Source organism: Pseudomonas sp. SLBN-26 (assembly GCF_006715895.1).
GTDB classification, from domain to species: domain Bacteria; phylum Pseudomonadota; class Gammaproteobacteria; order Pseudomonadales; family Pseudomonadaceae; genus Metapseudomonas; species Metapseudomonas otitidis.
Window position 1 is genome coordinate 5734334 of the sequence record NZ_VFOB01000001.1, and the last position, 111499, is coordinate 5845832.

107 protein-coding genes and 1 tRNA gene (2 of these 108 cut by a window edge) are annotated in these 111499 nt (G+C 66.6%); 65 read left to right on the forward strand and 43 right to left on the reverse strand.

Features of this window, described 5'->3' with window-relative positions:
* The 4 genes from FBY21_RS26600 to FBY21_RS26615 all read right to left on the reverse strand — a co-directional run.
* A protein-coding gene (locus tag FBY21_RS26600; protein WP_142015215.1) for a putative RNA methyltransferase crosses the window boundary here: on the reverse strand, nt 1-403 show its 5' portion. 401 nt of this gene lie to the left of the window's left edge; 403 of the gene's 804 nt are visible here — the first part of the coding sequence; the start codon lies at nt 401-403; its stop codon lies beyond the left edge, outside the window.
* Between the two features lie 2 nt (nt 404-405).
* A complete protein-coding gene (gene dapE / locus FBY21_RS26605; protein ID WP_142015219.1) occupies nt 406-1545 on the reverse strand; it encodes a succinyl-diaminopimelate desuccinylase in 1140 nt (379 codons plus the stop codon).
* 90 nt (nt 1546-1635) lie between these two features.
* Nucleotides 1636-4230 (reverse strand): glycosyltransferase, encoded by a 2595-nt coding sequence (locus tag FBY21_RS26610; RefSeq protein ID WP_044414409.1) that lies wholly within the window; start codon nt 4228-4230, stop codon nt 1636-1638.
* A gap of 201 nt (nt 4231-4431) precedes the next feature.
* Nucleotides 4432-5580 carry an iron-containing alcohol dehydrogenase gene (locus FBY21_RS26615; protein WP_107328223.1) on the reverse strand — a complete coding sequence of 383 codons (1149 nt, stop codon included), beginning with the start codon at nt 5578-5580 and terminating at the stop codon, nt 4432-4434.
* 148 nt (nt 5581-5728) lie between these two features.
* Here FBY21_RS26615 and tcdA point away from each other — a divergent pair, with 148 nt between their 5' ends.
* A complete protein-coding gene (tcdA, locus tag FBY21_RS26620; RefSeq protein WP_142015225.1) occupies nt 5729-6529 on the forward strand; it encodes a tRNA cyclic N6-threonylcarbamoyladenosine(37) synthase TcdA in 801 nt (266 codons plus the stop codon).
* Nucleotides 6530-6807: 278 nt separating this feature from the next.
* Here the strand turns inward: tcdA and FBY21_RS26625 are convergent, their stop codons facing one another.
* The 9 genes from FBY21_RS26625 to map all read right to left on the reverse strand — a co-directional run bounded on the left by FBY21_RS26625 (nt 6808) and on the right by map (nt 15584).
* On the reverse strand, nt 6808-7212 hold the full coding sequence (locus FBY21_RS26625; RefSeq protein WP_142015234.1) for a SufE family protein: 405 nt from the start codon (nt 7210-7212) through the stop codon (nt 6808-6810).
* Entirely contained in the window at nt 7209-8411 is a 1203-nt protein-coding gene (locus FBY21_RS26630; RefSeq protein ID WP_142015239.1) for an aminotransferase class V-fold PLP-dependent enzyme, read from the reverse strand. Before FBY21_RS26630 ends, FBY21_RS26625 begins: the two co-directional genes overlap by 4 nt.
* Nucleotides 8412-8497: 86 nt before the next feature.
* A complete protein-coding gene (dapD, locus tag FBY21_RS26635; RefSeq protein ID WP_107328227.1) occupies nt 8498-9532 on the reverse strand; it encodes a 2,3,4,5-tetrahydropyridine-2,6-dicarboxylate N-succinyltransferase in 1035 nt (344 codons plus the stop codon).
* A gap of 85 nt (nt 9533-9617) precedes the next feature.
* On the reverse strand, nt 9618-9965 hold the full coding sequence (locus tag FBY21_RS26640; RefSeq protein ID WP_069562134.1) for an ArsC family reductase: 348 nt from the start codon (nt 9963-9965) through the stop codon (nt 9618-9620).
* Between the two features lie 98 nt (nt 9966-10063).
* A complete protein-coding gene (locus FBY21_RS26645; protein WP_142015243.1) occupies nt 10064-10285 on the reverse strand; it encodes a hypothetical protein in 222 nt (73 codons plus the stop codon).
* 10 nt (nt 10286-10295) lie between these two features.
* Complete coding sequence (locus FBY21_RS26650) at nt 10296-10682, reverse strand: hypothetical protein (protein WP_044414394.1); 387 nt, start codon at nt 10680-10682, stop codon at nt 10296-10298.
* Nucleotides 10683-10842: 160 nt separating this feature from the next.
* Nucleotides 10843-12039, reverse strand: coding sequence for a succinyldiaminopimelate transaminase (gene dapC, locus FBY21_RS26655; protein WP_142015247.1), 1197 nt, complete (start codon nt 12037-12039; stop codon nt 10843-10845).
* 30 nt (nt 12040-12069) lie between these two features.
* Complete coding sequence (locus tag FBY21_RS26660; protein WP_142015251.1) at nt 12070-14772, reverse strand: [protein-PII] uridylyltransferase; 2703 nt, start codon at nt 14770-14772, stop codon at nt 12070-12072.
* 29 nt (nt 14773-14801) lie between these two features.
* On the reverse strand, nt 14802-15584 hold the full coding sequence (gene map / locus FBY21_RS26665; RefSeq protein WP_142015255.1) for a type I methionyl aminopeptidase: 783 nt from the start codon (nt 15582-15584) through the stop codon (nt 14802-14804).
* Nucleotides 15585-15853: 269 nt separating this feature from the next.
* Between map and rpsB the strand changes: the two genes are divergently transcribed.
* The 25 genes from rpsB to FBY21_RS26790 all read left to right on the forward strand — a co-directional run bounded on the left by rpsB (nt 15854) and on the right by FBY21_RS26790 (nt 43600).
* Nucleotides 15854-16594 (forward strand): 30S ribosomal protein S2, encoded by a 741-nt coding sequence (rpsB, locus tag FBY21_RS26670; protein ID WP_044414387.1) that lies wholly within the window; start codon nt 15854-15856, stop codon nt 16592-16594.
* Between the two features lie 127 nt (nt 16595-16721).
* Nucleotides 16722-17591: a translation elongation factor Ts gene (tsf, locus tag FBY21_RS26675; protein ID WP_044414384.1), complete on the forward strand. Its 870-nt coding sequence runs from the start codon at nt 16722-16724 to the stop codon at nt 17589-17591.
* 191 nt (nt 17592-17782) lie between these two features.
* Nucleotides 17783-18526 (forward strand): UMP kinase, encoded by a 744-nt coding sequence (pyrH, locus tag FBY21_RS26680; protein WP_044414381.1) that lies wholly within the window; start codon nt 17783-17785, stop codon nt 18524-18526.
* A complete protein-coding gene (gene frr / locus FBY21_RS26685) occupies nt 18523-19080 on the forward strand; it encodes a ribosome recycling factor (protein WP_044414379.1) in 558 nt (185 codons plus the stop codon). Before pyrH ends, frr begins: the two co-directional genes overlap by 4 nt.
* Before the next feature lie 12 nt (nt 19081-19092).
* Nucleotides 19093-19842: a polyprenyl diphosphate synthase gene (gene uppS, locus FBY21_RS26690; protein WP_142015260.1), complete on the forward strand. Its 750-nt coding sequence runs from the start codon at nt 19093-19095 to the stop codon at nt 19840-19842.
* A complete protein-coding gene (locus tag FBY21_RS26695) occupies nt 19842-20657 on the forward strand; it encodes a phosphatidate cytidylyltransferase (RefSeq protein WP_074971947.1) in 816 nt (271 codons plus the stop codon). The genes uppS and FBY21_RS26695 overlap by 1 nt, the downstream gene beginning before the upstream one ends.
* Nucleotides 20654-21844: a 1-deoxy-D-xylulose-5-phosphate reductoisomerase gene (gene ispC, locus FBY21_RS26700; RefSeq protein ID WP_142015263.1), complete on the forward strand. Its 1191-nt coding sequence runs from the start codon at nt 20654-20656 to the stop codon at nt 21842-21844. Before FBY21_RS26695 ends, ispC begins: the two co-directional genes overlap by 4 nt.
* 16 nt (nt 21845-21860) lie before the next feature.
* Nucleotides 21861-23216 carry an RIP metalloprotease RseP gene (gene rseP / locus FBY21_RS26705; protein ID WP_142015266.1) on the forward strand — a complete coding sequence of 452 codons (1356 nt, stop codon included), beginning with the start codon at nt 21861-21863 and terminating at the stop codon, nt 23214-23216.
* 72 nt (nt 23217-23288) lie between these two features.
* Nucleotides 23289-25640: an outer membrane protein assembly factor BamA gene (bamA, locus tag FBY21_RS26710; RefSeq protein WP_074971944.1), complete on the forward strand. Its 2352-nt coding sequence runs from the start codon at nt 23289-23291 to the stop codon at nt 25638-25640.
* A gap of 45 nt (nt 25641-25685) precedes the next feature.
* On the forward strand, nt 25686-26189 hold the full coding sequence (locus FBY21_RS26715) for an OmpH family outer membrane protein (RefSeq protein WP_044414364.1): 504 nt from the start codon (nt 25686-25688) through the stop codon (nt 26187-26189).
* 2 nt (nt 26190-26191) lie between these two features.
* Nucleotides 26192-27250, forward strand: a complete 1059-nt coding sequence (gene lpxD, locus FBY21_RS26720; protein WP_142015271.1) for a UDP-3-O-(3-hydroxymyristoyl)glucosamine N-acyltransferase — start codon at nt 26192-26194, stop codon at nt 27248-27250.
* A 48-nt stretch (nt 27251-27298) separates the two neighbouring features.
* Nucleotides 27299-27739: a 3-hydroxyacyl-ACP dehydratase FabZ gene (gene fabZ, locus FBY21_RS26725; protein WP_044414358.1), complete on the forward strand. Its 441-nt coding sequence runs from the start codon at nt 27299-27301 to the stop codon at nt 27737-27739.
* A complete protein-coding gene (gene lpxA, locus FBY21_RS26730) occupies nt 27736-28512 on the forward strand; it encodes an acyl-ACP--UDP-N-acetylglucosamine O-acyltransferase (protein WP_044414356.1) in 777 nt (258 codons plus the stop codon). Before fabZ ends, lpxA begins: the two co-directional genes overlap by 4 nt.
* A 3-nt stretch (nt 28513-28515) precedes the next feature.
* A complete protein-coding gene (gene lpxB, locus FBY21_RS26735; RefSeq protein ID WP_142015276.1) occupies nt 28516-29649 on the forward strand; it encodes a lipid-A-disaccharide synthase in 1134 nt (377 codons plus the stop codon).
* Nucleotides 29649-30251 carry a ribonuclease HII gene (gene rnhB / locus FBY21_RS26740; RefSeq protein ID WP_107328236.1) on the forward strand — a complete coding sequence of 201 codons (603 nt, stop codon included), beginning with the start codon at nt 29649-29651 and terminating at the stop codon, nt 30249-30251. The genes lpxB and rnhB overlap by 1 nt, the downstream gene beginning before the upstream one ends.
* 177 nt (nt 30252-30428) lie before the next feature.
* Complete coding sequence (locus FBY21_RS26745; RefSeq protein WP_044414349.1) at nt 30429-31841, forward strand: alanine/glycine:cation symporter family protein; 1413 nt, start codon at nt 30429-30431, stop codon at nt 31839-31841.
* A gap of 93 nt (nt 31842-31934) precedes the next feature.
* Nucleotides 31935-35459 (forward strand): DNA polymerase III subunit alpha, encoded by a 3525-nt coding sequence (dnaE, locus tag FBY21_RS26750; protein WP_142015279.1) that lies wholly within the window; start codon nt 31935-31937, stop codon nt 35457-35459.
* A gap of 105 nt (nt 35460-35564) precedes the next feature.
* Nucleotides 35565-36515, forward strand: a complete 951-nt coding sequence (gene accA / locus FBY21_RS26755; protein WP_142015284.1) for an acetyl-CoA carboxylase carboxyl transferase subunit alpha — start codon at nt 35565-35567, stop codon at nt 36513-36515.
* Nucleotides 36502-37872 (forward strand): tRNA lysidine(34) synthetase TilS, encoded by a 1371-nt coding sequence (gene tilS, locus FBY21_RS26760; protein ID WP_142015288.1) that lies wholly within the window; start codon nt 36502-36504, stop codon nt 37870-37872. The genes accA and tilS overlap by 14 nt, the downstream gene beginning before the upstream one ends.
* A gap of 164 nt (nt 37873-38036) precedes the next feature.
* Entirely contained in the window at nt 38037-39668 is a 1632-nt protein-coding gene (locus FBY21_RS26765) for a CTP synthase (protein WP_142015291.1), read from the forward strand.
* Between the two features lie 2 nt (nt 39669-39670).
* Nucleotides 39671-40516: a 3-deoxy-8-phosphooctulonate synthase gene (gene kdsA / locus FBY21_RS26770; protein WP_142015295.1), complete on the forward strand. Its 846-nt coding sequence runs from the start codon at nt 39671-39673 to the stop codon at nt 40514-40516.
* Between the two features lie 145 nt (nt 40517-40661).
* The gene (eno, locus tag FBY21_RS26775; RefSeq protein WP_107328240.1) at nt 40662-41951 is read left to right on the forward strand and encodes a phosphopyruvate hydratase; all 1290 of its coding nucleotides are present in this window, start codon (nt 40662-40664) and stop codon (nt 41949-41951) included.
* 60 nt (nt 41952-42011) lie between these two features.
* Complete coding sequence (gene ftsB, locus FBY21_RS26780; protein WP_107328241.1) at nt 42012-42293, forward strand: cell division protein FtsB; 282 nt, start codon at nt 42012-42014, stop codon at nt 42291-42293.
* A complete protein-coding gene (ispD, locus tag FBY21_RS26785) occupies nt 42290-42997 on the forward strand; it encodes a 2-C-methyl-D-erythritol 4-phosphate cytidylyltransferase (protein ID WP_074971933.1) in 708 nt (235 codons plus the stop codon). Before ftsB ends, ispD begins: the two co-directional genes overlap by 4 nt.
* A gap of 9 nt (nt 42998-43006) precedes the next feature.
* Complete coding sequence (locus FBY21_RS26790) at nt 43007-43600, forward strand: hypothetical protein (RefSeq protein ID WP_142015299.1); 594 nt, start codon at nt 43007-43009, stop codon at nt 43598-43600.
* Here the strand turns inward: FBY21_RS26790 and FBY21_RS26795 are convergent.
* Nucleotides 43563-44450, reverse strand: a complete 888-nt coding sequence (locus FBY21_RS26795) for a LysR substrate-binding domain-containing protein (protein ID WP_142015303.1) — start codon at nt 44448-44450, stop codon at nt 43563-43565. The two genes, FBY21_RS26790 and FBY21_RS26795, sit on opposite strands and share 38 nt — an antisense overlap.
* A gap of 104 nt (nt 44451-44554) precedes the next feature.
* On the opposite strand from FBY21_RS26795, the gene FBY21_RS26800 reads away from it, so the two are divergent.
* The 8 genes from FBY21_RS26800 to rpoS all read left to right on the forward strand — a co-directional run bounded on the left by FBY21_RS26800 (nt 44555) and on the right by rpoS (nt 51729).
* Entirely contained in the window at nt 44555-45667 is a 1113-nt protein-coding gene (locus FBY21_RS26800; protein WP_044414315.1) for an S-(hydroxymethyl)glutathione dehydrogenase/class III alcohol dehydrogenase, read from the forward strand.
* 78 nt (nt 45668-45745) lie between these two features.
* On the forward strand, nt 45746-46591 hold the full coding sequence (gene fghA, locus FBY21_RS26805) for an S-formylglutathione hydrolase (protein ID WP_142015307.1): 846 nt from the start codon (nt 45746-45748) through the stop codon (nt 46589-46591).
* 81 nt (nt 46592-46672) lie between these two features.
* On the forward strand, nt 46673-47146 hold the full coding sequence (ispF, locus tag FBY21_RS26810) for a 2-C-methyl-D-erythritol 2,4-cyclodiphosphate synthase (protein WP_074971929.1): 474 nt from the start codon (nt 46673-46675) through the stop codon (nt 47144-47146).
* Nucleotides 47143-48201 (forward strand): tRNA pseudouridine(13) synthase TruD, encoded by a 1059-nt coding sequence (gene truD, locus FBY21_RS26815; protein WP_142015311.1) that lies wholly within the window; start codon nt 47143-47145, stop codon nt 48199-48201. Before ispF ends, truD begins: the two co-directional genes overlap by 4 nt.
* Nucleotides 48189-48938, forward strand: a complete 750-nt coding sequence (gene surE, locus FBY21_RS26820) for a 5'/3'-nucleotidase SurE (RefSeq protein WP_142015314.1) — start codon at nt 48189-48191, stop codon at nt 48936-48938. The genes truD and surE overlap by 13 nt, the downstream gene beginning before the upstream one ends.
* 41 nt (nt 48939-48979) lie before the next feature.
* Entirely contained in the window at nt 48980-49615 is a 636-nt protein-coding gene (locus FBY21_RS26825) for a protein-L-isoaspartate(D-aspartate) O-methyltransferase (RefSeq protein ID WP_172435135.1), read from the forward strand.
* Between the two features lie 154 nt (nt 49616-49769).
* Nucleotides 49770-50624 carry a peptidoglycan DD-metalloendopeptidase family protein gene (locus tag FBY21_RS26830; protein ID WP_044414298.1) on the forward strand — a complete coding sequence of 285 codons (855 nt, stop codon included), beginning with the start codon at nt 49770-49772 and terminating at the stop codon, nt 50622-50624.
* Between the two features lie 103 nt (nt 50625-50727).
* The gene (gene rpoS / locus FBY21_RS26835; RefSeq protein WP_044414296.1) at nt 50728-51729 is read left to right on the forward strand and encodes an RNA polymerase sigma factor RpoS; all 1002 of its coding nucleotides are present in this window, start codon (nt 50728-50730) and stop codon (nt 51727-51729) included.
* Nucleotides 51730-52192: 463 nt separating this feature from the next.
* On the opposite strand, the gene fdxA is transcribed toward rpoS, so the two are convergent.
* Together fdxA and mutS are read right to left on the reverse strand one after the other, a co-directional pair.
* On the reverse strand, nt 52193-52516 hold the full coding sequence (gene fdxA, locus FBY21_RS26840; protein WP_044414294.1) for a ferredoxin FdxA: 324 nt from the start codon (nt 52514-52516) through the stop codon (nt 52193-52195).
* A 137-nt stretch (nt 52517-52653) separates the two neighbouring features.
* Nucleotides 52654-55233: a DNA mismatch repair protein MutS gene (mutS, locus tag FBY21_RS26845; RefSeq protein ID WP_142015318.1), complete on the reverse strand. Its 2580-nt coding sequence runs from the start codon at nt 55231-55233 to the stop codon at nt 52654-52656.
* A 125-nt stretch (nt 55234-55358) separates the two neighbouring features.
* Between mutS and FBY21_RS26850 the strand changes: the two genes are divergently transcribed.
* The 3 genes from FBY21_RS26850 (at nt 55359) to recX (ending at nt 57479) form a co-directional block, all read left to right on the forward strand.
* The gene (locus FBY21_RS26850; protein WP_142015323.1) at nt 55359-55871 is read left to right on the forward strand and encodes a CinA family protein; all 513 of its coding nucleotides are present in this window, start codon (nt 55359-55361) and stop codon (nt 55869-55871) included.
* Nucleotides 55872-55957: 86 nt separating this feature from the next.
* Nucleotides 55958-57010 (forward strand): recombinase RecA, encoded by a 1053-nt coding sequence (recA, locus tag FBY21_RS26855; protein WP_044414285.1) that lies wholly within the window; start codon nt 55958-55960, stop codon nt 57008-57010.
* A 4-nt stretch (nt 57011-57014) separates the two neighbouring features.
* Nucleotides 57015-57479, forward strand: coding sequence for a recombination regulator RecX (gene recX, locus FBY21_RS26860; RefSeq protein WP_074971922.1), 465 nt, complete (start codon nt 57015-57017; stop codon nt 57477-57479).
* Nucleotides 57480-57535: 56 nt separating this feature from the next.
* Here the strand turns inward: recX and FBY21_RS26865 are convergent, their stop codons facing one another.
* Complete coding sequence (locus FBY21_RS26865; RefSeq protein WP_044414282.1) at nt 57536-58609, reverse strand: LOG family protein; 1074 nt, start codon at nt 58607-58609, stop codon at nt 57536-57538.
* Between the two features lie 204 nt (nt 58610-58813).
* On the reverse strand, nt 58814-59230 hold the full coding sequence (locus FBY21_RS26870; RefSeq protein ID WP_044414279.1) for a quorum-sensing-regulated virulence factor family protein: 417 nt from the start codon (nt 59228-59230) through the stop codon (nt 58814-58816).
* Between the two features lie 478 nt (nt 59231-59708).
* On the opposite strand from FBY21_RS26870, the gene FBY21_RS26875 reads away from it, so the two are divergent.
* Both FBY21_RS26875 and FBY21_RS26880 read left to right on the forward strand, forming a co-directional pair.
* Nucleotides 59709-61409 (forward strand): OmpP1/FadL family transporter, encoded by a 1701-nt coding sequence (locus tag FBY21_RS26875; RefSeq protein WP_142015327.1) that lies wholly within the window; start codon nt 59709-59711, stop codon nt 61407-61409.
* 108 nt (nt 61410-61517) lie between these two features.
* Nucleotides 61518-62228, forward strand: coding sequence for a tRNA-uridine aminocarboxypropyltransferase (locus tag FBY21_RS26880; RefSeq protein WP_142015331.1), 711 nt, complete (start codon nt 61518-61520; stop codon nt 62226-62228).
* Here the strand turns inward: FBY21_RS26880 and FBY21_RS26885 are convergent.
* Nucleotides 62219-63103: a DMT family transporter gene (locus tag FBY21_RS26885; protein WP_107328252.1), complete on the reverse strand. Its 885-nt coding sequence runs from the start codon at nt 63101-63103 to the stop codon at nt 62219-62221. The two genes, FBY21_RS26880 and FBY21_RS26885, sit on opposite strands and share 10 nt — an antisense overlap.
* Nucleotides 63104-63268: 165 nt before the next feature.
* Between FBY21_RS26885 and erdR the strand changes: the two genes are divergently transcribed.
* Both erdR and FBY21_RS26895 read left to right on the forward strand, forming a co-directional pair.
* Nucleotides 63269-63919: a response regulator transcription factor ErdR gene (gene erdR / locus FBY21_RS26890; RefSeq protein ID WP_044414269.1), complete on the forward strand. Its 651-nt coding sequence runs from the start codon at nt 63269-63271 to the stop codon at nt 63917-63919.
* A 73-nt stretch (nt 63920-63992) separates the two neighbouring features.
* Nucleotides 63993-64358 carry a diacylglycerol kinase gene (locus FBY21_RS26895; protein ID WP_044414266.1) on the forward strand — a complete coding sequence of 122 codons (366 nt, stop codon included), beginning with the start codon at nt 63993-63995 and terminating at the stop codon, nt 64356-64358.
* Here the strand turns inward: FBY21_RS26895 and FBY21_RS26900 are convergent, their stop codons facing one another.
* Entirely contained in the window at nt 64359-65285 is a 927-nt protein-coding gene (locus FBY21_RS26900; protein ID WP_044414263.1) for a LysR family transcriptional regulator, read from the reverse strand.
* A 125-nt stretch (nt 65286-65410) separates the two neighbouring features.
* On the opposite strand from FBY21_RS26900, the gene fpr reads away from it, so the two are divergent.
* Nucleotides 65411-66190: a ferredoxin-NADP reductase gene (gene fpr, locus FBY21_RS26905; protein WP_044414260.1), complete on the forward strand. Its 780-nt coding sequence runs from the start codon at nt 65411-65413 to the stop codon at nt 66188-66190.
* Between the two features lie 50 nt (nt 66191-66240).
* On the opposite strand, the gene FBY21_RS26910 is transcribed toward fpr, so the two are convergent.
* A complete protein-coding gene (locus FBY21_RS26910; RefSeq protein WP_044414257.1) occupies nt 66241-66654 on the reverse strand; it encodes a VOC family protein in 414 nt (137 codons plus the stop codon).
* A gap of 60 nt (nt 66655-66714) precedes the next feature.
* Here FBY21_RS26910 and FBY21_RS26915 point away from each other — a divergent pair, with 60 nt between their 5' ends.
* Entirely contained in the window at nt 66715-67017 is a 303-nt protein-coding gene (locus tag FBY21_RS26915; RefSeq protein WP_142015335.1) for a putative quinol monooxygenase, read from the forward strand.
* A 6-nt stretch (nt 67018-67023) separates the two neighbouring features.
* Here FBY21_RS26915 and tsaA read toward each other — a convergent pair whose 3' ends face one another.
* The 4 genes from tsaA to rimO all read right to left on the reverse strand — a co-directional run bounded on the left by tsaA (nt 67024) and on the right by rimO (nt 70405).
* Complete coding sequence (tsaA, locus tag FBY21_RS26920; protein WP_044414252.1) at nt 67024-67725, reverse strand: tRNA (N6-threonylcarbamoyladenosine(37)-N6)-methyltransferase TrmO; 702 nt, start codon at nt 67723-67725, stop codon at nt 67024-67026.
* 10 nt (nt 67726-67735) lie between these two features.
* Nucleotides 67736-67942 (reverse strand): hypothetical protein, encoded by a 207-nt coding sequence (locus FBY21_RS26925; RefSeq protein WP_044414250.1) that lies wholly within the window; start codon nt 67940-67942, stop codon nt 67736-67738.
* Nucleotides 67943-68149: 207 nt separating this feature from the next.
* Complete coding sequence (locus FBY21_RS26930) at nt 68150-68920, reverse strand: SDR family oxidoreductase (RefSeq protein ID WP_074971918.1); 771 nt, start codon at nt 68918-68920, stop codon at nt 68150-68152.
* 162 nt (nt 68921-69082) lie between these two features.
* Nucleotides 69083-70405, reverse strand: a complete 1323-nt coding sequence (gene rimO / locus FBY21_RS26935) for a 30S ribosomal protein S12 methylthiotransferase RimO (protein ID WP_142015337.1) — start codon at nt 70403-70405, stop codon at nt 69083-69085.
* Nucleotides 70406-70649: 244 nt separating this feature from the next.
* Here rimO and FBY21_RS26940 point away from each other — a divergent pair, with 244 nt between their 5' ends.
* Nucleotides 70650-72557 (forward strand): potassium transporter Kup, encoded by a 1908-nt coding sequence (locus FBY21_RS26940; RefSeq protein WP_142015340.1) that lies wholly within the window; start codon nt 70650-70652, stop codon nt 72555-72557.
* Between the two features lie 66 nt (nt 72558-72623).
* On the opposite strand, the gene FBY21_RS26945 is transcribed toward FBY21_RS26940, so the two are convergent.
* The 4 genes from FBY21_RS26945 to FBY21_RS26960 form a co-directional block, all read right to left on the reverse strand.
* Nucleotides 72624-73166 carry a cytochrome b gene (locus FBY21_RS26945; RefSeq protein WP_044414239.1) on the reverse strand — a complete coding sequence of 181 codons (543 nt, stop codon included), beginning with the start codon at nt 73164-73166 and terminating at the stop codon, nt 72624-72626.
* A gap of 127 nt (nt 73167-73293) precedes the next feature.
* Nucleotides 73294-74556, reverse strand: coding sequence for a virulence factor family protein (locus FBY21_RS26950; RefSeq protein WP_142015343.1), 1263 nt, complete (start codon nt 74554-74556; stop codon nt 73294-73296).
* Nucleotides 74557-74563: 7 nt separating this feature from the next.
* Nucleotides 74564-77215 (reverse strand): bifunctional lysylphosphatidylglycerol flippase/synthetase MprF, encoded by a 2652-nt coding sequence (mprF, locus tag FBY21_RS26955; protein ID WP_142015347.1) that lies wholly within the window; start codon nt 77213-77215, stop codon nt 74564-74566.
* Nucleotides 77216-77366: 151 nt separating this feature from the next.
* Nucleotides 77367-77443 (reverse strand) — tRNA-Met (locus FBY21_RS26960).
* A gap of 455 nt (nt 77444-77898) precedes the next feature.
* On the opposite strand from FBY21_RS26960, the gene FBY21_RS26965 reads away from it, so the two are divergent.
* Together FBY21_RS26965 and dinB are read left to right on the forward strand one after the other, a co-directional pair.
* Nucleotides 77899-78375 carry a hypothetical protein gene (locus FBY21_RS26965; RefSeq protein ID WP_142015351.1) on the forward strand — a complete coding sequence of 159 codons (477 nt, stop codon included), beginning with the start codon at nt 77899-77901 and terminating at the stop codon, nt 78373-78375.
* A 115-nt stretch (nt 78376-78490) separates the two neighbouring features.
* Nucleotides 78491-79546, forward strand: coding sequence for a DNA polymerase IV (gene dinB, locus FBY21_RS26970; RefSeq protein ID WP_142015354.1), 1056 nt, complete (start codon nt 78491-78493; stop codon nt 79544-79546).
* Between the two features lie 7 nt (nt 79547-79553).
* On the opposite strand, the gene FBY21_RS26975 is transcribed toward dinB, so the two are convergent.
* From FBY21_RS26975 to FBY21_RS26990, 4 genes are all read right to left on the reverse strand, one after another.
* The gene (locus FBY21_RS26975; RefSeq protein ID WP_142015358.1) at nt 79554-79958 is read right to left on the reverse strand and encodes an META domain-containing protein; all 405 of its coding nucleotides are present in this window, start codon (nt 79956-79958) and stop codon (nt 79554-79556) included.
* On the reverse strand, nt 79958-80392 hold the full coding sequence (locus FBY21_RS26980) for a hypothetical protein (protein WP_044414224.1): 435 nt from the start codon (nt 80390-80392) through the stop codon (nt 79958-79960). Before FBY21_RS26980 ends, FBY21_RS26975 begins: the two co-directional genes overlap by 1 nt.
* Nucleotides 80393-80477: 85 nt before the next feature.
* Entirely contained in the window at nt 80478-81461 is a 984-nt protein-coding gene (locus tag FBY21_RS26985) for a 2-hydroxyacid dehydrogenase (RefSeq protein ID WP_142015361.1), read from the reverse strand.
* A gap of 67 nt (nt 81462-81528) precedes the next feature.
* Nucleotides 81529-84276, reverse strand: a complete 2748-nt coding sequence (locus FBY21_RS26990) for a response regulator (RefSeq protein ID WP_142015364.1) — start codon at nt 84274-84276, stop codon at nt 81529-81531.
* Nucleotides 84277-84395: 119 nt separating this feature from the next.
* Between FBY21_RS26990 and FBY21_RS26995 the strand changes: the two genes are divergently transcribed.
* The 7 genes from FBY21_RS26995 to FBY21_RS27025 all read left to right on the forward strand — a co-directional run bounded on the left by FBY21_RS26995 (nt 84396) and on the right by FBY21_RS27025 (nt 92606).
* Entirely contained in the window at nt 84396-85112 is a 717-nt protein-coding gene (locus tag FBY21_RS26995; RefSeq protein WP_044414216.1) for a response regulator transcription factor, read from the forward strand.
* A gap of 1 nt (nt 85113) precedes the next feature.
* Complete coding sequence (locus FBY21_RS27000) at nt 85114-86454, forward strand: sensor histidine kinase (protein WP_044414213.1); 1341 nt, start codon at nt 85114-85116, stop codon at nt 86452-86454.
* 154 nt (nt 86455-86608) lie between these two features.
* Nucleotides 86609-88867 carry a TonB-dependent siderophore receptor gene (locus tag FBY21_RS27005; RefSeq protein ID WP_044414210.1) on the forward strand — a complete coding sequence of 753 codons (2259 nt, stop codon included), beginning with the start codon at nt 86609-86611 and terminating at the stop codon, nt 88865-88867.
* 83 nt (nt 88868-88950) lie between these two features.
* Complete coding sequence (locus FBY21_RS27010; RefSeq protein ID WP_044414207.1) at nt 88951-90444, forward strand: class I SAM-dependent methyltransferase; 1494 nt, start codon at nt 88951-88953, stop codon at nt 90442-90444.
* A 19-nt stretch (nt 90445-90463) separates the two neighbouring features.
* Nucleotides 90464-90754 (forward strand): hypothetical protein, encoded by a 291-nt coding sequence (locus tag FBY21_RS27015; protein WP_044414204.1) that lies wholly within the window; start codon nt 90464-90466, stop codon nt 90752-90754.
* Nucleotides 90751-92265: a PepSY-associated TM helix domain-containing protein gene (locus FBY21_RS27020; RefSeq protein WP_142015367.1), complete on the forward strand. Its 1515-nt coding sequence runs from the start codon at nt 90751-90753 to the stop codon at nt 92263-92265. The genes FBY21_RS27015 and FBY21_RS27020 overlap by 4 nt, the downstream gene beginning before the upstream one ends.
* A complete protein-coding gene (locus tag FBY21_RS27025; RefSeq protein WP_174244744.1) occupies nt 92262-92606 on the forward strand; it encodes a DUF3325 domain-containing protein in 345 nt (114 codons plus the stop codon). Before FBY21_RS27020 ends, FBY21_RS27025 begins: the two co-directional genes overlap by 4 nt.
* 3 nt (nt 92607-92609) lie before the next feature.
* On the opposite strand, the gene FBY21_RS27030 is transcribed toward FBY21_RS27025, so the two are convergent.
* Nucleotides 92610-93410 carry a tetratricopeptide repeat protein gene (locus FBY21_RS27030; RefSeq protein ID WP_142015370.1) on the reverse strand — a complete coding sequence of 267 codons (801 nt, stop codon included), beginning with the start codon at nt 93408-93410 and terminating at the stop codon, nt 92610-92612.
* A 199-nt stretch (nt 93411-93609) separates the two neighbouring features.
* Between FBY21_RS27030 and cysM the strand changes: the two genes are divergently transcribed.
* The 5 genes from cysM to FBY21_RS27055 all read left to right on the forward strand — a co-directional run bounded on the left by cysM (nt 93610) and on the right by FBY21_RS27055 (nt 99834).
* Nucleotides 93610-94512: a cysteine synthase CysM gene (gene cysM / locus FBY21_RS27035; RefSeq protein ID WP_069562225.1), complete on the forward strand. Its 903-nt coding sequence runs from the start codon at nt 93610-93612 to the stop codon at nt 94510-94512.
* A 180-nt stretch (nt 94513-94692) separates the two neighbouring features.
* Entirely contained in the window at nt 94693-96051 is a 1359-nt protein-coding gene (gene rlmD / locus FBY21_RS27040) for a 23S rRNA (uracil(1939)-C(5))-methyltransferase RlmD (protein WP_142015374.1), read from the forward strand.
* Nucleotides 96052-96133: 82 nt separating this feature from the next.
* Entirely contained in the window at nt 96134-98383 is a 2250-nt protein-coding gene (gene relA / locus FBY21_RS27045) for a GTP diphosphokinase (protein WP_142015377.1), read from the forward strand.
* A gap of 60 nt (nt 98384-98443) precedes the next feature.
* A complete protein-coding gene (mazG, locus tag FBY21_RS27050; protein WP_044414189.1) occupies nt 98444-99274 on the forward strand; it encodes a nucleoside triphosphate pyrophosphohydrolase in 831 nt (276 codons plus the stop codon).
* A 20-nt stretch (nt 99275-99294) separates the two neighbouring features.
* Nucleotides 99295-99834 carry a DUF2058 domain-containing protein gene (locus tag FBY21_RS27055; protein ID WP_044414186.1) on the forward strand — a complete coding sequence of 180 codons (540 nt, stop codon included), beginning with the start codon at nt 99295-99297 and terminating at the stop codon, nt 99832-99834.
* Between the two features lie 59 nt (nt 99835-99893).
* On the opposite strand, the gene FBY21_RS27060 is transcribed toward FBY21_RS27055, so the two are convergent.
* The 4 genes from FBY21_RS27060 to purM all read right to left on the reverse strand — a co-directional run bounded on the left by FBY21_RS27060 (nt 99894) and on the right by purM (nt 102728).
* Nucleotides 99894-100166, reverse strand: coding sequence for a Rho-binding antiterminator (locus tag FBY21_RS27060; RefSeq protein WP_044414183.1), 273 nt, complete (start codon nt 100164-100166; stop codon nt 99894-99896).
* 131 nt (nt 100167-100297) lie between these two features.
* Nucleotides 100298-101008: a DUF3108 domain-containing protein gene (locus FBY21_RS27065; RefSeq protein WP_044414180.1), complete on the reverse strand. Its 711-nt coding sequence runs from the start codon at nt 101006-101008 to the stop codon at nt 100298-100300.
* Between the two features lie 11 nt (nt 101009-101019).
* Nucleotides 101020-101670: a phosphoribosylglycinamide formyltransferase gene (purN, locus tag FBY21_RS27070; RefSeq protein WP_074971902.1), complete on the reverse strand. Its 651-nt coding sequence runs from the start codon at nt 101668-101670 to the stop codon at nt 101020-101022.
* Complete coding sequence (gene purM, locus FBY21_RS27075) at nt 101670-102728, reverse strand: phosphoribosylformylglycinamidine cyclo-ligase (RefSeq protein WP_044414175.1); 1059 nt, start codon at nt 102726-102728, stop codon at nt 101670-101672. Before purM ends, purN begins: the two co-directional genes overlap by 1 nt.
* 230 nt (nt 102729-102958) lie before the next feature.
* Here purM and FBY21_RS27080 point away from each other — a divergent pair, with 230 nt between their 5' ends.
* From FBY21_RS27080 to hda, 3 genes are read left to right on the forward strand one after another with little or no spacing between them, the layout of a single operon-like run.
* Nucleotides 102959-103993: a DUF2066 domain-containing protein gene (locus FBY21_RS27080; protein WP_142015381.1), complete on the forward strand. Its 1035-nt coding sequence runs from the start codon at nt 102959-102961 to the stop codon at nt 103991-103993.
* A 42-nt stretch (nt 103994-104035) separates the two neighbouring features.
* Entirely contained in the window at nt 104036-105130 is a 1095-nt protein-coding gene (locus tag FBY21_RS27085; protein ID WP_074971899.1) for an AI-2E family transporter, read from the forward strand.
* Nucleotides 105127-105831: a DnaA regulatory inactivator Hda gene (gene hda / locus FBY21_RS27090; RefSeq protein ID WP_044414169.1), complete on the forward strand. Its 705-nt coding sequence runs from the start codon at nt 105127-105129 to the stop codon at nt 105829-105831. Before FBY21_RS27085 ends, hda begins: the two co-directional genes overlap by 4 nt.
* Before the next feature lie 48 nt (nt 105832-105879).
* On the opposite strand, the gene FBY21_RS27095 is transcribed toward hda, so the two are convergent.
* Genes FBY21_RS27095 through arsC form a run of 3 tightly spaced genes read right to left on the reverse strand, consistent with a single transcriptional unit; the run spans nt 105880 to nt 107238 of the window.
* A complete protein-coding gene (locus FBY21_RS27095) occupies nt 105880-106290 on the reverse strand; it encodes a DUF2069 domain-containing protein (protein WP_142015386.1) in 411 nt (136 codons plus the stop codon).
* On the reverse strand, nt 106283-106888 hold the full coding sequence (wrbA, locus tag FBY21_RS27100) for an NAD(P)H:quinone oxidoreductase (protein WP_044414163.1): 606 nt from the start codon (nt 106886-106888) through the stop codon (nt 106283-106285). The genes FBY21_RS27095 and wrbA overlap by 8 nt, the downstream gene beginning before the upstream one ends.
* Nucleotides 106885-107238, reverse strand: a complete 354-nt coding sequence (gene arsC / locus FBY21_RS27105; RefSeq protein ID WP_069562213.1) for an arsenate reductase (glutaredoxin) — start codon at nt 107236-107238, stop codon at nt 106885-106887. Before arsC ends, wrbA begins: the two co-directional genes overlap by 4 nt.
* A gap of 118 nt (nt 107239-107356) precedes the next feature.
* Here arsC and FBY21_RS27110 point away from each other — a divergent pair, with 118 nt between their 5' ends.
* Entirely contained in the window at nt 107357-108577 is a 1221-nt protein-coding gene (locus FBY21_RS27110) for a YihY family inner membrane protein (RefSeq protein ID WP_074971898.1), read from the forward strand.
* Between the two features lie 166 nt (nt 108578-108743).
* Nucleotides 108744-108941: a hypothetical protein gene (locus tag FBY21_RS27115; protein ID WP_044414154.1), complete on the forward strand. Its 198-nt coding sequence runs from the start codon at nt 108744-108746 to the stop codon at nt 108939-108941.
* A 60-nt stretch (nt 108942-109001) separates the two neighbouring features.
* Here FBY21_RS27115 and FBY21_RS27120 read toward each other — a convergent pair whose 3' ends face one another.
* Together FBY21_RS27120 and FBY21_RS27125 are read right to left on the reverse strand one after the other, a co-directional pair.
* The gene (locus tag FBY21_RS27120) at nt 109002-109394 is read right to left on the reverse strand and encodes a hypothetical protein (protein ID WP_044414152.1); all 393 of its coding nucleotides are present in this window, start codon (nt 109392-109394) and stop codon (nt 109002-109004) included.
* Nucleotides 109395-109516: 122 nt separating this feature from the next.
* Nucleotides 109517-110923, reverse strand: a complete 1407-nt coding sequence (locus tag FBY21_RS27125) for a PilZ domain-containing protein (RefSeq protein ID WP_142015390.1) — start codon at nt 110921-110923, stop codon at nt 109517-109519.
* Between the two features lie 30 nt (nt 110924-110953).
* On the opposite strand from FBY21_RS27125, the gene FBY21_RS27130 reads away from it, so the two are divergent.
* Nucleotides 110954-111436 carry a TlpA disulfide reductase family protein gene (locus FBY21_RS27130; protein WP_142015394.1) on the forward strand — a complete coding sequence of 161 codons (483 nt, stop codon included), beginning with the start codon at nt 110954-110956 and terminating at the stop codon, nt 111434-111436.
* Nucleotides 111436-111499: the 5' portion of an acylphosphatase gene (locus tag FBY21_RS27135; protein WP_044414143.1), read on the forward strand. Its footprint extends 212 nt past the window's final position; the window shows 64 of its 276 coding nt (coding positions 1-64); it begins with the start codon at nt 111436-111438; its stop codon lies beyond the right edge, outside the window. The genes FBY21_RS27130 and FBY21_RS27135 overlap by 1 nt, the downstream gene beginning before the upstream one ends.

The window sequence follows — 111499 nt, forward strand, 5'->3', positions numbered from 1 at the left end:
TGCTCGCCACCAGCCAGGTGAGGTTGGGTGTGCGGCGGCAGGCACGTTTGACCGCCTCGCGGGAGATGTCCAGCGCGTAGCCGTCGGCTTCCGGCAGGGCGTCGGCGAGCTGGGCGGTGTAGTAGCCCTCGCCACAGCCGATGTCGAGCCAGCGGCCCGGCTGGCGCTCGGCTGCCAGTTCCGCCAGGCGGCGGGCCAGGGGTGCGTAGTGGCCGCCGTCGAGGAAGCGCCGGCGGGCTTCCACCATGGCGGCGTTGTCGCCCGGGTCGCGGCTCTTCTTGTGCTGCACCGGCAGCAGGTTGAGGTAGCCCTGGCGGGCGCGGTCGAAACGGTGGCCGGCGGGGCAGGCGACGCCGTTGTCGAGCGCCGTGAGGGCGCCCTGGCAGAGGGGGCAGGTGAGCATGATCAGGCCAGCAGGCGGACGAGGGTCTGTTGGTAGATGTCGGTCAGCAGGTCCAGGTCGCTGGCCAGGACGCGTTCGTTGACCTGGTGGATGGTGGCGTTGACCGGGCCGAGTTCCACCACCTGGGTGCCCATGGTGGCGATGAAGCGGCCATCGGAGGTGCCGCCACTGGTGGAGGGCGTGGTCTCGCGGCCGGTCACGGCCTTGATGCTGGCGGCCACCGCGTCCAGCAGCTCGCCGGGCTCGGTGAGGAACGGCAGGCCGGACAGGGCCCACTCCACGTGGTAGTCCAGGCCGTGCTTGTCGAGGATGGCGTTGACCCGCTGCTGCAGGCCTTCGACGGTGGATTCGGTGGAGAAGCGGAAGTTGAACACCGCCTTCAGTTCGCCGGGAATGACGTTGGTCGCGCCGGTGCCGGCATTGAGGTTGGAGACCTGGAAGCTGGTGGGCGGGAAGAAGGCGTTGCCGTCGTCCCAGTGCTCCGCCGCCAGTTCGGCCAGCGCCGGGGCGGCCAGGTGGATCGGGTTCTTCGCAAGGTGCGGGTAGGCCACGTGGCCCTGCACGCCGCGCACGGTGAGGGTGGCGCCGAGGGAGCCACGACGGCCGTTCTTCACCACGTCGCCCACCAGGGTGGTGCTGGAGGGCTCGCCGACGATGCACCAGTCCAGGCGCTCGCCACGGGCGGCCAGGCGTTCCACCACGGCCTTGGTGCCATGGTGCGCCGGGCCTTCCTCGTCACTGGTGATGAGGAAGGCGATGGCGCCCTTGTGGTCTGGGTGCTCGGCAACGAAGCGCTCCACCGCCACCACCATGGCGGCCAGGCTGCCCTTCATGTCGGCGGCGCCACGGCCGCAGAGCATGCCGTGCTCGTCCACCAAGGCCTCGAACGGCTGGTGTTGCCAGGCCTGCACCGGACCGGTGGGCACCACGTCGGTGTGGCCGGCGAAGCACAGCACCGGGCCCTCGCCGCCACGGATCGCCCAGAAGTTCTCCACCTCTTCGATGCGCATGCGTTCGATGCGGAAGCCGGCGGCTTCCAGGCGGCGCATCATCAGGTCCTGGCAGCCTTCGTCGACCGGGGTGACCGACGGGCGGCGGATCAGGTCGCAGGCGAGTTCCAGGGTGGGGGAGAGGGCGGTCATGCAGGGGCTCCGGGGCGGCAAGGCGGAAAAGGGCGACATCTTAAAACATAAACGGCGGCCATTGGCCGCCGTTTAGGACGCTCGCGGAGGTCAGGCCGCGGCGGGTTGGGGCTGCTCGGCCACCACCGGTTTCGGCGCCGAGGACAGCAGTGCCATGACCAGTGCGGCAGCGTAGGGCAGCGACTGCACCAGCAGGGTGGCGACCCAGAACTTCACGTCGGAGCTGGGCAGGCCCTGCACGATGGCGATGCCGATGGCGGCACCCCACAGCAGCAGCATGATGAACACTTCCTCGCGGGCTTCGGCCAGGGCCATCAGCAGGCCGTGGTTGGTGCGCATCTTCGGCGTACGGAAGAACGGGATGGTCTTGGTGAAGAACCCGTACAGCACCGCCTTGGCGATGGTGTGCGACAGCGCCAGGCCGGCGATGGCGGCACAGAAGGCGTCCTTCAGGTTGACCCCCACCGCACGCTGGTAGAGGAACACGATCTTGCCGAGCTTGAAGAAGAACAGCGTCAGCGGCGGGATGGCGAAGATCAGCAGCGGCGGGTCGACCCGTTGCGGCACGATGATCATCGCGGCCGACCAGAGCAGGGCTCCGACGGTGAAGAAGATGTTCAGGCCGTCGGCGATCCACGGCAGCCAGCCGGCGATGAAGTGGTAGCGCTGGCCGCGCTTGAGCTCGGAGTCCTTGCCCATGAACAGGCTGCGGGCGTGGCCCTTCATGATCTGGATGGCGCCGTAGGCCCAGCGGAAGCGCTGCTTCTTGTAGTCGATGAAGGTGTCGGGCATCAGGCCCTGGCCGAAGCTGTCGTGGGCGTAGGCGGCGGCGTAGCCCTTCTCGAACACGCGCAGGCCCAGCTCGGCGTCCTCGCAGATGGTCCAGTCGGCCCACTGCAGTTCGTCCATCACGCTGCGGCGGATCATGGTCATGGTGCCGTGCTGGATGATCGCGTTGCGGTCGTTGCGGGTCACCATGCCGATGTGGAAGAAGCCCTTGTACTCGGCGTAGCAGAGCTTCTTGAAGGTGTTCTCGTTGCCGTCGCGGTAGTCCTGCGGGGACTGGACCACGGCGATGGACGGGTCGGCGAAGTGCGGGACCATGTGCTTCAGCCAGTTGCGGTTGACGCAGTAGTCCGAGTCAATCACCGCGACCACCTCGGCGTCCGGGGCGGTGTGCGGCAGGATGTAGTTCAGCGCGCCACCCTTGAAGCCGGCGAGCGGCGCCACGTGGAAGAAGCGGAAGCGCGGGCCGAGCTGTTCGCAATAGGCCTGCACCGGCTCCCACACGGCCGGGTCCTTGGTGTTGTTGTCGATGATCAGGACTTCGAAGTCCGGATAGTCGAGGTTGGCCAGGGCGTCGAGGGTCTGCTTCACCATCTCCGGCGGCTCGTTGTAGCACGGCACGTGGATGGAGACCTTGGGACGGTAGGCGCTGTCGGCCAGCACCGGCATGAACGGCCGGCGACGGGCGCGTACCCACACGGCCTCTGCCAGCTCGTGGGCCTCGGTGAGCAACACGATGAACACGCCCAGGGCGCCGATGCCCAGCAGCACGCCGACGGTCATGCTGAACCAGGTGCTGTACTGCTGGCTGTAGTCGTAGGCGATCCACACCAGGGCGGAACCGCCGGCGAAGGCGACGAAGGTGAGGAAGGTGCGACCGCGCTGGCGCAGGGCGCTGCCGTCGATCAGGGTCAGGGCCAGGGCCAGCAGGGCCATGACCACCGAGGCGACGGCGAGCATGCGCCATTGCGGGATGGCGATCACCGGGCCTTCGAAGTTGAACTTGGGCTGGCGGTCGAGGTTGTATACGCCCCAGTAGGCGCCCACGGAGCCTTCGTCACTGGCCTTCCACGGTTGGTCGAAGGCCTCGATCACGAAGTAGTTGTAGCCCTGGGCGTTGAGAGCGTTGACCAGGGTGCGCAGGTAGATGGCCTGGTCGGCCTGGGTGGCGTCGGCGCCGCCGCGCATGCGGCCGTTGCTCGGCCAGCCCACTTCAGACAGCAGCAGCGGCTTCTTCGGGAAGGCCTTCTTCAGGTCCTTGGCGCGCTCCAGCACGAACTGGGTGGAGTCCTGCATGGGGATGAACTCCCAGTAGGGCAGGACGTGGGAGGCGATGAGGTCGACGTGGTTGGCCAGCTCCGGGTATTTCAGCCAGATGTGCCACTGCTCGGAGGTGGTCACCGGAACCTTCACGGCGGCGCGTACGCGGTCGAGGTAGGCGGAGAGGTCCTTGCGGCTGATCTCGCGGCGGAACAGGGCTTCGTTGCCCACCACCACGCGAACGACGCTGCGGGAGGTGTTGGCGATCTCGATGGCCTTGGTGATCTCGCGCTCGTTGCGTGCTTCGTCCGGGCTGATCCAGATACCGAGGGTCACGCGGAGGCCGAATTCCTCGGCGATGCGGGGGATGTCCGCCAGGGTGCCGTCCACCGAGTAGGTGCGGATGTTGTCGGTCTGCTTGCTCAGCAGCTCCAGGTCTTCACGGATCTGCTCGTCGGTGGGGTAGCGGTTCTGCTGCGGGTTCTGGTCCGCGCGGAACGGCGAGTAGGAGTAGCCGGAGATCTGTTCGGGCCAGTCGGGCGCGCTGACCGGACGGTTATAGAGCGCCCAGAGTCCGGTGAACAACGCGGCGACCGCCACGAAGACCACCAGGTTGAGACCAAATTTACGCGATGACATAGGGATTTCGGGTTCCGAAGCGTGGAACGGGGGAGATAGCGCCAGCGAGCGCTGGTCGGCGCGCATGCTACTCCGGCGTCCGGCGACTGTATAGATTGTGTACGAACGATAGACGTACCGCTCCGTCGCCGCACAACCCCTTTGTCCTTCGGCGCCTGCGGAAGTTTCGCAGCGGTGTGCGCGGCACCGCTGCGAAGGGGGTCAGAGCGCCTTCAGCAGGATGCGTTCGCTGGCCGCCAGGTCCAGGTCGCGACGCTCGCCAAGGGCGGTCATGCCGTGGCGTTCCAGCTGGGCCAGGACGCGGGGAATGGCGTCGGCGTCGAGGCCATGGTCGGCCAGGCGGGTGGGCACGCCCATGCGCTCGAAGAAGGCACGGGTGGCATGGATGGCACCGTCGATGCGCGCCGCCTCGTCACCGCTCAGCCCCCAGACCCGCTCGGCGTACTGCAGCAGCTTCTCGCGCTTGGCGTCGCGGCGTTCGTCCAGCAGCGCGGGCAGCACCACGGCCAGGGTCTGGGCGTGGTCCAGGTGATAGAGGGCGGTGAGTTCGTGGCCGATCATGTGGGTCGCCCAGTCCTGGGGGACGCCACAGCCGAGCAGGCCGTTCAGGGCCTGGGTGGCGCACCACATGAGGTTGGCCCGCACGGCGTAGTCCTCGGGGTTGGCCAGGGCCTTGGGGCCTTCCTCGATCAGGGTCAGCAGCAGGCCTTCGGCCTGGCGGTCCTGCAGGGGCGCGTCGGCGGGGTAGGTGAGGTACTGCTCCAGGGTGTGCACGAAGGCGTCCACCACGCCGTTGCCGATCTGCCGGGGCGGCAGGCTGAAGGTGGTGCGTGGGTCGAGGATGGCGAAGCGGGGGTACAGCAGCGGGCTGGAGAAGGGCAGCTTCTCCTGGCGGGCGACGTGGGTGACCACGCCGTGGGGATTGCTCTCCGAGCCGGTGGCCGCCAGCGTCAGCACGCAGCCCAGCGGCACGGCGGCCTGGGCGCGGGTGCCGGTGAGCAGGTCCAGCGGGTCGCCGTCATGGCAGAGGGCGGCGGCGATGAACTTGCTGCCGTCGATCACCGAACCGCCACCCACCGCGAGGATGAAGTCGCACTGCTCCTGGCGGGCCAGTTCGACGGCGCGCACCAGGGTGTCGAACTGCGGGTTGGGCTCGATGCCGGCGAAGCGCACCAGGCTGTAGCCGGCCAACGCCTGCTCTACCTGCTGCCACACGCCGTTCTGGAAGATGCTGCCGCCGCCGTGGGTGACCAGCACCCGGCTGCCGGCGGGAATCTCCCGGGACAGCTTGGCGATCTGGCCTTCGCCGAAGTGGATGCGGGTCGGGTTGTAGAAGGTGAAGTTGCGCATGGGGCTCCCCCTGTCGGTGTGCAGGGACTATAGCGTCGGCCGACCCAGGGCGAGTCTATGGGCTGCCATTCAGCCGGGATGGGCTTGGGGCGGAGCGGGGCCCTTCCTATAATGCGCGCCGCCCGCCGGTGGGCGACGGAGTGACGAGATGACAGACGAACGATTCGGCGGTATCGCCCGCCTCTACGGCCAGGAAGGCTTCGCGTGCCTGCAGGCCGCCCATGTGGCCGTGGTCGGCATCGGCGGCGTCGGCTCCTGGGCGGCCGAGGCGCTGGCACGCTCCGGCGTCGGGGAGATTTCCCTGTTCGACCTGGACGACGTCTGCATCACCAACACCAACCGCCAGGTGCATGCCATCGCCGGCAGTGTCGGCAAGGCCAAGGTGGAGGTGATGGCCGAGCGCATCCGCGCCATCAACCCGGCCTGTGTGGTCCACGCGGTGGCCGACTTCGTCACCCGCGAGACCATGGCCGAGTACATCACTGTGGAGCTGGACGCGGTGATCGACTGCATCGACAGCGTGGCGGCCAAGGCGGCGCTGATCGCCTGGTGCAAGCGGCGCAAGATCCAGATCGTCACCACCGGCGGCGCCGGCGGCCAGGTGGACCCGACGCAGATCCAGGTCACCGACCTGAACAAGACCTTCAATGACCCGCTGGCGGCCAAGGTGCGCTCCATGCTGCGCCGCGACTACAACTTCTCCCGCACGCCGGGGCGCACCTACAGCGTGCCCTGCGTGTTCTCCACCGAGCAGCTGCGCTACCCCAAGCCCGATGGCTCGGTGTGCCAGCAGAAGAGCTTCGTGGGGGAAGGCGTGAAGCTGGACTGCGCCGGCGGCTTTGGCGCGGTGATGATGGTCACCGCCAGCTTCGGCATGGCTGCGGCGGCGAAGACGGTGGACAAGCTGGTAGCCGGTGCGCGGCGGCCGTCGGAGCGGGCTGCGGGCTAGCGCGTTTGCACCGGGAGCTGTTTCGCGAATGAATTCGCTTCTTCTACCGGGGCGGTACCACGCGGTTCAGGGGCATTCCCCGTAGGGTGGGCCGGGCGGCGTTCCGCTTCAGCCCACCATCGGAGTCCCCCGCAGCCCCATGGGCGAGCCTGACGTAGCCCGGACTTCAGTCCGGGACGTGCCACGCCGCTCCCGGGCTGAAGCCCGGGCTACCGGGCCGGACGCTTCGCGAGCAGAGCTCGCTCCTACAGGCGCGAGCGGATTCATTAACCCGCCCTTCACGGTGCGGCCTTGCGCATCCTGTCGAGCACGGCGTTGAGGCCGTTGGTGCGAGATGGTGAGAGCTGGCGGGAGAGGCCGAGCTGGGTGAACCAGTCGCTGAGGTCCAGCGTGGCCAGCTCCTCCGGCGCCAGGCCCTGGACCCGCGCCAGCAGCACGGCCAGCAGGCCACGGATCAGCCGCGCATCGCTGGCGGCGCGGAAGTGGCGGCGCCCTTCCTTTATCTCCTCCACCAGCCAGACCTGGCTTTCGCAGCCGTGCACGCGGTTGGCTTCGCTGCACTCGGTGTGGCTCAGGGGCTCCAGGTGTTCACCCCATTGCATCAGCAGGCGCGCGCGCTGTTCCCAGCTGGCGGCGGCGCCGAAGGCTGCCAGGGCTTCGGTGGCTTGGGGGGGAAGGTTCATCGCAGCAGCTCCAGGGCCTTGTCCAGGGCCGAGAGGAAGCGCTCCACGTCAGCGCCGTCGTTGTAGAGGCCGAGGGACACTCGGATCGCGCCGCTGAGCCCGAGCCCCTGGTACAGCGGCATGGCGCAGTGGTGACCGGCGCGCACGGCGATGCCCTGTTCGGTGAGCAGGTGGGCGAGGTCGGCGTTGTGCACGCCGTCGACGCTGAAGCAGGCCAGCGCCACCTGGGGCTCGCCCACCAGGCGCACGCCGTCGCGGGCGGCGAGGCCGGCCATCAGCTTGGCGTGGAGCACCGTCTCGTGGGCGCTGACCGCTGCGGCGTCGAGGCTGTCGAGGTAGTCCAGCGCGGCGCCGAGGCCGATCACCGAGGCAATCGCCGGGGTGCCGGCCTCGAAGCCCAGCGGGGCGTCGTGGAAGTCGGCATCGTGGTAGCCCGCACGGCGCACCATCTCGCCGCCGAACTGCCAATGGGTCAGGCGGGCCAGGGCCTCGGTGCGACCGTAGAGTACGCCGACGCCTTCCGGGCCATAGAGCTTGTGCCCGGAGAACACGTAGAAGTCGCAGCCCAGGGTCTGCACGTCATGGCGGCCATGGACTATTCCCTGGGCGCCATCCACCACGGTCAGCGCGCCTTGCTGGCGGGCCATGGCCAGCAGCTCGCCGAGGGGCTGCCAGCGGCCGAGCACGTTGGACAGCTGGCTGACGGCCAGCAGGCGGGTGCGCGAGTCGATCAGCTGGCGGGCCTGGTCGAGGTCGATGTCACCCCGTGCATCCAGCGGCAGCACCACCAGTTCGAGCTGGCGTCGGCGGGCCAGTTGCTGCCAGGGCAGGAGGTTGGCGTGGTGCTCCAGGGCGCTGATGACGATGCGCTCGCCCGGCCGGAACTGCTGCTCCAGCCCGTAGGCCAGGAGGTTTAGGGCCTCGGTAGTGCCCCGGGTGAAGACGATCTGCGCCGGATGCTCGGCATTCAGCCACTGGGCAACGCGGGTGCGGCTGCCTTCGAAGGCGCGGGTGGCACGCTCACCCGGCAGGTGCTGGGCCCGGTGCACGTTGGCGGCACCGCTGGCGTAGTAGCCGAGCAGCGCATCCAGCACCGCCTGGGGCTTCTGCGAGGTGGCAGCGCTGTCCAGGTAGGTCTGGCCCTCGGCGTCGAGGGCCGAGAGGGCGGGGAAGTCGGAGCGCCAGGGAGATGGGAGCATGACGATGGGCCTGAAGCCGGACGGCGGGAAGTGAAAAGCCGGTGCCGGAGGCTGTGGAGCGTCCGACGCCGGCTTCCCTGTGCAGCTTAGTTGTGGGCGTGGAGGGCTTCGTTCAGCTCAATGGCTGTCTTGTTGGTCTTGCACTCGACGGCACCGTTCTGCGAGTTGCGACGGAACAGCAGGTCGGGCTGGCCGGCCAGGTCGCGGGCCTTGACCACTTTCACCAGGGCGTTCTGGTCGTCCAGCAGGGCGACCTTGGTGCCGGCGGTGATGTACAGGCCGGCTTCGACGATGTTGCGGTCGCCCAGCGGGATGCCGATGCCGGCGTTGGCGCCGATCAGGCAGCCTTCACCCACGGAGATGACGATGTTGCCGCCACCGGAGAGGGTGCCCATGGTGGAGCAGCCGCCGCCCAGGTCGGAGCCTTTGCCGACGAAGACGCCTGCGGAGACACGGCCTTCGATCATGCCCGGGCCTTCGGTACCGCCGTTGAAGTTGACGAAGCCTTCGTGCATCACGGTGGTGCCTTCGCCGATGTAGGCGCCCAGCCGCACGCGGGCGCTGTCGGCGATGCGCACGCCGGCGGGGACGACGTAGTCGGTCATTTTCGGGAACTTGTCCACGGAGAAGACTTCCAGCAGGTTGCCCTTCAGGCGGGCCTCCAGCTGGCGCTCGGCCAGTTCGGCCAGGTCCACGGCGCCTTCGCTGGTCCAGGCCACGTTGGGCAGCAGCGGGAAGATGCCGGTGAGGTTCAGACCGTGGGGCTTGACCAGGCGGTGGGAGAGCAGGTGCAGCTTGAGGTAGGCCTCGGGGGTGGAGGTCAGCGCGGCATCTTCGGCCAGCAGGGTGGCGACCAGCGGCTTGTGGCTCTCGGCCAGGCGGGTCAGCAGGGCGGCCTGGGCGGCGTCGATCTCTTTCAGGGCGCTGGCCAGGTCGGCGGCCTGGGTGTTGCTGAGGGTGATGGCCTGGTTGCCGCCGGTGTAGCCGAGCAGCGGGGCGACGGCGTCGACGAGTGCTTCGGTGGGCTTGAGCAGCGGCTGTGCGTAGAAGACTTCCAGCCAGTTGCCCTGGCGGTTCTGGGTGCCAACGCCGAAGGCGATGCTGAAGAGTGCGTGGGACATGGACATTCCTCGTTCTGAAAGGGTGGTTCGGACGCCCGCTGCCGGTCGCGTGCCTGGCTGTCGGACGTCCGTTCGGTGTTCGGGGTTACTTGAGCGCGGCGGCGTAGAGGTCCGGCTTGAAGCCGACCAGGGTGCGGTCACCGAGATCGAGCACCGGGCGCTTGATCATCGAGGGCTGGGCCAGCATCAGGTCGATGGCCTTGGCCTGGTCGAGGTCGGCCTTCTGCGCGTCGTCGAGCTTGCGGAAGGTGGTGCCGGCGCGGTTCAGCACGGTTTCCCAGCCGTGCTCGTCGCACCATTTCTTCAGGCTGGCGCGGTCGATGGCGGCGGTCTTGTAGTCGTGGAAGGCGTAGCTCACGCCCTGCTCGTCGAGCCAGGTGCGGGCTTTCTTCATGGTGTCGCAGGCCTTGATGCCATAGAGGGTAATGGTCATTGAGCAGCTCGGTTCGCGGTGGGCCATGGGGCGCGCGGCGAGGGGCCGCGCGGCGTCGGTCGGCGATTATGCCACGCCCGGCGCCGCGTGGGAGCGTGCTACAGGAGCAGGGCAGCGGCGCCCAGCACAGCCAGACCCAGCCCCAGCAGGCGCAGCAGGGCGGGGCGCGAGGCGAGCTGCTCGGTCGGTGCCAGGCGCACCAGCGGGTAGCGCCCGTAGAACCGTGCCAGCGCGGCGCCGGCCTGGGCCGGACGTAGCAGCAGGTAAAGCGCCAGGGCCAGGAATAGCGCGGCGATGATCAGTCTGAGTGCGAGGTCCATGCAGCCTCCTTCACAGCGCCCAGCGGGTGACGTTGTGGGACACGCTGATGTCGACGCCGCCGTAGTCGGTGGAAACGGTGGTGGGGATCAGCGGGCCGTTGGGGATCTTGATGCCGCCACCGATCTTGACGCCGGCACCGGCCTCCACGGAGACGCCGCCCATGTAGCCGTAGCCCTCGAAGCTATCGGAGGACTTGCTGTCGTCATCGGTGAAACGGAAGGTGCTGGAGGTAGCGCGGAAGGCGGGCAGGCCAACGCCGATGCCGGCCATGTAGATGGTGTAGAGCGAGGTGCGGTTGTTGCTGGTGTCGCGCACCTTGGCGTTGAAGATGCCGCCGCCGATGATGATGTGGCCGACGGCGCCGCCGACGGTGATGGTGACTTCGAAGACTTTCATGCTGACTCCCGTTCCATGGTGGCTGCACCCGGCATCTGCCGGGGCTGCTTGCCCATCCGTCCCTGGATGAACGCTCGGATAGTCGGGGGCCGGGCGCCTGGAGGCAAGCCCGGATGTCCCGCTTTGTGACATTGGCCCGGTTGATGACCGGGCGGTCGGGTCAGAGGCTGCGGACGAAGCGGCGGATGCGTTCGGCTGCTTCGACGCACTCGGCCAGCGGGGCGACCAGGGCCATGCGCACGCGGCCGGCGCCCGGGTTGACGCCATTCACTTCGCGGGAGAGGTAGGAGCCGGGCACCACGGTGACGTGCTCACGGGCGAAGAGTTCGCGGGTGAAGGTCGTGTCGTCCACCGGGGTCTTGGCCCAGAGGTAGAAGCCGCCGTCCGGGCGCTGCACATCGAGCACGCCGCCGAGGGTGTCGAGCACGGCGTCGTACTTCTCGCGGTACAGGTCGCGGTTGGCGCGCACGTGGGCCTCGTCGTTCCAGGCGGCGACGCTGGCCAGCTGGGTCTGCACGGGCATGGCGCAACCGTGGTAGGTGCGGTACAGCAGGAAGGCCTTGAGGATGGCGGCGTCACCGGCGACGAAGCCGGAGCGCAGGCCCGGCAGGTTGGAGCGCTTGGACAGGCTGTGGAACACCACGCAGCGGGCGAAGTCGCTGCGGCCCAGTTCGGCGCAGGCGGTGAGCAGGCCGGCCGGCGGGTTGGCTTCGTCGAAGTACAGCTCGCTGTAGCACTCGTCGGCGGCGATGACGAAGTCGTGTTCGTCGGCCAGGGCGATCAGCTTCTTCAGTTGTTCCACCGGTACCAGGGCACCGGTGGGGTTGCCCGGGGAGCAGAGGAAGAGGATCTGGCAGCGTTTCCACACCTCGACCGGCACGGCGTCGAAGTCGGGGTTGAAGCCGTTTTCCGCCTCGCAGGGCAGGTAGTGGGGTTCGGCTCCGGCCAGCAGGGCTGCGCCTTCGTAGATCTGATAGAAGGGGTTCGGGCTGACCACCAGGCCATTGTCGGCGCGGTTGACCACGGCCTGGGTGAAGGCGAACAGTGCTTCGCGGGTGCCGTTGACCGGCAGCACGTGGCGCGCGGCATCGAGCCAGCCGGCAGGTACCTTGAAGCGGCGTTCGCACCAGGCGGCGATGGCTTCGCGCAGGGCGGGGATGCCCAGGGTGGTGGGGTAGACGGCGAGCTGGTCGAGGTTGTCGGCCAGGGCCTTGGCAACGAAGTCCGGGGAGCGGTGCTTGGGCTCGCCGATGGAGAGGGCGATGGGCGCGCGGTCGGCCGGGGGCTGGGCGCCGGCGAGCAGAGCGCGGAGCTTTTCGAAGGGGTAGGGCTGCAGCTGGTTCAGGGCGTCGTTCATGTGCGGTTCCTGGTGGTGCGGTCGGGCGCGTCAGATGCTGATGCGGCCGAGCTGGGCGTTCTGGCCACTGGCCTCGGAGAGCTGGGAGACGATGGCCGCCTGCAGGCGCTGGCAGAGCTCGGGGTCGGACAGCGGCTGGTTGTCGGCATCGGTGATGAAGAAGACGTCCTCCACCCGTTCGCCGAGGGTGGCGATCTTGGCGTTCTGCAGCGACAGGTCGAAGTCGAGGAAGATGCGCCCGATGCGCGCCAGCAGGCCGGGGCGGTCGGGGGCGATCACTTCCAGCACGGTCACCGGACGCTGGGCATCGTTGGAGATGGTGACCTCCGGCGGGAAGGCGAAGTGCTTGAGCTGGCGCGGGACGCGGCGCTGGATGATGGCCGGGTACTCGTCGGGGTTCTTCAGCGCGTCGATCAGGCCCTCACGGATCTCCTGGATGCGCGCCGGGTCGTTGCCGATGGAGCCGCCGGCGGTGTCCAGCACGATGTAGGTGTCGAGGGTGAACTGGCTGGTGGAGGTGATGATCCGGGCGTCGTGGATGTTCAGGTTGAGCTGGCTCATCGCCGCCACGGTCACGGCGAAGAAGTCGTGCTGGTCGGGGGCGTAGATGAATATCTGGGTGGCGCCTTCGAACTCGCGCTGGGCCGTTTCCTTGATCAGCACCAGCGGGTCGTTGCCGTCCGGATGCTGGAGGATGGCTTCGGTGTGCCAGGCCACGTCGCTGGCGGTATGGCGCAGGAAGTAGTCGTCGCCGAGCTGGGCCCAGAGCTGTTCGGCGTCGTCCTGGTCGATGCCGTTGCGCACGAGGATGTCGATGGCGGCGACCTGGGTCTGGCGGATCTGCTCTTCGCGGTCCAGCGGGTTCTCCAGGCCGCGGCGCAGGGCGCGCTTGGTCTCGGTGTAGAGCTGGCGCAGCAGGCTGGCGCGCCAGGAGTTCCACAGGCTCGGGTTGGTGGCGTTGATGTCGGCCACGGTGAGCACGTAGAGGTAGTCGAGGTGCGTCTGGTCGCCCACCAGGCGGGCGAAGTCGAGGATCACCTGCGGGTCGGAGAGGTCTTTGCGCTGGGCGGTGGTGGACATCACCAGGTGGTTCTGCACCAGCCAGGCCACCAGGCGCGAGTCCCAGGCTGGCAGTTGGTGGCGGGCGCAGAAGGCCTCGGCGTCGATGGCACCCAGTTCGGAGTGGTCGCCACCGCGGCCCTTGCCGATGTCGTGGTAGAGCCCGGCGATGTAGATCAGCTCGGGCTTGGGCAGCTTGTCGATGACCTTGCTGGCGAGGGGGAACTTCTCCGCCAGCTCCGGCCACTTCAGTTTGCGCAGGTGCTTGATGAGGTTGAGGGTGTGGGCGTCGACCGTATAGATGTGGAAGAGGTCGTGCTGCATCTGCCCGATGATGTGGCCGAACTCGGGTAGGTAGCGCCCGAGGATGCCGTAGCGGTTCATGCGGCGCAGGTTGCGGTGGATGCCCTGGGGTGATTTGCACAGCTCGATGAACAGGCTGGTGTTGCGGATGTCGCTGCGGAAGTCGTCGTCGATCAGGTGGCGGCTGTCACGCAGCAGGCGGATGGTGTCGGCGCGCACGCCCTTGATCTCCGGGTGCTGGGCCATCAGCACGAAGATCTCCATGAGGGCGAAGGGGGTGCGCTTGAAGACGTTGGGGTGGGCCACCTCGATGTAGCCGTCACGCAGCTGGAAGCGGCTGTTGAGCGGCTGGGCGATGGCGTTCTCGCCGCTGCGCAGGATGACCTCTTCGAAGTGCTGGTTGATCAGGTCGCTGAGTTCGGCGACGGCCATGACCACGCGGTAGTACTTCTGCATGAAGTGTTCGATGGCCTGCTTGGCGTCGCTGCCGTGGAAGCCGAGCAGCCCGGCGAGCTTGCGCTGGTGGTCGAACAGCAGGCGGTCTTCGGCGCGGCCGGCGAGCATGTGCAGGGCGTAGCGGACCTTCCAGAGGAACTCCTGGCTGGAGGCAAGCATGCTGCATTCGCTCTCCACGAGGAACCCTTCCTTGACCAGGGCGTGCAGGTTGAGGCTGCCGAACTGGCGGCGGGCGACCCAGAGGATGGTCTGGATGTCGCGCAGGCCGCCGGGGGAGCCCTTCACGTTGGGCTCGAGGTTGTACTCGGTGTCGTTGTACTTGGCATGGCGGGCCTTCTGCTCCTGGCGCTTGGCGAGGAAGAAGTCCTTGCTGGGCCACATCCGTTCCGGGCTGGTGACCTCCTGCATGCGCCGGCGCAGGGATTCCGGCCCGGCGATGGTGCGGCTTTCCATCAGGTTGGTGACGACGGTGAGGTCGGCCCGGGCCTCTTCGGCGCATTCGTCGACGGAGCGCACGCTCTGGCCGACTTCCAGGCCGATGTCCCAGAGCAGGGTGAGGAAGCCTTCGATCGGTTCGCGGAAGGTCTCGTGGTCGGCGCTGTCCAGCAGGATCAGCAGGTCGATGTCGGAGTAGGGGTGCAGTTCGCCCCGGCCGTAGCCACCGACCGCTAGCAGGGCGATGTCGGCGTCTTCACTCCAGTCGAAGCGGGCCCAGGCCTCACGCAGGATCTGGTCGACGAACCAGGCGCGGTCCTCGACCAGGCGGCGGATGTCCCGGCCGTTGGCGAAACGGGCGTCGAGTACATCCTTGGCCTGGCGGATGGCCTTCTTGAACGCGGCGATGGGGCTGGACTTCAGCGCCAGTTCGGCCTGGAACTGGCCGCGGTCGAAAAGCTCGGGATCAACCTGCGGCATCTACGGCCTTCCTTATATAGAGGGAACGATCAGGGGGCGGTGCGCGGCAGGGTGTCGTCGCTGCGCAGGGTGAGGATCTCGTAGCCGTCGGCGGTCACCAGGATGGTGTGCTCCCACTGGGCGGAGAGCTTGCGGTCCTTGGTGATGGCGGTCCAGCCGTCGCCCAGCACCTTGGTATCGGGGCGGCCCTGGTTGATCATCGGCTCGATGGTGAAGGTCATGCCTTCCTTCAGCTCCATGCCGGTGCCGGCACGGCCGTAGTGCAGGACCTGGGGCTCTTCGTGGAACACGGCGCCGATGCCATGGCCGCAGAACTCGCGGACCACCGAGAAGCCGTTCTTCTCGGCGTGCTTCTGGATCACCTCGCCGATGTCGCCCAGGCGGCAGCCCGGCTTGACCAGCTCGATGGCCTTGTACATGCACTCCTGGGTCACCTGGGACAGGCGCTCGGCCCAGACCGGCACCTTGCCGACGTGGAACATGCGGCTGGTGTCGCCGTGATAGCCGTCCTTGATGACGGTCACGTCGATGTTCAGGGTGTCGCCATCCTTCAGCGGCTTCTCATTGGGGATGCCGTGGCAGACGACGTGGTTGATGGAGGTGCAGATGGACTTGGGGAAGCCCTTGTAGTTCAGCGGGGCGGGAATCGCCTTCTGGACGTTGACGATGTAGTCGTGGCAGATGCGGTCGAGCTCTTCGGTGGTCACCCCGGGCTTGACGTGCTCGCCGATCATCTCCAGCACTTCGGCGGCCAGGCGGCCTGCCACGCGCATTTTCTCGATTTCGTCGGCGGTCTTGATGGTGACGGTCATGGCGGTTCTCAGGCGTATCCGTATGAAGGCGGCAATCTTATCAGCTTCGAGCGGCAAGCCAGAAGCCGCGAGGGCGCGGCGTGCCCTGTCCGGCTTGCCGGATTCATGTAGCTTGCCGCCACTTTTTATGCTATAAAACGCGCCGCTTTACGGGCAGTGGTGCCCGCAAGGCTCAACCCCACACACGTATCGACACGGTCTCCTGGGTGCCCGCAAGGGTTGGATATCGGGATACGTGGAGGCCTAACCCGACTTATCGAGGAATTGAGATGTCCCAAGTCAACATGCGCGACATGCTGAAGGCCGGTGTGCACTTCGGCCACCAGACCCGTTACTGGAACCCGAAAATGGGCAAGTACATTTTCGGCGCGCGCAACAAGATCCACATCATCAACCTGGAAAAAACCCTGCCGATGTTCAACGAGGCCCTGTCCTTCGTTGAGAAGCTGGCTGCAGGCAAGAACAAGATCCTGTTCGTCGGCACCAAGCGTTCCGCTGGCAAGATCGTCCGCGAAGAAGCTGCTCGTTGCGGCTCCCCGTACGTCGATCACCGCTGGCTGGGCGGCATGCTGACCAACTACAAGACCATCCGTCAGTCCATCAAGCGCCTGCGCGACCTGGAAACCCAGGCCCAGGACGGCACCTTCGCCAAGCTGACCAAGAAAGAAGCCCTGATGCGCACCCGCGACCTCGAGAAGCTCGAGCGCAGCCTGGGTGGTATCAAGGACATGGGCGGTCTGCCGGATGCTCTGTTCGTGATCGACGTCGACCACGAGCGCATCGCTATCACCGAAGCCAACAAGCTGGGCATCCCGGTCATCGGCGTTGTCGATACCAACAGCAGCCCGGAAGGCGTTGACTACGTCATCCCCGGTAACGACGACGCCATCCGCGCCGTTCAGCTGTACCTGGCTGCCATGGCCGACGCCGTCATCCGCGGCCGTCAGAACGCCGCTGGCGGTCCGGACGAGTTCGTCGAGGAAGCCGCTTCCGAGGCAGCCGAAGGCTGATTTCGGAGCGCTCCAGCGTTACCCGGTGCGCAGGAAGGGGGCTAGGCCCCCTTTTTGCCACCTCACAGAATTGTTTGCCCGGGTTGCCGGGCTGAATGGTTGAAAACCTATTCAAGAGGATTGCGACATGGCAGAGATTACTGCAGCCCTGGTGAAAGAACTGCGTGAGCGTACCGGCCTGGGCATGATGGATTGCAAGAAGGCCCTGACCGCCGCTGACGGCGACATCGAGAAGGCCATCGACGACATGCGCGCCGCTGGCGCCATCAAGGCCGCCAAGAAGTCCGGCAACATCGCTGCCGAAGGCTCCATTGCGGTCAAGGTTGCCGACGACAACAAGGCTGCCGTCATCATCGAAGTCAACTCCCAGACCGACTTCCTGGCTCTGCAGGACGACTTCAAGGCCTTCGTTGCCGCCTCCGTCGAGCAGGCTTACAACGAGAAGCTGACCGACGCTGCTCCGCTGGTCGCCTCCCGCGAAGAAGCCCGCCTGGCCCTGGTTGCCAAGACCGGCGAGAACGTCAACATCCGTCGTCTGGCTCGTGTCGAGGGTGACGTAGTAGGTGCCTACCTGCACGGCCACCGCATCGGTGTTCTGGTGAACCTGAAGGGTGGCAACGTCGAGCTGGCTAAAGACATCGCCATGCACGTCGCTGCCAGCAACCCGCAGTTCCTGAACGCTTCCGAGGTTTCCGAAGAAGCTATCGCCAAGGAAAAGGAAATCTTCCTGGCCCTGAACGCCGACAAGATCGCCGGCAAGCCGGAGAACATCGTGGAGAACATGGTCAAAGGCCGTATCTCCAAGTTCCTGGCCGAGGCCAGCCTGGTCGAGCAGCCGTTCGTCAAGGATCCGGAAGTCAAGGTTGGTGAGCTGGCCAAGAAAGCCGGTGCCGAAATCGTTTCCTTCGTTCGCTTCGAAGTGGGCGAGGGCATCGAGAAGGTGGAAGTGGACTTCGCTGCCGAAGTAGCTGCCCAGGTCGCTGCCACCCAGCAATAAGACGGCCTCGGCTGTCGCCCCGCAAGAGGCTGCCCGCTCACGCGCGCGGCCTCTTCGTCAAACTGGGGAACCCATTTGGGGCAGGTTCCGTGGCGTGCGCCTGGCGTTCGCCATCGGCATGGCCAGCGCCATGCCCCGCGTACCGGGCCTCTGGCCCATGAATTCGAAAAACGCCGCAGGAGAGACTCGTAATGGCTCAGCAGGTGAGTGGTCGTCAACCTCGCTATAAACGCATTCTGCTCAAACTCAGCGGCGAAGCGCTGATGGGGTCCGAGGAGTTCGGCATCGATCCGAAAGTCCTGGACCGCATGGCGCTGGAGATCGGTCAACTGGTCGGCATCGGTGTCCAGGTCGGCCTGGTGATCGGTGGCGGCAACCTGTTCCGTGGTGCGGCCCTGAGTGCGGCCGGCATGGACCGGGTGACCGGCGACCACATGGGCATGCTCGCCACCGTGATGAACGGCCTGGCCATGCGCGATGCCCTGGAGCGCTCCAACATTCCCGCGCTGGTGATGTCGGCCATCTCCATGGTCGGCGTGACCGATCATTACGACCGCCGCAAGGCGATGCGCCACCTCAAGAGTGGCGAAGTGGTGATCTTCTCCGCCGGCACCGGCAACCCCTTCTTCACCACCGACTCGGCTGCCTGCCTGCGGGCCATCGAGATCGACGCCGACGTCGTGCTGAAGGCGACCAAGGTGGATGGCGTGTACACTGCCGATCCCTTCAAGGACCCCAATGCCGAGAAGTTCGAGCGCCTGACCTACGACGAGGTGCTGGATCGCAAGCTGGGGGTGATGGACCTGACCGCCATCTGCCTGTGCCGTGACCAGCAGATGCCGTTGCGGGTCTTCAACATGAACAAGCCCGGTGCCCTGCTGAACATCGTGGTGGGCGGCGCCGAAGGAACCCTGATCGAGGAGGGCGAACAATGATCAACGAGATCAAGAAGGACGCGCAGGAGCGCATGAAGAAAACCCTGGAGGCCCTGGATCACGCCTTCGCCAAGATCCGCACCGGCCGCGCTCACCCGAGCATCCTGGACAGCGTGATGGTCTCCTACTACGGCGCTGATACTCCCCTGCGCCAGGTCGCCAACGTGGTGGCCGAGGACTCCCGTACCCTGGCCCTGACCGTGTTCGACAAGAGCATGATCCAGGCGGTCGAGAAGGCCATCATGACCTCCGACCTGGGCCTGAACCCGGCCACCGCCGGTACCACCATCCGCGTTCCCATGCCGGCCCTGACCGAGGAAACCCGCAAGGGTTACACCAAGCAGGCCCGTGCCGAAGCCGAGAACTCCCGCGTGGCCGTGCGCAACATCCGTCGTGATGCGCTCGCCCAGCTGAAGGACCTGGTGAAGGAAAAGGAAATCAGCGAAGACGAAGAGCGTCGTGCTGCTGATGAGGTCCAGAAGCTCACCGACAAGTACGTTGGCGAGATCGACAAGGCCCTGGAGGCCAAAGAAGCCGACCTGATGGCGGTCTGACGGCGTTCTGAAATGGAAAAGAAAGGCGTTTCTCCAGCGGTCCCGCGGCATGTGGCGATCATCATGGATGGCAACAATCGCTGGGCCAAGAAGCGCCTGCTCCCCGGCGTCGCCGGCCACAAGGCCGGTGTCGACGCGGTTCGTGCGGTCATCGAGGTCTGCGCGGATGCAGGGGTGGATGTGCTCACCCTGTTCGCCTTCTCCAGTGAGAACTGGCAGCGCCCGGCCGACGAGGTCAGTGCGCTTATGGAGCTGTTCCTCGGTGCCTTGCGGCGCGAGGCGCGGCGACTCAACGACAACGGTATCCGCCTGCGCATCATTGGCGACCGTTCCCGCTTTCACCCCGAGCTGCAGGCCGCCATGCGCGAGGCCGAGCTGCTGACAGCGGGGCACAATCGTTTCACCCTGCAGATCGCCGCCAACTACGGTGGGCAATGGGACATCACCCAGGCTGCTCAGCGGCTGGCGCGTGAAGTCCAGGCCGGCCACCTCCAGGTGGACGAGATCACACCCGGGCTCTTGCAGAACTGCCTGGCCACGGGTGACCTGCCGCTTCCCGACCTGTGCATCCGCACCGGTGGCGAGCACCGCATCAGCAATTTCCTGCTCTGGCAGCTGGCATACGCCGAGCTTTATTTCTCCGACCTGTTCTGGCCCGACTTCAAGCACGACGCCATGCGCAAGGCCCTGGCGGACTTCGCCAAGCGCCAGCGCCGCTTCGGCAAGACCAGTGAACAAATAGAGGCCGAGGCCCGTCCCTGATGCTCAAGCAACGAATCATCACCGCTCTCGTGCTGCTGCCGATCGCCCTTGGGGGCTTCTTCCTCCTAGATGGTGCGGCTTTTGCGCTGTTCATCGGTGCCGTGGTGACGCTTGGAGCCTGGGAGTGGGCGCGCCTGGCAGGGCATGAGTCCCAGGGCGTCCGTGTCGGCTATGCCGCTGTCGTCGCCGTGGCGCTGCTGGCCCTTTATCAATTGCCGGCGTTGGCGCCGCTGGTCCTGCTGCTGGGTGTGCTCTGGTGGGGGGCGGCCACCGTCCTGGTGCTGGGCTACCCCGAGAGCAGTCGCCATTGGCGGGCCCAGGCCAGCAAATGGGTGATCGGTCTGCTGATCCTGCTGCCGGCCTGGCAAGGGCTGGTGCTGTTCAAGCAGTGGCCGCTGGCGAACCTGCTCATCCTTGCGGTGATGGTGCTGGTCTGGGCAGCGGACATCGGTGCCTACTTCTCCGGCAAGGCCTTCGGCAAGCGCAAGCTGGCCCCGGCAGTAAGCCCTGGCAAGAGCTGGGAGGGGCTGATCGGTGGGCTCTTCACCTGCCTCCTCATCACGTTGTGTGTCGGCCTCTACCGCGGCTGGTCCGGCGGTGAGCTCGTGCTGGGGCTACTGGGTGCGGCAGTGGTGGTGCTGATCTCGGTGGTGGGTGACCTGACCGAGAGCATGTTCAAGCGCCAGTCCGGCATCAAGGACAGCAGCAACCTGCTGCCTGGCCATGGTGGCGTGTTGGATCGCATCGACAGCCTCACCGCTGCCATTCCGGTGTTCGCCACCCTGTTGTGGGTCGCGGGCTGGGGCGCATTGTGAATCGTCCTCTGCGCGTTTCAGTGCTGGGGGGCACGGGCTCCATCGGGCTCAGCACCCTGGATGTGATTGCCCGCCATCCCCAGCGTTATGAAGTCTTCGCCATCAGCGGCTTTTCCCGCCTGGCGGAGCTGCAAGCCCTGTGCATCCGGCACCGACCGCGTTTCGCGGTGGTACCCGATGCATCGGCCGCGCGCGTCCTGCAGGACGCGCTGATTAGGGCTGGTCTCGACACCCGTGTGCTGTCGGGAGAAGCGGGACTGTGTGAAATCGCCGCGCATCCGGAGGTGGATGCGGTGATGGCCGCCATTGTCGGTGCGGCAGGGTTGCGTCCGACCCTGGCGGCGGTCGAGGCAGGCAAACGGGTTCTGCTGGCCAACAAGGAGGCGCTGGTGATGTCCGGCGCCCTGTTCATCCAGGCAGTGCGTCGCCATGGTGCGGTGCTGCTGCCGATCGACAGCGAGCACAATGCGATCTTCCAGTGCCTGCCCGGGGACTACGGGCGTGGCCTTGCACAGGTCGGTGTGCGGCGCATCCTGCTCACGGCCTCGGGAGGCCCTTTCCGCGAGACGCCTCTGGAGGCGCTGGCCAATGTCACGCCGGAGCAGGCGTGCGCCCATCCCAACTGGTCCATGGGGCGGAAGATCTCTGTCGATTCGGCCAGCATGATGAACAAGGGGTTGGAGTTGATCGAGGCCTGCTGGCTGTTCGATGCGGCGCCCTCCCAGGTCGAGGTGGTGATCCACCCGCAGAGCGTCATTCATTCCCTCGTCGACTACGTCGATGGTTCGGTGCTGGCGCAGCTCGGCAACCCGGACATGCGCACTCCGATCGCTCATGCGTTGGCATGGCCGGAACGGGTGGATTCCGGTGTCGCGCCGCTCGATCTTTTCCGTGTCGGTCGGCTCGACTTCCAGGAGCCCGATGAGGGGCGCTTTCCCTGCCTGCGCCTGGCTCGTCAGGCGGCCGAGGCGGGTGGCAGTGCGCCGGCCATGCTCAATGCCGCCAACGAAATCGCCGTTGCGGCCTTCCTCGGGCGGCGGATTCGCTTCACCGAGATCGCGAGTATCATCGACGAGGTGCTGAACCGAGAGGCGGCGCTGGCGGTCGAATCGCTCGACGCCGTGGTCGAGGCGGACGCCCGCGCTCGTGTAGCGGCTCAGCAATGGCTGGTACGGAACGGGCGCTGAGCCCGAAGGTGGTTCGATGAACGCGCTCTACATGTTCGTGGGCACCCTGGTGGCACTCGGGGTCCTGGTGACTTTCCACGAGTTCGGTCACTTCTGGGTGGCGCGCCGCTGTGGCGTCAAGGTGCTGCGATTCTCGGTCGGCTTCGGTACGCCGCTGGTGCGTTGGCATGATCGCCATGGCACTGAGTTCGTCATCGCGGCCATCCCCCTGGGCGGCTACGTCAAGATGCTCGACGAGCGCGAGACCGACGTCGAGATTCCGCCCGAACAGCTCCACCAGACCTTCAACCGCAAGAGCGTCGGCCAGCGCATCGCCATCGTCGCGGCGGGGCCGGTGGCCAACTTCATCTTGGCGCTGGTGTTCTTCTGGGTGCTAGCCATGCTGGGCAGCCAGCAGGTTCGCCCGGTGATCGGTGCCGTAGCGCCGGACAGCATCGCGGCGCGTGCCGGCCTGGTGCCCGGACAAGAAATCGTCTCGGTGGACGGCAAGGCAGTGACCGGCTGGGGCGGCGTCAATCTCCAGCTCGTGCGCCGTCTGGGCGAGTCCGGGACCTTGGATGTGCAGGTTCGCGAGGCCGGCTCAAGCGTTGATGCGTCCGTGCAGTTGCGGCTCGATAACTGGCTCAAAGGGGCCGAAGAGCCTGACACCATCGGCTCGCTCGGCATCACGCCGTGGCGCCCGGCCTTGCCGCCTGTGGTAGGCGAGGTTCCGGACGGCCCCGGCAAGGCCGCCGGGCTGCAGGTGGGGGATCGCATTCTCGCGCTGGACGATGTCCGTCTGGACGACTGGCAGCAACTGGTGGACTACGTCCGCCCCCGGGCCGGCCAGGCAGTCCTGGTCCGCTATGAGCGTGCCGGGCAGGTGGCCGACGTCTCCATCACCCTGGGCAGTGCCGGGGAAGGCGAGGCGCGCCGCGGCTTCATGGGCGTAGGCGTCAAACCGGTCGACTGGCCGCCGGAGATGTTGCGCGAAGTGGCTTTCGGGCCGCTGGATGCGGTCGCCGAGGCGGCGGCACGCACCTGGTCCATGAGTCTGCTAACTCTGGATTCCCTAAAGAAAATGTTGCTCGGCGAGCTCTCGGTAAAAAACTTGAGCGGGCCGATAACCATTGCTAAAGTGGCGGGCGCTTCGGCCCAGTCGGGCGTGGGGGATTTCCTGAATTTCCTGGCCTACCTGAGCATAAGCCTGGGGGTTCTCAATCTACTGCCAGTTCCCGTCCTGGACGGGGGGCACCTGCTGTTCTACCTGATCGAATGGGCGCGTGGCCGGCCATTGTCAGAACGGGTGCAAGCTTGGGGGGTACAGATCGGCATCAGTCTGGTCGTCGGGGTCATGCTACTGGCCCTGGTGAATGATCTGAGCCGGCTGTAACGCGTCACTGAATTCCGGATCTGCCGCCCTATGCGGCAGATTCCTTATTATCAGTTGGAAAAAAAGGACTTCATGAAACGCCTGCTGCTAACCGCGGTGTTTGCCGCACTCATGATCGGCAAAGTTCACGCCGAGTCCTTCACCATATCCGACATCCGCGTCAACGGCCTGCAGCGTGTATCCGCAGGCAGCGTCTTCGGCGCCCTGCCGCTGAACGTAGGCGACCAGGCTGATGATCGCCGCCTGGTCGAAGCCACCCGTGCCCTGTTCAAGACCGGGTTCTTCCAGGACATCCAGCTCGGCCGCGACGGCGGTGTGCTGGTCATCAGCGTAGTCGAACGTCCGTCCATCTCCAGCATCGAGATCGAGGGCAACAAGGCCATCAGTACCGAAGACCTGCTGAAGGGTCTCAAGCAGTCCGGCCTCTCCGAGGGTGAAATCTTCCAGCGTGCGACCCTCGAGGGCGTGCGTAACGAGCTGCAGCGCCAGTACGTGGCCCAGGGTCGTTACTCCGCGGAGATTGAGGCCGACGTGATTCCCCAGCCGCGCAACCGCGTCGCGCTGAAGATCAACATCAACGAAGGTACGGTCGCTGCGATCCAGCACATCAACGTCGTCGGCAACACCGTGTTCCCCGACGAAGACCTGATCAACCTGTTCGAGCTGAAGACCACCAACTGGCTGTCCTTCTTCAAGAACGACGACAAGTACGCCCGCGAGAAGCTCTCCGGTGACCTGGAGCGCCTTCGTTCCTACTACCTGGACCGCGGCTACATCAACATGGACATCTCCTCCACCCAGGTGTCCATCACCCCCGACAAGAAGCACGTCTACATCACCGTCAACGTAGATGAAGGTCAGAAGTACACCATTCGCGACGTGAAGCTCTCCGGCGACCTCAAGGTGCCCGAGGAAGAAGTGAAGGCGCTGCTGCTGGTCAAGGAAGGGCAGGTGTTCTCCCGCAAGGTGATGACCACCACCTCCGAGCTGATCACCCGTCGCCTGGGTAACGAGGGGTACACCTTCGCCAACGTCAACGGCATCCCCCAGACCCACGACGAAGACCACACCGTCTCCGTGACCTTCGCCGTCGACCCAGGCAAGCGTGCCTACGTCAACCGCATCAACTTCCGTGGCAACACCAAGACCGAAGACCAGGTGCTGCGCCGTGAAATGCGCCAGATGGAAGGTGGCTGGGCGTCGACCTATCTGATCGACCAATCCAAGACCCGCCTCGAGCGCCTGGGCTTCTTCAAGGAAGTGAACGTCGAGACCCCGCAGGTGCCGGGTACCGATGACCAGGTTGACGTGAACTACACCGTCGAAGAGCAGCCTTCCGGCTCCATCACCGCCAGCGTGGGCTTCGCCCAGAGCGCGGGCTTGATCCTGGGCGGCTCCATCAGCCAGAACAACTTCCTCGGTACCGGCAACAAGGTCAGCATCGGCCTGACCCGTTCTGAGTACCAGACCCGCTACAACTTCGGCTTCGTCGACCCCTACTGGACCGTCGATGGCGTCAGCCTGGGTTACAACGCCTTCTACCGCACCACTGACTACAACAAGCTGGACGTGGACGTTTCCAGCTACTCCGTGGACAGCCTGGGTGGTGGTGTGAGCGTCGGCTACCCGATCAGCGAGACGTCGCGCCTGACCTTCGGCCTGACCGTACAGCAGGACGAGATCGGCACCGGCCGCTACACCGTCGACGAGATCTTCAACTTCATCAAGAACGAAGGCGACAAGTACCTGAACTTCAAGGGATCGATCGGCTGGTCCGAGTCCACCCTGAACAAGGGCGTGATGGCAACCCGTGGCCACTCCCAGAGCCTGGTGCTGGAAACCACCATTCCCGGCAGCGACCTGTCGTTCTACAAGCTCGACTACCGTGGCCAGGTCTTCACCCCGCTGACCCAGAACACCGCGCTGCGCTGGCACACCGAGCTGGGCTACGGCGACAGCTACGGCTCCACCTCTGAACTGCCGTTCTATGAGCACTACTTCGCCGGCGGCTTCAACTCCGTACGCGGTTTCAAGGACAGCAGCCTCGGCCCGCGCAGTACGCCGAGCAAGGGCACCAACCCTGGTACTTTGGCTGACCCGGACCAGGATCCGCTGCCCTTCGGTGGCAACGTGCTGGTGCAGGGCGGCGTCGAGTACCTGTTCCCGCTGCCGTTCGTGAAGGATCAGCGCCAGCTGCGTACCGTGCTGTTCTGGGATGTGGGCAACGTGTTCGACACCAGTTGCTCGTCCACGGCGAAGAACTGCAGCAACATCAACCTGGGTGAGCTTGCCAGCTCGGTGGGTGTGGGCTTGACCTGGATCACGGCGCTGGGCCCGCTGAGCTTCAGCCTGGGCATGCCGATCAAGAAGCCCGACAATGCCGACACCCAGGTGTTCCAGTTCTCCCTGGGCCAGACCTTCTAAGTGTTTTGATCAAGACGACAACAGTATTTGTTGCAGGAGTGCATCGTGCGTAAGTTGACTCAACTCGTTCTGGTAGCCGCGGCCATGATGGCCACCCCGGCGTTCGCCGAAATGAAGATCGCGGTACTGAACTACCAAATGGCGCTCCTGGAGTCCGACGCTGCCAAGAAGTACGCCGTCGACGCCGAGAAGAAGTTCGGTCCTCAGTTGAACAAGCTCAAGACCCTGGAAAGCGACGCCAAGCGCATCCAGGACCGCCTGGTCAAGGAAGGCGAGAAGATGCAGCAGGCCGAGCGCGAGCGCCTCGAGCTCGAATTCAAGCAGAAGGCCCGTGACTTCCAGTTCCAGTCCAAGGAACTGAACGAAGCCAAGGCCGTGGCTGACCGCGACATGCTCAAGCAGCTGAAGCCGAAGCTGGACCAGGCCGTCGAGGAGGTCCTGAAGAAGGGCTCCTATGACCTGGTGCTGGAGCGTGGTGCCGTGATTGACGTGAAGCCTCAGTTCGACATCACCCGCCAGGTCATCGAGCGCATGAACCAGCTGCGCTGAACATGACAGCCGTCTCTTACACCCTCGGCCAACTGGCCGAGCGCCTCGGTGCCGCCGTGCGCGGCAACGAAGAGCGTGTGATCAGTGGGCTGGCCACCCTGCAGGATGCCAGCCCGGATCAGTTGACCTTCCTGGCCAACCCCCAGTACCGCAAGTTCCTCGCAGAAACTCATGCTGGTGCCGTCCTGCTCACTGCAGACGATGCTGAAGGCTTTGCGGGGGATGCGCTGGTGGTGCCGGACCCCTACCTGGCTTATGCGCGCCTGTCGCACCTGTTCGATCCCAAACCGGTCGCTGCTGCGGGTATCCACCCGTCTGCCGTCGTTGCAGCGGATGCGCAGGTCGACCCCAGCGCGAGCATCGGGCCGGGTGTGGTGATCGAGTCGGGAGCCCGTATCGGGGCAGGCGTGACCATCGGTGCCTACAGCGTCATCGGTGCGCGCAGCGTCATCGGAGAAGGCGGTTGGCTGGCCCCGCGTGTGACCCTCTATCACGACGTTAAGATCGGCAAGCGTGTGGTCATCCAGTCCGGTGCCGTGATCGGCGGTGAAGGCTTCGGCTTCGCCAAGGAAAAGGGTGTCTGGCAGAAGATCGCGCAGATCGGCGGCGTGACCCTGGGTGACGATGTCGAAGTTGGTGCCAACACCACCATCGACCGCGGCGCCCTGTCCGACACGCTCATCGGCAACGGCGTGAAACTGGATAACCAGATCATGATCGCCCACAACGTGCAGGTCGGTGACAATACCGCCATGGCCGGCTGCGTGGGCATCTCCGGCAGCACCAAGATCGGCCGCAACTGCATGATCGCAGGCGGCGTCGGCATGGTCGGGCACATCGAGGTGTGCGACAACGTGTTCGTCACCGGGATGACCATGGTGACCCGCAACATCACTGAACCGGGTGCCTATTCCTCCGGTACCGCCATGCAGACAGCAGCGGACTGGAAGAAGAGCGCCGCCCGGATTCGTCAACTGGACGACATGGCGCGTCGTCTGCAACAGCTGGAAAAGCGCCTGGCGGCAGTGACCCCGGGCGGGGATGCTTCATCTGATGCGTGACCCGCGCAGCGCCGCGCGTCCCAAATCCCCATTCAAGGCTCCAGGAATATGATGGACATCAACGAGATTCGCGAATATCTGCCGCACCGCTACCCTTTCCTTCTGGTGGATCGGGTCGTGGACCTGGATATCGAAGGCAAGCGCATTCGCGCCTACAAGAATGTCAGCATCAACGAGCCATTCTTCAACGGCCATTTCCCTGAGCACCCCATCATGCCGGGCGTGCTGATCATCGAGGCAATGGCCCAGGCGGCGGGGATCCTTGGTTTCAAGATGCTCGACGTCAAGCCGGCCGACGGCACCCTCTACTACTTTGTCGGTTCGGACAAGCTGCGTTTCCGTCAGCCAGTGCTGCCGGGTGACCAGTTGATCCTCGAGGCGCGATTCCTCAGCGTCAAACGCGGGATCTGGAAGTTCGAATGCAAGGCCAACGTCGATGGCAAGGAAGTCTGCTCGGCCGAGATCATCTGTGCGGAACGCAAGCTATGAGTTTGATTGACCCTCGCGCCATCATCGATCCGTCGGCGAAGCTGGCGGATGGCGTTCAGGTCGGCCCCTGGTCGATCGTTGGACCCGATGTGGAAATCGGCGAGGGCACCGTGGTCGGTCCGCACGTGGTCATCAAGGGACCGACCCGCATTGGTAGGCACAACCGCATCTACCAATTCTCCTCGGTCGGGGAGGACACCCCCGACCTGAAGTACAAGGGCGAGCCCACTCGCCTGGTGATCGGCGATCACAATGTGATCCGCGAAGGCGTCACCATCCATCGCGGCACGATCCAGGACCGCGCGGAGACCACCATCGGCGATCACAACCTGCTTATGGCCTATGTACACGTCGGGCATGACAGCGTCATCGCCAACCACTGCATCCTGGTCAACAACACCGCGCTGGCGGGGCATGTCCATGTCGACGACTGGGCCATCCTTTCCGGCTTCACCCTGGTCCACCAGTTCTGCCGCATCGGTGCCCACAGCTTTTCCGGCATGGGCACCGCCATCGGCAAGGATGTCCCGGCCTACGTCACCGTCTTCGGCAACCCTGCCGAAGCTCGCAGCATGAACTTCGAAGGCATGCGCCGTCGTGGTTTCAGTGCCGAGGCCATCCAGGCCCTGCGCAGGGCCTACAAGGTGGTCTATCGCCAGGGGCTGACGGTCGAGCAGGCCCTGGCCGAGTTGGCCGAGTCCGCCGCCCAGTTCCCCGAGGTGGCCGTGTTCCGCGACTCCATCCAGTCTTCAACCCGCGGCATCACCCGCTGAGCCATGGCCCGTCCCCTGCGCATCGCGCTGGTCGCTGGCGAGGCGTCCGGTGACATCCTCGGCTCCGGCCTGATGAAGGCCCTCAAGGCCCACCGTCCCGATATCGAGTTCATCGGCGTTGGCGGTCCCTTGATGGAGGCCGAGGGCCTGGTTTCCTACTTCCCGATGGAGCGCCTGGCGGTGATGGGGCTGGTGGAGGTGCTCGGACGCCTTCCCGAACTGCTCCGTCGACGCAAGCACCTTATCCGTACCCTGATCGAGGCCCGACCCGATGTCTTCATTGGCATCGATGCGCCTGATTTCACCTTGGGTGTCGAGCTCAAGCTCCGTCAGGCGGGTATCCGCACCGTGCATTACGTCAGCCCCTCGGTATGGGCGTGGCGGCAGAAGCGGGTGCTGAAGATCCGCGACGCCTGCGACCTCATGCTCACCCTGTTCCCCTTCGAAGCGCGCTTCTACGAAGAGCACCAGGTGCCGGTCCGCTTCGTCGGGCATCCGCTGGCGGACACCATTCCCCTTGAGGCGGACCGCGCTGCCGCCCGGCAGGCCCTTGACCTGCCTGCCGAGGGCAGTGTCGTCGCGCTCATGCCCGGTAGCCGGGGTGGCGAAGTCGGCAAGCTCGGTGCGCTGTTCCTCGATGCTGCCGAGCAGCTCCGCACAATGCGTCCCGGAATCCGGTTCGTACTGCCGTGCGCCAATGCCGCGCGCCGTGAGCAGCTGGAGCAGATGCTGGCTGGGCGCGACCTGCCGCTGACCCTGCTCGATGGGCGCTCGCACCAGGCGTTGGCCGCCTGCGATGCCGTTCTGATCGCTTCCGGCACCGCCACCCTGGAGGCGCTGCTCTACAAGCGCCCGATGGTGGTCGCCTACCGGCTGGCGCCACTCACCTACACGATCCTGCGGCGCCTGGTGAAGAGCCCTTATGTGTCGCTGCCGAACCTGCTGGCCCAGCGCCTGCTCGTGCCGGAGCTGATCCAGGACGCCGCAACCCCCGAAGCCCTGGCCCATACCCTGTCGCCGTTGCTCGACGGCGGCGAGGTGCAGACCGAGGGTTTCGACACCATTCATCGCGCCCTGCGTCGCGATGCATCCGAAGAAGCCGCCCAGGCGGTGTTGCAACTGGCGGAGGCGCGCTGATGCAGATGGGCATGGATTTCGACCTGGTCGAGGAGCTGGTGGCAGGCGTCGACGAAGTCGGTCGTGGCCCGCTGTGCGGTCCGGTGGTGACGGCTGCCGTCATCCTCGACCCGGCCCGCCCGATCCAGGGCCTGAACGACTCCAAGAAGCTCTCCGAGGCACGCCGCGAGGCGCTGTTCGACGAGATTCGCGAGAAGGCACTGGCCTGGTGCATCGCCCGGGCCGAGGTCGAGGAAATCGACCAGCTGAACATCCTGCACGCCACCATGCTGGCCATGCAGCGTGCGGTGGAGGGGCTCTCCGTGACCCCGAAGCTGGCCCTCATCGATGGCAACCGTTGCCCCAAGCTCGCCGTACCCAGCGCGCCTGTTGTCCAGGGTGATGCGAAAGTCCCCGCGATTGCGGCCGCGTCCATCCTGGCCAAGGTCTCCCGGGACCGTGAAATGGCCGAGCTGGACGCGCTCTACCCAGGCTACGGCCTGGCCGGGCACAAGGGTTACCCGACCCCGGTGCACCTCGAGGCGCTGAAACGCCTCGGTCCTACGGCGATCCACCGGCGTTCGTTCGCGCCCGTCCGGGAGCTGCTCGAAACCGGGCACTGATCCGCCACCCTGATCGTCTGATCTCGTCTCAAGGCCCGCGTGGCTTCGCGGACGCCATGCGCTGCCTCTCAGTCGGCAACCGGGCGCCCCAGCGAGATCATCTTTCCGCTGCGATACTTCACCCGGGTATTCCAGCGTTTCACTGAGTGCCGCCATAAGCGGCCCAAGGAGTTCCTCATGCAAGACATGGCCAACCTGGTGGTCAACTCGCTCAACGGCTTCATCTGGGGCAAGGTCCTGATCTGGCTGCTGGTGGGCTGCGGCCTGTACTTCACTGTCCGCCTCGGGCTGATCCAGTTCCGCCACTTCGGGCACACCTTCAGCGTGCTCAAGGGCAGTCGCCAGGCCGATGATTCCGGCATTTCCTCCTTCCAGGCCCTGTGCACCTCCCTGGCCGCACGGGTCGGTACCGGCAACGTCGCCGGTGTGGCCGTCGCCATCACCCTGGGCGGCCCTGGCGCGGTGTTCTGGATGTGGATGATCGCGATGGTCGGCATGGCCACCGGCTTCGTCGAGGCGACCCTGGCCCAGCTGTTCAAGATCCGTGACGACAAGGGGCAGTTCCGCGGTGGCCCGGCCTACTACATGGAGAAAGGCCTCGGTGCTCGCTGGATGGGCGTGCTGTTCTCGCTGTTCCTGATCCTGGCCTTCGGTTTCGTCTTCAACTCGGTCCAGGCCAACACCATCAGCGGCGCCATGCAGGGTGCGTTCGGCGTGCCGCTGTGGATCAGCGGCCTCGCCCTGGTGGCGATCACGGCGCTGATCATCTTCGGTGGCCTGCGCTCCATTGCTCGCTTTTCCGAGCTGGCGGTGCCGTTCATGGCGGTCGCCTACCTGCTGGTGGCCGTGGTGCTGATCATCACCCAGGCCAGCGAACTGCCCGGCATCCTGGTGATGATCGTCAAGAGTGCCTTCGGCTGGCATGAGGCGGCGGCCGGCGGCATCGGCGCGGCGATCATGAACGGCTTCAAGCGTGGCCTGTTCTCCAACGAGGCGGGCATGGGCTCGGCGCCCAACGCGGCCGCCTCGGCGACGCCCTATCCGCCGCACCCGGCCTCCCAGGGCTATGTGCAGATGGCCGGTGTGTTCATCGACACCCTGCTGATCTGCACCGCGTCGGCGGCCATCATCCTCCTGGCCGGCCCGCAGGAAGGCGAGGGCATCATGCTGGTGCAGAACGCGCTGACCAGCCAGGTGGGCCTGTGGGGCAAGTACTTCCTGGCGGTGATCATCCTGTTCTTCGCCTTCACCTCCATCGTCGCCAACTACTTCTACGCCGAGAACTGCCTGGTGTTCCTCGAGCACAACCACCCGGGCGGTCTGCTGGTCTTCCGCCTGGCGGTGCTGGGGATGGTGATGTTCGGCGCCCTGGCGTCGCTGCCCTTCGTCTGGAACCTGGCGGACGTGTCCATGGGGCTGATGGCGATCACCAACCTGATCGCCATCCTGTTGCTCTCCAACCTGGCCATCAAGCTGGCCCGGGACTACAACGCCCAGCGCAAGGCCGGCAAGCTGCCGACCTTCGATGCCAGCCAGTACCCGGAGATCCAGGACAAGCTGGAACCCGGCATCTGGGACGATCGCCGCTGATCCCGGTTCGACGCTGAGCGCAAACCTGTAGCTTTACCATCGGGCCCGGTACAATCCGGGCCCTGCCGTTTCTGCCTCTTCCAAAGGATCGTCATGACCGTTTCCTTCGTGCATCTCCGTCTCCATTCCGAGTACTCCCTGGTCGACGGCCTGGTGCGGGTCAAGCCCCTGATCAAGGCCGTGGCGGCTGCCGGCATGCCAGCGGTGGCGGTCACTGACCAGAGCAACATGTGCTCCCTGGTCAAGTTCTACAAGGCGGCCCAGGGTGGCGGCATCAAGCCCATCTGTGGCGCCGACATCTGGCTGGCGAGCCTGGACGAAGACGGCCCCCTCAGCCGCATGACGCTGCTGGCGATGGACGGCAAGGGCTATCGCAACCTCACCGAGTTGATCTCCCGTGGCTGGTCCGATGGCCAGAGCAACGGCCTGGTGATCATCCAGCGCGACTGGGTGAAGGAAGCCGCCGAAGGCCTGATCGCTCTGTCCGGCGCGAAGGAAGGCGAGATCGGCATGGCACTGCTCAACGGCGACACTGCTGCCGCCGAGCGCCTGCTGGCGGAGTGGCAGGCGGTGTTCCCGGATCGCTTCTACCTGGAGCTGCAACGCACCGGCCGCGTCAATGACGAGGAACATGTGCACGCGGCCGTGGCCCTGGCGGATCGCTGCGGTGCGCCGCTGGTGGCGACCAACGACGTGCGCTTCATCAAGGCCGACGACTTCGAGGCCCACGAGACCCGCGTGTGCATCGGCGAAGGCCGGACCCTCGACGACCCCCGCCGGCCGCGCAACTACTCCAACCAGCAGTACCTGAAGTCGCCGGAAGAGATGGCCGAGCTGTTCAGCGACCTCCCCGACGCCATCGAGAACACCGTCGAGATCGCCCGGCGCTGCAACATCGATGTGCGCCTGGGCAAGCACTTCCTGCCCGATTTCCCGACGCCCAATGGCATGGGCATCGACGACTACCTGCGCCACGCCTCCTACGAAGGCCTCGAAGAGCGCCTCGCGGTGCTCTGGCCGAAGGAGACGACCCCGGACTACGAAGAGAAGCGCCAGCTCTACATCGACCGCCTGGAGTTCGAACTGGGCACCATCATCCAGATGGGCTTCCCCGGCTACTTCCTGATCGTTGCCGACTTCATCCAGTGGGCGAAGAACAACGGCGTCCCGGTGGGGCCTGGCCGTGGATCGGGCGCCGGCTCGCTGGTCGCCTACGTGCTGAAGATCACCGACCTTGATCCGCTGGCCTACGACCTGCTGTTCGAGCGCTTCCTCAACCCCGAGCGGGTCTCCATGCCCGACTTCGACGTCGACTTCTGCATGGACGGCCGCGACCGCGTGATCGACTACGTGGCCGAGAAGTACGGCCGCAACGCGGTGAGCCAGATCATCACCTTCGGCTCCATGGCGGCGAAGGCGGTGGTGCGTGACGTGGCACGGGTGCAGGGCAAGTCCTACGGACTGGCCGATCGCCTGTCGAAGATGATCCCCTTCGAAGTGGGCATGACCCTGGAGGCGGCCTACAACCAGGAAGAGGTCCTGCGGGACTTCCTCAAGTCCGACGAGGAAGCCCAGGAAATCTGGGACATGGCCCTCAAGCTCGAAGGCATCACCCGGGGCACCGGCAAGCATGCCGGTGGCGTGGTGATCGCCCCCACCAAGCTGACCGACTTCGCGCCCATCGCCTGTGACGAGGAAGGCGGCGGCCTGGTGACCCAGTTCGACAAGGACGACGTGGAGGCGGCCGGCCTGGTGAAGTTCGACTTCCTCGGCCTGCGCACGCTGACGATCATCAAGTGGGCCATGGAGATGATCAACCGCGAGCAGGAGAAGAACGGCCTGCCGCTGGTGGACATCGACCGCATCCCGCTGGATGACAAGAAGACCTACGACATGCTGCAGAAGGCGGAGACCACCGCGGTCTTCCAGCTTGAATCCCGCGGCATGAAGGAGCTGATCAAGAAGCTCAAGCCCGACTGCCTGGAAGACATGATCGCCCTCGTGGCCCTGTTCCGTCCGGGGCCGCTGCAGTCCGGCATGGTGGACGACTTCATCAACCGCAAGCACGGCCGTGCCGAGCTCTCCTACCCGCACCCGGACTACCAGTACGCCGGCCTCGAACCGGTGCTCAAGCCCACCTACGGCATCATCCTCTACCAGGAACAGGTGATGCAGATCGCCCAGGTGATGGCGGGCTACACCCTCGGCGGCGCGGACATGCTGCGTCGCGCCATGGGCAAGAAGAAGCCCGAGGAAATGGCCAAGCAGCGCGGCGGCTTCATCGAAGGTTGTGCGAGCAATGGCATCGATGCCGAGCTGGCGGGCAACATCTTCGATCTGGTGGAGAAATTCGCCGGCTACGGCTTCAACAAGTCCCACTCTGCCGCCTATGGCTGGGTCTCCTACCAGACCGCCTGGCTGAAGGCCCACTACCCGTCGCCCTTCATGGCGGCGGTGCTCACGGCGGATATGCACAACACCGACAAGGTGGTGACGCTCATCGAAGAGTGCCGCAGCATGAAGCTGCGCATCGTCGCGCCGGACGTGAACAACTCCGACTACCGCTTCACCGTCGACGACGCCGGGCAGATCATCTACGGCCTCGGTGCGATCAAGGGCGTGGGCGAGGGGCCGGTGGAGGCCATCGTCGAATGCCGTGACGAGGGCGGGCCGTTCAAGGACCTGTTCGACTTCTGCAACCGTGTCGACCTCAAGCGCATCAACAAGCGCACGCTGGAAGCGCTGATCCGTGGCGGTGCGCTGGATCGCCTCGGGCCGTTCTTCAGTGACGAGCCCAAGGCCTACCAGGCTGGCATCGACCGCAACCGGGGCGTGCTGCTCGCGGCAATGGAGGAGGCCATCCAGGCCGCCGAGCAGACCGCCCGCAGCCACGACAGCGGCCACATGGACCTGTTTGGCGGGCTCTTCGCCGAGCCCGACGCCGACGTCTACGCCAACCACCGTCGGGCCAAGGAGCTGACCCTCAAGGAGCGCCTCAAGGGCGAGAAGGACACCCTGGGGCTCTACCTCACCGGCCACCCCATCGACGAATACGAGGGCGAGGTGCGCCGCTTCGCCCGTCAGCGCATCGTCGAACTCAAGCCCGCGCGGGATACCCAGACCATCGCCGGCCTGATCGTCAACCTGCGGGTGATGAAGAACAAGAAGGGCGACAAGATGGGCTTCATCACCCTCGACGACCGCTCCGGGCGCATCGAGGCCTCCCTGTTCGCTGATGCCTTCGCCTCCGCCCACACCCTGCTGCAGACCGATGCGCTGGTGGTGGTGGAAGGGGAGGTGAGCCACGACGACTTCTCCGGTGGCCTGCGCCTGCGTGCCAAGCGCGTCATGAGCCTGGAGGAGGCGCGTACCGGGCTGGCCGAGAGCCTGCGGATGAAGGTGGACCACAGCGCCCTGCAAGGCGACCGCCTGCGCTGGCTCGCCGACCTGTGCGGGCGCCACCGGGGCTCCTGCCCGATCACCATCGACTACGCAGGCCCCAGTGCCCGCGCCTTGCTGCAGTTCGGCGAGCAGTGGTGCATCGACCCGGCCGATACGCTGATTCAGGCATTGCGTGACCAGTTCGGGCGCGACAACGTCTTCCTGCACTACCGGTGAGACGCGGCTGACGCGCCGCGTTCTCTCGACCCACATGCGCCCTTCCTTTAAGGTAGGGCGCCAAATGGACCCAGCCGCCTGGCCCCACGCGCACGACGGAAGCCTATGAACCCGAACTTTCTGGATTTCGAACAGCCGATCGCTGACCTGCAAGCCAAGATCGAGGAGCTGCGCCTGGTCGGCAACGACAATGCGCTGAACATCAGCGACGAGATTGCCCGCCTTCAGGAAAAAAGCAGCGCCCTGACCGAAAGCATCTTCGGCAACCTGACCAGCTGGCAGATCGCCCAGTTGGCCCGCCATCCGCGCCGGCCCTACACCCTGGACTACATCAGCCACATCTTCACCGAGTTCGACGAGCTGCATGGCGATCGCCATTTCTCCGACGACGCGGCCATCGTCGGCGGCGTAGCCCGCCTGGACGACCAGCCGGTGATGGTGATCGGTCACCAGAAAGGCCGTGAAGTGCGTGAGAAGGTTCGTCGCAACTTTGGCATGCCCCGTCCCGAGGGCTACCGCAAGGCCTGCCGCCTGATGGAGATGGCCGAGCGCTTCAAGATGCCGATCCTGACCTTCATCGACACCCCTGGTGCCTACCCGGGCATCGATGCCGAAGAGCGCGGCCAGAGCGAAGCCATCGCCTGGAACCTGCGGGTCATGGCGCGTCTGAAGACTCCGATCATCGCCACCGTGATCGGCGAAGGTGGTTCCGGCGGTGCGCTGGCCATCGGCGTGTGCGATCGCCTGAACATGCTGCAGTACTCCACCTACTCGGTGATCTCGCCGGAAGGTTGCGCGTCCATTCTGTGGAAAACCGCCGAGAAGGCGCCCGACGCGGCCGAGGCCATGGGCATCACCGCCGAGCGCCTGAAAGGCCTGGGGATCGTCGACAAGGTCATTCCCGAGCCGCTGGGCGGCGCCCACCGCGAGCCGGCCATTGCAGCCCAGTCGATCCGTGAGGAGCTGCTCGGCCAGCTCAAGGCCCTGAAGAAGCTGTCGGTCGACGACCTGCTGGCCCGTCGCTACGAGCGTCTGATGAGTTATGGCGTGGCCTGAGGGCCACGCGCCGGGGCGGGCCGATGAAGGCTCGCCACTGGCCCGCTCGCTCCATTCCCTCCTGCTATCCCGCACCCTGCCCTGGCGTTCCGCGCCGGGGTGGACGGTCGCCTTCTCCGGTGGCCTCGACTCCACCGTCCTGCTGCATCTGCTGGTTGTGCTCTCCCGCCAGGGTGACGTGCCGCCGCTCAGCGCACTTCATGTCCATCACGGCCTGCAGGCGGCTGCCGAGGCGTGGCCGGCCCATTGCCAGGCCGTGTGTGACCGACTTGGTGTGCCCTTGATGCATGCCTCCGTTGTCGTGGAGGAGGGCGCCAGCCTGGAGAATGCCGCTCGTCGGGCGCGCTATGGCGCCTTCGAGCAGGCCGTTGAAGGGGGGCAGGTGCTGATGCTGGCCCAGCACCGTGACGACCAGGCCGAGACGCTGCTGTTCCGGTTGATGCGCGGTGCTGGCGTGCGGGGCCTGGCGGGGATGCCGGTGAGCCGCGCTCTGGGCGACGGTCATCTGTTGCGGCCGTTGCTGGACGTGGCCCGCCAGGACCTGGAGGCCTATGCGCGGGAGCAAGGGCTGGACTGGGTCGAGGATCCGTCGAACCAGGACACCCGGCTGGACCGCAACTACCTGCGACAGATCGTCCTGCCTGCCCTGGTGTCACGCTGGCCGCGCGCGCTCGGCGGCATGGCCCGCAGTGCTGCGCACCTGGCCGAGGGTGAGGCGTTGCTGGGGGAGTTGGCAGCCATCGACCTGGCTGCCGCGCGAGACTCCGAGATATTCCCCTGGCTGGGTTTGCCGACCCTCTCCCTCGATCCGCTGCTGGCGTTGTCCGAACCACGGCAGCGCAATGCCTTGCGTCACTGGCTCGCCCCCTTCACGGCCATGCCCGACAGCGATCACTGGGCGGGCTGGGTGGCCCTGCGTGATGCCGCACCGGATGCCGAACCGGTCTGGCGCCTGGCTGGTGGCGAACTGCGCCGCGCCGGTGGCCGGCTCTGGTGGCTCGGCAGCGCCTGGCTGGATACCGTGCCGACGGCTCAGCCCTGGCCAAACCCCGAGCATCCCCTGGCCCTGGACGGCAATGGTGTGGTGTGGATCGAGGGGCGGGAACCGGAAGGTCCCTTGCAGGTGCGCTATCGCCAAGGCGGGGAGGCCATGCAGCTCGACGGACGGGGGCGCCGTGACCTCAAGCGGCTGCTCAACGAACGGGGTTTCCCGGCTTTTGCCCGGGGTCGCCTGCCCTTGCTCTACCGAGGCGACGAACTGCTTGCGGTGCCCAATCTTCAAGGGCTGGAGGGGCCTCGGGAGGGGGGCTGGACCCTGTCTTGGACACCCCCGACGAATGACCAAGGTTTGAGCTGAAAGGGTCTTTCCGGTAGACTACGCTCCCGTCTTACAGAGCACCTGCCGATTCCCTCGGAACTGGCAGGTGCTTGCCGTTTCGGCACTGTTCCATATTCCGGGCCCAGGCCCGATTCGCTCTCTCCGGCGGCCTTCCGCCTAAACGCTGACTTCTAGGGTTATTCATGACGCGCTACATCTTCGTCACGGGTGGTGTTGTTTCTTCATTGGGGAAAGGCATCGCCTCGGCATCCTTGGCCGCCATTCTGGAAGCGCGGGGCCTGAAGGTCACCATGCTCAAGCTGGACCCGTACATCAACGTGGACCCGGGCACCATGAGCCCGTTCCAGCACGGCGAAGTGTTCGTCACCGAGGACGGCGCCGAGACCGACCTCGACCTGGGCCACTACGAGCGCTTCGTGCGCACCACCATGACCCAGAACAACAACTTCACCACCGGCCGCGTCTATGCCGACGTGCTGCGCAAGGAGCGCCGTGGTGACTACCTGGGCGCCACCATCCAGGTGATCCCGCACATCACCGACGAGATCAAGCGTCGCATCATCAAGGGCGCCGGCGATGCCGACGTGGCCCTGGTGGAGATCGGCGGTACCGTGGGTGACATCGAGTCCCAACCCTTCCTCGAAGCCATCCGCCAACTGCGGGTGGAGGTCGGCGCCAAGCGCGCGATGCTGATGCACCTGACCCTGGTGCCCTACATCGCCACCGCTGGCGAGACCAAGACCAAGCCGACCCAGCACTCGGTGAAGGAGCTGCGTTCCATCGGCCTGCAGCCCGACGTGCTGATCTGCCGTTCCGACCACGAGGTCGACCTGTCCTCCCGCCGCAAGATCGCGCTGTTCACCAACGTGGAAGAGCGTGCGGTCATCGCCCTGCAGGACGTCGACACCATCTACCGCATTCCTTCCGTGCTGCACGCCCAGGGCCTGGACGACTTCGTCGTCGAGCGTTTCGGCCTGCAGTGCGGCGGTGCCGACCTGTCCGAGTGGGACCGCGTGGTTGACGCCAAGCTGAACCCCGAGAAGGAAGTCACCATCGCCATGGTCGGCAAGTACATGGAGCTGCTGGATGCCTACAAGTCGCTGATCGAAGCGATGAGCCACGCCGGCATCGAGAACCGCACCAAGGTGAACCTGCGCTACATCGACTCCGAAGACATCGAGAACCAGGGCACCAGCCTGCTGGAAGGCGTCGATGCCATCCTGGTCCCCGGCGGTTTCGGCCTGCGCGGCGTGGAAGGCAAGATCACCACCGTCAAGTACGCCCGCGAGAACAAGATCCCCTACCTGGGCATCTGCCTCGGCATGCAGGTGGCCGTGATCGAGTTCGCCCGTAACGTACTGGGCTGGACCGACGCCAACTCCACCGAGTTCGACAAGGCCAGCGGCCATCCGGTGGTCGGCCTGATCACCGAGTGGCAGGACGCCACCGGCGCCACCGAGATCCGCACCGAAGCCTCGGACCTGGGCGGTACCATGCGCCTCGGCGCCCAGGCCTGCCAGCTGGAGGCCGGCTCCCAGGTTCACGCCTGCTACGGCAAGGACGAGATCGTCGAGCGCCACCGCCACCGCTACGAAGTGAACAACAACCTGCTGCCGCAACTGAAGGAAGCCGGCCTGAAGATCACCGGCCGCTCCGGCGACGGCGCCCTGGTCGAAGTGGTCGAGGCACCGGAGCATCCGTGGTTCGTCGCCTGCCAGTTCCACCCGGAGTTCACCTCCACCCCGCGTGACGGCCATCCGCTGTTCAGCGGCTTCGTCAAGGCCGCCCTGGCCCAGAAAGCGAAGAAGGCCTGAGCATGCAGCAGAAGATCGTTCGCGTCGGCGACATCGAGATCGCCAACGACAAGCCCTTCGTGCTCTTCGGTGGCATGAACGTGCTGGAGTCCCGTGACCTGGCGCTGAAGGTCTGCGAAGCGTACGTGCGGGTCACCGAGAAACTCGGCATCCCATACGTGTTCAAGGCCAGCTTCGACAAGGCCAACCGCTCCTCCATCAACTCCTTCCGTGGCCCCGGCCTGGAAGAGGGGATGAAGATCTTCGAAGAGGTGAAGAAGACCTTCGGCGTGCCTGTCATTACCGACGTGCACGAGCCTTACCAGGCCGCTCCGGTGGCCGAGGTCTGCGACATCATCCAACTGCCGGCCTTCCTCTCCCGCCAGACCGACCTGGTGGTGGCGATGGCGAAGACCCATGCAGTCATCAACATCAAGAAGGCCCAGTTCCTCGCACCCCAGGAGATGAAACACATCCTGACCAAGTGCGAAGAAGCCGGTAACGATCGCCTGATCCTCTGCGAGCGCGGTTCGTCCTTCGGCTACAACAACCTGGTGGTCGACATGCTCGGCTTCGGCATCATGAAGCAGTTCGGCTACCCGGTGTTCTTCGACGTCACCCACGCCCTGCAGATGCCGGGCGGCCGCGCGGATTCCGCGGGCGGTCGTCGTGCCCAGGTCACCGACCTGGCCAAGGCGGGCATGAGCCAGGGGCTGGCCGGCCTGTTCCTCGAGGCCCACCCGGACCCGGACAACGCCAAGTGCGATGGCCCGTGCGCCCTGCGCCTGGACAAGCTGGAGCCGTTCCTCGACCAGCTCAAGCGCCTGGATGACCTGGTCAAGGCTTTTCCGCCGATCGAGACTGCCTGAGCCGGCAGTTCTCCGGTAAAGTGCCGGGCGGGCGCAAGCTGACCAGTCGGTCATGTTTTCGCCGGAACTGCCGAATGAACATCCGGACGGCCCGCCCCTCTAATTTCGCTGCAGCGTTATCGTCAACTTTGGAGTGCTAACAACAATGGCAAAGATCGTCGACATCAAGGGCCGCGAGGTTCTGGATTCCCGTGGCAACCCCACCGTGGAAGCCGACGTGATCCTCGAGAACGGTTTCATCGGCAGCGCCTGCGCGCCGTCCGGTGCATCCACCGGTTCCCGCGAGGCGCTGGAACTGCGTGATGGCGACAAGAGCCGTTACCTGGGCAAGGGCGTGCTGAAGGCCGTGGCCAACATCAACGGCCCGATCCGTGACCTGCTGCTGGGCAAGGACGCGACCGACCAGAAGGCCCTGGACCGCGCGATGATCGAGCTCGACGGTACCGAGAACAAGGCCAAGCTGGGCGCCAACGCCATCCTCGCCGTGTCCCTGGCGGCTGCCAAGGCAGCTGCCCAGGCCAAGGGTGTCCCGCTGTACGCGCACATTGCCGACCTGAACGGCACTCCGGGCCAGTACTCCATGCCCGTCCCGATGATGAACATCATCAACGGCGGCGAGCACGCCGATAACAACGTCGACATCCAGGAGTTCATGGTCCAGCCGGTCGGCGCCAAGAACTTCGCCGACGCCCTGCGCATGGGCGCCGAGATCTTCCACCACCTGAAAGCCGTGCTGAAGGCCCGTGGCCTGAACACCGCGGTGGGTGACGAGGGCGGCTTCGCCCCGAACCTGGCCTCCAATGAAGACGCCCTGGGCGCCATCGCCGAAGCCGTTGCCAATGCCGGCTACACCCTGGGCACCGACGTGACCCTGGCCCTGGACTGCGCTTCCAGCGAGTTCTTCAAGGACGGCAAGTACGACCTGGCCGGCGAGGGCAAGGTGTTCGACGCCAACGGTTTCGCCGACTACCTGGCCGGCCTGACCCAGCGCTACCCGATCATCTCCATCGAAGACGGCATGGACGAGTCCGATTGGGCCGGCTGGAAGTCCCTGACCGAGAAGATCGGCGAGAAGGTGCAACTGGTGGGTGACGACCTGTTCGTGACCAACACCAAGATCCTCAAGGAAGGCATCGACAAGAGCATCGCCAACTCGATCCTGATCAAGTTCAACCAGATCGGTTCCCTGACCGAGACCCTGGAGGCCATCCAGATGGCCAAGGCTGCCGGCTACACCGCGGTGATCTCCCACCGTTCCGGTGAAACCGAGGACAGCACCATCGCCGACCTGGCCGTAGGCACCGCTGCCGGCCAGATCAAGACCGGCTCCCTGTGCCGTTCCGACCGCGTGTCCAAGTACAACCAGCTGCTGCGTATCGAAGAGCAACTGGGCGGAAAGGCCCCTTACCGCGGTCGTGCCGAGTTCCGCGGCTAAGCCGGGGATGATAAAAAGGGCAGCGAAAGCTGCCCTTTTCGTATGGATACTTCTCTTTCGATGGCCAAATCCCCCTACTGGTTGTTCGTCGTACTGATCCTGGTCTTGTCCGGGTTGCAGTATCGCCTCTGGGTGGGTGATGGCAGCCTCGCTCAAGTCGCCGAACTGGAAAAGCAGATCGCCGAGCAGAAGGGCGAGAACGAGCGCCTGCTCGAGCGCAATCGCATCCTCGAGGCCGAGGTGTCGGAGCTCAAGAAGGGTACGGAAACCGTCGAGGAGCGTGCCCGCCATGAGCTGGGCATGGTCAAAGAGGGCGAGACCCTCTACCAGATCACCGAATGACCCCACCCGAACTCCCCGAATTCTGGGCCGTTATCCCCGCCGCCGGCGTGGGGGCCCGCATGCGTGCCGACCGACCCAAGCAGTACCTGGAGCTGGCCGGACGCACCTTGCTCGAACATACCCTTGCAGCCTTTCTCGACCACCCGCGGCTCAAGCGCCTGGTGGTCAGCCTGAGCCCGGAGGACCCGTACTGGCCGAGCCTTGCTGCATCCCGTGACCCGCGCATCGAGCGCGCCGAGGGTGGCCGGGAGCGTGCGGACTCGGTGCTCAATGCACTCCTGCGTCTGGCCGAACTCGGCGCGCAACCGCGCGACTGGGTGTTGGTGCACGATGCGGCCCGGCCCAACCTGTCCCGTTTCGACCTGGATCGCCTGCTGGCGGAGCTGGCCGACGACCCGGTGGGCGGCCTGCTGGCGGTCCCCGCCCGGGACACCCTCAAGCGGATCGGCCCTGATGGGCGAGTCGCCGACACCATCGACCGCAGCCAGGTCTGGCAGGCCTACACCCCGCAGATGTTCCGTTTCGGTGCGCTGCACCGGGCCCTGGCCGATGCGCTGGTCGCCGGTGTGGCGATCACCGACGAGTCGTCGGCGATGGAGTGGGCCGGCGCTGCGCCCCGTCTGGTGGAAGGGCGCGCCGACAACATCAAGGTCACCACCCCCGAAGACCTGCTGCGCCTGCAGCGTGGCCTGTTCGACCGCTGAGCCCTGCCCATGAAGCGCCTGGGACGCCTGCTGCCCCGCCTGGAAGGCTACCTGCACCGGGTGCTGCGCTGGGCCGGTGACGGCTGGCGGCTGCCCTGGCTGTGCCTGGGGCTGGCTTTCGTCGGCACCCTGACGGCGGCCTATCCCATCACCTCCGTCGTGGTTCCCGCCGTGCTCATGGCGCCCCGGCGTTGGGGCGTGGTCAGCCTGTTCGCCGCCCTGGGCAGCAGCTGCGGTGCGCTGGGGATGATGCTGATCGCCCACTACCTGGGCTGGAGCCAGCTGTACGCCTGGTTCCCGGCCATGGCCACTGACCCTTCCTGGCTGCGGGTGATGGGCTGGACCCATGAGTACGGGCTGCTGGCGCTCTTCGCCGTGGCCCTGCTGCCCTTGCCGCAGACGCCGGCGCTGCTGGCGTTGTCCACCGTGCCGCTGGCCTACCCGGGAGCGTTCGCCGCCATCCTGGCAGGCAAGGTCCTCAAGTACCTGGGGTTCGCCTGGGTGGCTTCGCGCTTCCCCGGGCACGTCCACGGCTTCCTGCATCGCCATGGGCGGGCCCCCACGCCTACGTCGCCGGGTGGGTCGACGCCAGGCCGTCCCTGAGTGCATCCACCAGTTGGCGGACCTTGGGTGACAGGTGGCGCTGCTGGGGGTACAGCGCCCAGACGGCGGTATTCGGCGGGCGATGCTGCTCCAGCAGGGACACCAGCTCGCCGCTCTTCAGGTGGTCCAGCACGTAGTAGTCGGGGAGCTGGCACAGGCCGAAGCCACGTAGCGTGGCATCCAGCACGGCCTGGCCGCTGTTGCAGCGCCAGTTGCCCTGCACCCTCAGGCTCTGTTCCTTGCCGTCCTGCTGGAAGGTCCACTGGTCCGAGCTGCCCACCAGGCAATTGTGCCGGGCCAGCTCGGACAGGCTGTGGGGCCGGCCATAGCGCTCCAGGTAGCTCGGGGCGGCGCACAGGTACATGACGCGGGGCGCAAGGCGCGTTGCCACCAGCCGCGAGTCTTGCAGGCGGCCGAGGCGGATGGCCAGGTCCAGCCCTTCGTGCACCAGGTCCAACGGGCGGTTGCTCAGTTCGATGTCGACCCGCAGCTGCGGGTGGCGTGCCATGAAGGCGTTCACCAGCGGCACGATGAAGCGCTCGCCATAGGCCACCGCGCAGGTCATGCGCAGCAGGCCCTTGGGTTCGCCGGTCAGGTCGCTGATGGCGCGCATGGCCTCGTCCCGCGCATCTACCAAGCGCTGGCAGTGCTGCAGGAAGGTCTGCCCGGCCTCGGTCAGCGCCACCTTGCGGGTGCTGCGGTAGAACAGGCGGGTTTGCAGGCGTTCTTCCAGGCGGGCGATCTGGCGGCTCACCTGGGATGAAGAGAGGCCGATGCGCTGGGCCGCGGCGGTGAACTGGCCGGTTTCCGCAACGGCAATGAATTCGTCCAGGCCTTCCCAGCGGTTCATTGGATTATCCCTGTGTGGCAATAAAGTTTTGCTTTGCGGCGGATTATTTACCAAATCGAGGTCATCTACACTCCCGCCACCGTTCACATCGCTGGAGAAGCGCCATGATCAAGTCCCGCGCCGCCGTTGCCTTCGAGGCTGGCAAACCCCTGCAGATCGTCGAAGTCGATGTCGCGCCGCCCAAGGCGGGCGAGGTCCTGGTGCGCATCGTCGCCACCGGTGTCTGCCACACCGACGCCTACACCCTGTCGGGCGCGGATTCCGAGGGTGTGTTCCCGTGCATCCTCGGCCACGAAGGCGGCGGCATCGTCGAGGCGGTGGGCGAAGGCGTCACCTCCCTGGCGGTGGGCGACCACGTGATCCCGCTCTACACGGCCGAATGTCGCGAGTGCAAGTTCTGCAAGTCCGGCAAGACCAACCTGTGCCAGAAGGTCCGTGCGACCCAGGGCAAGGGCCTGATGCCCGACGGCACCAGCCGCTTCAGCTACAACGGCCAGCCGATCTACCACTACATGGGCTGCTCGACCTTCTCCGAGTACACCGTGCTGCCGGAAATCTCCCTGGCGAAGATTCCCAAGGAAGCCCCGCTGGAGAAGGTCTGCCTGCTGGGTTGTGGCGTGACCACCGGCATCGGCGCCGTGCTCAACACCGCGAAGGTGGAGGAGGGCGCTACCGTCGCCATCTTCGGCCTCGGCGGCATCGGCCTGGCCGCCATCATCGGCGCCAAGATGGCCAAGGCTTCGCGCATCATCGCCATCGATATCAACCCCTCCAAGTTCGACGTGGCCCGCGAGCTGGGTGCGACCGACTTCGTCAACCCGAAGGACCACGCCAAGCCGATCCAGGACGTGATCGTCGAGATGACCGATGGCGGCGTGGACTACAGCTTCGAGTGCGTCGGCAACGTCGACCTGATGCGTGCGGCGCTGGAGTGCTGCCACAAGGGCTGGGGAGAGTCGGTCATCATCGGCGTGGCCCCGGCCGGTGCGGAAATCAAGACCCGTCCGTTCCAGCTGGTCACCGGTCGCGTGTGGCGTGGCTCGGCCTTCGGTGGGGTGAAAGGCCGCACCGAGCTGCCGACCTATGTGGAGAAGTCCCAGTCGGGCGAGATCCCGCTGGACACCTTCATCACCCACACCATGGGGCTGGATCGCATCAACGAGGCCTTCGACCTGATGCACGAAGGCAAGAGCATCCGCACCGTCATCCACTACTGATCGCCCTTTCGGCTGGCGCAGGGCGGCAGGGATTGCCTGTCGCCTGTGCGTTGCCCTGAGGACGACCCGGAGGCCCCTATGACCCTCGAGATCGTTTCCAGCAACAAGAGCTTCGGTGGCTGGCACAAGCGCTACCGCCATCGCTCGACCTGCCTGAACTGCGACATGGTGTTCGCGGTGTACCTGCCGCCCCAGGCGGAACAGGGCGAGAAGCTACCCGTGCTCTACTGGCTGAGCGGGCTGACCTGCACCGATGAGAACTTCATGCAGAAGGCCGGCGCCCAGCGCCTGGCAGCCGAGCTTGGGCTGATCATCGTCGCGCCCGACACCAGCCCCCGGGGTGAGGGTGTGCCGGATGACCCGGACAAGGCCTGGGATTTCGGCCTGGGTGCCGGCTTCTACGTCAACGCGACCCAGGAGCCCTGGGCCCGTCACTACCGCATGTACGACTACGTGGTGCAGGAGCTGCCGGCGCTGGTGGAGGCCAACTTCCCGGTTTCGGACCGCCGTGGCATCGCAGGGCACTCCATGGGCGGGCACGGCGCGCTGGTCTGCGCGCTGAAGAACCCTGGGCGCTACCAGTCGGTTTCGGCCTTTGCACCGATCAGCAATCCAATGGCCTGCCCCTGGGGCGAGAAGGCGTTCTCCCGTTACCTGGGGGATGACCGTTCGCGCTGGCGCGAGTGGGATGCCTGTGCACTGCTGGCTGAAGCCCAGGAGCGCCTGCCGATCCTGGTTGACCAGGGCGACCGCGATGACTTCCTGGAGGGCCAGCTCAAGCCGGACGCGCTGCAGGCTGCCGCCCGCGCCAGTGGCCATCCGCTGACCCTGCGGTTGCAGCCAGGCTACGACCACAGCTACTACTTCATCGCCAGCTTCATCGACGATCACCTGCGCCATCACGCTTCAGCCCTGCAGGGCTGACGCGTTACCCAGGCGGGGCGGCCATCGGTCGCTCCGCTTTCGGGTAGAATCCCGCCCCTGTTCTTACGGGGCATTCCTCTCATGCGCATTGGACACGGTTACGACGTACACCGCTTCGGTGACGGTGATCACATCACCCTCGGCGGGGTACGCATCCCCCACAGGTTCGGCCTGGTGGCCCATTCCGACGGCGACGTGGTGCTGCACGCACTGTCCGACGCCTTGCTCGGTGCGGCGGCACTCGGTGATATCGGCAAGCACTTTCCGGACACCGACCCGCAGTTCAAGGGAGCGGACAGTCGCGTGCTGCTCCGCCATGTCCTGGCCCAGGTGAAGGGCAAGGGCTGGAAGGTGGGTAACGTCGACGCCACCATCGTGGCCCAGGCACCGAAGATGGCGCCGCACATCGAGGCGATGCGCGCTGCCATTGCGGCTGACCTCGAGGTCGGTATCGACCAGGTCAACGTCAAGGCGACCACCACCGAGAAGCTCGGTTTCACCGGGCGTGAAGAGGGCATCGCCGTCCACGCTGTTGCCCTGCTGCTGCCGCTATGACCGAACTCGAACTGCTGGGCCCCCGGGCCCATGGCGAAGCGCTCGGCCAGGCCGTCCTCAAGGCGGTGGCCGAGGACTTCCAGGTGGACGAGGTGCTGGACATTCCCCTGGCGGGTGAAGGTGAACACCTGTGGTTGTGGGTGGAAAAGCGCGGCCTCAATACCGAGGAAGCGGCCCGGCGCATTGCGCGGGCTGCGGGCGTTCCCCAGCGGGCCATCAGCTACGCCGGCCTGAAGGATCGCCAGGCGCTGACCCGCCAGTGGTTCAGCCTGCACCTGCCGGGCAAGGCCGATCCGGACCTTGCTTCGGCAGAAGGCGAGACCCTGCGCATCCTGCGCCAGGTCCGCCATAAGAGAAAGCTGCAGCGGGGTGCCCACTCGGCCAACGGCTTCACCTTGAGGCTGACGGCCTTGCAGGCTGACCCGGCAGCCCTGGAGGCTCGGCTGAAGACGCTGGCTGCCGTCGGCGTACCCAACTACTTCGGCCTGCAGCGCTTTGGCCACGAGGGCGGCAACCTGCTGCAAGCCCGGCACTTCGCCGAGCAGCAGGTATTGCCCGAGCAGCGCAACCTGCGCTCCCGTTTGCTCTCGGCAGGCCGCAGTTACCTGTTCAACCGGGTACTGGCTGCGCGTGTGGCCAATGGCAACTGGAACCAGGCGCAGGTCGGCGATCTCCTGGCCTTCACCGACAGCCGGAGTTTCTTCCCGGCAGGAGAGGCCGAGTGCGCCGACCCGAGGTTGGCGATTCTCGATCTGCATCCCACCGGTCCGCTGTGGGGCCAGGGTGACTCGCCGGCCGGCGGTTCGACGCAGGCATTGGAGCAATCCGTGGCGCTGGCCGAGCCGGCCCTGCGTGACTGGCTTGTCGAGGCGGGCATGGCGCACGAACGGCGCATCCTGCGCCTCCCCATCGGGGGACTTACGTGGCATTATCCCGGGCCTGACGTTCTGCAACTGGAATTCGTCCTGCCGGCCGGATGCTTCGCTACCGCTGTGGTGCGCGAGCTTGTCGATCTGGTGCCGGTGGGGCACACGGACAATCCATGCGTATTCTGATTTCCAACGACGACGGGGTGAACGCACCCGGTATCGCCGCCCTCCATGCTGCGCTCGAGGGTTATGCCGAGTGTGTGGTCATCGCGCCCGACCAGGACCGGAGCGGCGCCAGCAGTGCATTGACGCTGGACCGCCCCCTGCATCCGCAGGTCCTGGCCAACGGTTACATCAGCATCAACGGTACCCCGACCGACTGCGTGCACCTCGGCCTGAACGGGTTGCTGGAGGAAGCCCCTGCCATGGTGGTCTCCGGCATCAACCTGGGCGCCAACCTGGGGGATGACGTGCTTTATTCCGGGACGGTGGCTGCTGCCTTGGAGGGGCGTTTCCTCGACCGTCCGGCCTTTGCCTTCTCGTTGCTTTCGCGGCAGCCGGACAACCTGCCGACAGCGGCGCATTTCGCCCGCCTGCTGGTGGAGGCGCACGAGCAGCTCGACCTGCCGCCCCGCACCGTGCTCAACGTGAACATCCCGAACCTCCCGCTGGACCATATCCGTGGCATCCAGCTCACCCGCCTTGGCCATCGCGCTCGCGCAGCCGCACCGGTGAAGATGGTGAACCCGAGGGGGAAGGAGGGCTACTGGATCTCAGTCGCCGGGGACGCGGAGGATGGTGGGCCCGGGACTGATTTCCATGCGGTCATGCAGGGTTATGTCTCGATCACCCCGCTCCAGCTCGATCGCACCTTCACCCAGGCGTTCGACTCGTTGGATAGCTGGTTGGGAGGCCTGTCCTGATGGCTCGCGAGCAGGATGATCTGTTGCGCCGGGGCATCGGCATGACCTCGCAGCGCACCCGCGAACGCCTGATCCAGCGCCTCTATGAGGAAGGGCTGTCCAACGCCCATGTGCTGGAAAGCATCCGTCGGACCCCGCGCCACCTGTTCGTCGATGAGGCCTTGGCCCACCGGGCCTACGAAGACACAGCGCTTCCCATCGGCCACAACCAGACGATCTCGCAGCCCTACATGGTGGCGCGCATGAGCGAGCTGCTGCTGGCAGCGGGGCCCTTGGACAAGGTGCTCGAAATCGGCACCGGTTCCGGCTACCAGACCGCGATCCTGGCGCAGGTGGTGGAGCGGGTGTTCTCCGTCGAGCGGATCCAGGCACTGCAGGATCGTGCGAAGGAGCGTCTGGCCGAGCTGAACCTGCGCAACGTGGTTTTCCGCTGGGGCGATGGCTGGGAAGGCTGGCCTGCACTGGCACCCTATAACGGCATCATCGTCACGGCGGCTGCCGCCGAAGTTCCGCAAGCGCTGCTGGACCAATTGGCACCGGGTGGGCGGCTGGTGATTCCGGTTGGGGCAGGGGACGTCCAGCAATTGATGCTGATCGTCCGCGAGGAAAACGGTTTCTCCCGGCACATCCTCGATGCGGTGCGGTTCGTACCCTTGCTGAGCGGTCCGCTGGCCTGATGCGGCCAGCAGGGAACCTGCAAGGCCAGTCGGCTCTCTGATTGGCTGGTGGCCGGGCGTAGTCTTGCGCCGCGGTGCGCAGTGGATAACGTGCCCCTCAGATATAATTGGCAACAATAAGCATGACCTTGGGACGTAGGGAAAGGGGACGGGAATGAGCCTGGCCATTCGGCAGGGGATTAGCACTGGAAGCATGCGTGCACTGGCAGCGATGGTCGTCATCGCCTGGTTGGTGGCGGGGTGCGCCAGCTCGCCCAAGGGTGGTGTCCAGGTCGTGGACCGGAACAACCCGTCGGCCTCCGGCACGCAGCGACAGCCGACCACCTCCGGGCAGTACCGTGTCCAGCGGGGCGATACCCTCTATTCCATTGCGTTCCGTTTCGGCTGGGACTGGAAGGCCCTTGCGGCACGCAACAGCATTCCGGCTCCCTACGTAATCCGCCCGGGCCAGGTCATCCGTTTCGACGGCCAGACCGGCTCAACTCCCACTCGTACTGTGGCAACGGCTCCTACGACGTCGCCGTCGACCCGACCGGTTCCGCCGTCTTCGACTACCAAGACGCCGCCGGCCACTTCCAGGCCGCAGCCTGCTCCGGGTGTCTCCCAGCCCCCTCCAGCCCCGCCAGCCGGGCGCCCTGCGGGAGGTTGGGCCTGGCCGGCGGGCGGTCCGTTGATTGCCCGATTCTCCTCAAACGGAAGTTTGAATAAAGGCATTGATATAGGCGGGGAATTAGGCCAGCCTGTCTTAGCTGCGTCTGATGGTTCCGTTGTGTATGCCGGAAGTGGATTACGGGGCTACGGTGAACTGGTGATCATCAAGCACAGCGATACCTACGTGAGCGCCTATGGTCACAACCGCAGGTTGCTGGTTCGGGAGGGACAGCAGGTCAAGGTTGGCCAGACCATTGCAGAAATGGGCTCCACAGGTACCGACCGGGTGAAGCTGCACTTTGAGATTCGCCGCCAGGGCAAGCCTGTAGATCCGCTGCAATATCTGCCGCCTCGCTGATCGTTGTTCAGCCCGTCGTCCTCGTAGGTTGGACGGGCTCAGGCGTAGCCAGGGAAATGGTATCGCCAGGGCTTGTTGTCGAACTCAGCAAGGGACAACAACAATGGCACTCAACAAAGAAGCGCCGGAGTTTGATGTCGATGACGACCTGCTCATTCTTGAGCCGGGCATCGTGGATGACGTGCTGACCGAGGAGCCCGAGGCAACTTCGTCTGGTACGCGTTCGAGGCAGTCGAACTCACCCAAGCAACACAAGTACATCGACTACACCCGCGCATTGGACGCGACCCAGCTTTATCTCAACGAAATCGGCTTTTCCCCTCTCCTTACTCCAGAAGAAGAAGTCCACTTTGCGCGACTGGCCCAGCGGGGCGACCCCGCCGGACGCAAGCGCATGATCGAAAGCAACCTCCGGCTGGTGGTCAAGATCGCCCGACGCTATGTCAATCGCGGTCTCTCACTGCTGGACCTGATCGAAGAGGGCAACCTCGGTTTGATCAGGGCGGTTGAGAAGTTCGATCCCGAGCGTGGCTTCCGTTTTTCCACCTACGCCACCTGGTGGATACGTCAGACCATTGAACGCGCGATCATGAACCAGACCCGGACCATCCGGCTGCCGATCCACGTGGTCAAGGAACTGAACGTCTATTTGCGTGCGGCTCGTGAGCTGACCCAGAAACTCGACCACGAACCATCGGCCGAAGAGATCGCCAACCTGCTGGAGAAGCCTGTCGAAGAGGTCAAGCGCATGCTCGGCCTGAACGAGCGGGTGACTTCGGTTGACGTTTCCCTTGGTCCAGACTCCGATAAGACCCTCCTGGATACACTGACCGACGACCGCCCCACCGACCCCTGCGAGCTTCTGCAGGACGATGATCTGTCCCAGAGCATCGACCAGTGGCTCTCCGACCTGACGGACAAGCAGCGGGAGGTAGTGGTGCGCAGGTTCGGCCTGCGTGGTCATGAGAGTTGCACCTTGGAAGAGGTAGGCCAGGAGATTGGCCTCACCCGAGAGCGCGTGCGCCAGATTCAGGTTGAGGCCCTGAAGCGACTGCGTGAAATCCTTGAAAAGAATGGGCTTTCCAGCGACGCACTTTTCCAATAAGGCGAGCTGCCCTTGAGAACCCGGCTTCGGCCGGGTTTTTTATTGAGGGGTCTTAGCAAGTGTCCGGCCGAAGTGATAGAGATTTTGTAAGCTATCGCTTACATGTGGCGTAAGTGAAGTGTGTAAAGAGCGCGACGTGAACGGGTTTTTTAGGTTTCTATTTTTTCTATCTAATTGAAATTAAAGAATATTTTTTTGAGATAAAAAGTGAGAGCACTGTTCTCCAGCACCATGGGGTGAGCTTGTCCCGTTCAGGGAAGCCGTTAATATCACTTCCACGCGACACGGAATGGTTGCAGGCGGAGACGGATTTTTGCCAGGAACACCGCAGGATGCGGTTCATCAGGATGATGATTGGGAAACAAAGGGATAGGGACAAAAGAGTGGGCGGGCAACCGCCCCTTTTTTTGCCCGCAAGAAATGAAAAAGGCCCGCTTTGGCGGGCCTTTTCTTTTGGTGCTTTTCAGCGCTCCAGATGCTGGAGCTTGCCTTTCACACCGTCCCACTCTTCGGCATCAGAGAGGGCTTCTTTTTTCTCGGTGATGTTCGGCCAGACTTCCGCCAGGTCGCGGTTCAGTTCGATGAACTCCTGCATGTCCTCCGGTACTTCATCCTCGGAGAAGATGGCCTGTGCGGGGCACTCGGGCTCGCATAGCGCGCAGTCGATGCACTCGTCCGGGTGGATCACCAGGAAGTTCGGGCCTTCGTAGAAGCAGTCTACCGGACAGACTTCCACGCAGTCGGTGTATTTGCATTTGATGCAGTTGTCGGTGACGACGAAGGTCATTCTGATTCTCTCCTCAAGCGGCGGCATGGAAGCCCGACTTCATGGGCTTCCTGCTCTGGATCGGCTATCCCGGCTCAGGCTGGCGACCGAAGCTCGTCCAGAGCGCGCGGGATTCTAACAGCTTGTTTGCCTCGGCGTTAGATTCGTGATTTCAGGGCATAAAGCAGATCAAGTGCCTGCCGGGGCGTGAGGTTGTCCGGATCGGCCTTGGCCAAGTCCTCCAGCACAGGGTGGGGCAGGCTGGCGAACAGATCGCTCTGCATCGGCGGCGCGGGTTTCCCTGGCGCTGCCTGGGGCAATTCGTGGGGCAGGCTGGTGGTTTCCAGGCGTGCCAGGTGCTCGCGAGCGCGCTGGATCACGCCACCCGGGACGCCCGCCAGTTGCGCCACCGCCAACCCATAGCTCTGACTGGCAGGGCCTGGCAGAACATGGTGCAGGAAGACGATCCGCTCATTGTGCTCGGTAGCGTTCAGGTGCACGTTGGCCACCACCGGCTCGCTTTCCGGTAGCACCGTGAGTTCGAAATAGTGGGTGGCGAACAGGGTGTAGGCACGCAGCTTGGCCAAGTGCTCGGCAGCCGCCCAGGCCAGCGAGAGGCCGTCGAAGGTGCTGGTCCCGCGGCCTACTTCGTCCATCAGCACCAGGCTACGGTCCGTGGCGTTGTGGAGGATGTTCGCGGTTTCGCTCATTTCCACCATGAAGGTCGAGCGCCCGCCCGCCAGGTCGTCGCTGGAGCCGATGCGGGTGAAGATGCGATCCACCATGGAAAGCTCGCACCGTACTGCCGGCACGAAGCTGCCGATATGGGCCAGCAGCACGATCAGGGCCGTCTGGCGCATGTAGGTCGACTTACCACCCATGTTCGGTCCGGTGATGATCAGCATCCGCGTGCTGTCATCCAGGGTCAGGTCGTTGGCGACAAAGGGGGTTTCCAATACCTGCTCCACCACCGGGTGGCGGCCCTGGGTGATGCGCAGGCAGGGCTCGTCGACGAAGCGGGGGCGGTTCAGGTCGAGGTTGAGTGCACGCTCGGCCAGGTTGCTCAGCACGTCCAGTTCGGCCAGCGCGGCTGCGGTGTCCTGCAGAGGCGCGAGCTGCTCGATCAGCAGTTCCAGCAGGGCTTCGTAGAGCATCTTCTCGCGGGCAAGGGCGCGACTCTTGGCCGACAGTGCCTTGTCCTCGAAGGCCTTGAGTTCCGGGGTGATGAAGCGCTCGGCACCCTTCAGCGTCTGCCTCCGGATGTAGTCGGCAGGTGCCTGCTCGGCCTGCACCCTTGGCAGTTCGATGTAGTAGCCGTGGATGCGGTTGTAGCCGACCTTGAGGTTCGGCAGCCCGGTTCGGGCCTTCTCCCGGGCTTCCAGATCCATCAGGTACTGGCCGGCGTCCTCGCTGAGCGCCTGAAGCTCGTCCAGTTCCGCGTCGTATCCGGTCTTGATCACGCCGCCATCGCGGATGACCGCCGGCGGGTTGTCGATGATGGCGCGCGTGAGCAGGTCAGCCAGCTCCGGATAGGTGCGGATGCTGCCGGCCAGGGTCTGGAGGTGAGGGATATCCAGACCGCTCATGGCGTCCTGCAGGGCCGGCAGCGCGGTCAGGGCATCGCGCAGGCGAGCCAGGTCGCGGGGGCGGGCGTTACGCAGGCCGATACGGGCGAGGATCCGTTCGACGTCGCCGATCTCCTTCAGCTGCGGTTGCAGCCCTTCATAGCGGTAGCCGTCCAGCAGCGCGGTGATGGAGTCCTGGCGTGCTTCCAGCACGGCCCGGTCACGCAACGGACGGTTCAGCCAGCGCCCAAGCAGCCGGCTGCCCATGGCGGTCTGGCAGCGGTCGACGACGGATTGCAGGGTGTTGTCCCGTCCGCCCGAAAGGTTGACGTCCAGTTCCAGGTTGCGACGACTCGCGCCATCGAGGATCACCGTATCGTCGAGGCGGTCATGGCGCAGGCTGCGCAGGTGGGGCAGGGCGGTACGCTGGGTCTCCTTGGCGTACGCCAGCAGGCAGCCTGCCGCGCCGATTGCCAAGGTCAGGTTCTCGCAACCGAAGCCCTTGAGGTCCTGTACGCCGAACTGCTGGCACAGACTCTTCTTCGCCGAATCCCGGTCGAAGTCCCAGGGTGCACGGCGACGCACGCCCCGACGCTTCTCCGCCGGCAGCCCCTGCGGCCAGTCGTCGGGGATGAGCAGTTCGGCCGGGTTGAGGCGCTCGAGCTCGGCCAGGAGGTTTTCCCAGCCCTTGATTTCCTGCACGGCGAAGCGGCCACTGGTGATGTCCAGCACGGCCAGGCCGAACAGCCGCTCGTCACCCAGCACGGCGCCGAGCAGGTTGTCGCGACGCTCGTCCAGCAGGGCCTCATCGCTGACGGTACCCGGGGTGATGATCCGAACGACCTGGCGTTCGACCGGACCCTTGCTGGTGGCCGGGTCGCCGATCTGCTCGCAGATGACCACCGACTCACCGAGCTTGACCAGCTTGGCCAGGTAACCCTCCACCGAGTGAAAGGGGATGCCTGCCATGGGAATCGCCTTGCCGGCCGACTGCCCGCGCGCGGTCAGGGTGATGTCCAGCAGCTTGGCCGCCTTCTTCGCGTCTTCGTAGAAAATCTCGTAGAAGTCGCCCATGCGGTAGAACATCAGCTGGTCCGGATGCTGATTCTTCAGCTTCCAGTACTGCTGCATCATGGGCGTGTGTTCGGAAAGGTCCTGGGTATCTTTGGCCATCGGTGCTTCGCGATTCTGAAGGTGGGGCCGGGCATTCCGATTGACATGAACCGATGCCCGGTCTTGCATGGGAAGGGCGCTAGTGTACGGTATCCGGCTTGCCTGCTTTAACCCCGGAGTTGCACATGCCCGACACCGTTCTCTCCCTGACCGAACTTGCCGCCCGCCTTGGCAAGGCCCTGGCGGCCATAAAAGCGCAGGTCACCGCGGCGGAGTCCTGCACCGGAGGTGGCATCGCCGAAGCGATCACCCGTATCCCGGGCAGCTCCGCCTGGTTCGAAGCCGGCTATGTCACCTATTCCAATGCCCAGAAGACGGCGCAACTGGGTGTGCCGGAAGCCCTGTTCAGCCAGGTCGGTGCGGTCAGCCGCGAGGTGGTCCTGGCCATGGTCGAAGGCGCGCAGGCCCGCAGTGGCGCGCGATTCGCCGTCGCAGTCAGCGGCGTTGCGGGGCCTGATGGGGGCTCGCCCGAGAAGCCGGTCGGTACCGTCTGGATTGCCTGGGCCGATGGAGACGCGCGCCACAGTCGTCGCTACCAGTTCGTGGGCGACCGCCAGCAGGTACGTCGGCAAACGGTGGAAACGGCCCTCCACGGTGTCATCCGACTAGCTGCAGGAGAAAAACCGTTCGAGGGGTAGGCGAGCGAAAGTTTCCTGTGAAATAATACTGTCTACTTATACAGTTGTTGGTGGCCGTCAGGCCCTCTTGATGAGCGAGGACTTCAATGGACGAGAACAAGAAGCGTGCTTTGGCGGCTGCCCTGGGCCAGATCGAGAAGCAGTTCGGCAAAGGCGCGGTCATGCGCATGGGCGACCATGAGCGCCAGGCCATCCCGGCCATTTCCACCGGCTCCCTGGGGTTGGACATCGCCCTCGGCATCGGCGGCCTGCCCAAGGGTCGTATCGTCGAGATCTACGGCCCGGAATCCTCGGGCAAGACCACCCTGACCCTGTCCGTGATCGCCGAAGCCCAGCGCATGGGGGCCACCTGCGCCTTCGTCGACGCCGAGCACGCGCTGGACCCGGACTACGCCGGCAAACTGGGCGTCAATGTCGATGACCTGCTGGTTTCCCAGCCCGACACCGGCGAACAGGCCCTGGAAATCACCGACATGCTGGTGCGTTCCAACGCGGTCGACGTGATCATCGTCGACTCCGTTGCCGCCCTGGTGCCCAAGGCCGAGATTGAAGGCGAGATGGGCGACTCCCACGTTGGCCTGCAGGCCCGCTTGATGTCCCAGGCCCTGCGCAAGATCACCGGCAACATCAAGAACGCCAACTGCCTGGTCATCTTCATCAACCAGATCCGCATGAAGATCGGCGTCATGTTCGGCAGCCCGGAAACCACCACCGGTGGTAACGCGCTCAAGTTCTACGCCTCCGTCCGTCTGGACATCCGCCGTATCGGCGCGGTGAAGGAAGGCGAGGAAGTGGTGGGCAGCGAGACCCGCGTCAAGGTCGTCAAGAACAAGGTTTCCCCGCCGTTCCGCCAGGCCGAGTTCCAGATCCTCTACGGCAAGGGCATCTACCGCAGCGGCGAAGTCATCGACCTCGGCGTGCAGCAGGGCATCCTCGAGAAGTCCGGCGCCTGGTACAGCTACCAGGGCAACAAGATCGGCCAGGGCAAGGCCAATGCCGCCAAGTACCTTGAGGACAACCCGGAAACCGGCAAGGCCATCGAGAAGCTGATCCGCGAGCAATTGCTGAACCGCAACAACGGCAAGCAGGACTTCGTCCCCACCGCCGAAGAAGCCGCTGAAGCCGACGCTGACGCCTGATCCCGTGCCCGTCGTGCTCGACAGCCCCGCCGCCGTGCGGCGGGCCGCGATGGACCTGCTGGCGATGCGCGAGCACGGTCGCGTCGAACTGACGCGCAAGCTGCGTCAGCGCGGCGCCCCGCCTGAACTGATCGAAAGTGCCCTCGACCGGCTTGCCGACGAGGGCCTTCTCGATGAATCCCGTTACCTCGAAAGCTTCATTGCCAGCCGTGCCCGCTCCGGTCACGGGCCTGCCCGTATCCGTGAAGACCTGGCCCAGCGCGGCTTGCCCCGTCCGGCCATCGAGGCGGCTTTGCGTGAAGCCGACATCGATTGGGGCGCGCACCTGCGTGAAACCTGGACGCGCAAGTTCGCGCGATTGCCTCTCGACGCCAAGGAGCGTGCCAAGCAAGGGCGCTACCTGGCCTACCGGGGGTATTCGATGGAGATGATCAGCCGCTTGCTGAGAGGCTCGTCGCTGGACGATTGAGGTGGCGTACTGAAAAGCCCTGCCAGGCGTACCTGGCAGGGCTTTTTCATTGGGCGTCAGCGCACCCAGTGTTCCGGCAGGTTGATGAAATCCACCAGCTCCCGCAGGCGCCCGTGGTCGCGGCCGTTGAAGCGGAACGCCAGGCGGATGAGGTGGCAGAACTCCGGTTCGTCCCGTTCAGGCTCGCAGTAAGGACGCTGTTCGAAGCCGCCCTGCAGGCACAGGCCTTTGAATTCTTCGTGCAGGGTGTGAAGGGCCGACTCCGTCAGCGGGTGGTTCATGCGAATGACGAAGTCGCTCTTCAGCCAACGGCTGGAGTGGAAGTTGCCGTAGAAGCGGGCGATCTCCATGGCCGCGTCTTCCGCGCTGTGCACCAGTCGAACCAGGCGCAGATCGCTGGGCAGAATGTAGCGGTTCAGTTCCAGATGGCGGTGCAGGAAGTCCAGCGCATCCTTCCAGTAGCTGCCGCCGGGCTCGTCCAGCAGTACCACTGGCACCAGCGGGCTCTTGCCGGTCTGGATCAGGGTGAGCACTTCGAGGGCCTCGTCCAGCGTGCCGAAGCCGCCCGGGCACAGCACTAGGGCATCGGCTTCCTTGACGAAGAACAGCTTGCGGATGAAGAAGAAGTGGAACGACAGCAGGTGGTCGGTGCCCGCCACCGTGGCGTTCGCGCGTTGCTCGAAGGGCAGGGTGATGTTCAGGCCCAGGCTGTTTTCCTGCCCGGCGCCTTCGTGGGCGGCGGCCATGATGCCGCCCCCGGCACCGGTAATGACCATCATGTCGAGCCGGGAGATGGCCTCGCCCAGCTGGCGGGCCAGGTCGTACAGCGGGTGCTCCACGGGCGTGCGTGCGGAACCGAACACGGTGACCTTGCGACGGCGCTTGAACTGCTCGAGGACGCTGAAGGCGTGCTCCATCTCGCGCAGGGTCTGCAGCATGATCTTGGCGTCCCAGCGGTTGCGATCCGCCTGGGCCATGCGCACCACGGTGGTCACCATCTCGCGGTAGAGGGACAGGTTGGGGCTTTCGTGCGGAACCACCAGCCCGACCAGTTCGTCGACCTTTTGCGCCAGGTCGATCCCGCTGGTCTGGAAGTGCCGGGAGAGGTAGTCATCCGGTTCGAAAGGCATAGCGTTCTCCTTGCTCAGCAACTGCAAGGCACGCCCGGGGTGGGCGCGCCAGAGCCCTGCCAACGGGGCATTCGACCCGGATGCAGGACGCTGGGACAGCTTGCGCGAGTGCCTCGGGCTTTTCCAGCCGCAAGACGCAGCCTCGACCCCAGCCCCCTGTAGGACACGGGGGCCGGCAGCCGCAGGCAGGAGGGGAAGGCGGTGTTACTTGGCCGTGGAGGCCTTCAGGCCGCAGTCGCTGGCAATGAAGCGTTCGTTGGTGACCGGGCGATTGCTCTTGTACTCGGTGAAGGCATAGCGCAGCGCCGCGCCACGGGCCAGCAACTGGCGGTAGCCGTTGTTGCGGCACACGCTGTTGGCCAGCTGGGCGCGCACCGAGTCGGGGTTGGCACGCATCTGGGCCGCGTGGGCGGGGCGGACGCTGAGGTGGTTGATCAGCTCCGTACCTTCCACCGTGTAGCCCTGGTCGAGGATGTCCTCGTTGATGGCGCGGGGCGTGCCGACGCTGCTCTCCTCAGCCACTTTCTCCAGCATCTTGGTCAGCTCGAAATCCTTGAGCGAGGCCGCCTGCACGGCGATGGGCGCGAGAAGGACGAGGGCGGCGAGGGTTAGGCGTTGCATACGAATCTCCGAGGGTGGGGCAGCCTTTGACTCTGGCTGCGGCCGAGTGTTCATGGCCCGGGAGCCTGGTGCGCGCATCCTGAACAAGCGCCGCCCGCAGATCAAGGTCCGTCGGCGTTCCCAACGCAGGACCGTGCCGACGAGCGGTCCCCCGGTGCTGGCGGCCTGCCAGCCTGTGGTCATGCGTAACAACCCGCCCTACCTGAACGAACCCCGTCACAAGGGGCGCGGGCCCGGTTGCCGCTTCGCTTGGCCCCTGCGTCGTGGCTGCGTTCTGTTACCGGCAGATGACCACGAGGCAGGGCCCACCTCGACTTAAGGATGGGGATCGACGGCAAAACACGAACTGTCCCAAAACCCGTGACGCCTTCCGGTGTCCAGTGAGGAATGACCCGGCCACCCCAGGCCTTGCGTGCGGGTCATTGAAAACAAAGGGCGGGGCCATGTTCCCCGCCGCTACAGTTCGGAGTCGAGAACAATGACAACAACTCGTCCTGCCGGCTGGCTGACCGCATTCTGCGGCGGCAGCCTCGTGCTTGCCTTCCACGCCCCGGCATTGGCCTCGGGCTACCACTTCGGGTCCCAGTCGGTGTCCGCCCAGGGCACCGCCCACGCCAATGGTGCCGAGGCAGCCGACCCCTCGGTGATCTTCTACAACCCCGCCGGCCTGGCGCGTCTGAAGGGCACCCAGATGACCACCGGCATGAGCATCCTCATCCCCCGTGGCGAATACGAGGACAAGGGCAGCACCGACGTTTTCGGCAACCCCACCGGCAGCGGTGACGGTGATGCCGGCTCCTACCTGCCGGATACCGCTGCGGCGCCGAATTTCTACTTCTCCCGGCAGATCAACGACCAGGTCACCGTCGGCCTCGGCATCTTCGTGCCCTACGGCGCCAAGCTCGACTACGAGGAGGACTGGAGCGGCCGCTACGGCATCCAGTCGGCCAGCCTGGAGACGGTCAACTTCAACCCCAGCATCGCCTACCGCTTCAACGAGCATCACAGCATCGGCTTCGGCGTCTCGGCCCAGTACATCAAGTCGGTCCAGCGTGGGGCGGCGGATGTGAAGGGCGCGTCCCGCCAGTTGGCCGGGCAGTTCGTCGCGGCCAACCAGCAGGTCACCGAGCTGGCCGCCTCGCCCCTCGGCCAGGCCGCGATCCCATTGCTCTACGGCGTCAGCGTGCCGGAGGAAATCACCCGCTGTAATGGCCAGAGCGGCGATGCCTTCGTCGACTGCGTGGCCTCCAACTTCGCCGACAACGTCCAGGGCGACGGCTACTTCCGCGCCAAGGGCGACGACTGGGGCTTCGGCTGGAACATCGGCTACCTCTGGGAGCCCACCGAGTCGACCCGCTTCGGCATCGCCTACCGCTCCCACATCAAGCACACCCTCAAGGGCGAGTCGAAGTGGAGCTTCGCCGATGTCCAGGGCGCCGTGCCCTCGCCGACCGCGGACCTCAGCGGCGGCATCGACCTGGGTGTGATCACCCTGCCGCCCAAGGACCAGCTCGAACTGGTGCTGGACCCGGCCAACTGGGTCAACCCGGGGGATTTCGCCGCCACCCGCCTGCACCCCAACTCCAAGGCCAGCACCTCCATCGACACCCCCGAGTCGCTCTCCATCAACGCCTTCCACCAGCTCAACGACAAGGTCGCACTGATGGCCGACGTCACCTGGACCCGCCACTCCCGGCTCGGCACCATCGGCGTCGGCCTGGACCAGGTGGCCGGCTACCCCTACTTCAACGGCGTCACCGAGGGCGACCTCAACGTCCGCCAGGACTGGAACGACACCTACAAGATCTCCCTGGGGATGAATTACCAGTACAGCGATGACCTGCTGCTGCGCACCGGCGTTGCCTACGACAAGAGCCCGGTGAGCGGCGCCAGCACGCGCCACCCCGGCTTCCCCGACGCGGATCGCTACTGGCTGTCGTTCGGTGCCAACTACCAGCTGTTCAAGGACACCTCGGTGGACCTGGCCTACAGCTTCGTGCAGTTCGACACCGGCAAGATGGACTACACCGACGACTGCTCCCCCGCAGGCTGGGTCCCCGGCAGCGGCGGTCTCTACGTCGACAGCGGCCAGCGTTGCACCGGCAATGGGGGCAACTACAAGGGCGAGTACAAGACCCAGATCCACTTCATCGGGCTGGCCCTCAACCACACCTTCTGAGTGGGGCGATGAGCAGTGGGCAACGGCTCGTCCGTCCCGCTGCCCATCGATGACCGGGCGGGGGTACACTGCGCGCCGTTTCCGCACAGCCCTGGTTTCACGCCTTCCATGACCCACGCCGTCTTCCGCTTGCGCGCCGAATGCCTGGCCCGCGCCACCCGCCCGTTCGTTGCACGCGGCTCCCGCGCACCCCGCTGCCCGCGTTGCCGGGTGATTCCCGCCTACTGCTTCTGCGACCAGCGTCCGCAGGTGCCGGCCAACGCCGGGATGTGCCTGTTCATGTACTACTCGGAGCCGCTCAAGCCGAGCAATACCGGCTGGCTGATCGCCGATGTGGTGGCCGATACCGCCGCCTTCGAATGGTCGCGGATCGCCCTCGACCCGGCAGCCGAGGCCCTGCTGAATGATCCCCAGTGGCAGCCGTACGTGGTGTTCCCGGGGGAATACGCCGAGCCGGAGCGGGTGGTGGAGGAAGTGGCGGTCGAGCCAGGCAAGCGACCGCTGTTCATCCTGCTGGATGCGACCTGGACGGAGGCTCGCAAGATGTTCCGCAAGAGCCCGTACCTGGACCGTTTCCCGGTGCTGAGCCTGCGCCCGGAGCAGATCTCCCGCTACCGCCTGCGCCGCTCGAAGCGTGACGAGCACCTGTGCACGGCCGAGGTGGCCGCGCTGTGCCTGGAACTGGGCGGTGACTCACGGGCCGCCGGCGCGCTGGATGCGTACCTGGACCTGTTCACCGAGCGTTACCTGGGTGCCAAGCACGCCCTGCCGCTGGACCTGGAGAGCCCGGCGCACCAGGCGCTGCGTCCTTACCTCTGAGCCTCGTGGCGCTGCGGCCAGAGCTGCGCCACCAGCATGCCGACGAACATCAGTGCACAGCCCAGGTAGCCCCGCGCATGCAGGGACTCACTGAGCATGAGGGCGCCGGCGATGGCGGCGAACACCGCCTCCAGGGACAGGATGATGGCCGCGTGGGAGGCAATCGCGTGCTTCTGCGCCACCACCTGCAGGGTGTAGCCGATGGCCACGGCGATCACCCCGCCATAGAGGATGGCCGGGCCGGCCGAGACGATGGCGTCCAGGCGGATGTCTTCCAGCACCAGGGCGAGGGCCAGGCTGATCACCGCACAGGTGATGAACTGCAGGATGGCCAGTCGCACCGGGTCGTGGCGGCTGGCGAAGAACCCCACCAGCAGCACATGCACGCCCCAGACCACCGCACCCGCCAGTTGCAGCCAGTCGCCACGCGCCACCTGGAAGTTGTCGCCGACGCTGAGCAGGAACATGCCGCCCACCGCCAGCAGCGCGCCGATCCAGGTGCCCATGCCGGTGCGATGGCCCAGCAACAGCCCCAGCAGCGGCACGATGATCACGTACAGGCCGGTGATGAAACCTGAGTTGGTCACGCTGGTGAACAGCAGGCCCACCTGCTGCAGGTTGATGCCCAGGGACAGGGCCAGCCCCATCAGCACACCGCCCAGCAGCAGGCCCCGGTTCATCGGCTCATGGTGTTCGCCACGTGGCAGCAGGTAGAGCAGCGGCAGCAGCACCAGGGCACCGAGTGCGAAGCGCAGGCCGGTATAGAGGAAGGGGCCGATGGCATCCATGCCGAGCCGTTGTGCCACGAACGCAGCGCCCCAGATGGCGGCGGTGATCAGCATCAGGATGTCGGCGCGCAGGGCTTGGCTTCGCATGGGACTTCTCGGCAGTCAAAAGGCCAAGACTCTGACGCAAAGATGGCCGCTTGACCACCCCGCCGAGGGTCGGCATGCTGGGCGCCGCTCCACGGCCGCCCATTAGCCGCCAGGGCCCTCCAATCGCCGCCAGGGCGGTGGGGCCCGCCAGAAAAGGACCCCTCGATGGCCGCTTACGACATCCTCATCGCCGACGATCACCCGCTGTTTCGCAGCGCCCTGCACCAGGCCCTGACCCTGGGACTGGGCCAGGATGTGAGTCTGGTGGAAGTGGCCAGCATTGCCGAACTCGAGGAGCGCCTGGCGCAGAAGAGTGACTGGGACCTGGTCCTGCTGGACCTGAACATGCCCGGCGCCTACGGCTTCTCCGGCCTGGTGCTGTTGCGCGGCCAGTACCCGCAGATCCCGGTGGTGATGATCTCCGCCCAGGAGGAGGCATCGGTCGTGGTGCGGGCGCGGGAGTTCGGTGCCAGCGGCTTCATTCCCAAGTCCAGCCCGCTCGAGGTCATCCAGTCGGCCGTGCGTGCCGTGCTCGATGGCGATGCCTGGTGGCCGCCGCAAGCAGACGAGGCGGTGGTCGTGTCCGACGAGGCCCGTGCCGCCAGTGCCGGTCTGGCCAGCCTCACGCCCCAGCAGTTCCGCGTGCTGACCATGGTCTGCGAAGGCTTGCTGAACAAGCAGATCGCCTTCGAGCTGAATGTGTCCGAGGCCACGGTGAAGGCCCACGTCACGGCGATCTTCCGCAAGCTCGGCGTGCGGACCCGTACCCAGGCCGCCTTGCTGCTGCAACAGATGGAATCGATTCCGCCGGCCTGACGCCGGCCTTTTCACGCAAATTTGAGACGCGCCGCGCTAGGCTGCGCGCTCCTTTCAAACAGCCAGCCTTCCCATGTCGCCATTCAAAGGCCAGACCGGCCTCAAACGTATCCTCAACGCCGCCGGCTATTCCTTCGATGGCCTGCGTGCCGCCTTCACCGGTGAAGCCGCGTTCCGCCAGCTGGTGCTGCTCAACGTCGTGCTGATTCCGGTGGCGTTCTTCTTCGATGTCAGCCGCGGCGAGCGGGCGCTGATGATCGGAGTGTGCCTGCTGGCCCTGATCGTCGAGCTGCTCAACTCGGCGGTGGAGGCGGCCATCGACCGCATCTCCCTGGACCGCCACCCGCTGTCCAAGAACGCCAAGGACATGGGCAGCGCCGCCCAGTTCGTCGCCCTGACGCTGATCGGTTCGGTCTGGGCCACCATCCTGCTGGGCTGATCAGGGAATCTCGGGCAGCACGATCTCGTCGCTGCGCCGTACCCCCACCGTGAGTTCGCGGCACTGTTCGAGGAACTCGCGCATGGCCGCCGTCTGGTACTTCTGTCGGTGCCAGATGAAATAGAACTGCCGACGCAGGTCGATCCCCGGGGTTTCCAGCGGCACCAGGCTGCCCCGGCGGAAGGCATCGCGCAGCGCCAGGCGCGAGATGCAGCTGATGCCCAGTCCCGACTCCACCGCGCGCTTGATCGCTTCGGTGTGCTCCAGCTCCAGGCGGATGTTCAGTGGCACCGGGTGATGACGCATGGCCTGGTCGAAGGTCAGGCGGGTACCGGAGCCCTGCTCGCGGAGGATCCACGCCTCCCGGCACAGTTCGTCCAGGCTCACCGGCTGCTGTTGGGCCAGGCGATGGCCTGGGGCGCAGAACACCACCAGTTCGTCCTCCACCCAGGGCAGGACCTCGATGTCCGGGTGCTGGCAATCGCCTTCGATTAGACCCAGATCAAGTTCGTAGTGGGCGATCTGCTGGACGATATTCGCCGTGTTCTGCACGTGCAGGCTCACCTGGCACTCCGGGTGGCGCTGCATGAAGCTGCCGATCAGCAGGGTCGCCAGGTAGTTGCCCACCGTCAGGGTGGCGCCTACCGCCAGCGAACCGAAGCCGCTCTTGCCGTTGAGCAGGTCCTCGATCTCCCGGGCCTGATCCAGCAGGGCGACCGCCTGGGGCAGCAGCTGGTGGCCCAGCGCATTGAGGCTGAGGCGCTTGCCGACACGGTCGAACAACTGGCAGCCAGACTGCCGCTCCAGCTCGGTCAGCGAGGTGCTGGCCGCCGATTGTGAAAGGGACAGCGATTCGGCTGCGCGAGAGACGCTGCCTTGCTGGGCGACGCTGACGAAAACCTGCAATTGACGGAGTGTGAAACGCATATCGATATAACCGATAACCTATATCTTGATAATCCAGTTAACAGATATTGTGGCGATCACTACAATGCCGCGCAATTGCGCCCAAGCGGCGCTGGCGACATTCCCTCTTCGGAGCTTCCGGAAACATGAGCAACTTCAACTCCGAGCGCGTCCTCAGCGTTCATCACTGGAACGACACGCTGTTCAGCTTCAAGTGCACCCGCGACCCGGGCCTGCGCTTCGAGAACGGCCAGTTCGTCATGATCGGCCTGCAGCAGCCCAACGGCCGTCCGCTCATGCGCGCCTATTCCATCGCCAGCCCGAACTGGGAAGAGCACCTGGAGTTCTTCAGCATCAAGGTGCCGGACGGCCCGCTGACTTCCCAGCTGCAGCACCTGAAGGAAGGCGACGAGATCATCATCAGCAAGAAGCCCACCGGCACCCTGGTCCTCGATGACCTGAACCCGGGCAAGCACCTCTACCTGCTGAGCACCGGCACCGGCCTCGCACCCTTCATGAGCGTGATCCAGGACCCGGAGACCTACGAGCGCTTCGAGAAGGTCATCCTCGTGCACGGCGTGCGCTACGTGAACGAAGTGGCCTACCGCGAGTTCATCACCGAGCACCTGCCGCAGAACGAGTTCTTCGGCGAGGCGGTGAAAGAGAAGCTGATCTACTACCCCACCGTTACCCGCGAGCCCTTCGAGAACCAGGGCCGCCTGACCGACCTGATGCGCAGCGGCAAGCTGTTCCGCGACATCGGCCTGCCGCCGATCAACCCGCAGGACGACCGCGCCATGATCTGCGGCAGCCCGAGCATGCTCGACGAGACCAGCCAGGTGCTCGACAGCTTCGGCCTGAAGGTATCGCCGCGCATGCGTGAGCCGGGTGACTACCTGATCGAGCGCGCCTTCGTCGAGAAGTGATCCCGCGCCGCGCCTGACGAGAAGCCCGCCATCCGGCGGGCTTTTTCGTTTCAGCCCGGCAGGCTGAAGCGCTGGCCGGACAGGGCAGGGTGGTAGATCGGCTGGACCTTGTTCCCGGCCGGGTCCAGCAGGTGGAAGCTGTGGGTGCCGTCGCCATGGGCGAAGGGGCGGTCCAGCAGCGTGACGCCCTGGTCCTTCAGGTAGCGGTACCAGGCCTCCAGATCTTCCAGGCTGTCCACCACGAAACCGAAATGGTCCACCGCCTGCGCGCCGTGGCTCGGCACCGTGGCGCGCCCCAGGGACAGGTTGTCGTTGCCGCAGGTGAGGTAGACCAGGTCCTCGTGGGCACGGTGCAGCACCTCCATGCCCAGCACGTCGACGTAGAAGCGCTCGCACGCCTCGAGATCCGGAACCAGCAGGGCGATGTGGCGCAGGCCGTTGAGCCGGGCAGGACGGTTGGACATGTGGTGGCACTCCTTTTTGTATACAATTTTTCGAGAATATAAGACAAAAAGGACGCACCTATGTACTGCCTGCTGCTCAAGACCCAACTGAAACCCGGAAGCCTGGAGGCCTTCATGGAAGCGATGCGCATCAATGCCGCCGCCTCCGTGCGGGATGAACCGGGTTGCCTGGTGTTCGATGTACTGCATGACCGCAGTGATCCGGATCGGGTGTGGCTCTACGAGGTGTACACCGACGAAGCGGCGTTCGAGGCTCACATGCAGACGCCGCACTTCCTGGCGAGCCGACCGCTGGTGGAGCCGCTGATTCTCCGGCAGTACTGCATCGAAGCCGACGCGCTGGCCCTCAACCCCTTTCGCTGAGTCGCCTCAGGCGTCCGCTCCGCGTGCGATCTCCAGCACGCGGATGCGGCCAGCCTCGGGGTAGTGCCAGCGCACGTCCACGTCCCACAGGCGTGCGCCGTAGCGGCGCTCCGGCTGGGGCTTCTGGTAGGCCGGGCGAGGGTCCTGTGCCAGGCACTGCTCCACCAGCGCCACCAGCGGCTCACCCAGGCGCTCGCCTTCGAGCCGCGCCTGGGCCAGGGCTTCGGGCGTCCACTCCACCGGAATCAGCTCCGGCGGGGCCGCAGCGATGCCGTTGCGTGCGTCCAGCTGGCAATCGGCGTAGGGCACGTAGGGCTTGATGTCGAGCACCGGCGTGCCGTCCAGCAGGTCGATGCCCGACAGCCAGAGCCGGCCGGCCTCCACCTTGTCCAGCTTCACCACCGACTGGCCGATGCCGTTGGGGCGGTGCGTGGCGCGGCTGGCGAAGACCCCCAGGGTCTGGTTGCCGCCCAGGCGGGGTGGGCGCACCTTCAGGCGCGGTGTGTCCTCCAGCGCCTGATGGAAGAGGAACAGCAGCCACACATGGCTCACCTGCTCCAGACCGGCCACCGCCTCGCCGCCATCGAAGGGTGGCAGCAGCTCCAGCACGCCACGGGCGGCCGGGGCGAGTTGGGGCTGGCGGGGAATGGCGAATTTTTCCTTGAAGCAGGACCGCAGGATGCCGACCGGGGAAACCAGATGCTGCATGGCGTGTGACTCAGCGGCTGCGGATCGGTGCGCCCTGGGGCACCCGGCACCCGGCGTCGCGGTAGGGGCCGCTGTGGCGCACCCAGCCCTCGCCCGGCTGCACCTGGGCGCAGGTGAAACGGCCGTCCAGCGTGCTCTGCCAGACATAGAACGGCGCCGGCGCGGCAAGGGCCGGCAGGGCAGGGAGCAGGGCGAGGCACAGCAGCAGGGCGCGCATGGTGGGGTTCCGGGAAGAATGCGCGGCTACCCTAGCAGGTTGTTGAAACACTGGCCACGCCGCCGCTGCAGCGCTGAAGGCGCCCTCAAGTGGCCCATTTACTCCACCTGGACCGGGCTTTTTTCGTGCTTCGCCTTCCTGCCTGCGCCGGCATTCGCCAGGTGCAAGCCGTGGGCGCGTGCAGGTGCGCAGCGCCCGGCTCGGGCCTCAGAGGTGGAAGCCGCCGTCGATGGGGATGATGGCCCCGGTCATGTAGGCCCCGGCGGTGCCGGCCAGGGCGATGGCCAGGGCGCTCATCTCCTCTTCGCGGCCCCAGCGCTGCATGGGGATGAGGGCAACGTCCGCCGCCAGGGCATCGTCGTCCTGGGCGATGAAGCGGGTCATCTTGCTCGGGAAGCGGCCGGGGGCGATGACGTTGACGTTGATGTGTTCCTTCACCAGCTCATGGGCCAGCATGCGCGACAGCTGGTGCAGGGCGGCTTTGCTGGGGCCATAGGCGTAGGCCTGCTCGCCCATGGCGGTGATCCCCGCCACCGAGCCGATGTTGATGACCCGCGCCGGGCTGGCCGCGGTGCCGGCCTTGCGCAGCAGCGGCAGCAACTGCTGGATGCAGCTGAAGACGGCCGTCACGTTGAGCTGCATGACCTTCTCCCAGCCCTTGACCGGGTAGCTTTCCAGCGGCGCGCCCCAGGTGGTGCCGGCGTTGTTGACGAGGATGTCCAGCTGCCCGACCTGCCCGCCCAGGGTTTCGGCCAGGGCACGCGCGCCTTCTTCGCTGGAGAGGTCCGCCGCCAGCCCGACGCATTCGCCGAAGGCCGAGAGTTCGGTGGCGGCTTCCGCGCACGCCTCGGCGTTGCGGGCGCAGATGAACACGCGGGCGCCGGCTTCCAGCAGGCCCTGGGCGATCATCCGGCCGATGCCGCGGGTGCCGCCGGTGACCAGTGCCGTGCGGCCTTTCAGGCTGAAGTACTTCTCCATGGGGGTGAGCCTCGTCAGTGGGGGAGGGCCTTACCCTAGCCGCTGGCGGGCGGCGGCAGAGCCATCATCGAGACGGGGAATGCACGGCCATTCCAGCCCCCATGGAAACGAAAACGCCGCGAGCGCTGGGGCGTCGCGGCGTTCGTCAGCCGATCGCGGGGGTCAGATGCACTCGGCCCACAGGTCGTACTCGTCGGCGTCCACCACCCGCACGCGGACCTTCTCGCCCGGCTTCAGGTTGGGGTTGTCGATGAACACGCTGCCGTCGATCTCCGGGGCATCGGCCCAGGAACGGGCCACGGCGCCCTCGTGGTCCACCTCGTCCACCAGCACGTCCATCTCCTGGCCGATCTTGCGCTGCAGGCGGGCAGCGGAGATGGCCTGCTGGTGCGCCATGAAGCGGTCCCAGCGGTCCTGCTTGATGTCGTCCGGCACCGGCTCCAGGCCCAGGTCGTTGGCCGGGGCGCCCTCCACCGGGGAGTACTGGAAGCAGCCGACGCGGTCCAGCTGGGCTTCGGTCAGCCAGTCCAGCAGGTACTGGAAGTCCTCTTCGGTCTCGCCGGGGAAGCCGACGATGAAGGTGGAGCGGATGGTCAGCTCGGGGCAGATCTCGCGCCACTTCTTGATGCGGGCCAGGGTCTTGTCCTCGAAGGCCGGGCGCTTCATGGCCTTGAGCACGTTCGGGCTGGCGTGCTGGAAGGGGATGTCCAGATAGGGCAGCAGCTTGCCGGCGGCCATCAGCGGGATCACGTCGTCCACGTTCGGGTACGGGTACACGTAGTGCAGGCGCACCCACACGCCCATGGCCGAGAGCGCCTCGCACAGCTCCAGCATGCGGGTCTTCACCGGCTGGCCGTTCCAGAAGTCCAGCTTGTACTTGAGGTCGACGCCGTAGGCGCTGGTGTCCTGGGAGATCACCAGCAGTTCCTTCACGCCGGCCTTCACCAGGCGCTCGGCCTCGGAGAGCACGTCACCCACCGGGCGGCTGACCAGCTTGCCGCGCATGGAGGGGATGATGCAGAAGCTGCAGCTGTGGTTGCAGCCTTCGGAAATCTTCAGGTAGGCGTAGTGGCGCGGAGTCAGCTTGATGCCTTGGGGCGGAACCAGGTCGATCAGCGGGTTGTGCTCGGTCTTCGGCGGCACCACTTCGTGCACGGCGTTGACCACCCGCTCGTACTGCTGCGGGCCGGTCACGGCCAGCACGCTCGGGTGCACGTCACGGATGCTGTCCTCGGCCACGCCCATGCAGCCGGTGACGATCACCTTGCCGTTCTCCGAGAGCGCCTCGCCGATGGCGTCCAGGGATTCGGCCTTGGCGCTGTCGATGAACCCGCAGGTGTTGACCACCACGACGTCGGCGTCCTGGTAGGTCGGAACGATCTCGTAACCCTCCATGCGCAGCTGGGTGAGGATGCGCTCGGAGTCGACGGTCGCCTTGGGGCAGCCGAGGGAGATGAATCCGACTTTGGGTGTTGCGGTGGACATGGGGGCTAACCTCGGAAGGGCACCTTGGGGGTACCTCTGATCAAAAAGTGCGCAATTCTAGCGGCGGTCCACGCACTTGAACAGCCTCCCCGAGGCAAGTCGTCGCAGGTGAATGCGCAGGCCCTGCCAGCGGGCGTTCCGGGGAATACGGCCTATAGTCAGCGGGAATGAAAATGACCGGCTCTTGCAACCCGATTGGGGTAGGAGCAGGATGCGCCGAATTTTGTCTGAGGGATTTTGTTACATGTCCGATGCAAGCACCGGGACCGCTGAGCAGGAACAACACCCCCACTCGAGCTCCGCCGTCGGCCTGATGGTCGGCGCCGTCGGGGTGTGCTACGGCGATATCGGCACCAGCCCGCTGTACACCCTCAAGGAAGTCTTCATCGGCGGCTACGGCGTGCAGGCCAACCACGATGGCGTGCTCGGCGTGCTGTCGCTGATCTTCTGGTCACTGATCTGGGTGGTCTCGATCAAGTACGTGATCTTCGTCCTGCGGGCCGACAACGAAGGCGAGGGCGGCGTCATGGCGCTTTCGGCGCTGGCCCGCCGTGCCGCCACCGGGCGCCGCCGCCTGCAGGCCATGGTGGTGGCGGCCGGCCTGATTGGCGCGGCGCTGTTCTATGGCGACAGCATGATCACCCCGGCCATCTCGGTGCTCTCGGCCATCGAGGGCCTGGAGATCGCCTTCGACGGCCTGGAGCACTGGGTGGTGCCGCTGTCGCTGGTGGTGCTGGTGGGCCTGTTCCTGATCCAGAAGCACGGTACGGCGCGCATCGGCATCCTCTTCGGGCCGGTGATGGTGGCCTGGTTCCTGGCGCTGACCGCCCTGGGCATCTACGGCGTCGCCCAGCAGCCGGAAGTGCTCAAGGCGATGAACCCGGCCTGGGCGGTGAACTTCTTCATCTCCCACCCGGGCATCGGCGTGGCCATTCTCGGCGCCACGGTGCTGGCGCTGACCGGTGCCGAAGCGCTCTACGCCGACATGGGCCACTTTGGCCGCAAGCCCATTGCCCGCGCCTGGTTCGCCCTGGTGCTGCCGGCGTTGGTGCTGAACTACTTCGGCCAGGGCGCGACCATCCTGGTCAACCCGGAAGCCGCGCGTAACCCCTTCTACCTGACGGCACCCGGCTGGGCGCTGCTGCCGATGGTGGCGCTGTCCACGGCCGCCACCGTCATCGCCTCCCAGGCGGTGATCTCCGGTGCCTTCTCCCTGACCCGCCAGGCCATCCAGTTGGGCTACGTGCCGCGCATGTTCATCCAGCACACCTCCAGCCAGGAGCAGGGGCAGATCTACATCGCCGCCGTGAACTGGGCGCTGATGGTGGGCGTGGTGCTGCTGGTGCTGGGCTTCGAGTCTTCTGCGGCCCTGGCCTCGGCCTACGGCGTGGCGGTGACCGGCACCATGCTGATGACCACGCTGCTGATGGGCGTGGTGATCTGGCTGCTGTGGAAATGGCCGATGTGGATGGCCATTCCGTTCTTCCTGATGATGCTGCTGGTGGACAGCCTGTTCTTCGCCGCCAACCTGCCCAAGGTCATCGAGGGCGGTGCCTTCCCGGTGATCGCTGGCATCGCGCTGTTCATCCTGATGACCACCTGGAAGCGCGGCCGCCAACTGCTGGTGGAGCGCCTTGACGAGGGTTCGCTGCCGCTGCCGCTGTTCATCGCCAGCATCCGCTCGCAGCCGCCGCACCGCGTGCAGGGCACAGCGGTGTTCCTCACCGCGCGCTCCGATGCGGTGCCCCATGCGCTGCTGCACAACCTGCTGCACAACCAGGTGCTGCACGAGCAGGTGGTGCTGCTCACGGTGGTCAACGAAGACAGCCCGCGCGTGGCGCCGGAGCGGCGCTTCGAGGTGGACGCCTATGGCGAGGGCTTCTTCCGGGTGTTGCTGCATTTCGGCTTCATCGAAGACCCGGACATTCCCCAGGCGCTCAAGCTGTGCCACCTCAACGACCTGGACTTCAGCCCGATGCGCACCACCTACTTCCTCAGTCGCGAGACGGTGATCCCCTCCAAGCTGATCGGCATGGCGCTGTGGCGCGAGGCGCTGTTCGCCTTCCTGCTGAAGAATGCCAACGGCAACCTGCGCTACTTCAACCTGCCGCTGAACCGGGTGATCGAGCTGGGTACCCAGGTGGAGATCTAGTCGGCGACCAGGTTCGCCACAACGAAAAAGCCCGGGCATGGCCCGGGCTTTTTCATGGGGTGACGATCAGCCGCGGCCGGGCAGCATTCGCCGCACGGTGTCGTCCTTGCTGATGAAGTGGTGGAACAGCGCGGCCACCGCGTGCAGGCCGATCAGCCAGTAACCGAGAACGGCCACGGTCTCGTGCACTTCCTTGATCTGCCCGGCGAGGTCGGGGTTCTTGCCGATCAGCGGCGGCAGTTCCAGGCCGAAGAAAGGGATCGGCTTGCCGGCGGCGCTGAGGATCAGCCAGCCGGCGAACGGCAGGCCCAGCATCAGGCCGTACAGCGCCAGGTGCATCAGCTTCGCCAGGGCGTTCTGCCAGGCCGGCGGGTTGGGGGTGATCGGCGGGGTGGGCGAGAGGAAGCGTGCGGCGATGCGCACGAACACCAGGGCAAATACCGAAAGGCCCAGCATGAAGTGCCATTGCTTTAACAGTTCGCGGGTCTCGCTGCCTTTGGGGAAGTTGCCCTTCAGCTCGATGGTGGCGTAGACGGCGGCGATCAGCAGCAGCATCAGCCAGTGCATGGCGATGGAAAGTTTCCCGTAGCGGGAGGTCTGGGTGGTCATCACGGCTCCTTGTTGTCCCGCATCGTGGTGGCGGGCTTGTCCTCAGCTTAGCGGCTGGGCCTTAAGTGAAAATGAAGCAGGTCAAAGAACGGGGGATTCGCCGCCCCCGGGCGGGACGGCGGAGGGCTCAGGGCTTGGCCTGGCGCTTGGCGATGGCCTTGACCAGGCGCTCGGCCAGGGCCGGGTAGTTCTCGTCATAGTGGTGGCCGCCAGGCAGGGCGAGCACCTCGCCGATGGCGCCGGGCTGGGTGCAGCCGCTGTCCTTGGCTTCGTCCTTGCCGTACACGCAGAGCACCTTCGCCGGTGGCAGCTTGGCCAGTTCCGGGCCGGTGGCCGCTTCCTGGCCGGCCTTGCCCAGCCAGCCCTGCACCTCGATCTCGAAGCTGCCGCTGCGGGCCAGGGCCAGCAGCAGGATGGCGTCCACCTGCTGCTGGTCGGTCTTGGGCAGGCGGTTGTAGAAGGCCGGTAACACGTCGGCGCCGAAGGAGTAGCCCGCCAGCACGAAGCGCTTGGCGCCCCATTGCTCGCGGTAGCGCTTCATCAGGCGGCTGAGGTCGGCTGCACCCTGCTCGGGGCTCTTGTGCTGCCAGAAATAGCGCAGCGCGTCGATGCCGACCACGGAGTGATCGAGCTTGGCCATCTCTTCGGCCACGGCGCGGTCCAGGTCGCGCCAGCCGCCGTCGCCGGAATAGAACAGGGTGACGGTGTCGGAGGGATGGTCCGCCGGCACTTCCACCACCGGCATCTGGCTGCCGCCGCCTTCCAGCAGGCTGCGCAGGCGCTCGTTGAGCAGCTCGGGCAGGCTGGTGTCGTAGTCGCTGATGCCGGTATCGGCGTTGGCCTGGTCACGGGCGAAGGCCGCGCTGGGGTCGTCCGGGTTGTCGTTCCAGGCGATGGTCCAGTGGCCGTGGGGCGCCGCCTTGGGCAGCGGGGCGCTGCAATCGGGCTGGTCGAGGCTGAAGTCGATGGACAAGGCGCGGGCCTGGTCGTTGCCCTGGCCGGCCAGCCAGCGCCAGGCGAAGGCTGCACCCGGCCCGATGCCGGCCACCAGGGTCGGGTCGCCTTCCAGCACGGTGCGGGCCAGGCCCAGCAGGTGCTGCTGGGCATCGCAGTTGTCAGTGGGCAGTTGCAGCTGGACGAGGCGTGCGCCGCCGTCCTGGGCCAGGGTCAGCAACTGGGCCTCGTTCAGCTGTTGCTTGGCGTCCACCACCAGCAGCACGCGGGCACGGGTCTCGCCCGGGGGCAGGGCGATGGTGGCGCGGCTGCCGTCGGCCAGGGTGCGTTGTTCCACTCGGGCTTGCGGCGAGGGGCGGCCCCACAGCAGCAAGGCGGTGCCCACCACGAGCACGAGGAAGATGATCAGCAGGCGGTGCCAGTGGCGTTTGAGCATGGGTCCCTCAGCGTTTGACCAGTCCAGTGAAGCCGCCCGCGATCAGGGCTGCGGTATCAGCCAGTGCCACCAGGGGGTCAAGGCCCGGCGGTACGGCCATGTAGCGGGGCTCCCAGTCCGGCTGGAACTTGTCCTTGAAGCGGCGCAGCCCCTGGAAGTTGTAGAACTGCTCGCCACGGCGGAACACCAGTGCGCCCAGGCGCTGGGTCAGCGGCGCGCCGCGACGGGGTTGCAGGCCGGCCAGCGGCACCATGCCGAGGCTGAAGCGCTCCACGCCCCGCTCCTTGAAGTGCAGCAGCAGGTTGAGCATGAGGAATTCCATGGTCAGCTTCGGCGCTTCCGGGTGCACCCGCATCAGGTCCAGGCTGGCCAGTTCCTGGCTGTCGGTCTCCAGCAGGTTGGCAAAGGCCATGGCGCGGCCTTCGAAGGACACCACGGCGATGCGGAAGTGCTTCAGGTAGTCCGGGTCGAAGCGGCCCAGGGAGAAGCCTTTCTCGCGCACGTTCTTGCCCTGCATCCAGGCATCGGAGATTTCCCGCAGCGCCTCGATGGGCGCTTCGCCCGCTTCGTGGAAGGCCAGGGACAGGCCGTCGCGCTGGCCCCGGCTGAGGGTGTAGCGCAGGTCCTTCATGGCCTTGTTCTTGGCGTCCAGGTCGAAGCGGCGCAGGTCCACGCGGGCCTCCTCGCCGAGCTTCAGGGCGCTGAGGCCGATGTCCATGTAGTAGGGCAGGTTCTCCGCGCGTACCTGATAGAAGACCGGGCGCGCGTGGTGCACGTCGCACAGGTCGCGGAACTGCCAGATCAGCTCGGCGCGGTGGTTGGCCTTGCCGATGGGGTCGAACAGCGCCACCAGGCTGCGGCCACGGCGGGCGAACATCAGGAAGGCGTCTTCCTCCGGGTGGAACAGCAGGGCCTTGTCGCCGGTCAGCACCAGGCCGCCATCGGGCTGGGCGGAGCCACGGACGATGCGCGCGGCCTTCAGCAGCTCTTCCTCGGTGGGTTCGTGGATCACCAGGGGCACCGGACGCAGCAGCCACACCAGGCCCAGGCCGGCCAGCAGCAGGCCGCTGGCCAGGGCGGCGCGCAGGGTGCGCGGTGCGTCGGCGTCCACGGCGAACTGCCAGAACAGTTCCTGGCTGTAGGGCACGTCCTGGTAGGCGAAGAACATCAGCCAGATCGACGCAGCCAGCACGCATGCGGCCGCACCGAGGTTCACCGGGGAGAACGGCACCTCCAGCAGGCGGCTGGGGCGGTAGAAGGCGCTGCGGAACATCGCCAGCAGCGAGGCGGTCAGCAGCAGCAGGGTGGCCTCTTCCCAGTCCACGCCCTTGAGCATCGACAGCACCGCGCCGGTCACCAGCAGCACCAGGGTCAGTGCCCAGGCTGCCGACAGCCGCCGGCGCAGCCCGTGGGCGAGCAGCAGGCAGAGCACGCCCACCAGGCTGGCGGCCAGGTGCGAGGCGTCGATCAGGCGGTGGGGGATGAGGAAGCTGAGGTCGTCCAGGCGGGTGTCGATGGCCGGGGTGGCGCCGGAGAACAGCAGCACCACACCGGAGAGGAACACCATCAACGACAGCACCGGCGCCGCGAGGCCCGAGGCACTGCGCATGGCCTGGCGGCCAGCCGGCAGGAAGCGCTGGGCTTCGTTCACCAGCAGCAGCATGCAAGCGACTACCAGCGGCAGCCCCACATAAATGAGGCGATAGAGCAGCAGCGCAGCGGCCAGCGGAGCAGCACCGAGCTGGCCGGCGAAGGCGGCCAGCAGCACCGCTTCGAACACGCCGACGCCACCGGGCACGTGGCTGAGCACGCCGGCCGCCAGGGCCAGCAGGTACACCAGCATGAAGGCGCCCAGGGGCGGCGCCTCCGGCAGCAGCAGGTAGAGCACGCTGGCGGCTGCGCAGACGTCCACCAGGGTGATCAGCAATTGCAGGCCCGACAAGCCCAGGCCGGGCAGGCGCACTCCTCGGCCCAGCAGGCGCACGCTGATGCAGCCGGGCACCGGGGCTTCGGGTTCGCGCAGGCGCGAGAACCAGAACACCGCCAGCAGGGTGAGGCCGAGTACGGCGCCGGCGATCAGCGCCACCATCGAGGGCGGCAAGCGCAGCGCCTGGGAGGCCGCGTCCAGGTTGCTCAGCGCGGCAACGGCTGCCAGCGGCGGCAGGGCTGAGCCCAGCGCCAGGCTGGCGAATACCGTGACCCGGGCGATATCGGGCGCACTGACGTTGTCGCGGCTATAGAGGCGGTAGCGCACCGAGCCGCCGGTGACCACCGAGAGGCCGATGGCATTGCCGATGGCCGAGGCACAGAAGCTGCCCAGGGCCATGCGTGGCAGTGGGATGCGCACGCCGGCGAAGCGCAGGCCGGACCACTCGTAGCCCACCAGGGCCATGAAGCTCACCGCCGTGGCGCCGACGGCCGCCAGCAGGCTGCTCACCGGCACGTCGTGCAGGGCACCGCGCAGGGCGTTGGGGTCGAGTTCGCGCAGCAGGTGCCAGCAGGCCACCAGGCCGATGGTGAAGAGAAGGAGGGTAAAGGCCAGCCCCAGGGGTTGCCGGTAGGCACTCAGGCGGTCGAGCCAGCGCAACTGGTTGGCGTCGACCGGTTGCTCGTCATCAGGCAGGGCGGATTCGTCGGGTGTAGCGGGGCTGGCGCGCATCGAGCACCTCATGGAAATTTGCGCCACAGGATGTGGGCTGGACGTTCAAGTTCCAAGCCCCGGCGTGCAATTTTTCCCTGGCGCTCCTGGCGGTAGAGGAAAACACCCCACAAAAGAAAAGGCCACTCGTTTGAGTGGCCTTTTCTTTGTTTGGTTGCGGGAGCTGGATTTGAACCAACGACCTTCGGGTTATGAGCCCGACGAGCTACCAGACTGCTCCATCCCGCGTCTGTGGGTCGGCATTCTAGCGATTAATCTGGCCCTGTCAACAACTGATTTCTGAAAAAGTGGTTTTTCATCAGAAACTTAGCGCGTCGAAACGGCGCCATCCCCCGTGGTACATGGCCTGCAGCCGGGAGAATTGTTTACTCAAGGGGGTAGGAAAGACCTCGAGGCCGGTACGGGGTAGGGACCGGCCTCGAGGGTGCCGGTCCTTCCATTACCAGGCACCCGAGCAGGCTAGCGGGAGGCTGGCTGGGAAAGTTGTCAGAAAAGGGTAGGAGATTTCTGATTGGCGATCCGGGCGTTGAAGCGTGTCCGGCGGTGGGGATACTGGCCGGGCGGTCGTACCCGGTACGGCCGTCGCCTCTCCCGGCGAGCCCCACTCCTTGAGTGGGGCTTTTTTCGTCAGGGTTGGCGGTTCTTGCCCAGCCCGACTGCGTAATCGTTCCGGAGGACTCCTCATGCTCGATGCGATCCGTCGCACCATCCTGCACCCTGCATTGGCCCTGCTGCCCGAATCCCTGTCTGGGCGCGAGGCGGAGGTGCTGCTGCTGGCCAGCGGCCTGGCCGCCAGTGGCTTCCAGACCCGGCGGGATGCCCGTGGCCCGGGCCGGGGTTACTGGCGGGCCTTGCCCGACGGGGTGATGGTCGGTGGCGTGCTGCGGGCTGCGCAGACCCGCGACCTGGCCGTGGCGGTGTGCGATGCCCGGCAGGTGCCGCCGATTGCCGAGCGGGTCTACAGCGCGCTGGAGCATGACGATGTGCTCGCCGCTGCCCTGGCGCGCCTGCTGTTATGGAGCGACCCGGCCGGCCTGCCATCGCTCGGCGATGAGGCCGACGCCTGGGCCTGCTACCAGCGCCACTGGGCCGTCGACGAGGCGGCTCGCCGGGACTGGCCCGCCCATTACCAGCGCGCGCTGGCTGCCTGCCCTGCCTGACCCCGCCGGCCCGGCCCTCACGCGGCCGGGCCGCCTTGCCGCGAATCCGCTAGAATCCGCCTCCCTTCATATATGCGTGCGCCCCGTCTGCGCAGCCGTGACCCGTGCCGCCTCCATGAGCCAGCGGAAGATCATCCACATCGATTGCGACTGCTTCTACGCCTCCATCGAGATGCGTGACGACCCCAGCCTCGTGGGGCGGCCGCTGGCCGTTGGCGGCTCGGCGGATCGTCGCGGGGTGATCGCCACCTGCAACTACGAGGCGCGGGCCTACGGCGTTCGCTCGGCGATGTCCTCGCGCCACGCGCTGAAGCTGTGCCCGGACCTGCTGATCGTCAAGCCGCGCTTCGAGGCCTACCGCGAAGCCTCGAAGGCCATCCACGGCATCCTCCGGGACTACACCGAGCGCATCGAGCCGCTGTCCCTGGACGAGGCCTACCTCGACGTCACCGACAGCCCGCACTTCAGCGGCAGCGCCACCCGTATCGCCCAGGACATCCGCCGGCGGGTCTGGCAGGAGCTGCGCATCACCGTCTCCGCCGGGGTGGCGCCGAACAAGTTCCTCGCCAAGATCGCCAGCGACTGGCGCAAGCCCGATGGCCTGTTCGTCATCACCCCCGACCAGGTGGAGGCGTTCGTCGCCGAGCTGCCGGTGGCGAAGCTGCATGGAGTGGGCAAGGTCACGGCCGACAAGCTCGGGCGCCTCGGTGTGCACCTCTGCTCGGACCTGCGGGAATGGAGCCTGACGGCACTGGCGCGGGAGTTCGGCAGCTTCGGCGAGCGCCTCTACAACCTGGCGCGTGGGCACGACGAGCGCCCGGTGCAGGTGGACAGCCGGCGCCAGTCATTGAGCGTGGAGAACACCTACGACCATGACCTGCCGGACCTGGCGGCCTGTCTGGAGCGTCTGCCGGCGCTGCATGAGGAGCTGGAACGGCGCCTGGCGCGGCTGGATGCCAGCTACCGGCCGGACAAGCCGTTCGTGAAGCTGAAGTTCCTCGATTTCACCCAGACCACCCTGGAGCAGGCGGGGGTCGGGCGGGACCTGGACAGCTATCGGTTGCTGCTGGGCGCCGCCTTCGCGCGGGGCGAGCGCCCGGTGCGGCTGATCGGCATCGGCGTGCGCCTGCAGGACCTGCGCGGCGCCGCCGAACAGCTCAGCCTGTTCTGACGCCGACTCAGCGCTCCGGCCAGAGGCGCAGGGCCTTGCCTTCGGCCGGCCACAGGCGCAGTTGCTCGGTGGCCGAGAAGTCCCAGCGCTGCACGTTGGGGAGGAAGTCCAGGAAGCGCTGTTCCTGTTCCATCAGGGCTGGGGCACAGGCCTTGCGGGTGCTGCCCACCGGACCGAAGCTCAGGCGCTCTCCCTCCAGGGTGTAGGAGGCGAACCAGTGGTTGCAGCCGGCATTGCCGTAGGCGCGGCCATCGTGGCCCAGGGTCAGCGTCAGGTGGCTGCGGTCGATCAGCGGGCGCTCACCGATCCACTCCACCTGGTAGGTGCGTTCGGTTTCCAGGGTGGGGCCTTCGGTGGCGCAGCCGGCGAGGGTGGCGCCGACCAGGGTCAGCGGCAGGGCGAGTCGTTTCATCACACGGTCTCCTGGCAGGTGGGGCAGAGGTGGCGGCCGTCACGCTTGGCCCAGCCCAGCTCGGCGATGCGCGCCTCGGCGGCGGGTGTCTCGGCGGGCTTGCCCAGGCTGGCGTCCACGGCGAATTCGAAGTCCAGGCGCTTGCCGCAGGCGTCGCAGTCGACCTTCCACTGCAGGATCGACAGCTCCTTGAACGCCGGGCCCTTGGCCACGGCCAGCCACTGGCCGGGCGGGTTGATCAGGTGGCGGACCTTCTCCACCTCCAGGCGCATGGACAGCTCGCGGCTGCCGCGCAGGGTGACCAGCAGGGTGTCGCCGTCCTTCACCGAGCCACCGACCCCGGTGACCTGATAGCGGCCCGGCGCGAGGGCGCGGCATTCATTGAGGGTGTGGGCGGGGTTGAGCAGGGTGTAGCGGAAATCGTGTTCGGCCATGGGTCCTCCGGAATCGACGCGCATGCTAACAGACTAGGCGTCTTCATCGGATTGCGAAGGCGCGCCAGGGCGCCTTCGCAAAGGCTCAGGCTTCGACCCGGTTCACCGGCGCGCCGCTGGCCCAGGCGCTGATGTTGTCCAGGGTGGTGCGGGCGATGGCGGCCAGGGCCTCGCGGGTGAGGAAGGCCTGGTGGGCGGTGACGATCACGTTGGGGAAGGTCAGCAGCCGGGCCAGCACATCGTCCTGCAGCGGCAGGTCGGAGCGGTCCTCGAAGAACAGGTTGGCTTCCTCTTCATAGACATCCAGGCCCAGGTAGCCCAGTTGGCCGCTCTTCAGCGCCTCGATCAGCGCCGGTGTCTCCACCAGCGCGCCGCGCCCGGTGTTGATCAGCATGGCGCCGCGCTTCATGCGCTGCAGGCTGTGGCTGTTGACCAGGTAGCGGGTGCCGTCGTTCAGCGGGCAGTGCAGGCTGACGATGTCGCTCTCGGCCAGCAGCTCGTCCAGGGGCACGTAGCGCCCGCCCAGGGCTTCCACCGCCGGGTTGGGGTACGGGTCGTAGGCCAGCAGGGCGCAGCCGAAGCCGGCCATGATGCGGGCGAACACCTCGCCGATCTGCCCGGTGCCCACCACCCCGACGCGCTTGCCCACCAGGTCGAAGCCGGTCAGCCCGTGGAGGCTGAAATCGCCCTCGCGGGTGCGGTTGTAGGCGCGGTGCAGGCGCCGATTCAAGGCCAGAACCAGCGCCACCGCATGCTCGGCGACGGCGTGGGGCGAGTAGGCCGGCACCCGTACCACCGTGAGCCCCAGCTGCTGGGCGGCGTGCAGGTCGACGTGGTTGTAGCCGGCCGAGCGCAGGGCGATCAGCTGGGTGCCGCCCTCGGCCAGGCACTCCAGCACCGGGGCGGAAAGGTCGTCGTTGATGAAGGCACAGACCACCGCATGGCCCTGGGCCAGGGCGGCGGTGTCCAGGGTCAGGCGGGCGGGCTGGAAGTGCAGGTCGAGGTCGGACGAACAGGCCTGGAAGCTGTCGCGGTCGTAGGTCTGGGTGCTGAACAGGATGGTTCGCATGGGCGCTCCTTTATAGGTGCCCGGAGTCTAGGAATCCCTTCCTGCCGGGGCCTTGCCCCAGGTCAGCTCAGCCGGCCTCGGCCGCCAGGCGCTCGATGGCGCGGTCCAGGTCGTCCAGGGCTTCGCGGCTGGCCGGGTCGTTCTTCTTCAGCAGGGTCTCGCTGCGCTGGCAGGCGGCCCGCAGCTGGGGCACGCCGCAGTAGCGGGTCGCGCCATGCAGGCGGTGCACCCGCTCCAGCAGCGTGGCGCGATCATCCGCCTCCAGCGCCTGGCGGATGGCCTGGCGGTCGGCGTCCAGGGAGGCCAGCAGCATGCCCAGCATGTCGGCGGCGAGGTCGGCCTTGCCGGCGGCCAGGCGCAGGCCTTCCTCCGGGTCCAGCACCGCTGGCTCCTCCTGGGGCGCGGCGGGCTCGGCGGGGCGCTCCGCCACCGGGCCCTGGAGCGCCAGGCCGGTCCACTTCAGCACCACCTGGGCCAGTTGGCGCTCGCCGATGGGCTTGGTCAGGTAGTCGTCCATGCCGCCCTGCAACAGGGCGCGCTTCTCGTTGGCCAGGGCGTGGGCGGTGAGGGCGACGATGGGCACCGGGCTGGTCTCGTGGTTGGCCTCCAGGCGGCGGATTTCCTCCGTGGCCTGGCGCCCGTCCATGCCGGGCATCTGCACGTCCATCAGCACCAGGTCGAAGGCCTGCTGGCGCACCGCGTCCACGGCGCCGTAGCCGCTGTCCACCGCCGTCACCTCGGCGCCCATGTCGCCGAGCAGGGTCTTCACCAGCAGCAGGTTGGCCGGGTTGTCGTCCACGCAGAGGATGCGCGGTGCCCGCTGCACCACCGGCATCGGCGCCTCCACGCGGACCGGGCGCGGCCCCACCAGGCTGTTGAGGGCACGGTGCAGCTTGCGGGTGCAGGCCGGCTTGGCCTGCAGCTGGTTGTGGGAGTCGGGCAGCACCGGGTGGTACAGCGCCTGGTCGGTGGTGGGGCAGAGCACCAGGCTCTTGCAGCCCAGTTGTTCCAGGTCCCAGATGTACTGGGCGAGGCGCTCCGCCGGCAGTTCCGCGGTGCTCGCGGCCAACACGGCGAAGCCGATGGCCTGCGGCCCCTGGCGCTGGGCGGCGACCTGCTCCAGCAGCGCCTCCAGGCTGGGCGCGTCGAGTACTTCCAGGCCGCAATCCTCCAGCTGGTGGCGCAGGGCCTGGCGGGTCAGCTCCTGGGGCTCGAAGACGATGGCACGACGCCCGGCCAGGGTGGCCTTGGGCAGGTCGTCGGCATCGTCGCGGGCCTTGGGCAGGCTGATGCTGATCCAGAACTCCGAGCCCGCGCCCGGGGTGCTGGCCACGCCGATCTCGCCGCCCATCTGTTCCACCAGGCGCTTGGAGATGACCAGCCCGAGGCCGGTGCCGCCGGCCTGTCGCGAGAGCGAGTTGTCGGCCTGGGTGAAGGCCTGGAACAGCGCCCGCAGGTCCTCGTCGGAGAGGCCGATGCCGGTGTCCTGCACGCTGATGCGCAGCTGTACCAGGTCCGGCTCGCTGTCGTCTTCGAGCATCGCCCGCACGGCGATGGTGCCCTCGCGGGTGAACTTGATGGCGTTGCTCACCAGGTTGGTCAGCACCTGCTTGAGGCGCTGCGGGTCGCCCATCAGGTGCACCGGGGTGTCGCGGTACACCAGGCTGACCAGCTCCAGGCGCTTCTCGTGGGCGGCCGGGGCGAGGATGGTCAGGGTGTCCTGGATCAGGTCGCGCAGGTTGAAGGGGATGTTCTCCAGCACCAGCTTGCCGGCCTCGATCTTCGAGAAGTCGAGGATCTCGTTGATGATCCCCAGCAGGCTCTCGGCGGACTGTTCGATGGTGCCCAGGTAGTCCTGCTGGCGCGGCGACAGCTCGCTCTTCTGCAGCAGGTTGGTGAAACCGAGGATGCCGTTGAGCGGCGTGCGGATCTCGTGGCTCATGTTGGCGAGGAACTCGGACTTGATGCGGCTGGCCTCCAGGGCCTCCTTGCGCGCCAGGTCCAGCTCGATGTTCTGGATCTCGATGGTCTCCAGGTTCTGCCGCACGTCCTCGGTGGCCTGGTCGATGTTGTGCTGCAACTCTTCCTGGGCGCTCTGCAGGGCCTCGGCCATGCGGTTGATGCCGGCGGCCAGCTCGTCCATCTCGTGGTTGCCCAGTTGCGGCAGGCGGGTTTCCAGGCGGCCTTCCTTGAGCAGCGCGACACCCTGCTTGATGCGCCGCAGCGGTTCGTTGATGGAGTGGCTCATGCGCAGGGCCAGCAGCGCAGTGACGGCCAGGCCGGCGGTGATCAGCATCAGGCTGGCGAACAGGCTGCGGTAGCCGCGCAGCAGGGTGCCGTGGTGGGACATCTCCAGTTCCACCCAGCCCAGCACCTTGTCACCTTCGCCGGGTGGCGCGTCGCCGGCGAGCACCCGGTGGCGCTCGAACACCGGCAGCATGAAGCGCGTGGCATCGGTGTTGCTGATCTGGCTGGTGTGGCTGCCGTCGTTGTCCGGGCTGCCGTTGAGCATGCTCGGCCCGGCGTGGGCCAGGCGAACCCGGTCGAGGCTGAGGAAGCTCACCGCACGCACGTCGGGCTGGTCCAGGGCGTTGTCGGCGATGCGCTCCAGCAGCAGGCCGTCGCCGCGCACCAGGGCGGGGGCGGCCAGGGGCGCGAGTTGCTCGGCGATCATCTGCCCGCGCTGCAGGAGCTGGGCCTGCATGTCGGAAAGCTGGGCCCAGATGAAGTAGCCGCCCAGCACCATGGCCAACAGGCTGGTGGGGAGCAGGGTCAGCAACAGCACGCGACCCTTGATGCCGAGATCCTTGAACACGCCGGAATCCTTTAGACGAAAGTGCCCGAAGTGTAGCGACTCGCCCGGTGGGAATCTGCCTGCCGTTTTGACAGAATGCGCGCTCTTTTAGGAATGCTTCGTATTCGCTGGTGCAAGTCATGAACAATTGCTCGCCGGGGGCCGCCCGCATCCTGGCCATCGAGGACGACCCGGTGCTGGCCGCCCACCTGGCCGACCACCTCGGGCGCCGAGGTTTCGAAGTGGTCCTGCAGCACGATGGCGAGGTCGGCCTCGGGCTGGCCCGCCGCGAGCCCTTCGACCTGATCCTGCTGGACATCCTGCTGCCCGGGCGCAATGGCCTGGAGGTGCTCGGCGAGCTGCGCCGGGAGCGTGGCGTGCCGGTGATCCTGATGTCCGCCCTGGGCGCCGAGCAGGACCGCATCGCCGGCTTCAGCCGGGGCGCCGACGACTACCTGCCCAAGCCCTTCAGCCTGGTGGAACTGCAGGTGCGCGTCGACGCGGTGTTGCGCCGGGTGGCCTATGAGCGCCGGGGCGCGGTCACCGCCGCAGCCCTGGAGGAGCCAGGCCTGCAGTTCGATGACGTGAAGGGCGATGTCGCCTGCGAGGGCAACTGGGCCGGGCTCACCGGCACCGAGTACCGCCTGCTTGAGACCCTGGTCCGCCACGCCGAGGAGGTGCTCAGCAAGGCCTTCCTTTATCAGCAGGTGCTGCACCGGGCCTATTCCCAGCACGACCGCAGCCTGGACATGCACGTCAGCCACATCCGCCGCAAGCTCGTTGCCGCCGGCTACACCAACGGCCGTGTGGAAACGGCCTGGGGCAAGGGCTACCTGTTCACCCGGCAGGACGCCTGACATGCCCGGGCGGCGTTCGCTGTTCTGGCCCCTCGCGGTGCTGCTGGTGGCCTTCAGCGTGCTGGTGATCTGGCTCGCCCGCGCCTGGGGCGAGTACGTCGAGTTGCAGAGCTACCACCTCACTGAGGCTGCCCAGGCCCGGCTCAACCGCTACGCCGCAGAGGCCGAGCAGGCCTGGCGGCGCGACGGCCAAGCTGGCGTGGACCGCTGGCTGGAGCGCCACCAGGCCCGCGAACCGGATTGGGCCGTGGTGGTGGGGCCCGACCTGCGCAGCCTCGGCAGCCGCCCGCTGAACGTGGAGGAGTACGGGCGCCTGACCTTCATGCGGCGCGTCGACTGGCCCATGAGCAAGCGCAGTGGCGGGCTGCCGATCCTCAGCCTGCCGTTCCCCGAGGCACCGGATGCCGGCCAGCTGGTGATGCGCCTGCCCGAGCGCTACCTGCCCGGCGGGTTCAGCCTGCTGGCGCGCTTCGTGATCCACGGCGTGGTGCCGGGGGCCCTGGCCTTCCTCCTCTGCGTCGGGCTGTACCGCCTGCTGCTCGCCCCGTTGCGTCACCTGCGCGAGCAGGCCAACGCCCTGCGCGGCAACCACCTGTCCACCCGGGTTTCACCCGAGGTCAGCCGCCGTCGCGATGAACTGGGCGAGCTGGCCCGGGCCTTCGACCACATGGCCGAGCGCCTGGAAACCACGGTGGAGCACCAGCGCCAATTGCTTTGCGACCTCTCCCACGAGCTGCGCACGCCGCTGAGCCGGCTGCGGGTGGCGGGGGAGAGCGAGCTGGAGATCGGCCAACTGCGCCAGCGCCTGGAGCGCGAAGTGCAATGCATGCAGAAGCTGGTGGACGACACCCTGGAGCTGGTGTGGCTGGACACCGAGCGCCCGCAGCTGCCACGGGAGGTGATCGACGTGGCCTCGCTCTGGGCCGTGCTCAGCGAGGACGCCTGCTTCGAAAGCGGCTGGCCGCCGGAGCGCCTGCGCTGCGAGCTGCCGACGGACTGCCGCGTCCACGGCAACCTCAACGGCCTGGCCCAGGCCCTGGAGAACGGCCTGCGCAACGCCATCCGCCATTCCCCGCCGGATGGCACGATCCGCCTCGGTGCACAGCGCGAGGGCGAGCACTGGCAGCTGTGGCTGGAGGACGAGGGCGGCGGCGTGGACCCGGCCCAGCTGGAGGCCATCTTCCGGCCCTTCACCCGCCTCAGCAGTGCCCGCCCGGGGGGCGAGGGCTTCGGTCTGGGGCTGGCCATCGCCCGCGGCACCCTGCGCTCACAGGGCGGTGACCTGTGGGCGGAGAACGGCGCGCGGGGCCTGCGCCTGTGCCTGCGTTTGGCAAATGTATAGTTTGTAAATGATCTTTACTGCCAAATAAGAATAAATACCATTTGCGCCGACCCGCGTCCGACTCGGGCCTGCCAAATGAAGACCAGCGCGGTCGCTCCGCCTTCATCGGCATGCCCCGTCCCACGTGACTGCCCGATTGCCCAAGGAGTGCCCCATGACGCAGCCGCGATTCACCCTCAACCCCTTCGCCCTGGCCCTGCTGGCCGCCTCCGCGCCGGCCTGGGTCCAGGCCGAGACGCTGGAGCTGGCCGACGACGTCGCCGAGCAGGCCCGGACAAAGGTCGGTGAAACCGCCGAGCAGGCGCTGGAGCTGCAGGAAACCCGCGTGATCGGCACCGCCGAGCAGGAGCTGAAGCAGGCCCCGGGGGTTTCCATCATCACCGCCGAGGACATCCGCAAGCGTCCGCCGGCCAATGACCTGTCCGACGTGATCCGCCGCGAGCCGGGGGTCAACCTCACCGGCAACAGCACCAGCGGCAACCGTGGCAACAACCGCCAGATCGACCTGCGCGGCATGGGCCCGGAAAACACCCTGATCCTCATCGACGGCAAGCCCTCCACCTCGCGCAACGCCGTGCGCTACGGCTGGAACGGCGACCGCGACACCCGTGGCGAGACCAACTGGGTGCCGGCCGAGGAAGTGGAGCGCATCGAGATCCTCCGTGGCCCGGCCGCTGCCCGCTACGGCTCCGGCGCCATGGGCGGCGTGGTCAACATCATCACCAAGCGCCCCACCCAGGAACTGCACGGCTCGATGACCGTGTTCACCCAGCTCCCCGAGGACGATGCCGAGGGCGCCAGCCGCCGCACCAACTTCAACCTCAGCGGCCCGTTGAACGACGCGCTGGCCTTCCGCGTGTACGGCGGCATGAGCAAGACCGATGCCGACGACGCCGACCTCAACGCTGGCCACCAGAGCGACCCCACTTCCCTGGTGGCGGGCCGTGAAGGCGTGCGCAACAAGGACGTCAACGGCCTGCTCAGCTGGCAGCTCAACCCCGAGCAGAGCCTCGACCTGGAGGCCAGCTACAGCCGCCAGGGCAACATCTTTGCCGGCGACACCATGCTCAACAACGGCGGCGCCTTCGTCAGCGGCCTGGTGGGCTCGGAAACCAACGTGATGCAGCGCAGCGCCTATTCGCTGACCCACAACGGCGACTTCGAATGGGGCACCTCCAAGGCCAGCCTGGCCTACGACTACACCCGCAACTGGCGCCTCAACGAAGGCCTGGCCGGCAGCTCCGAAGGCGCGCCTGCCAACGGCGCCGGGGCCTTCACCTCGCGCCTGCGCAACACCCGCGCCAGCGGCGAGGTGAACCTGCCCCTGAGCCTGGGGTTCGAGCAGATGCTCACCCTGGGGGGCGAGTACCTCTACGAGGTCCTCAACGACCCGGGCTCCCTGCGCGCCCAGACCTTCGACCCGGGCAGCGCCGGCGTACCGCCCATCCCCGGCTTCAGCCGTGGCAATACCAAGACCGACGCCCGCAGCTACGCGCTGTACGCCGAGGACAATATCGAGCTGGACAGCCGCACCACCGTCACCCCGGGCCTGCGCTATGACCAGCACGAGGAGTTCGGCGGCAACTGGAGCCCGAGCCTCAACGCCTCCCACAAGCTCACCGACGAACTGACCCTGAAGGGCGGCATCGCACGCGCCTACAAGACGCCCAACCTCTACCAGTCCAACCCCAACTACCTGCTCTACAGCATGGGCAACGGCTGCAACGCCGGGCAGACCAACAGCGGCGGCTGCTACCTGGTGGGCAACCCGAACCTGGAGGCGGAAACCAGCATCAACAAGGAAATCGGCCTGGCCCTGGACATGGGGCAATGGCGCGCCAGCGCCACCTACTTCCGCAACGACTACAAGAACAAGATCGTCGGCAGCAACAACTTCACCTACCGCCTGGCCAATGGCCGTCGCGTGCAGCAGTGGGAGAACGCCGGCAAGGCGGTGGTGGAAGGCATCGAGGGCAACCTGTTCATCGCCCTCGACCCGAGCCTGGAGTGGAACACCAACCTCACCTACATGATCCAGTCCGAGGACCGCGACACCGGCGAGCCGCTGAGCATCATCCCCGAGTACACCGTCAACACCACCCTGGACTGGTACGCCACCGAGCAGCTCTCCCTGCAGGTCAGCGGCACCTACTACGGCAAGCAGGAAGCGCCCTCGCTCAACCAGCGCACCAATCAGGCCTATGCCACCACCGCGCAGAAGGACGTGGACCCCTACGGGCTGATGGGCGTCAGCGCCGGCTACGCGTTCAGCGAGAACTACAGCGTGCGCCTGGGCATCAACAACCTGTTCGACAAACGCATCTACCGCGAAGGCAACGCCAGCGACGCCGGCGCCAACACCTACAACGAACCGGGCCGGTCGTACTTCGCCTCCGTCACCGCCTCGTTCTGACCTGGGCTCCTGGCCTGCCGGAAACGGCAGGCCCATGCCCCGCCGGGTGCTCCGGCGGGGCCTTTTCATGATGGATGCAGCGCATGAGCCTCTGGCACGACGGCTACCTGGCCGATGCCCCTTATCCCCACCTGGTCCAGCCGGAACTCGCACCGAGCTGGATGGTGGCCACCCTCACCGCCCTTGGGCGCAGCGCCCCGGACCTGTCCCGGGGCTTTCGCTATTGCGAGCTGGGCTGCGGCCAGGGGCTGGGCAGCCTGCTGCTGGCAGCGGCCAACCCGGCTGGCGAGTTCGTCGCGGTGGACTTCAACCCCCGGCACATTGCCCACGGACGTGACCTGGCCACCCGGGCCGGGCTCGGCAACCTGCGCTTCGTCGAGGCGGCGTTCGACGGGCTGGCCGGGCAGGACCTGGGCGAGGGCTTCGACTTCATCGTCCTGCACGGCGTCTATTCCTGGGTGTCGCCGGCCAACCGGGCGGCCATCCGCAGCTTTATCCAGCAGCGCCTGCGGCCCGGTGGCGTGGCTTACCTGGGCTACATGACCGAGCCGGGCCTGTCGGCGTTCCGCGCCGCCCAGCGCTTCATCTGGCAGCACGCCCGGCAGGCACCTGGCACACCGACGCAACGCCTGCGCAGTGCCTTCGCCGCCCTGCGTGGCTGGCAGGCGGCGGGGGCCGGCTACTTCGTCGAGCACCCCGACGTGGCCCGGCGGCTGGACGCCGGCGAGCCGGAGGACCTGGCCCAGCTTGCCCATGAACTGCTCTGCGAACACTGGGAGCCCCTGCCGGTGGCCCAGGTGATGGGCGAGTTCACGGCGATCGGCCTGGACTACGCCGGCAGTGCCGTGCCGCTGGAGAACATCGACGCGCTGTCGGTGCCCGGCGCCTGCCTGCCGCTGCTGGAGGCGCTGCAGACGCCCGAGGCCCGCGAGACGGCCAAGGACCTGGCGCGTAACCAGTCCCAGCGGCGTGACCTCTACCAGCGCACGGGCCAGGCGCTCGCGCCGGCGGCCCATCGCCAGGCCTTGCTGGAGGGCTGCTGGGCGGCATTGCCGGGGGCGCCGACCCGGGGTGGCCTGTGCTTCGACACCCGCATCGGCCCGGTGGAGGGCGAGGCGTCGTTGTTCTCGCCGTTGCTGCAGGCCCTCGCCGAAGGGCCCCAGGGCTTCGCCGAACTGGCCCGGCGGCCGGCATTGGCGCCGCAGCTCGGCCAGCTCAACCGGGCGTTGCAGATGCTCACCTGGGCCGGGCATGCCCACCCGCTGACGCCGGGGCCGGTGGCAGTGGAAACCGGTCAGCGACTCAACCGCCTGCTGGCCGAAGGGGCGCTGGCCGGGGTTGGCTATCGCCACCTGGTGGCGCCCAGCCTGGGAGCATCCATCCCCGTGACGGCGCAGCAGATGGCCCTGGCGCGGGTGCTGCTGGAGATGCCGGGCCTGCGCGGCGGCCTGCTGCGCGAAACCGGCCTGGCCCTGCTGCGCCGCGAGGGCTGGCAGGTGCAGGTGGACGACGCACAGCTGAACCAGTTCGAACACGCCGTGCTGCCGGTCTGGCGGCAACTGGGCGTGGTGCCATGACCCCGTGAGGAGCCTGTTCATGACCCTGTCCCTGCCGGCCTGGGCGCCGGTCCTTTCGCGTGTGGTGGCCGCCTTGCTCGGCGGCTATGCCTTCACCTACGCCTTCACCGCCGCGCTGGCGCGGTTGTTGCCGCTGCACCCGGTGGATGCGTTGCTGGTGGCCAGCCTGCCGTGCTTCGTGGTCTACACCCTGGCGGTGTGCTGGGCCTTCGCCGCCCGCAGCGCCCTGCTTGCCTGGCTGGGGCTGGCCCCGGCGCTGCCGCTGGCGGCCCTGGGCTTCTGGCCGCGCCTGCTGGAGTGGCTGGCATGAAGAAGACCTTCACCCAGTCCATGGCCTGGCTGCACACCTGGGGCGGCCTGCTGGCCGGTTGGCTGCTGTTTGCGGTGTTCCTCACCGGGACGTTGGCGGTGTTCGACCAGGAGATCGATCACTGGATGCACCCGGAGGTGCGCGACACCCCGGTGCCTACCGCCGAGGCCGCCGAGCGCGGGCTGGCCTACCTGCGGCAGCACCACCCCGAGGCACGGGCCTGGACCCTGAACCTGCCCACCGAGCGCTCGCCGGGGTTGTCCGTCTCTGCGGGCGAACGTCGCCACGGCGGTGGCGTGGCCCTGGACCCGGCGACGGGCGAGGTGCTGCCGCAACGTGACAGTGCCGGCGGGCTGTTCTTCTTCCGCTTCCATTTCACCCTCGACCTGCCGCGCATGCTCGGCATCTGGGTGGTGGGTCTGCTGGCGCTGGGCATGCTGGTGGCGTTGCTGACCGGCATCGTCATCCACAAGAAGTTCTTCAAGGAATTCTTCACCTTCCGCCCCGGCAAGGGCCAGCGCTCCTGGCTGGATGCCCACAACGCCACGGCGGTGCTGTTGCTGCCGTTCCACCTGATGATCGCCTACACCGGGTTGGCCATCTTCCTGCTGATCTACATGCCGGCGGCGCTGGAGAGCCTGTTCGACGGCGACGTCGAGGCGTACTTCCACGCCCAGTCCGGCACCGAGGAGGCCCACCCGCCCCGTGGCCAGACGCAGCCGGCCCCTCTGGCCGCGCTGGCGCCGATGCTGGCCGAGGCCGAGCGGAAGATGGGGCCGGTGGGCGGCGTGGTGATCCGCCATCCCGGGCGCAGCGATGCCCGGGTGGAAGTGCGGCGGGTGCTGGGCAACCGCATCGCCCTGACCAAGGGGCAGAACATGGTCTTCGACGGGGTGACCGGGGCGCTGCTGCAGGCGCCGCCGGCCATGCGCGCCAGCGTGCTGACCCACCGGGTGATCATGGGGCTGCACTTCGCCCAGTTCGGCGGCTACCCCATGCGCTGGCTGTATTTCCTCTGTGGGCTCGGCGGCTGCGTGATGATCGCCACCGGCCTGCTGCTCTACGAGGTGAAGCAGCGGCGCCAGGCCAGCCCTGGCATGGGCGCGCGCCTGGTGGCGGCGCTGAACCTGGCGGCGGTGGCCGGCCTGGGCGTGGCCTGCGTGGGGCTGCTGTGGGCCAACCGCCTGCTGCCGCTGGAGCTGGCCGGGCGCGCGCAGTGGGAGGTGCGGGTGTTCTTCCTGCTCTGGCTGGCCAGCCTGGTCCACGCCGTGTGGCGGCCGGGGGCGCGCGGGTGGAGCGAGCAGCTCGGCTGTGGCGCGGCGCTGTGCCTGGGCGTGCCGTTGCTGGGCTGGGCCTCCGGCAGCGGGGCAGGGGATTTCACCCGCGGCATGCTGGAGGTGACGGCCGTTGCCATTGGCCTGTTGCTGGCCGGGTGCGCCTGGCGCGTGCAGCAGCCGGCGGCCGTGCGACCGGCGCGGGTGCGTCGCCCGAAGGCGGAGGTGCAGGGATGAGCCTGATGCTGAGCGTGGCGGCGGGCCTGGCCCACGGCGGAATGGCCGCGTTGTGCCTGGGCCTGCCCCGGCATTTTCGCCAGGTGTGGCAGCGTGAGCCGACGCCCGCACTGCGGCGTGGCCTGCGGGCGGCGGGCTGGTGCCTGTTGGCGCTGGCCTTGCCGGCGAGTGCGGCGTTCTGGGGCTGGGCGATGGGGCCGGTGGCCTGGTTCGGGCTGGTGTCCCTGTCGGGGTTGCTGCTGGCGCTGCTGTTGCCGTATCGACCCAGGCTGGCGGCGTGGTTGCCGCTGGGCTGGCTGCCGGTGATGGCCGTATTGGGCGTGGTGCAGGGGCTGCCCTGAATCTCAGCCCGCGCTGCTTTGCTGGTAGGCCTCCAGGGCCTGGCGGTCACTGTCGTCGCCCAGTTCGGCAGCGTGCTGGTAGTAGGGCAGGGCGAGGGCGCGGATGTCGGCGTGCCGGGCCTGGGCGAGGCGGGCGCGGCTCTCCCGGAGGAAGTTGAGGTTGCCGCCGGCCAGGGCCAGGCGCAGCCAGTGCAGGGCGCCTGCCAGGTCGCCCTGGTCGGCCAGCACGGTGGCGTGGCTGAACTGGCCTCGGAAGTCGCCGGCTTCGGCGGAGCGCCGGTACCAGGCGTGGGCACGCTCGGGGTTGGCGGGCACGCCGATGCCTTCTTCATGGAAGCGCCCGGCGAAGTTCATCGCCTTGGCGTGGCCCTGGGCGGCGGCGCGCTCGTAGAGGGCCAGGGCCTGGGCCGGGTCCTTCGCCACGCCACGTCCCGCGGCCAGCAGGTGGGCGTAGTTGTAGCAACCCCAGTCGAGCCCGGCTTCCATGGCCTGGCGGAAGGCCCGGGCGGCGCCGGGCAGGTCCACCTCACCGCCCCAGCCCTGTTCCAGGCAGCGGCCGAGCATGTTGTGGGCCATGGGGTCGCCCTGGGCGGCGGCGATGCGGAACCACTGCCGCGCCAGCGCCAGGTCGCGCTCGATGCCGCGCCCGTCCAGCAGCAGCTGGCCCAGCAGGGTCTGCGCGGGCACCACGCCTTCACGGGCGGCGGCCAGCACGGCGCTGGCGGCCTGGCGCGGTTCGCTGGCCAGGCGTTGCTGCAGGGCCTCGCGGTCGAGGATGTCGGTGCGGGTCAGGGTGAGGGACATGGGCGGCATGGCCAGGGGAAAGGCGGCGAATAGTATTCATTTCCATTTGTGCTGTAAAACCACGGGCGCTGCCTTTCCAAATGCCATTCCGTTCCATGGATATAGCGCTAAGCCATAAGCGGAAACGCTTGTGCGATATGGCGTAGAGGGGTTTGCCGGTATCATGGGCGCCCCTCTGAGTCTGGATCGCAGAACCGCCATGACCCTGCAGTACCCAACCATCGCCGACTGCATCGGCAACACCCCGCTGGTGCGCCTGCAGCGCCTGGGGGGCGACACCCGCAACACCCTCCTGGTCAAGCTCGAAGGCAACAACCCGGCCGGCTCCGTGAAGGACCGCCCGGCCCTGTCGATGATCACCCGTGCCGAGCTGCGCGGTGACATCCAGCCCGGCGACACGCTGATCGAGGCCACCTCCGGCAATACCGGCATCGCCCTGGCCATGGCGGCGGCGATCAAGGGCTACCGGATGATCCTGATCATGCCGGACAACATGAGCGCCGAGCGCAAGGCGGCGATGACCGCCTACGGCGCCGAGCTGATCATCGTCAGCAAGGACGAGGGCATGGAAGGTGCCCGCGACCTGGCCGAGCGCATGCAGGCCGAAGGCCGTGGCAAGGTGCTGGACCAGTTCGCCAACGGGGACAACCCCGAAGCCCACTACGTGGGGACCGGCCCGGAGATCTGGCGCCAGACCCAGGGCACCGTGACCCACTTCATCAGCTCCATGGGCACCACCGGCACCATCATGGGCACCTCGCGCTACCTCAAGGAGCAGAACCCGGCGATCCAGATCGTCGGCCTGCAGCCCCAGGAAGGCTCGGCCATCCCCGGCATCCGCCGCTGGCCCCAGGAATACCTGCCGAGGATCTACCAGGCCGAGCGCGTGGACCGCGTCGTCGACATGGCCCAGTCCGAGGCCGAGGACACCATGCGCCGCCTGGCGCGCGAGGAAGGCATCTTCTGCGGCGTGTCCTCCGGCGGTTCGGTGGCGGCCATGCTGCGCCTGTCCCGCGAGGTGGAGAACGCCGTGATGGTGGCGATCATCTGCGACCGTGGCGATCGCTACCTGTCCACCGGTGTGTACGACGCGCGCCCGTGATGACTCCGATTTCCCGTCCTGACCTTCGCCTGGGGCGCTACTCGCTCCGGGCCTATCGCATTCACCTGTCCACCGCGCCCGTACACGGGGTCAGCCGCGTGCCGGCATTGCCTGTGCTCTCGCGCTGCGCGCCGAGCGTGCTGGTGCCGCTGCGCATGCACCTGCCGCTACGGAGGCCCGATGTCCAAGCGTAACGGTGGGCTGCGCTTCCAGAGCGGAGGCGGCAAGCGCCAGGCCGCGCCGGCAGTGCCGGTGGGCAAGAAGCAGACCCTGGAGGTGGAGCGCCTGGCCCATGACGGCCGGGGCATCGCCTTCGAGCAGGGGCGCACCTGGTTCGTCGACGGCGCCCTGCCGGGCGAGTCCATCGAGGCGCGGGTGCTGGGTGCCCGCAGCCAGGTGGTGGAGGCCCGTGCCGAGCGCATCCTGCGGGCCAGCCCGGAGCGTCGCGCCGAGCCGTGCCCCCATGCCCGCCAGTGCGGTGGCTGTTCGCTCCAGCATCTGCCCCATGAGGCCCAGCTCGCCCTGAAACAGCGCACGCTGGCCGAGCAGCTGGAGCGCTTCGCCGGCCTGGTGCCGGAAACCTGGGCCGCGCCGCTGGTGGGGCCGGAGTTCGGCTACCGGCGTCGCGCCCGCGTGGCGGTGCGCTGGGACGCCAAGGCCGCGCGCCTGGAGGTGGGTTTCCGCGCTGCGGCGAGCCAGTCCATCGTCGCCGTGCAGGACTGTGCCGTGCTGGTACAGCCCTTGCAGACGATCCTGCGTGCGTTACCGCCCCTGCTGGCTGGCCTGGAAAGACCGCAAGCGATCGGACACGTCGAGCTCTTTCACGGCACCGCCTCTTCCCTCCTGCTGCGCCATACCCAACCGCTGGTCGACGGCGACCTGGCACGCCTGCGCGCGTTCTGCGCCGAGCACCAGGCGCTGCTCTGGCTGCAGGGGGCGGGTGAGCCGCAGCCGGACCACGCCGACGCGCAGCTGGGTTACCGATTGGAACAGTGGGACCTGGCGCTGGGCTACCGCCCGGGCGATTTCGTCCAGGTCAATGCCTGGATCAACGAAGCGATGGTCCGCCAGGCGCTAGACTGGTTGGCACCCCAGGGCCACGAGCGGGTCCTGGACCTGTTCTGCGGGCTGGGCAATTTCGCCCTGCCGCTGGCGCGGATGAGCCGCGAAGTGGTGGCGGTGGAAGGCGTCGAGGCGATGGTCGAGCGGGCCCGTGACAACGCCCGGGCGAACGGCCTGGGCAACGCGCACTTTTTTGCGGCCGACTTGTCGAAGCCGCTGGCCGAAGCCACCTGGGCGACCGGGGGCTTCGATGCAGTATTGCTGGACCCGCCGCGTGACGGGGCGTTCGAGGTGGCTCGCCACCTGGGCGAACTGAAGGCGAAGCGGGTGGTGTATGTGTCCTGCAACCCGGCCACCCTGGCGCGCGACAGCGCCGAGCTGGTCCGGCAGGGCTACCGGCTGAGGACGGCCGGCATCCTCGACATGTTCCCGCAGACGGCGCATGTGGAGGCCATGGCGTTATTCGAGGCGGGCTAGGACGCTCGCGTAATCCGACTGGCCCAGAGAGGCTGGCGATCATTCGGCGCGCTGGCATGCGCCGTAGGGAAGGTAAGGCAAGATGGTACAGGTCAGAGCGCAACAGCCGGTCAACACCGACGGCAGTATCAACCTCGAGGCATGGCTGGACCATGTGCTCAGTCTCGATCCGGTGCTGGACCGCGCCGTGCTGAAGCAGGCCTGCGAGTTCGCCCGCGATGCCGAGCAGCAGGCCAACGCCGCGCAGAACCTCTGGGCCGAAGGCACCTCCAGCTTCCAGACGGGCCTGGAGATCGCCGAGATCCTCGCTGACCTCAAGCTCGACCAGGAGTCCTTGGTGGCGGCGGTGATCTACCGCGGCGTGCGCGAGGGCAAGATCCCCCTGGCCGACGTGCAGCAGCGCTTCGGTCCGGTGGTCGCCAAGCTGATCGAGGGCGTGCTGCGCATGGCCGCCATCAGTGCCAGCCTCAACCCGCGCCAGTCCATGGTGCTGGGCACCCAGACCCAGGTGGAGAACCTGCGCAAGATGCTGGTGGCGATGGTCGACGACGTGCGCGTCGCCCTCATCAAGCTGGCCGAGCGTACCTGCGCCATTCGTGAGGTGAAGAACGCCGACGAGGAGAAGCGCCACCGCGTCGCCCGCGAGGTGTTCGACATCTACGCGCCCCTGGCCCACCGCCTGGGCATCGGCCACATCAAGTGGGAGCTGGAGGACCTGTCCTTCCGCTACCTGGAGCCGGACCAGTACAAGAAGATCGCCAAGCTGCTGCACGAGCGCCGCCTGGACCGCGAGCAGTACATCGCCGACGTGATGAACCAGCTGCGCCAGGAGCTCACGGTGGCGGGCATCAAGTCCGACATCAGCGGGCGTGCCAAGCACATCTATTCCATCTGGCGGAAGATGCAGCGCAAGGGCCTGCAGTTCAGCCAGATCTACGACGTGCGCGCCGTGCGCGTGCTGGTGCCGGAAGTGCGCGACTGCTACACCGCGCTGGGCATCGTGCACACCCTGTGGCGCCACATCCCCAAGGAATTCGACGACTACATCGCCAACCCCAAGGAGAACGGCTACCGCTCCCTGCACACGGCGGTGATCGGCCCGGACGGCAAGGTGCTGGAGGTGCAGATCCGCACCCACGCCATGCACGAGGAAGCCGAACTCGGTGTCTGCGCCCACTGGCGCTACAAGGGCACCGACGTCAAGACCAGCTCCAACCACTACGAAGAGAAGATCTCCTGGCTGCGCCAGGTGCTGGAGTGGCACGAGGAGCTGGGCGATATCGGCGGGCTGGCCGAGCAGCTGCGGGTCGACATCGAGCCCGACCGCGTCTACGTGTTCACCCCCGATGGCCACGCCATCGACTTGCCCAAGGGCGCCACGCCCCTGGACTTCGCCTACCGCGTGCACACCGAGATCGGCCACAACTGCCGGGGCGCGAAGATCAACGGGCGCATCGTGCCGCTGAACTACAGCCTGCAGACCGGCGAGCAGGTGGAAATCATCACCGGCAAGCAGGGCTCGCCGAGCCGCGACTGGCTCAACCCCAACCTGGGCTACATCACCACCTCCCGGGCGCGGGCGAAGATCGTCCACTGGTTCAAGCTGCAGGCCCGCGACCAGAACGTCGCCGCCGGCAAGGCCATGCTCGAGCGCGAGCTGGCGCGCCTGGCGCTGCCGCCGGTGGACTTCGAGAAGCTCGCCGAGAAGTGCAACCTGCGCACCGCCGAGGACATGCACGCGGCCCTGGGGGCCGGCGACCTGCGCCTGGCCCACGTGGTGAGCAACGCCCAGCAACTGGTGGAGCCGGAGCGCGGCACCAGCGAGCAGCTGGAGCTCATCCCCCGCCGCTCCACCGGACAGTACAAGCCGGGCAAGCGCGGCGACGTGCAGATCCAGGGCGTCGGCAACCTGCTCACCCAGATGGCCGGCTGCTGCCAGCCGCTGCCGGGCGACCCGATCGTCGGCTACATCACCCTCGGTCGTGGCGTCAGCATCCACCGCCAGGACTGCGCCTCGGCGCTGCAGCTGGCCAGCCGCGAACCCGAGCGGATGATCCAGGTCAGCTGGGGCCCGGTGCCGGTGCAGACCTACCCGGTGGATATCGTCATCAAGGCCTACGACCGTTCCGGCCTGCTGCGTGACGTGTCCCAGGTGCTGCTCAACGAGCGCATCAACGTGCTGGCGGTGAACACCCGCTCGAACAAGGAGGACAACACCGCCTCCATGCTGCTGACCATCGAGATCCCGGGGCTGGACGCCCTGGGCCGCCTGCTGGCGAAGATCGCCCAGCTGCCCAATATCATCGAGGCCCGTCGCAATCGCGCAGCCTGAACCGCTGCGCGATTCGCGCGTGACGTTCAGGTCGCGCCGGGTTCAACCACTGGATCTGCCATGTACCAACTCAATGACCTGCTGCACCTGATGGCCCGGCTGCGTGACCCGCAGTACGGCTGCCCCTGGGACCTGAAGCAGGACTACGCCAGCATCGTCCCGCACACCCTCGAAGAGGCCTACGAGGTGGCGGACGCCATCGAGCGGGGTGACTTCGCCCACCTGCCCGGCGAGCTGGGTGACCTGCTGTTCCAGGTCGTCTACTACAGCCAGCTGGCGAAGGAGGAGGGCCGCTTCGAGTTCGCCACGGTGGTCGATGCGATCACCCGCAAGCTGGTGCGCCGCCATCCCCATGTGTTCCCCGACGGCGACCTGTACGGCGCCCCGGACATGGCACGCCTGGAGGAGGCCGCCATCAAGCAGCGCTGGGAGGAGATCAAGGCCGAGGAGCGCGCCGAGCAGGCCGCCGCCCCGGAGCAGCTCTCCCTGCTGGACGATGTGCCCAGCGCGCTGCCGGCCCTGTCCCGGGCGGCCAAGCTGCAGAAGCGCGCGGCCCAGGTGGGCTTCGACTGGCCCGAGGCGCTGCCGGTGGTGGACAAGGTCCGCGAGGAGCTGGACGAGGTCCTCGAAGCCATGAGCGAGAACGACCCCGAGGCAGTGGCCGAGGAACTGGGCGACCTGCTGTTCGTTGCGGTCAACCTCGCCCGTCACCTGAAGGTCGACCCCGAGACGGCACTGCGTTCGGCCAACGCCAAGTTCGAGCGGCGCTTCCGCTACATCGAACAGGCATTGCGCGAAGCGGGTCGTCCCATTGAAGATTGCACCCTGGATGAACTGGACGCCCTCTGGGGCGAGGCCAAGAAACAGGAAAAAGCCACCCTTGGCTGCTAAGCAGAGAGACTGAACGACCCATGAGCCTTTCCCTTCGTGACCAGCTGCTGAAAGCCGGACTGGTCAGTGAAAAGCAGGCCAAGCAGGCCGGTAAGCAACAGCAGAAGCAACAACGCCTGGAGAAGAAGAACCAGGTGGAGAAGGACGACAGCCTGCGCCAGGCCACCCTCCAGGCCCAGGCCGAGAAGCTGGCCAAGGACCAGGAGCTGAACCGCCAGCAGCAGGAGAAGGCCGACCAGAAGGCCCGCGCAGCGCAGGTCAAGCAACTGATCGAACGCACCCGCCTGCCCAAGCTGACCACCGACGACTACTACAACTTCGTCGACAACAAGAAGGTCAAGCGCATCGCCGTCAACGACCTGATGCGCGACAAGCTGAGCCGTGGCTCGCTGGCCATCGTCCAGCACGGCGGCGGCTACGAGGTGATCCCGCGCGATGCCGCCCTGCGCATCCAGGAGCGCGATCCGCGTCGCATCGTGTTGCTCAACGTCGCCTCCGAAGAGGTGGACGAGGACGATCCGTACGCCGCCTACAAGGTGCCGGACGACCTGATGTGGTGAGTGCGGGTTGAATGGGAAGAAGCCGGGCAATGCCCGGCTTTTTCATGGCTGGGGGATCCTCAGCAGACCTGGTTGCCCAGCAGCACCCGGCCGAAGTGCGCGCCTTCGGTCAGCGGGGTGATGGCGGCGATCTGGTCCAGCCGCAAGCGCTCGCGCCCGGCCTCGCTGTGTACCAGCAGGAATTCGTCCTTGTTACGGTCGGTCTCGGTGTCCATGGCGCGGGCTTCCAGCTGGCGGCCGTCGTCCAGCTCGATCAGCAACTGGTAGCGGTGTAGGCAGGCCAGTTCGATGTAGTCGTACAGCTCGCAGGAAAGGGGCAGGTAAGGGGTCATGAGGGCATCCTCAAGGGCTGTGCCCCGACATCCTATACCCGTCCGGCGTGGCTGCCAGCCCGGCCTTGCGGTGGGGCGCCCAATAAAAAGCCGGGCGCAGGGCCCGGCTTCTGGGATGGTGGCGTGGTGGCTCAGCTGCCCTTGACCTCGCGGCCGTCGACGCTGCCTTCCTTGAGCATGATCTGGTATTCCTTGCCGTCCTTCTCCACCTGGTTCAGGCGCACCAGCAGGTAGTCCCAGTCCTTGGCGAACCAGAGGGTGGTCTTGCGGGCGCTCTGGGTGGGGTCGCGCACGCGCTCGACCTTGATGGCATCGACGCTGCCGGCCATGGTGTCCACGCGCTCCTGGCCGAGGACGCGGAAGTCGTAGGTTTCCACTTCGTCGCCGTCGATCACCTGGTAGCTCATGCTCTTCTTGCCGGCGGCAACGTCGCGCTGGAGCACCAGTTGGTAGGTGGACTTGTCGACCATGCCGCGGTTCAGGGGCAGGCGCACCTGGTTGCCGCGGTCGGTCCCGATGACCTGCTTCTCACCCCAGTCGAAGTCCAGCTCGACCTGCTTGCTCTTGCCCAGGCCGCTGCGGTTGAAGCGGTAGGTGACGGGCAGGAAGGTGGTCTTGTCCAGGCGGAATACGCTGACTTCGCTCAGGCTGGCCACCAGCATGGAGGCCTCGAAATCCAGCTGCCAGCGCCCATCGTCCAGTTGCTTCAGGGAGCGGCCGGCGCTGCCGCTGATGGGCATGGTCTTCCAGTCGGCGGTGTAGCTGGCCTTGAACGGCTTCAGCTCGGCCGCAGTGACCGGCAGGGTGAAGAGGGCGAGGAGCAACAGCACAGCACGACGCATTGGCAAATCTCCTAGTTACGCAACTGCTGCCCGGTAGGGGGCAACGCTTGGCCGTCCAGTAGGGCGCCGTTCTCGCCGAGGCGCAAACGGCCTTCGGCGAACCAGCGCACGGCCAGCGGGTAGATACGGTGTTCCTCGGCGTGCACCCGCTGGGCCAGGGTGTCTGGCGAATCGCCAGACTCTACCGGGATTACCGCTTGTACGACCAGAGGGCCACCATCGAGTTCCTCCGTCACGAAGTGGACGCTGCAGCCATGCTCGGCGTCGCCGGCTTCCAGCGCGCGCTGGTGGGTGTGCAGGCCCTTGTGGCGGGGCAGCAGGGAGGGGTGGATGTTCAGCAGGCGGCCGGTGTAGTGGCGCACGAAGCCCGGGCTGAGGATGCGCATGAAGCCGGCCAGGACCACCAGGTGCGGGGCGAAGCTGTCGATCAGTGCCGCGAGGGCCTGGTCGAAGGCCTCGCGTCCGTCGAATTCGCGATGGTCCAGTACACGGGTTTCGATGCCGGCCTGGCGCGCACGCTCCAGGCCGTAGGCATCGGCGCGGTTGGAGATCACCGCGCGGATTCGCGCCGGATGCCCGGCGCTGGTGGTGCTGTCGATCAGGGCCTGCAGGTTGCTGCCGGAGCCGGAAATCAGCACCACCACGTCACAGCGGTCGGTCATCAGTGGGCTTTCAGGTTGTTCAGCACGACGCGCTCGCTGCCTTCGGCACCTGCGGCGATCTGGCCGATCACCCAGGGCTGTTCGCCAGCGGCACGCAGGGTTTCCAGGGCCACGTCCACCTGTTCGGGGGCCACGCAGATGACCATGCCGACGCCGCAGTTGAGTACGCGGTGCATCTCGCGCTCGTCGACGTTGCCTTTCTCCTGCAGCCAGTCGAATACCGCCGGGCGGGTCCAGCTGGCGACGTCGATGACGGCCTGGGCACCCTCGGGCAGTACGCGCGGGATGTTCTCGGTGAGGCCGCCGCCGGTGATGTGGGCCATGGCCTTCACCGCGCCGGTGTCCTTGATCAGCTTGAGCAGCGGCTTGACGTAGATGCGGGTCGGGGCCATCAGCAGGTCGGCCAGGGGCTTGCCGTCCAGCTGGATCTGCTCGATGTCGGCGCCACTGACTTCGATGATCTTGCGGATCAGCGAGTAGCCGTTGGAGTGCGGGCCGGAGGAGGGCAGGGCGATCAGGGTGTCGCCGGTGCGGACCTTGGAGCCGTCGATGATCTCGGCTTTTTCCACCACGCCGACGCAGAAGCCGGCCAGGTCGTAGTCCTCGCCTTCGTACATGCCGGGCATTTCGGCAGTCTCGCCACCCACCAGGGAGCAGCCGGCCAGTTCGCAGCCTGCGCCGATGCCGGTGACCACGGTGGCGGCCACGTCAACGTTGAGCTTGCCGGTGGCGTAGTAGTCGAGGAAGAACAGCGGCTCGGCGCCGCAGACCACCAGGTCGTTCACGCACATGGCGACCAGGTCCTGGCCGATGCTGTCGTGCTTGTTCAGGTTCAGCGCCAGGCGCAGCTTGGTGCCGACGCCGTCGGTGCCGGAGACCAGCACGGGCTGCTTGTAGCCGGCCGGGATCTCGCAGAGGGCGCCGAAGCCACCCAGGCCGCCCATCACTTCAGGGCGGGCGGTGCGCTTGGCCACGCCCTTGATGCGTTCGACCAGGGCTTCGCCCGCGTCGATGTCCACACCGGCGTCCTTGTAGCTCAGGGAGGGTTGCTTGCTCATAGATCCAGGCCTTTAGGGGAAATTCGTGGGTCGACCGGCTACAAGGGCCGGTTCGCGAAGGCGCGCGATTTTATCAGGGTTGGCCTGTAGCGGCCATCGGCAGCGGTCGCGCAGGGGGAAAAGCCCGAACCGCCGGGTGCCGCCCGTTGCCGGCCAGGATGGGCCTGTTTAAGGTATAGCCCTTCCCGATGCGGCCCCGGCCGCTCCATCCGTTCGTCGAGAGTCCCCCCATGCGCCTGATCGCCCGCCTGTTGTTGGTCTGCCTGCCGCTGCTCAGCCCGCTGGCCCATGCCGAAACGGTCGCCAGCCTCTATCAGGTGCGCGAGCCGGTGCTGTCCCAGCAACCCGAGGAGCGCGACCAGGCGCTGAACCGCGCGCTGGAAACCCTGGTGATCCGCCTGACCGGCGACACCAAGGCACTGAACAACCCGGCGCTGGCCGAGGTACGCAAGAACCCGCAGCAACTGATCAGCCAGTTCGGCTACGAGGGGCAGTCGCTGCAGGTGGACTTCGACCCGGTGACCACCGATCGCACCTTCCGCCAGGCCGGCATCGGCCTGTGGAGTGCCAACCGCCCGGCGATCCTGACCTGGTGGCTGAACCAGGCGGCCGAGGGCGCCAGCCTGGTGGGCGACGCCCAGACCGCCGCCGCCCCTCTGCGTGATGCCGCCCAGCACCGTGGACTGCCGCTGCGCCTGCCGCTGGCGGACCTCAGTGAGCAACTGGCGGCGACGCCGGAGAACCTGACTGCCGCCGACCCGGCAGCCTTGCGCCCGGCCTCCGAGCGCTATGGTGCCGATGCCCTGCTCGCCGTGCTGGCCAGCGAGGCGGATGGCAAGTGGAAGGCCAACTGGCACCTGTGGATCGGCGACAGCCGTGAGCAGGGCACCCTGGAGGCGGCCGATCCGGCGGCCCTGGCCGATGCCGTGATGCTCGTCGTGAGCCAGCGCCTGGCACCGCGTTTCGTGGTGGCGCCGGGCGTCGGCCAGGAGCAGGTGCTGGAAGTGAAGGGCGCCGACCTGGACCGCTACGCCGAGCTGTCGCGCGCGCTGGAGCCCTTCGGGGCCCGGCTGTACCAGGTGGAGGGCAATGTCCTGCGCTTCCACGTCAGCGCCAGCGTCGACCAGCTGCGTGCCCAGCTGGCCCTCAGTGGGTTGACCGAGTCGCCCGCCGAGCAGGCGCCGGTGGACGCGGCCCAACCGGCTGCACCGGGCGCTTCGCCGCAGGTCGTGCCACGGCAGAATGCGCTGCGCTTCCAGTGGTAAGGATGCCGAACCTGCCACTTTCGTCCGGGATGAGGGACCGTCATGACTGATTCGCGTCGCTGGCTGTGGGTCGGGGGCGTTCTGCTCCTGGGCTGGCTGCTGTACCTGCTGCATCCGATTCTTTCGCCGTTCCTGGTGGGCATGCTGCTGGCCTACATGGGGGACCCGCTGGTGGACCGCCTGGAGGCACGCGGGCTGTCCCGCACCTGGGGCGTGGTGGCGGTGTTCACCCTGTTCAGCCTGGTGCTGCTGGCGCTGCTGCTGATCCTGATCCCGATGCTGGCGCGGCAGGTGGCGCGGCTCTACGAGACGGCGCCGCAGATGCTGGACTGGCTGCAGAACAGCGCGTTGCCCTGGGTCCAGGCCAAGCTGGGGTTGCCCCAGGGCTTCTGGCGCTTCGACAAGCTCAAGGAGGTCGTCAGTGGCCACCTGGGACAGACCACCGACCTGGTGGGCGTTATCCTGGCCAGTGCCACGGCTTCGGGCCTCGCGCTGGTGGGCTGGGTCGGCAACCTGCTGCTGATCCCGGTGGTGGGCTTCTACCTGTTGCGTGACTGGGACCTGATGGTGGCCAAGCTGCGTGGCCTGCTGCCGCGCAGCCGCGAAGGGCTGGTGGTGAAGCTCACCGGCGAATGCCACGAGGTGCTGGGGGCGTTCATCCGTGGGCAGCTGCTGGTGATGCTGGCCTTGGGCGGCATCTATGCGGTGGGCCTGATGATCGTCGGCCTCGACCTCGGCCTGCTGATCGGCCTGCTCGCCGGGCTGGCCAGCATCGTGCCGTACATGGGGTTCATCGTCGGTATCGGCATGGCCGTGGTGGCGGCGCTGTTCCAGTTCGGCGGGGTCGATCCCTATGCCTTGCTGGGAATTGCCGTGGTGTTCGGCGTCGGTCAGTTGCTCGAAGGCATGGTGCTGACCCCCATGCTGGTGGGTGATCGGATCGGCCTGCACCCGGTGGCAGTGATCTTCGCGATCCTCGCCGGCGGCCAGCTGTTTGGCTTCACCGGTGTGCTGCTGGCGCTGCCCGTGGCGGCCGTGATCATGGTTTTGCTGCGCCATGCGCATGATTTCTATAAACTTTCGGATCTTTACGGAGAGACCGGCAGCGGTTCCGACGAACCCAGCGATACGGCATGAAACCCATCCAGCTTCCCCTTGGCGTGCGCCTGCGTGACGACGCGACCTTCGCCAACTATTACCCCGGCGCCAACGCCGCGGCCCTCGGCTATGTCGAGCGTCTTTGCGAACCCGATGCCGGGTGGACCGAGAGCCTGATCTACCTGTGGGGTGCGGAGGGTGTCGGACGCAGCCATCTGCAGCAGGCGGCCTGCCTGCGCTTCGAGCAGCGTGGCGAGCAGGCGGTGTACCTGCCCCTGGCGGACTTGGTGCAGTACGGCACGGCGATCCTCGACAACCTGGAGCAGTGCGAGCTGGTCTGCCTGGACGACCTGGATGCCGTGGCCGGGCGCGCCGACTGGGAAGAGGCGCTGTTCCACCTGTTCAACCGCCTGCGCGATGCCGGCCGCAAGCTGCTGCTGGCTGCCAACACCGCGCCGCGGGAACTGCCCATCGCCCTGCCGGACCTGAAGTCGCGCCTGACCCTGGCGCTGATCTTCCAGCTCCACGCCCTCTCCGACGAAGACAAGCTGCGTGCCCTGCAGTTGCGTGCCTCGCGCCGTGGCCTGCACCTGACCGAGGAAGTCGGCCGCTTTATCATGACCCGCGGCTCGCGCAACATGAGCGTGCTGTTCGACATCCTCGAACGCCTGGACCAGGCCTCTCTCCAGGCGCAGCGCAAGCTGACCATCCCCTTCCTCAAGGAAACCCTGGGCTGGTAACGACGAAGCGCCCCGTAGGGCGCTTCGTGCGATTCACCGTTCCCGACCTCAGCTTTCGCCGGCCAGCTTGCGGTTGTGCTGGAACTTCCAGCGCGTGTACAGCAATGCCGCGCAGAACAGCACCACGCTGAGCACCACCATCAGCCAGCCGAACACCATGCGCTTGGGATCGGCAGCGGCCAGCACGCCCTGGATGAAGTAGAGGTTGATCACGAAGCAGGCCCAGGCGTGGGCGCGGGCGTTGCCTAGGAGCATCCCGGGGGCCAGCAGGGCCAGGGGCAGCAGCTCGATGCTGAGCACCACCCAGTAGCGGGCGCCGTTCAGGTCCGCGTACACCAGGGTCCACACGGTCAGCAGCAGGATCAGGCCGAGGAAGCTGGCCAGGCTCAGGGCGCGGCTGATGGCCAGGCGCGGGGCGAGCCAGTCCAGCTCCGGGAGTTTCTTGGGTTTTCTAGCCACGTCCGTTCTCCAGTCGCAGGGCCGTCTGTGCCAGGCGTTGGCCCAGGGCGCGGCAGAGGGCGCTCTCCTGCTCATCCAGGCCGCGCTTGCCGTCGGCGCCGGCGTAGTGGCTGGCACCGTAGGGGGTGCCGCCGCCGGTGGTGCTGAGCAGGGCGGGTTCGCTGTAGGGAATGCCGGTGATGAGCATGCCGTGGTGCAGCAGGGGCAGCAGCATGGACAGCAGGGTGCTCTCCTGGCCGCCGTGCAGGCTGGCGGTGGAGGTGAACACGGCGGCCGGCTTGCCCACCAGCTCGCCGCTGAGCCAGAGGCTGCTGGTGCCGTCGATGAAGTACTTCAGCGGTGCCGCCATGTTGCCGAAACGGGTCGGGCTACCCAGGGCCAGCCCGGCGCAGCCCTTGAGGTCGTCGAGTGTGGCGTACGGGGCGCCTTCGGCGGGGATGTCCGGCGCGCTGGCTTCGCAGTCGGCGGACACCGCCGGCACGGTGCGCAGGCGCGCTTCCAGCCCGGCGAGTTCGACGCCACGGGCGATCTGGCGGGCCATGCGCTCGGTGGCGCCGTGGCGGCTGTAGTAGAGGACGAGGACGTAGGGCGTGCTCAAGGCAGGATCTCCAGCACCTTCTCCGGTGGGCGGCCCACCACGGCCTTGTCACCCACCACCAGGATGGGGCGCTCGATCAGGCGCGGGTGCTGGCTCATGGCGTCGATCAACTGGTCGTCGCTGAGCCCGGTGTCGGCCAGGCCCAGGCTCTGGTATTCCTCCTCGCCGGTGCGCAGCAACTGGCGTGCGCCGATGCCCAGGCGTGCCAGCAGGGTCTTCAGCTCGGCCGGGCTGGGCGGGGTTTCGAGGTAGCGCACCACGGTCGGGGTGAGGCCGCGGGCCTCCAGCAGCTCCAGCGCACCACGGGATTTCGAGCAGCGCGGGTTGTGATACAGGGTCATTTCGGTCATGGCGGGGGTCGCAAGGCCTTGAGTGAGGCGGCTATTCTAACCGCGTCCGCGTGCGGGCCTGAACCGTGCATGTGGTTTCGGGCGGCGGACAAGCACCTCAGTCAACGAAGGAGAAGGAATGCGCCAGCGGATCAGAGACATCGAGGAGTTCTGGCGTTTCCTGCTGCAGCGCTTCATCAGCGACAACGGTTTCAACAGCGCGGCGGCCCTCACCTACACCAGCCTGTTCGCCGTGGTCCCGATCATGACGGTGACCTTCACCATGCTCTCGGTGATCCCGGCCTTCCAGGGCATGGGCGAGCAGATCCAGCGGTTCATCTTCCACAACTTCGTGCCCAGTACCGGCGAGGCCGTGCAGGAGTACCTGCAGGGCTTCACGCTGCAGGCGCGGCACCTGACCTGGGTGGGTGTGGGGCTGCTGGCCATCACGGCCTTCACCATGCTGGTGACCATCGAGAAGGCCTTCAACACCATCTGGCGCGTGCGCCAGCGGCGCCGGGGCATGGCCAGCTTCCTGCTCTACTGGGCGGTGCTGAGCCTGGGGCCGCTGCTGCTGGGCGCGGGCTTCGCGGTGAGCACCTACATCACTTCCCTGGCGCTGCTGTCCAGCCTCAACGAGATCGCCGGCACTCGCGCGTTGCTGGGGTTCACCCCGCTGCTGTTCAACGTGGCGGCCTTTACCCTGCTCTATGCGGCGGTGCCCAACGTCCGCGTGCCCCTGCGGCATGCCGTGGTGGGGGGCGCGTTCACGGCACTGTTGTTCGAATTGGCGAAGGCCTTGTTCGGCCTGTATGTCAGCCTCTTTCCCGGCTACCAGCTGATCTATGGTGCGTTTGCCACGGTTCCGCTGTTCCTGCTGTGGGTCTATGTCTCATGGGTGATCGTGCTCTTTGGTGCGGAGCTGGTGTGCAACCTGGGCCATTCGCGCCACTGGCGCCGCCAGGCCTTGCCGCGGCTGCTGGTGGTGCTGGGCATCCTGCGGGTGATGCATGACCGCCAGCAGCGTGGCCTGCCGGTCCGCCACCTGGATGCGCAGCGTGCCGGCTGGCTGCTGCCGGAGGATGAGTGGCTGGAGCTGATGGACTTCCTCGAGGCCCAGCACCTGGCCTGCCCGGTGGCGGTGGGTTCCTGGGTACTGTGCCGCGACCTTTCCAGCTACAGCCTGCACCAACTGCTCAACCACTGCCCCTGGCCGTTGCCGAAACCGGCGCAGTTGCCGGGCCACTTGGACGAGCCCTGGTATCCGGCGCTCAAGGTCGCGTTGGAGCGGCTACAGGAGGATCAGCAGGCATTGTTCGACAAAAGCCTGGCCAGTTGGCTGCGGCCGGTCGAGGAGTGACAAAAAAGGTCAGCTGGTTGCGGGTGTCTGTTTCGTGGCGCTTGGTATCTGGCGTGTAACGGTGGGGCGCCCCTGCATTCGGGATGACTGGCACGTTTCTGGCAGATATCTGTACAACATGCCATCACCCTGCCAGCAGGCGGGCCGCAAGGACTGAAGTACTTCTATGAGCAAGGGCAGATCGAAGGTTGTCCACCTACATGAGCGTGATCCGGAAGAGGCCCTCGAACGCCTGAACCGCATCACCGGGCTGCGTTTCACCCGCTGGCCGGAGTCGCTGGTGCCGCCCAGGACGGCGGATGACGCGCTGCCGGTCAGGCCGGACGAGTCGACGCCGCCCACCAGTGATGCTGCGCGCGCCTGACACGGTTGCCGCATAAATGAAAAACCCCGCCAAGGCGGGGTTTTTCATGTCCGGTTGTTGTCAGGCCATGGCCTGGCGGCTGTCGCTGACGGCCTGTTCGACGGCCTGCACGAACAGTTCTTCGACCTGCAGGCTCTGGCAGGGGACGGCGGATTTCAGGCGCACCTGCATGTCCTCGATGCGTTGCCGGGCGGGCAGGCGGGCAATGCCGGAGAGGAGGATCTTGCCGTGTGCGTTGACCTTGCCGTGGTCGACCATGACCTCGCGGCGGGTTTCGCCATCGCGGTAGCTCACCAGCAGCGACACCGGCAGGCTGGCCAGCCCAGGCAGTTGCAGCCAGGCGGCGACGTTGAATTCGGCCACGCGACCCTCGTAGGGGGTCACTACGAAATGCGCGCCTTCGACGATTCGGGAGGGAACGGGGCCGATCAGTTTGTCGAGGTTCTGAGACATCGTGGGGATTCCTGTCTTCGGGCAGGGCGGCGGACGGTAGGCCGCTGATTATAGGAATCGACGGGCGGGGAAACTGTGCGCTTGAGCGGCGCGCGGCGTGACTCGGCTCGCAGTTTGGCCGATCAGGCAAGTTTCAGCGGGTGGCGGGCCACCAGGGGCGTCGCCAGGTTCGCGGCAGGCAGCGGCAGCATGGCCTGGCTGTTGACGCTGGCGAGCTGGAGCCAGAGCTGTTCGCCTTCGACGAACTGGTCCTGGGGCAGCCACAGGCCGTGGTGCCAGCCGTTGCCGGGGGCCGGGGTGCTCTGCAGGACGCCGGGGTGGGTCTGGGCGTTGGGGGCGCGTCTCAGCCAGACGGGGCGGGGCAGCCCCTTGAGGTAGCGCAGCCCGATATGCAGGCCCTCGCGGTTGCCGTGGCGCCAGCGCACCAGGGCCAGGGTGGGGGTGCCGCTATTGAGCAGCAGCACCAGTTGGCCAACCGCCAGTTGCGGTGCCTGGTGGGGCAGGCAGAGCAGGCGCGCGCCGCCGGCGCTGGCGTCCTGCATGCGCGCTTCGATGGCCCCGGGGCGCTGGGCCAGCAGGTGGGCATGGATGGCAGGCAGGCCGGCCACCAGGGTGCAGGCGGTTTCGTTCTCGGTTCGGACATGACGTCGCTGCTGGCGACCCAGCCAGTTGGCGCTGACGCGCTCCAGCAGGTCGTGCTCGACCGGGCTTTGCAGGGGCGCGGGTTCGTACAGGGCCACCAGCAGGGGGCCCAGTTCGAGCCTGCGCAACTGGGCGGACGGGGCGCGGGCGGGCTGGTCCAGTGGCAGGTAGGGTTGCGGTAGGCCGAGGTCGACGACGGGGCCCTCGGATTCGTCCTCGCCGTCCCAGGGCAGCAACCGGGCGAGGCCGGCCAGGGGCGCGAGTGCGCCGAACAGCAGCGGGCACTCGCCTTCGGTGAGGTGGAACGGGTTGCTCAGGGCCAGCAGCAGGACCTGCTGGTAGAGGCCGCGCAGGGTATCGGCCGGGGTTGGGCGGAAGGCGGCGGCGACCGGTTCGTCCAGGCAGCCCTGGTGCTCGCCGATCCAGTACAGCAGGTGGCTGTCACGCCAGAGGGCGCCGGGCGGCTCCTGGTACTGCTGGTAGTGGCGCATGAGCGTCTGCGCGGTGAAGTGCTGGGCCATGTAGAGGCACCAGGCGAGGTGCGGAAGCGAGGGCTGGCGGCCCTGGAGGATCTGCAGCAGCAGGCGCTTGAAACCGGCGGCCAGTTCGGCGCAGTAGCGCAGGAACAGTGGCGGTGGGGGGCGGGACTCGATGAAGTCGACGGCGTAGTGGCGGTATTCCTCGCTGAAGCTTTGCAGCGCCCGCTGCCTTTCGAGTAAGGTCACCGCACTTCGATTGAGGCGGAACAGCTGTCCCAGGGCCTGTTGCAGGCCGGTCTCCAGGGGCAGCAGCCGGGCGCTGGCCAGCGCGGGGTTGAGCCCCATGAGGCAGCTGCCATCCTCGTCGACGATGTCCGGTACCTCGAGGCGCAGGGCATCCAACGTCATATCAACCCCGCAGGTACGAGGATCGACGAGATGGGATCACGACTCCAGGCTGTTTTCGGGGCGCTCATCGTTTCGGGGGCCGCTCTGTTGCTGGGAGGCTGTTCTGAGGATCTGGGCCTCGATCAGCATGGGCAGAAGGTAACGAGTGAGCGCTTCGAAAACCAGTGGCTGGTCATCAATTACTGGGCCGAGTGGTGCGCGCCGTGCCGCACGGAAATCCCCGAGCTGAACGCTCTGGCTGAACAGCTGAAGGGGCAGGGGGTGCAGGTCATGGGGGTGAACTTCGATGGCTTGCAGGGCGCCGAGCTGGAAAAGGCGAGCCGCCAGATGGGCATCGGCTTCACCGTGCTGGCCCAGGACCCTTCCGAGCGCTTCAAGCTGCCGCGCAGCGAGGCATTGCCGGTGACCTACATCCTCGATGCCCGTGGCCAGGTGCGCGAGCGCCTGCTGGGCGAGCAGACCGCGAAGGGCTTGAGCGAGCGGCTTGCAGGCCTGCGGCAGGAGAAACCGTGATGGCGAGAATCTGCATGCATGGCTACGTCAGCGGCAAGGTGCAGGGCGTCTATTACCGCCAAT

Coding starts and splice junctions, on each gene's coding strand:
- dapE (WP_142015219.1), bottom strand. CDS start 1,545: ATGACCGCCCTCTCCCCCACCCTGGAACTCGCCTGCGACCTGATCCGC.
- FBY21_RS26610 (WP_044414409.1), bottom strand. CDS start 4,230: ATGTCATCGCGTAAATTTGGTCTCAACCTGGTGGTCTTCGTGGCGGTC.
- FBY21_RS26615 (WP_107328223.1), bottom strand. CDS start 5,580: ATGCGCAACTTCACCTTCTACAACCCGACCCGCATCCACTTCGGCGAA.
- tcdA (WP_142015225.1), top strand. CDS start 5,729: ATGACAGACGAACGATTCGGCGGTATCGCCCGCCTCTACGGCCAGGAA.
- FBY21_RS26625 (WP_142015234.1), bottom strand. CDS start 7,212: ATGAACCTTCCCCCCCAAGCCACCGAAGCCCTGGCAGCCTTCGGCGCC.
- FBY21_RS26630 (WP_142015239.1), bottom strand. CDS start 8,411: ATGCTCCCATCTCCCTGGCGCTCCGACTTCCCCGCCCTCTCGGCCCTC.
- dapD (WP_107328227.1), bottom strand. CDS start 9,532: ATGTCCCACGCACTCTTCAGCATCGCCTTCGGCGTTGGCACCCAGAAC.
- FBY21_RS26640 (WP_069562134.1), bottom strand. CDS start 9,965: ATGACCATTACCCTCTATGGCATCAAGGCCTGCGACACCATGAAGAAA.
- FBY21_RS26645 (WP_142015243.1), bottom strand. CDS start 10,285: ATGGACCTCGCACTCAGACTGATCATCGCCGCGCTATTCCTGGCCCTG.
- FBY21_RS26650 (WP_044414394.1), bottom strand. CDS start 10,682: ATGAAAGTCTTCGAAGTCACCATCACCGTCGGCGGCGCCGTCGGCCAC.
- dapC (WP_142015247.1), bottom strand. CDS start 12,039: ATGAACGACGCCCTGAACCAGCTGCAGCCCTACCCCTTCGAAAAGCTC.
- FBY21_RS26660 (WP_142015251.1), bottom strand. CDS start 14,772: ATGCCGCAGGTTGATCCCGAGCTTTTCGACCGCGGCCAGTTCCAGGCC.
- map (WP_142015255.1), bottom strand. CDS start 15,584: ATGACCGTCACCATCAAGACCGCCGACGAAATCGAGAAAATGCGCGTG.
- rpsB (WP_044414387.1), top strand. CDS start 15,854: ATGTCCCAAGTCAACATGCGCGACATGCTGAAGGCCGGTGTGCACTTC.
- tsf (WP_044414384.1), top strand. CDS start 16,722: ATGGCAGAGATTACTGCAGCCCTGGTGAAAGAACTGCGTGAGCGTACC.
- pyrH (WP_044414381.1), top strand. CDS start 17,783: ATGGCTCAGCAGGTGAGTGGTCGTCAACCTCGCTATAAACGCATTCTG.
- frr (WP_044414379.1), top strand. CDS start 18,523: ATGATCAACGAGATCAAGAAGGACGCGCAGGAGCGCATGAAGAAAACC.
- uppS (WP_142015260.1), top strand. CDS start 19,093: ATGGAAAAGAAAGGCGTTTCTCCAGCGGTCCCGCGGCATGTGGCGATC.
- FBY21_RS26695 (WP_074971947.1), top strand. CDS start 19,842: ATGCTCAAGCAACGAATCATCACCGCTCTCGTGCTGCTGCCGATCGCC.
- rseP (WP_142015266.1), top strand. CDS start 21,861: ATGAACGCGCTCTACATGTTCGTGGGCACCCTGGTGGCACTCGGGGTC.
- bamA (WP_074971944.1), top strand. CDS start 23,289: ATGAAACGCCTGCTGCTAACCGCGGTGTTTGCCGCACTCATGATCGGC.
- lpxD (WP_142015271.1), top strand. CDS start 26,192: ATGACAGCCGTCTCTTACACCCTCGGCCAACTGGCCGAGCGCCTCGGT.
- fabZ (WP_044414358.1), top strand. CDS start 27,299: ATGATGGACATCAACGAGATTCGCGAATATCTGCCGCACCGCTACCCT.
- lpxA (WP_044414356.1), top strand. CDS start 27,736: ATGAGTTTGATTGACCCTCGCGCCATCATCGATCCGTCGGCGAAGCTG.
- lpxB (WP_142015276.1), top strand. CDS start 28,516: ATGGCCCGTCCCCTGCGCATCGCGCTGGTCGCTGGCGAGGCGTCCGGT.
- rnhB (WP_107328236.1), top strand. CDS start 29,649: ATGCAGATGGGCATGGATTTCGACCTGGTCGAGGAGCTGGTGGCAGGC.
- FBY21_RS26745 (WP_044414349.1), top strand. CDS start 30,429: ATGCAAGACATGGCCAACCTGGTGGTCAACTCGCTCAACGGCTTCATC.
- dnaE (WP_142015279.1), top strand. CDS start 31,935: ATGACCGTTTCCTTCGTGCATCTCCGTCTCCATTCCGAGTACTCCCTG.
- accA (WP_142015284.1), top strand. CDS start 35,565: ATGAACCCGAACTTTCTGGATTTCGAACAGCCGATCGCTGACCTGCAA.
- tilS (WP_142015288.1), top strand. CDS start 36,502: ATGGCGTGGCCTGAGGGCCACGCGCCGGGGCGGGCCGATGAAGGCTCG.
- FBY21_RS26765 (WP_142015291.1), top strand. CDS start 38,037: ATGACGCGCTACATCTTCGTCACGGGTGGTGTTGTTTCTTCATTGGGG.
- kdsA (WP_142015295.1), top strand. CDS start 39,671: ATGCAGCAGAAGATCGTTCGCGTCGGCGACATCGAGATCGCCAACGAC.
- eno (WP_107328240.1), top strand. CDS start 40,662: ATGGCAAAGATCGTCGACATCAAGGGCCGCGAGGTTCTGGATTCCCGT.
- ftsB (WP_107328241.1), top strand. CDS start 42,012: ATGGCCAAATCCCCCTACTGGTTGTTCGTCGTACTGATCCTGGTCTTG.
- ispD (WP_074971933.1), top strand. CDS start 42,290: ATGACCCCACCCGAACTCCCCGAATTCTGGGCCGTTATCCCCGCCGCC.
- FBY21_RS26790 (WP_142015299.1), top strand. CDS start 43,007: ATGAAGCGCCTGGGACGCCTGCTGCCCCGCCTGGAAGGCTACCTGCAC.
- FBY21_RS26795 (WP_142015303.1), bottom strand. CDS start 44,450: ATGAACCGCTGGGAAGGCCTGGACGAATTCATTGCCGTTGCGGAAACC.
- FBY21_RS26800 (WP_044414315.1), top strand. CDS start 44,555: ATGATCAAGTCCCGCGCCGCCGTTGCCTTCGAGGCTGGCAAACCCCTG.
- fghA (WP_142015307.1), top strand. CDS start 45,746: ATGACCCTCGAGATCGTTTCCAGCAACAAGAGCTTCGGTGGCTGGCAC.
- ispF (WP_074971929.1), top strand. CDS start 46,673: ATGCGCATTGGACACGGTTACGACGTACACCGCTTCGGTGACGGTGAT.
- truD (WP_142015311.1), top strand. CDS start 47,143: ATGACCGAACTCGAACTGCTGGGCCCCCGGGCCCATGGCGAAGCGCTC.
- surE (WP_142015314.1), top strand. CDS start 48,189: ATGCGTATTCTGATTTCCAACGACGACGGGGTGAACGCACCCGGTATC.
- FBY21_RS26825 (WP_172435135.1), top strand. CDS start 48,980: ATGACCTCGCAGCGCACCCGCGAACGCCTGATCCAGCGCCTCTATGAG.
- FBY21_RS26830 (WP_044414298.1), top strand. CDS start 49,770: ATGAGCCTGGCCATTCGGCAGGGGATTAGCACTGGAAGCATGCGTGCA.
- rpoS (WP_044414296.1), top strand. CDS start 50,728: ATGGCACTCAACAAAGAAGCGCCGGAGTTTGATGTCGATGACGACCTG.
- fdxA (WP_044414294.1), bottom strand. CDS start 52,516: ATGACCTTCGTCGTCACCGACAACTGCATCAAATGCAAATACACCGAC.
- mutS (WP_142015318.1), bottom strand. CDS start 55,233: ATGGCCAAAGATACCCAGGACCTTTCCGAACACACGCCCATGATGCAG.
- FBY21_RS26850 (WP_142015323.1), top strand. CDS start 55,359: ATGCCCGACACCGTTCTCTCCCTGACCGAACTTGCCGCCCGCCTTGGC.
- recA (WP_044414285.1), top strand. CDS start 55,958: ATGGACGAGAACAAGAAGCGTGCTTTGGCGGCTGCCCTGGGCCAGATC.
- FBY21_RS26865 (WP_044414282.1), bottom strand. CDS start 58,609: ATGCCTTTCGAACCGGATGACTACCTCTCCCGGCACTTCCAGACCAGC.
- FBY21_RS26870 (WP_044414279.1), bottom strand. CDS start 59,230: ATGCAACGCCTAACCCTCGCCGCCCTCGTCCTTCTCGCGCCCATCGCC.
- FBY21_RS26875 (WP_142015327.1), top strand. CDS start 59,709: ATGACAACAACTCGTCCTGCCGGCTGGCTGACCGCATTCTGCGGCGGC.
- FBY21_RS26880 (WP_142015331.1), top strand. CDS start 61,518: ATGACCCACGCCGTCTTCCGCTTGCGCGCCGAATGCCTGGCCCGCGCC.
- FBY21_RS26885 (WP_107328252.1), bottom strand. CDS start 63,103: ATGCGAAGCCAAGCCCTGCGCGCCGACATCCTGATGCTGATCACCGCC.
- erdR (WP_044414269.1), top strand. CDS start 63,269: ATGGCCGCTTACGACATCCTCATCGCCGACGATCACCCGCTGTTTCGC.
- FBY21_RS26895 (WP_044414266.1), top strand. CDS start 63,993: ATGTCGCCATTCAAAGGCCAGACCGGCCTCAAACGTATCCTCAACGCC.
- FBY21_RS26900 (WP_044414263.1), bottom strand. CDS start 65,285: ATGCGTTTCACACTCCGTCAATTGCAGGTTTTCGTCAGCGTCGCCCAG.
- fpr (WP_044414260.1), top strand. CDS start 65,411: ATGAGCAACTTCAACTCCGAGCGCGTCCTCAGCGTTCATCACTGGAAC.
- FBY21_RS26910 (WP_044414257.1), bottom strand. CDS start 66,654: ATGTCCAACCGTCCTGCCCGGCTCAACGGCCTGCGCCACATCGCCCTG.
- FBY21_RS26915 (WP_142015335.1), top strand. CDS start 66,715: ATGTACTGCCTGCTGCTCAAGACCCAACTGAAACCCGGAAGCCTGGAG.
- tsaA (WP_044414252.1), bottom strand. CDS start 67,725: ATGCAGCATCTGGTTTCCCCGGTCGGCATCCTGCGGTCCTGCTTCAAG.
- FBY21_RS26925 (WP_044414250.1), bottom strand. CDS start 67,942: ATGCGCGCCCTGCTGCTGTGCCTCGCCCTGCTCCCTGCCCTGCCGGCC.
- FBY21_RS26930 (WP_074971918.1), bottom strand. CDS start 68,920: ATGGAGAAGTACTTCAGCCTGAAAGGCCGCACGGCACTGGTCACCGGC.
- rimO (WP_142015337.1), bottom strand. CDS start 70,405: ATGTCCACCGCAACACCCAAAGTCGGATTCATCTCCCTCGGCTGCCCC.
- FBY21_RS26940 (WP_142015340.1), top strand. CDS start 70,650: ATGTCCGATGCAAGCACCGGGACCGCTGAGCAGGAACAACACCCCCAC.
- FBY21_RS26945 (WP_044414239.1), bottom strand. CDS start 73,166: ATGACCACCCAGACCTCCCGCTACGGGAAACTTTCCATCGCCATGCAC.
- FBY21_RS26950 (WP_142015343.1), bottom strand. CDS start 74,556: ATGCTCAAACGCCACTGGCACCGCCTGCTGATCATCTTCCTCGTGCTC.
- mprF (WP_142015347.1), bottom strand. CDS start 77,215: ATGCGCGCCAGCCCCGCTACACCCGACGAATCCGCCCTGCCTGATGAC.
- FBY21_RS26965 (WP_142015351.1), top strand. CDS start 77,899: ATGCTCGATGCGATCCGTCGCACCATCCTGCACCCTGCATTGGCCCTG.
- dinB (WP_142015354.1), top strand. CDS start 78,491: ATGAGCCAGCGGAAGATCATCCACATCGATTGCGACTGCTTCTACGCC.
- FBY21_RS26975 (WP_142015358.1), bottom strand. CDS start 79,958: ATGAAACGACTCGCCCTGCCGCTGACCCTGGTCGGCGCCACCCTCGCC.
- FBY21_RS26980 (WP_044414224.1), bottom strand. CDS start 80,392: ATGGCCGAACACGATTTCCGCTACACCCTGCTCAACCCCGCCCACACC.
- FBY21_RS26985 (WP_142015361.1), bottom strand. CDS start 81,461: ATGCGAACCATCCTGTTCAGCACCCAGACCTACGACCGCGACAGCTTC.
- FBY21_RS26995 (WP_044414216.1), top strand. CDS start 84,396: ATGAACAATTGCTCGCCGGGGGCCGCCCGCATCCTGGCCATCGAGGAC.
- FBY21_RS27000 (WP_044414213.1), top strand. CDS start 85,114: ATGCCCGGGCGGCGTTCGCTGTTCTGGCCCCTCGCGGTGCTGCTGGTG.
- FBY21_RS27005 (WP_044414210.1), top strand. CDS start 86,609: ATGACGCAGCCGCGATTCACCCTCAACCCCTTCGCCCTGGCCCTGCTG.
- FBY21_RS27010 (WP_044414207.1), top strand. CDS start 88,951: ATGAGCCTCTGGCACGACGGCTACCTGGCCGATGCCCCTTATCCCCAC.
- FBY21_RS27015 (WP_044414204.1), top strand. CDS start 90,464: ATGACCCTGTCCCTGCCGGCCTGGGCGCCGGTCCTTTCGCGTGTGGTG.
- FBY21_RS27020 (WP_142015367.1), top strand. CDS start 90,751: ATGAAGAAGACCTTCACCCAGTCCATGGCCTGGCTGCACACCTGGGGC.
- FBY21_RS27025 (WP_174244744.1), top strand. CDS start 92,262: ATGAGCCTGATGCTGAGCGTGGCGGCGGGCCTGGCCCACGGCGGAATG.
- FBY21_RS27030 (WP_142015370.1), bottom strand. CDS start 93,410: ATGTCCCTCACCCTGACCCGCACCGACATCCTCGACCGCGAGGCCCTG.
- cysM (WP_069562225.1), top strand. CDS start 93,610: ATGACCCTGCAGTACCCAACCATCGCCGACTGCATCGGCAACACCCCG.
- rlmD (WP_142015374.1), top strand. CDS start 94,693: ATGTCCAAGCGTAACGGTGGGCTGCGCTTCCAGAGCGGAGGCGGCAAG.
- relA (WP_142015377.1), top strand. CDS start 96,134: ATGGTACAGGTCAGAGCGCAACAGCCGGTCAACACCGACGGCAGTATC.
- mazG (WP_044414189.1), top strand. CDS start 98,444: ATGTACCAACTCAATGACCTGCTGCACCTGATGGCCCGGCTGCGTGAC.
- FBY21_RS27055 (WP_044414186.1), top strand. CDS start 99,295: ATGAGCCTTTCCCTTCGTGACCAGCTGCTGAAAGCCGGACTGGTCAGT.
- FBY21_RS27060 (WP_044414183.1), bottom strand. CDS start 100,166: ATGACCCCTTACCTGCCCCTTTCCTGCGAGCTGTACGACTACATCGAA.
- FBY21_RS27065 (WP_044414180.1), bottom strand. CDS start 101,008: ATGCGTCGTGCTGTGCTGTTGCTCCTCGCCCTCTTCACCCTGCCGGTC.
- purN (WP_074971902.1), bottom strand. CDS start 101,670: ATGACCGACCGCTGTGACGTGGTGGTGCTGATTTCCGGCTCCGGCAGC.
- purM (WP_044414175.1), bottom strand. CDS start 102,728: ATGAGCAAGCAACCCTCCCTGAGCTACAAGGACGCCGGTGTGGACATC.
- FBY21_RS27080 (WP_142015381.1), top strand. CDS start 102,959: ATGCGCCTGATCGCCCGCCTGTTGTTGGTCTGCCTGCCGCTGCTCAGC.
- FBY21_RS27085 (WP_074971899.1), top strand. CDS start 104,036: ATGACTGATTCGCGTCGCTGGCTGTGGGTCGGGGGCGTTCTGCTCCTG.
- hda (WP_044414169.1), top strand. CDS start 105,127: ATGAAACCCATCCAGCTTCCCCTTGGCGTGCGCCTGCGTGACGACGCG.
- arsC (WP_069562213.1), bottom strand. CDS start 107,238: ATGACCGAAATGACCCTGTATCACAACCCGCGCTGCTCGAAATCCCGT.
- FBY21_RS27110 (WP_074971898.1), top strand. CDS start 107,357: ATGCGCCAGCGGATCAGAGACATCGAGGAGTTCTGGCGTTTCCTGCTG.
- FBY21_RS27115 (WP_044414154.1), top strand. CDS start 108,744: ATGAGCAAGGGCAGATCGAAGGTTGTCCACCTACATGAGCGTGATCCG.
- FBY21_RS27120 (WP_044414152.1), bottom strand. CDS start 109,394: ATGTCTCAGAACCTCGACAAACTGATCGGCCCCGTTCCCTCCCGAATC.
- FBY21_RS27125 (WP_142015390.1), bottom strand. CDS start 110,923: ATGACGTTGGATGCCCTGCGCCTCGAGGTACCGGACATCGTCGACGAG.
- FBY21_RS27130 (WP_142015394.1), top strand. CDS start 110,954: ATGGGATCACGACTCCAGGCTGTTTTCGGGGCGCTCATCGTTTCGGGG.